The organism is Dehalococcoidia bacterium, from assembly GCA_030018455.1.
In the GTDB taxonomy this organism is placed as follows: domain Bacteria; phylum Chloroflexota; class Dehalococcoidia; order DSTF01; family JALHUB01; genus JASEFU01.
In genome coordinates, this window is sequence record JASEFU010000001.1 from 115,344 (window position 1) to 229,173 (window position 113,830).

Annotated in this window: 117 protein-coding genes and 3 tRNA genes (2 of these 120 only partly in view); 71 read left to right on the top strand and 49 right to left on the bottom strand. The window is 65.6% G+C overall.

Annotation, left to right across the window (positions count from 1 at the left end; all coding sequences use genetic code 11):
- The 4 genes from QME71_00540 to QME71_00555 form a co-directional block, all read right to left on the bottom strand.
- On the bottom strand, positions 1–588 hold the 5' portion of the coding sequence (locus tag QME71_00540; GenBank protein MDI6856795.1) for a dipeptide ABC transporter ATP-binding protein. 432 nt of this gene lie to the left of the window's left edge; only the first 588 of its 1,020 coding nucleotides appear in the window; its start codon is at positions 586–588; its stop codon lies off the left edge, out of view.
- Positions 585–1,577: an ABC transporter ATP-binding protein gene (locus QME71_00545; protein ID MDI6856796.1), complete on the bottom strand. Its 993-nt coding sequence runs from the start codon at positions 1,575–1,577 to the stop codon at positions 585–587. The genes QME71_00540 and QME71_00545 overlap by 4 nt, the downstream gene beginning before the upstream one ends.
- Positions 1,578–1,664: 87 nt before the next feature.
- Positions 1,665–1,749: transfer RNA gene (locus tag QME71_00550), tRNA-Leu, on the bottom strand.
- Between the two features lie 8 nt (positions 1,750–1,757).
- A tRNA-Lys gene (locus QME71_00555) sits at positions 1,758–1,833 on the bottom strand.
- Between the two features lie 250 nt (positions 1,834–2,083).
- Here QME71_00555 and pheS point away from each other — a divergent pair.
- Positions 2,084–3,118 (top strand): phenylalanine--tRNA ligase subunit alpha, encoded by a 1,035-nt coding sequence (gene pheS, locus QME71_00560; GenBank protein ID MDI6856797.1) that lies wholly within the window; start codon positions 2,084–2,086, stop codon positions 3,116–3,118.
- Between the two features lie 2 nt (positions 3,119–3,120).
- Positions 3,121–5,526: a phenylalanine--tRNA ligase subunit beta gene (gene pheT, locus QME71_00565; GenBank protein MDI6856798.1), complete on the top strand. Its 2,406-nt coding sequence runs from the start codon at positions 3,121–3,123 to the stop codon at positions 5,524–5,526.
- On the opposite strand, the gene QME71_00570 is transcribed toward pheT, so the two are convergent.
- From QME71_00570 to infC, 4 genes are read right to left on the bottom strand one after another with little or no spacing between them, the layout of a single operon-like run.
- Complete coding sequence (locus tag QME71_00570; protein MDI6856799.1) at positions 5,515–6,075, bottom strand: GNAT family protein; 561 nt, start codon at positions 6,073–6,075, stop codon at positions 5,515–5,517. The genes pheT and QME71_00570 overlap by 12 nt on opposite strands.
- A gap of 25 nt (positions 6,076–6,100) precedes the next feature.
- Positions 6,101–6,460 carry a 50S ribosomal protein L20 gene (rplT, locus tag QME71_00575; protein MDI6856800.1) on the bottom strand — a complete coding sequence of 120 codons (360 nt, stop codon included), beginning with the start codon at positions 6,458–6,460 and terminating at the stop codon, positions 6,101–6,103.
- A 19-nt stretch (positions 6,461–6,479) separates the two neighbouring features.
- Positions 6,480–6,683, bottom strand: a complete 204-nt coding sequence (gene rpmI, locus QME71_00580; protein ID MDI6856801.1) for a 50S ribosomal protein L35 — start codon at positions 6,681–6,683, stop codon at positions 6,480–6,482.
- Positions 6,684–7,340 (bottom strand): translation initiation factor IF-3, encoded by a 657-nt coding sequence (gene infC, locus QME71_00585; GenBank protein MDI6856802.1) that lies wholly within the window; start codon positions 7,338–7,340, stop codon positions 6,684–6,686.
- 107 nt (positions 7,341–7,447) lie between these two features.
- Between infC and QME71_00590 the strand changes: the two genes are divergently transcribed.
- The 7 genes from QME71_00590 (at position 7,448) to QME71_00620 (ending at position 14,414) form a co-directional block, all read left to right on the top strand.
- Positions 7,448–8,455: a methyltransferase gene (locus tag QME71_00590; GenBank protein MDI6856803.1), complete on the top strand. Its 1,008-nt coding sequence runs from the start codon at positions 7,448–7,450 to the stop codon at positions 8,453–8,455.
- A gap of 343 nt (positions 8,456–8,798) precedes the next feature.
- The gene (locus tag QME71_00595; protein ID MDI6856804.1) at positions 8,799–9,173 is read left to right on the top strand and encodes a hydrogenase maturation nickel metallochaperone HypA; all 375 of its coding nucleotides are present in this window, start codon (positions 8,799–8,801) and stop codon (positions 9,171–9,173) included.
- A complete protein-coding gene (gene hypF, locus QME71_00600; protein ID MDI6856805.1) occupies positions 9,173–11,455 on the top strand; it encodes a carbamoyltransferase HypF in 2,283 nt (760 codons plus the stop codon). The genes QME71_00595 and hypF overlap by 1 nt, the downstream gene beginning before the upstream one ends.
- Positions 11,446–11,691 carry a HypC/HybG/HupF family hydrogenase formation chaperone gene (locus QME71_00605; protein ID MDI6856806.1) on the top strand — a complete coding sequence of 82 codons (246 nt, stop codon included), beginning with the start codon at positions 11,446–11,448 and terminating at the stop codon, positions 11,689–11,691. The genes hypF and QME71_00605 overlap by 10 nt, the downstream gene beginning before the upstream one ends.
- The gene (gene hypD, locus QME71_00610; GenBank protein MDI6856807.1) at positions 11,675–12,775 is read left to right on the top strand and encodes a hydrogenase formation protein HypD; all 1,101 of its coding nucleotides are present in this window, start codon (positions 11,675–11,677) and stop codon (positions 12,773–12,775) included. The genes QME71_00605 and hypD overlap by 17 nt, the downstream gene beginning before the upstream one ends.
- A complete protein-coding gene (gene hypE / locus QME71_00615) occupies positions 12,772–13,815 on the top strand; it encodes a hydrogenase expression/formation protein HypE (protein MDI6856808.1) in 1,044 nt (347 codons plus the stop codon). The genes hypD and hypE overlap by 4 nt, the downstream gene beginning before the upstream one ends.
- Positions 13,809–14,414 carry a hypothetical protein gene (locus tag QME71_00620; GenBank protein ID MDI6856809.1) on the top strand — a complete coding sequence of 202 codons (606 nt, stop codon included), beginning with the start codon at positions 13,809–13,811 and terminating at the stop codon, positions 14,412–14,414. The genes hypE and QME71_00620 overlap by 7 nt, the downstream gene beginning before the upstream one ends.
- A gap of 7 nt (positions 14,415–14,421) precedes the next feature.
- On the opposite strand, the gene QME71_00625 is transcribed toward QME71_00620, so the two are convergent.
- Positions 14,422–15,651 carry a thiolase family protein gene (locus tag QME71_00625; protein ID MDI6856810.1) on the bottom strand — a complete coding sequence of 410 codons (1,230 nt, stop codon included), beginning with the start codon at positions 15,649–15,651 and terminating at the stop codon, positions 14,422–14,424.
- Between the two features lie 43 nt (positions 15,652–15,694).
- Positions 15,695–16,900 carry a CoA transferase gene (locus QME71_00630; GenBank protein MDI6856811.1) on the bottom strand — a complete coding sequence of 402 codons (1,206 nt, stop codon included), beginning with the start codon at positions 16,898–16,900 and terminating at the stop codon, positions 15,695–15,697.
- A gap of 116 nt (positions 16,901–17,016) precedes the next feature.
- Between QME71_00630 and QME71_00635 the strand changes: the two genes are divergently transcribed.
- The 5 genes from QME71_00635 (at position 17,017) to pth (ending at position 22,040) form a co-directional block, all read left to right on the top strand.
- Positions 17,017–17,820 carry an enoyl-CoA hydratase/isomerase family protein gene (locus QME71_00635; GenBank protein MDI6856812.1) on the top strand — a complete coding sequence of 268 codons (804 nt, stop codon included), beginning with the start codon at positions 17,017–17,019 and terminating at the stop codon, positions 17,818–17,820.
- Positions 17,821–17,907: 87 nt separating this feature from the next.
- On the top strand, positions 17,908–18,600 hold the full coding sequence (locus QME71_00640; GenBank protein ID MDI6856813.1) for an acetate--CoA ligase family protein: 693 nt from the start codon (positions 17,908–17,910) through the stop codon (positions 18,598–18,600).
- Positions 18,601–18,666: 66 nt separating this feature from the next.
- On the top strand, positions 18,667–20,103 hold the full coding sequence (locus QME71_00645) for a CoA-binding protein (protein ID MDI6856814.1): 1,437 nt from the start codon (positions 18,667–18,669) through the stop codon (positions 20,101–20,103).
- Positions 20,104–20,146: 43 nt separating this feature from the next.
- Entirely contained in the window at positions 20,147–21,223 is a 1,077-nt protein-coding gene (locus tag QME71_00650) for a Zn-dependent alcohol dehydrogenase (protein ID MDI6856815.1), read from the top strand.
- A gap of 118 nt (positions 21,224–21,341) precedes the next feature.
- Positions 21,342–22,040, top strand: coding sequence for an aminoacyl-tRNA hydrolase (gene pth / locus QME71_00655; protein MDI6856816.1), 699 nt, complete (start codon positions 21,342–21,344; stop codon positions 22,038–22,040).
- Between the two features lie 11 nt (positions 22,041–22,051).
- Here the strand turns inward: pth and QME71_00660 are convergent, their stop codons facing one another.
- Positions 22,052–22,705 (bottom strand): MBL fold metallo-hydrolase, encoded by a 654-nt coding sequence (locus QME71_00660; GenBank protein ID MDI6856817.1) that lies wholly within the window; start codon positions 22,703–22,705, stop codon positions 22,052–22,054.
- A gap of 111 nt (positions 22,706–22,816) precedes the next feature.
- Here QME71_00660 and QME71_00665 point away from each other — a divergent pair, with 111 nt between their 5' ends.
- Positions 22,817–24,154 (top strand): hypothetical protein, encoded by a 1,338-nt coding sequence (locus tag QME71_00665; protein MDI6856818.1) that lies wholly within the window; start codon positions 22,817–22,819, stop codon positions 24,152–24,154.
- A gap of 54 nt (positions 24,155–24,208) precedes the next feature.
- Here the strand turns inward: QME71_00665 and QME71_00670 are convergent, their stop codons facing one another.
- Genes QME71_00670 through QME71_00680 form a run of 3 tightly spaced genes read right to left on the bottom strand, consistent with a single transcriptional unit; the run spans position 24,209 to position 25,511 of the window.
- Positions 24,209–25,027 carry an alpha/beta hydrolase gene (locus QME71_00670; protein MDI6856819.1) on the bottom strand — a complete coding sequence of 273 codons (819 nt, stop codon included), beginning with the start codon at positions 25,025–25,027 and terminating at the stop codon, positions 24,209–24,211.
- A 4-nt stretch (positions 25,028–25,031) separates the two neighbouring features.
- Positions 25,032–25,292, bottom strand: a complete 261-nt coding sequence (locus QME71_00675) for an OsmC family protein (GenBank protein MDI6856820.1) — start codon at positions 25,290–25,292, stop codon at positions 25,032–25,034.
- Between the two features lie 21 nt (positions 25,293–25,313).
- On the bottom strand, positions 25,314–25,511 hold the full coding sequence (locus QME71_00680; protein MDI6856821.1) for a hypothetical protein: 198 nt from the start codon (positions 25,509–25,511) through the stop codon (positions 25,314–25,316).
- A 129-nt stretch (positions 25,512–25,640) separates the two neighbouring features.
- Between QME71_00680 and QME71_00685 the strand changes: the two genes are divergently transcribed.
- A complete protein-coding gene (locus QME71_00685; GenBank protein ID MDI6856822.1) occupies positions 25,641–26,324 on the top strand; it encodes a VTT domain-containing protein in 684 nt (227 codons plus the stop codon).
- 6 nt (positions 26,325–26,330) lie between these two features.
- Here the strand turns inward: QME71_00685 and QME71_00690 are convergent, their stop codons facing one another.
- On the bottom strand, positions 26,331–27,116 hold the full coding sequence (locus tag QME71_00690) for a diguanylate cyclase (protein ID MDI6856823.1): 786 nt from the start codon (positions 27,114–27,116) through the stop codon (positions 26,331–26,333).
- A 233-nt stretch (positions 27,117–27,349) separates the two neighbouring features.
- On the opposite strand from QME71_00690, the gene QME71_00695 reads away from it, so the two are divergent.
- Together QME71_00695 and QME71_00700 are read left to right on the top strand one after the other, a co-directional pair.
- Complete coding sequence (locus QME71_00695; GenBank protein MDI6856824.1) at positions 27,350–27,727, top strand: carboxypeptidase regulatory-like domain-containing protein; 378 nt, start codon at positions 27,350–27,352, stop codon at positions 27,725–27,727.
- Positions 27,728–27,899: 172 nt separating this feature from the next.
- Positions 27,900–29,513, top strand: coding sequence for a phosphoenolpyruvate carboxykinase (locus tag QME71_00700; GenBank protein ID MDI6856825.1), 1,614 nt, complete (start codon positions 27,900–27,902; stop codon positions 29,511–29,513).
- Here the strand turns inward: QME71_00700 and QME71_00705 are convergent.
- Positions 29,510–30,892, bottom strand: a complete 1,383-nt coding sequence (locus QME71_00705; protein ID MDI6856826.1) for a glycosyltransferase family 39 protein — start codon at positions 30,890–30,892, stop codon at positions 29,510–29,512. The genes QME71_00700 and QME71_00705 overlap by 4 nt on opposite strands.
- Before the next feature lie 144 nt (positions 30,893–31,036).
- On the opposite strand from QME71_00705, the gene QME71_00710 reads away from it, so the two are divergent.
- The 5 genes from QME71_00710 to QME71_00730 are packed head-to-tail and all read left to right on the top strand — an operon-like array spanning position 31,037 to position 34,052.
- Positions 31,037–31,480, top strand: coding sequence for a Fur family transcriptional regulator (locus QME71_00710; GenBank protein MDI6856827.1), 444 nt, complete (start codon positions 31,037–31,039; stop codon positions 31,478–31,480).
- A 16-nt stretch (positions 31,481–31,496) separates the two neighbouring features.
- Positions 31,497–32,198 (top strand): energy-coupling factor ABC transporter permease, encoded by a 702-nt coding sequence (locus tag QME71_00715; protein MDI6856828.1) that lies wholly within the window; start codon positions 31,497–31,499, stop codon positions 32,196–32,198.
- Positions 32,185–32,529, top strand: coding sequence for a PDGLE domain-containing protein (locus QME71_00720; GenBank protein MDI6856829.1), 345 nt, complete (start codon positions 32,185–32,187; stop codon positions 32,527–32,529). Before QME71_00715 ends, QME71_00720 begins: the two co-directional genes overlap by 14 nt.
- A 9-nt stretch (positions 32,530–32,538) precedes the next feature.
- Entirely contained in the window at positions 32,539–33,339 is an 801-nt protein-coding gene (gene cbiQ / locus QME71_00725) for a cobalt ECF transporter T component CbiQ (protein MDI6856830.1), read from the top strand.
- A complete protein-coding gene (locus QME71_00730) occupies positions 33,336–34,052 on the top strand; it encodes an ABC transporter ATP-binding protein (GenBank protein MDI6856831.1) in 717 nt (238 codons plus the stop codon). Before cbiQ ends, QME71_00730 begins: the two co-directional genes overlap by 4 nt.
- A 93-nt stretch (positions 34,053–34,145) precedes the next feature.
- On the opposite strand, the gene QME71_00735 is transcribed toward QME71_00730, so the two are convergent.
- Positions 34,146–36,611: a hydrophobe/amphiphile efflux-3 (HAE3) family transporter gene (locus QME71_00735; protein MDI6856832.1), complete on the bottom strand. Its 2,466-nt coding sequence runs from the start codon at positions 36,609–36,611 to the stop codon at positions 34,146–34,148.
- 348 nt (positions 36,612–36,959) lie between these two features.
- Between QME71_00735 and pyrR the strand changes: the two genes are divergently transcribed.
- The 11 genes from pyrR to QME71_00790 all read left to right on the top strand — a co-directional run bounded on the left by pyrR (position 36,960) and on the right by QME71_00790 (position 48,598).
- Positions 36,960–37,499 carry a bifunctional pyr operon transcriptional regulator/uracil phosphoribosyltransferase PyrR gene (gene pyrR / locus QME71_00740; GenBank protein MDI6856833.1) on the top strand — a complete coding sequence of 180 codons (540 nt, stop codon included), beginning with the start codon at positions 36,960–36,962 and terminating at the stop codon, positions 37,497–37,499.
- A 2-nt stretch (positions 37,500–37,501) separates the two neighbouring features.
- A complete protein-coding gene (locus QME71_00745) occupies positions 37,502–38,563 on the top strand; it encodes an aspartate carbamoyltransferase catalytic subunit (GenBank protein ID MDI6856834.1) in 1,062 nt (353 codons plus the stop codon).
- Positions 38,560–39,912, top strand: a complete 1,353-nt coding sequence (locus QME71_00750; GenBank protein MDI6856835.1) for a dihydroorotase — start codon at positions 38,560–38,562, stop codon at positions 39,910–39,912. Before QME71_00745 ends, QME71_00750 begins: the two co-directional genes overlap by 4 nt.
- Positions 39,905–40,999 carry a glutamine-hydrolyzing carbamoyl-phosphate synthase small subunit gene (carA, locus tag QME71_00755; protein MDI6856836.1) on the top strand — a complete coding sequence of 365 codons (1,095 nt, stop codon included), beginning with the start codon at positions 39,905–39,907 and terminating at the stop codon, positions 40,997–40,999. Before QME71_00750 ends, carA begins: the two co-directional genes overlap by 8 nt.
- Positions 41,000–41,458 (top strand): GNAT family N-acetyltransferase, encoded by a 459-nt coding sequence (locus QME71_00760; protein MDI6856837.1) that lies wholly within the window; start codon positions 41,000–41,002, stop codon positions 41,456–41,458.
- 24 nt (positions 41,459–41,482) lie between these two features.
- Entirely contained in the window at positions 41,483–42,616 is a 1,134-nt protein-coding gene (locus QME71_00765) for a hypothetical protein (GenBank protein ID MDI6856838.1), read from the top strand.
- A 34-nt stretch (positions 42,617–42,650) separates the two neighbouring features.
- Positions 42,651–43,202 (top strand): hypothetical protein, encoded by a 552-nt coding sequence (locus tag QME71_00770; GenBank protein ID MDI6856839.1) that lies wholly within the window; start codon positions 42,651–42,653, stop codon positions 43,200–43,202.
- Positions 43,203–43,238: 36 nt separating this feature from the next.
- A complete protein-coding gene (gene carB / locus QME71_00775; protein ID MDI6856840.1) occupies positions 43,239–46,580 on the top strand; it encodes a carbamoyl-phosphate synthase large subunit in 3,342 nt (1,113 codons plus the stop codon).
- Entirely contained in the window at positions 46,577–47,347 is a 771-nt protein-coding gene (locus tag QME71_00780; protein ID MDI6856841.1) for a dihydroorotate dehydrogenase electron transfer subunit, read from the top strand. The genes carB and QME71_00780 overlap by 4 nt, the downstream gene beginning before the upstream one ends.
- 13 nt (positions 47,348–47,360) lie before the next feature.
- The gene (locus QME71_00785; protein ID MDI6856842.1) at positions 47,361–47,516 is read left to right on the top strand and encodes a hypothetical protein; all 156 of its coding nucleotides are present in this window, start codon (positions 47,361–47,363) and stop codon (positions 47,514–47,516) included.
- Positions 47,517–47,818: 302 nt separating this feature from the next.
- A complete protein-coding gene (locus QME71_00790) occupies positions 47,819–48,598 on the top strand; it encodes a site-specific DNA-methyltransferase (protein ID MDI6856843.1) in 780 nt (259 codons plus the stop codon).
- A gap of 30 nt (positions 48,599–48,628) precedes the next feature.
- Here QME71_00790 and QME71_00795 read toward each other — a convergent pair whose 3' ends face one another.
- Both QME71_00795 and QME71_00800 read right to left on the bottom strand, forming a co-directional pair.
- The gene (locus tag QME71_00795; protein MDI6856844.1) at positions 48,629–48,949 is read right to left on the bottom strand and encodes a zinc-ribbon domain containing protein; all 321 of its coding nucleotides are present in this window, start codon (positions 48,947–48,949) and stop codon (positions 48,629–48,631) included.
- 184 nt (positions 48,950–49,133) lie between these two features.
- A complete protein-coding gene (locus tag QME71_00800) occupies positions 49,134–50,195 on the bottom strand; it encodes an Mrp/NBP35 family ATP-binding protein (GenBank protein ID MDI6856845.1) in 1,062 nt (353 codons plus the stop codon).
- A 178-nt stretch (positions 50,196–50,373) separates the two neighbouring features.
- On the opposite strand from QME71_00800, the gene QME71_00805 reads away from it, so the two are divergent.
- From QME71_00805 to QME71_00820, 4 genes are all read left to right on the top strand, one after another.
- A complete protein-coding gene (locus tag QME71_00805) occupies positions 50,374–50,694 on the top strand; it encodes a hypothetical protein (protein ID MDI6856846.1) in 321 nt (106 codons plus the stop codon).
- A gap of 177 nt (positions 50,695–50,871) precedes the next feature.
- Entirely contained in the window at positions 50,872–51,798 is a 927-nt protein-coding gene (locus QME71_00810) for a dihydroorotate dehydrogenase (protein MDI6856847.1), read from the top strand.
- Positions 51,799–51,907: 109 nt separating this feature from the next.
- Positions 51,908–51,986: transfer RNA gene (locus QME71_00815), tRNA-Pro, on the top strand.
- Between the two features lie 31 nt (positions 51,987–52,017).
- Positions 52,018–52,683 (top strand): hypothetical protein, encoded by a 666-nt coding sequence (locus tag QME71_00820; GenBank protein MDI6856848.1) that lies wholly within the window; start codon positions 52,018–52,020, stop codon positions 52,681–52,683.
- A 3-nt stretch (positions 52,684–52,686) separates the two neighbouring features.
- Here the strand turns inward: QME71_00820 and QME71_00825 are convergent, their stop codons facing one another.
- The 4 genes from QME71_00825 to QME71_00840 form a co-directional block, all read right to left on the bottom strand.
- Entirely contained in the window at positions 52,687–53,412 is a 726-nt protein-coding gene (locus QME71_00825; GenBank protein MDI6856849.1) for a CPBP family intramembrane metalloprotease, read from the bottom strand.
- A gap of 7 nt (positions 53,413–53,419) precedes the next feature.
- A complete protein-coding gene (gene arsM / locus QME71_00830) occupies positions 53,420–54,241 on the bottom strand; it encodes an arsenite methyltransferase (GenBank protein MDI6856850.1) in 822 nt (273 codons plus the stop codon).
- A 2-nt stretch (positions 54,242–54,243) separates the two neighbouring features.
- Positions 54,244–54,648 (bottom strand): PadR family transcriptional regulator, encoded by a 405-nt coding sequence (locus QME71_00835; protein ID MDI6856851.1) that lies wholly within the window; start codon positions 54,646–54,648, stop codon positions 54,244–54,246.
- Between the two features lie 81 nt (positions 54,649–54,729).
- Positions 54,730–55,923 carry a CaiB/BaiF CoA-transferase family protein gene (locus QME71_00840; GenBank protein ID MDI6856852.1) on the bottom strand — a complete coding sequence of 398 codons (1,194 nt, stop codon included), beginning with the start codon at positions 55,921–55,923 and terminating at the stop codon, positions 54,730–54,732.
- Positions 55,924–56,158: 235 nt separating this feature from the next.
- Between QME71_00840 and QME71_00845 the strand changes: the two genes are divergently transcribed.
- From QME71_00845 to QME71_00880, 8 genes are all read left to right on the top strand, one after another.
- The gene (locus tag QME71_00845; GenBank protein ID MDI6856853.1) at positions 56,159–57,469 is read left to right on the top strand and encodes a M20/M25/M40 family metallo-hydrolase; all 1,311 of its coding nucleotides are present in this window, start codon (positions 56,159–56,161) and stop codon (positions 57,467–57,469) included.
- 52 nt (positions 57,470–57,521) lie between these two features.
- Positions 57,522–58,271, top strand: a complete 750-nt coding sequence (locus QME71_00850; protein ID MDI6856854.1) for a 3-hydroxyacyl-CoA dehydrogenase family protein — start codon at positions 57,522–57,524, stop codon at positions 58,269–58,271.
- 142 nt (positions 58,272–58,413) lie between these two features.
- Complete coding sequence (locus QME71_00855; protein MDI6856855.1) at positions 58,414–59,238, top strand: Sir2 family NAD-dependent protein deacetylase; 825 nt, start codon at positions 58,414–58,416, stop codon at positions 59,236–59,238.
- Positions 59,235–60,182: a carbon-nitrogen hydrolase family protein gene (locus QME71_00860; protein MDI6856856.1), complete on the top strand. Its 948-nt coding sequence runs from the start codon at positions 59,235–59,237 to the stop codon at positions 60,180–60,182. Before QME71_00855 ends, QME71_00860 begins: the two co-directional genes overlap by 4 nt.
- Before the next feature lie 95 nt (positions 60,183–60,277).
- Entirely contained in the window at positions 60,278–61,411 is a 1,134-nt protein-coding gene (locus QME71_00865) for a thiolase family protein (GenBank protein ID MDI6856857.1), read from the top strand.
- Between the two features lie 8 nt (positions 61,412–61,419).
- A complete protein-coding gene (locus tag QME71_00870) occupies positions 61,420–61,833 on the top strand; it encodes a Zn-ribbon domain-containing OB-fold protein (protein MDI6856858.1) in 414 nt (137 codons plus the stop codon).
- Between the two features lie 93 nt (positions 61,834–61,926).
- On the top strand, positions 61,927–62,595 hold the full coding sequence (locus QME71_00875) for an A24 family peptidase (GenBank protein MDI6856859.1): 669 nt from the start codon (positions 61,927–61,929) through the stop codon (positions 62,593–62,595).
- Between the two features lie 214 nt (positions 62,596–62,809).
- Positions 62,810–63,928, top strand: a complete 1,119-nt coding sequence (locus tag QME71_00880) for a glycosyltransferase family 4 protein (GenBank protein MDI6856860.1) — start codon at positions 62,810–62,812, stop codon at positions 63,926–63,928.
- Between the two features lie 40 nt (positions 63,929–63,968).
- Here the strand turns inward: QME71_00880 and QME71_00885 are convergent, their stop codons facing one another.
- On the bottom strand, positions 63,969–66,440 hold the full coding sequence (locus QME71_00885; protein MDI6856861.1) for a plasma-membrane proton-efflux P-type ATPase: 2,472 nt from the start codon (positions 66,438–66,440) through the stop codon (positions 63,969–63,971).
- 168 nt (positions 66,441–66,608) lie between these two features.
- Here QME71_00885 and thyX point away from each other — a divergent pair, with 168 nt between their 5' ends.
- Complete coding sequence (thyX, locus tag QME71_00890) at positions 66,609–67,445, top strand: FAD-dependent thymidylate synthase (protein MDI6856862.1); 837 nt, start codon at positions 66,609–66,611, stop codon at positions 67,443–67,445.
- 35 nt (positions 67,446–67,480) lie between these two features.
- Here thyX and QME71_00895 read toward each other — a convergent pair whose 3' ends face one another.
- Positions 67,481–68,830, bottom strand: coding sequence for an MFS transporter (locus QME71_00895; GenBank protein MDI6856863.1), 1,350 nt, complete (start codon positions 68,828–68,830; stop codon positions 67,481–67,483).
- A gap of 208 nt (positions 68,831–69,038) precedes the next feature.
- Between QME71_00895 and QME71_00900 the strand changes: the two genes are divergently transcribed.
- Genes QME71_00900 through QME71_00920 form a run of 5 tightly spaced genes read left to right on the top strand, consistent with a single transcriptional unit; the run spans position 69,039 to position 75,268 of the window.
- Complete coding sequence (locus tag QME71_00900; GenBank protein ID MDI6856864.1) at positions 69,039–70,322, top strand: CoA transferase; 1,284 nt, start codon at positions 69,039–69,041, stop codon at positions 70,320–70,322.
- On the top strand, positions 70,322–71,599 hold the full coding sequence (locus tag QME71_00905) for a CoA transferase (GenBank protein ID MDI6856865.1): 1,278 nt from the start codon (positions 70,322–70,324) through the stop codon (positions 71,597–71,599). Before QME71_00900 ends, QME71_00905 begins: the two co-directional genes overlap by 1 nt.
- 53 nt (positions 71,600–71,652) lie before the next feature.
- Positions 71,653–72,270: a LysE family transporter gene (locus tag QME71_00910; GenBank protein ID MDI6856866.1), complete on the top strand. Its 618-nt coding sequence runs from the start codon at positions 71,653–71,655 to the stop codon at positions 72,268–72,270.
- 50 nt (positions 72,271–72,320) lie between these two features.
- A complete protein-coding gene (locus tag QME71_00915; GenBank protein ID MDI6856867.1) occupies positions 72,321–73,961 on the top strand; it encodes a thiamine pyrophosphate-binding protein in 1,641 nt (546 codons plus the stop codon).
- A 5-nt stretch (positions 73,962–73,966) separates the two neighbouring features.
- Complete coding sequence (locus tag QME71_00920) at positions 73,967–75,268, top strand: MFS transporter (GenBank protein ID MDI6856868.1); 1,302 nt, start codon at positions 73,967–73,969, stop codon at positions 75,266–75,268.
- 2 nt (positions 75,269–75,270) lie between these two features.
- On the opposite strand, the gene QME71_00925 is transcribed toward QME71_00920, so the two are convergent.
- On the bottom strand, positions 75,271–76,392 hold the full coding sequence (locus tag QME71_00925) for a lysylphosphatidylglycerol synthase transmembrane domain-containing protein (GenBank protein MDI6856869.1): 1,122 nt from the start codon (positions 76,390–76,392) through the stop codon (positions 75,271–75,273).
- A gap of 166 nt (positions 76,393–76,558) precedes the next feature.
- Here QME71_00925 and QME71_00930 point away from each other — a divergent pair, with 166 nt between their 5' ends.
- Entirely contained in the window at positions 76,559–78,079 is a 1,521-nt protein-coding gene (locus QME71_00930; GenBank protein ID MDI6856870.1) for an NAD(P)/FAD-dependent oxidoreductase, read from the top strand.
- Positions 78,080–78,141: 62 nt separating this feature from the next.
- On the opposite strand, the gene QME71_00935 is transcribed toward QME71_00930, so the two are convergent.
- Entirely contained in the window at positions 78,142–79,002 is an 861-nt protein-coding gene (locus tag QME71_00935) for a deoxyribonuclease IV (GenBank protein ID MDI6856871.1), read from the bottom strand.
- A 272-nt stretch (positions 79,003–79,274) separates the two neighbouring features.
- Here QME71_00935 and QME71_00940 point away from each other — a divergent pair, with 272 nt between their 5' ends.
- The 3 genes from QME71_00940 to QME71_00950 are packed head-to-tail and all read left to right on the top strand — an operon-like array spanning position 79,275 to position 81,327.
- A complete protein-coding gene (locus QME71_00940; protein MDI6856872.1) occupies positions 79,275–79,604 on the top strand; it encodes a cupin domain-containing protein in 330 nt (109 codons plus the stop codon).
- A gap of 16 nt (positions 79,605–79,620) precedes the next feature.
- Positions 79,621–80,247 carry a prolyl oligopeptidase family serine peptidase gene (locus tag QME71_00945; GenBank protein MDI6856873.1) on the top strand — a complete coding sequence of 209 codons (627 nt, stop codon included), beginning with the start codon at positions 79,621–79,623 and terminating at the stop codon, positions 80,245–80,247.
- A 24-nt stretch (positions 80,248–80,271) separates the two neighbouring features.
- Positions 80,272–81,327, top strand: coding sequence for a hydroxyacid dehydrogenase (locus QME71_00950; GenBank protein ID MDI6856874.1), 1,056 nt, complete (start codon positions 80,272–80,274; stop codon positions 81,325–81,327).
- Here the strand turns inward: QME71_00950 and QME71_00955 are convergent.
- The gene (locus QME71_00955) at positions 81,314–82,489 is read right to left on the bottom strand and encodes an acyl-CoA dehydrogenase family protein (protein ID MDI6856875.1); all 1,176 of its coding nucleotides are present in this window, start codon (positions 82,487–82,489) and stop codon (positions 81,314–81,316) included. The genes QME71_00950 and QME71_00955 overlap by 14 nt on opposite strands.
- Before the next feature lie 158 nt (positions 82,490–82,647).
- Between QME71_00955 and dut the strand changes: the two genes are divergently transcribed.
- Positions 82,648–83,091 carry a dUTP diphosphatase gene (gene dut, locus QME71_00960; GenBank protein ID MDI6856876.1) on the top strand — a complete coding sequence of 148 codons (444 nt, stop codon included), beginning with the start codon at positions 82,648–82,650 and terminating at the stop codon, positions 83,089–83,091.
- A 41-nt stretch (positions 83,092–83,132) separates the two neighbouring features.
- Here dut and QME71_00965 read toward each other — a convergent pair whose 3' ends face one another.
- Genes QME71_00965 through ndhC form a run of 10 tightly spaced genes read right to left on the bottom strand, consistent with a single transcriptional unit; the run spans position 83,133 to position 92,360 of the window.
- Entirely contained in the window at positions 83,133–84,599 is a 1,467-nt protein-coding gene (locus QME71_00965; protein ID MDI6856877.1) for an NADH-quinone oxidoreductase subunit N, read from the bottom strand.
- Positions 84,600–84,603: 4 nt separating this feature from the next.
- Positions 84,604–86,073, bottom strand: a complete 1,470-nt coding sequence (locus QME71_00970) for an NADH-quinone oxidoreductase subunit M (GenBank protein ID MDI6856878.1) — start codon at positions 86,071–86,073, stop codon at positions 84,604–84,606.
- 19 nt (positions 86,074–86,092) lie between these two features.
- The gene (nuoL, locus tag QME71_00975) at positions 86,093–88,012 is read right to left on the bottom strand and encodes an NADH-quinone oxidoreductase subunit L (GenBank protein ID MDI6856879.1); all 1,920 of its coding nucleotides are present in this window, start codon (positions 88,010–88,012) and stop codon (positions 86,093–86,095) included.
- Positions 88,013–88,204: a hypothetical protein gene (locus QME71_00980; GenBank protein MDI6856880.1), complete on the bottom strand. Its 192-nt coding sequence runs from the start codon at positions 88,202–88,204 to the stop codon at positions 88,013–88,015.
- A gap of 3 nt (positions 88,205–88,207) precedes the next feature.
- Complete coding sequence (gene nuoK / locus QME71_00985) at positions 88,208–88,522, bottom strand: NADH-quinone oxidoreductase subunit NuoK (protein ID MDI6856881.1); 315 nt, start codon at positions 88,520–88,522, stop codon at positions 88,208–88,210.
- Entirely contained in the window at positions 88,522–89,013 is a 492-nt protein-coding gene (locus QME71_00990) for an NADH-quinone oxidoreductase subunit J (protein ID MDI6856882.1), read from the bottom strand. Before QME71_00990 ends, nuoK begins: the two co-directional genes overlap by 1 nt.
- A 30-nt stretch (positions 89,014–89,043) precedes the next feature.
- Complete coding sequence (gene nuoH / locus QME71_00995; protein ID MDI6856883.1) at positions 89,044–90,363, bottom strand: NADH-quinone oxidoreductase subunit NuoH; 1,320 nt, start codon at positions 90,361–90,363, stop codon at positions 89,044–89,046.
- Positions 90,363–91,469 (bottom strand): NADH-quinone oxidoreductase subunit D, encoded by a 1,107-nt coding sequence (locus tag QME71_01000; GenBank protein ID MDI6856884.1) that lies wholly within the window; start codon positions 91,467–91,469, stop codon positions 90,363–90,365. The genes nuoH and QME71_01000 overlap by 1 nt, the downstream gene beginning before the upstream one ends.
- Positions 91,470–91,970 carry an NADH-quinone oxidoreductase subunit C gene (locus QME71_01005; GenBank protein ID MDI6856885.1) on the bottom strand — a complete coding sequence of 167 codons (501 nt, stop codon included), beginning with the start codon at positions 91,968–91,970 and terminating at the stop codon, positions 91,470–91,472.
- Between the two features lie 18 nt (positions 91,971–91,988).
- Positions 91,989–92,360: an NADH-quinone oxidoreductase subunit A gene (gene ndhC / locus QME71_01010; GenBank protein MDI6856886.1), complete on the bottom strand. Its 372-nt coding sequence runs from the start codon at positions 92,358–92,360 to the stop codon at positions 91,989–91,991.
- A 286-nt stretch (positions 92,361–92,646) separates the two neighbouring features.
- Here ndhC and QME71_01015 point away from each other — a divergent pair, with 286 nt between their 5' ends.
- From QME71_01015 to QME71_01050, 8 genes are all read left to right on the top strand, one after another.
- Complete coding sequence (locus QME71_01015; GenBank protein MDI6856887.1) at positions 92,647–93,246, top strand: hypothetical protein; 600 nt, start codon at positions 92,647–92,649, stop codon at positions 93,244–93,246.
- Positions 93,247–93,305: 59 nt separating this feature from the next.
- Positions 93,306–94,130 carry a hypothetical protein gene (locus tag QME71_01020; protein MDI6856888.1) on the top strand — a complete coding sequence of 275 codons (825 nt, stop codon included), beginning with the start codon at positions 93,306–93,308 and terminating at the stop codon, positions 94,128–94,130.
- A 33-nt stretch (positions 94,131–94,163) separates the two neighbouring features.
- Positions 94,164–95,072: a hypothetical protein gene (locus QME71_01025; GenBank protein MDI6856889.1), complete on the top strand. Its 909-nt coding sequence runs from the start codon at positions 94,164–94,166 to the stop codon at positions 95,070–95,072.
- Positions 95,073–95,283: 211 nt separating this feature from the next.
- Positions 95,284–95,964, top strand: a complete 681-nt coding sequence (locus QME71_01030; protein ID MDI6856890.1) for a PHP domain-containing protein — start codon at positions 95,284–95,286, stop codon at positions 95,962–95,964.
- Between the two features lie 87 nt (positions 95,965–96,051).
- Positions 96,052–96,546: a MaoC family dehydratase N-terminal domain-containing protein gene (locus tag QME71_01035; protein MDI6856891.1), complete on the top strand. Its 495-nt coding sequence runs from the start codon at positions 96,052–96,054 to the stop codon at positions 96,544–96,546.
- A gap of 11 nt (positions 96,547–96,557) precedes the next feature.
- A complete protein-coding gene (locus QME71_01040) occupies positions 96,558–96,977 on the top strand; it encodes a MaoC/PaaZ C-terminal domain-containing protein (protein ID MDI6856892.1) in 420 nt (139 codons plus the stop codon).
- A 34-nt stretch (positions 96,978–97,011) separates the two neighbouring features.
- Positions 97,012–97,929 (top strand): SDR family NAD(P)-dependent oxidoreductase, encoded by a 918-nt coding sequence (locus QME71_01045; protein MDI6856893.1) that lies wholly within the window; start codon positions 97,012–97,014, stop codon positions 97,927–97,929.
- Between the two features lie 90 nt (positions 97,930–98,019).
- The gene (locus tag QME71_01050; GenBank protein ID MDI6856894.1) at positions 98,020–98,940 is read left to right on the top strand and encodes an SDR family oxidoreductase; all 921 of its coding nucleotides are present in this window, start codon (positions 98,020–98,022) and stop codon (positions 98,938–98,940) included.
- Between the two features lie 65 nt (positions 98,941–99,005).
- Here the strand turns inward: QME71_01050 and QME71_01055 are convergent, their stop codons facing one another.
- The 3 genes from QME71_01055 to QME71_01065 are packed head-to-tail and all read right to left on the bottom strand — an operon-like array spanning position 99,006 to position 100,964.
- Positions 99,006–99,545 (bottom strand): GNAT family N-acetyltransferase, encoded by a 540-nt coding sequence (locus QME71_01055; protein ID MDI6856895.1) that lies wholly within the window; start codon positions 99,543–99,545, stop codon positions 99,006–99,008.
- A complete protein-coding gene (locus QME71_01060) occupies positions 99,542–100,021 on the bottom strand; it encodes an NUDIX hydrolase (protein MDI6856896.1) in 480 nt (159 codons plus the stop codon). Before QME71_01060 ends, QME71_01055 begins: the two co-directional genes overlap by 4 nt.
- A gap of 10 nt (positions 100,022–100,031) precedes the next feature.
- Positions 100,032–100,964 (bottom strand): HEAT repeat domain-containing protein, encoded by a 933-nt coding sequence (locus QME71_01065; GenBank protein ID MDI6856897.1) that lies wholly within the window; start codon positions 100,962–100,964, stop codon positions 100,032–100,034.
- A gap of 156 nt (positions 100,965–101,120) precedes the next feature.
- Here QME71_01065 and QME71_01070 point away from each other — a divergent pair, with 156 nt between their 5' ends.
- Positions 101,121–101,384, top strand: a complete 264-nt coding sequence (locus QME71_01070) for a UxaA family hydrolase (GenBank protein ID MDI6856898.1) — start codon at positions 101,121–101,123, stop codon at positions 101,382–101,384.
- Positions 101,381–102,547: a UxaA family hydrolase gene (locus QME71_01075; GenBank protein MDI6856899.1), complete on the top strand. Its 1,167-nt coding sequence runs from the start codon at positions 101,381–101,383 to the stop codon at positions 102,545–102,547. Before QME71_01070 ends, QME71_01075 begins: the two co-directional genes overlap by 4 nt.
- 16 nt (positions 102,548–102,563) lie before the next feature.
- Here QME71_01075 and QME71_01080 read toward each other — a convergent pair whose 3' ends face one another.
- The 7 genes from QME71_01080 to QME71_01110 all read right to left on the bottom strand — a co-directional run bounded on the left by QME71_01080 (position 102,564) and on the right by QME71_01110 (position 108,943).
- Complete coding sequence (locus tag QME71_01080; GenBank protein MDI6856900.1) at positions 102,564–103,577, bottom strand: NAD(P)H-dependent glycerol-3-phosphate dehydrogenase; 1,014 nt, start codon at positions 103,575–103,577, stop codon at positions 102,564–102,566.
- Position 103,578: 1 nt separating this feature from the next.
- Positions 103,579–104,217: a glycerol-3-phosphate 1-O-acyltransferase PlsY gene (plsY, locus tag QME71_01085; GenBank protein MDI6856901.1), complete on the bottom strand. Its 639-nt coding sequence runs from the start codon at positions 104,215–104,217 to the stop codon at positions 103,579–103,581.
- Entirely contained in the window at positions 104,218–105,543 is a 1,326-nt protein-coding gene (gene der, locus QME71_01090; GenBank protein ID MDI6856902.1) for a ribosome biogenesis GTPase Der, read from the bottom strand. It lies immediately after the preceding gene.
- Positions 105,544–105,568: 25 nt separating this feature from the next.
- Positions 105,569–106,813: a CdaR family protein gene (locus tag QME71_01095; protein MDI6856903.1), complete on the bottom strand. Its 1,245-nt coding sequence runs from the start codon at positions 106,811–106,813 to the stop codon at positions 105,569–105,571.
- Between the two features lie 74 nt (positions 106,814–106,887).
- Complete coding sequence (gene cdaA / locus QME71_01100) at positions 106,888–107,676, bottom strand: diadenylate cyclase CdaA (GenBank protein MDI6856904.1); 789 nt, start codon at positions 107,674–107,676, stop codon at positions 106,888–106,890.
- Between the two features lie 8 nt (positions 107,677–107,684).
- On the bottom strand, positions 107,685–108,638 hold the full coding sequence (gene argF / locus QME71_01105) for an ornithine carbamoyltransferase (GenBank protein ID MDI6856905.1): 954 nt from the start codon (positions 108,636–108,638) through the stop codon (positions 107,685–107,687).
- A 68-nt stretch (positions 108,639–108,706) separates the two neighbouring features.
- Entirely contained in the window at positions 108,707–108,943 is a 237-nt protein-coding gene (locus QME71_01110; GenBank protein MDI6856906.1) for a hypothetical protein, read from the bottom strand.
- Positions 108,944–109,062: 119 nt separating this feature from the next.
- On the opposite strand from QME71_01110, the gene QME71_01115 reads away from it, so the two are divergent.
- From QME71_01115 to rph, 3 genes are all read left to right on the top strand, one after another.
- Entirely contained in the window at positions 109,063–109,623 is a 561-nt protein-coding gene (locus QME71_01115; protein MDI6856907.1) for a ComEA family DNA-binding protein, read from the top strand.
- Complete coding sequence (locus QME71_01120) at positions 109,620–112,052, top strand: DNA internalization-related competence protein ComEC/Rec2 (protein ID MDI6856908.1); 2,433 nt, start codon at positions 109,620–109,622, stop codon at positions 112,050–112,052. Before QME71_01115 ends, QME71_01120 begins: the two co-directional genes overlap by 4 nt.
- Before the next feature lie 70 nt (positions 112,053–112,122).
- Positions 112,123–112,851: a ribonuclease PH gene (gene rph, locus QME71_01125; protein ID MDI6856909.1), complete on the top strand. Its 729-nt coding sequence runs from the start codon at positions 112,123–112,125 to the stop codon at positions 112,849–112,851.
- Between the two features lie 109 nt (positions 112,852–112,960).
- On the opposite strand, the gene QME71_01130 is transcribed toward rph, so the two are convergent.
- Positions 112,961–113,281, bottom strand: coding sequence for an HIT domain-containing protein (locus QME71_01130; protein ID MDI6856910.1), 321 nt, complete (start codon positions 113,279–113,281; stop codon positions 112,961–112,963).
- 105 nt (positions 113,282–113,386) lie between these two features.
- Here QME71_01130 and QME71_01135 point away from each other — a divergent pair, with 105 nt between their 5' ends.
- Positions 113,387–113,830 carry the start of a DUF1015 domain-containing protein gene (locus QME71_01135; GenBank protein ID MDI6856911.1) on the top strand. The gene runs 837 nt beyond the window's last position, so the window shows 444 of its 1,281 coding nt (coding positions 1–444); it begins with the start codon at positions 113,387–113,389; the stop codon falls past the right edge of the window.

Consider the following 113,830-nt stretch of genomic DNA (forward strand, 5'->3'; position numbering starts at 1 on the left):
ATCGCAGACGATGAAGTCGGGCTCCACCGCCAGCGCGCGCGCCACGCCGATGCGCTGTCGCTGCCCGCCGCTGAACTCGTGAGGGTAGCGGCTGGCGTAATACGGGTTCAGACCGACGATCTGCATCAGCTCCTGCACACGCTCGCGCCGCTGCTTCCCCTTGAACAGGTTGTGGATCACAAGCGGCTCGCCGATGATGCTCCCCACGCTCATGCGCGGGTTGAGCGAGGCGTAGGGGTCCTGAAAGATCATCTGCATGCGGCGGCGGAAGCCGCGCAGCTCGCCGCCCTTGACCTTCGTGAGGTCTCTGCCGCCGAAGAGTACTTCGCCGCTTGTCGGCCGGTACAGTTGCAGGATGGCGCGGCCGGTCGTCGACTTGCCGCAGCCGCTCTCACCCACCAGGCCGAGGGTCTCCCCCTTGCGAATGAAGAAGGAAATGCCGTCGACGGCCTTGACGTCCGCTATCTTGCGCTGAAAGATGATCCCCGAAGTCACGGGAAAATACATCTTCAGGTCGGTCACGCTGATAAGGACGTTGTCTCCGCCGAGCTGTCTCTCGGCGTCGGCGATGCGTTGTTCGGTAGTCATGCGCTCACGGCCTTTCCAACGGTTGGCATCACCCAGCAGGCGGCGTAATGCTTCTCGCCGCCGAGCATCAGCGGCGGCTCCTCGACCTTGCACCGCTCTATCCGGTACTCGCACCGCGGATAGAAGCTGCAGCCTTCGGGCATGTGTATGAGATCGGGCGGGAAGCCCTCGATAGGTTCAAGCTTGTCCTTCCGCACCTGGTCGAGCCGGGGCACCGACTTCAGCAGACCGATCGTGTACGGGTGCCGGGGGTTGCCGTACACTTCGCGCGAAGTCGACGACTCGACGATCTTGCCCGCGTACATGACGTTCACCCGCTGAGCGTACCTCGCTATGACGCCCAGGTTGTGCGTGATGATGATGACGGCTGTCCCGAACTCACGGCTCAGGCGCGCCATGATCTCCAGGATTTGCGCTTGAATCGTGACGTCGAGAGCGGTTGTCGGCTCATCGGCCAGCAGGAGCTTGGGGTTGCAGGAGAGGGCCATCGCGATCATGACGCGCTGTCGCATCCCTCCTGAGAACTGGTGCGGGTAGTCTTTGATGCGGGCGGCGGCGGAGGGGATACCGACCATCTCCAGCAGCTCGACCGCCCGCCTGACGGCGCTCGAGCGGTCCATCCGCATGTGCAGCTCGAGCGACTCCGTGAGCTGGCGCCCGATGGTAAGGACGGGATTGAGGGAGGTCATCGGCTCCTGGAAGATCATGGCGATTCGGTTGCCCCGGATGTGCCTGATCTCGTCCTCGTCGACCTTGAGGAGGTTCTCGCCTTCGAACCAGATTTCGCCGTCGACGATCTTGCCGGGAGGATTGGGGATGAGGCGCAGGAGCGAGAGGGCGCTGACGCTCTTGCCGCAGCCGCTCTCGCCCACGAGACCTATCGTCTCGCCCTCCTCCACATCGTAGTCGATCCCGTCAACCGCCTTCACCACGCCGTCGTCAGTATAAAAGTAAGTGCGAAGGTTCTTCACCTCTAACAGGGTTCCCATATATCGTCCCCGTTCAGCTACTTGTATATGTACCGCCGCAACCCGTGTTGCGGTAAGCGCCATGATCAGGACGGCAGGCGAGCGGACTGGTGGGGAAGAGGGGACTCGAACCCCTACGCCTTGCGGCACATGATCCTAAATCATGCTCGTCTACCAGTTCCGACACTTCCCCTCTAGGTTTGGTAGGCCGCACAGGACTCGAACCTGTAACCCGCTGATTAAGAGTCAGCTGCTCTGCCAGTTGAGCTAGCGGCCCAGAGCGTCACTCATATGATACTTTACTGATTATGCTTCGCGCCAGACGGCGCCGACGACGCACGAAGCGATCAACCGGAATCGCGCATCGTCCCGGTTCGGCAAGTTATCATGCTTCAGTTGGACAGTCAAGCCGGAGGCTCGTGTTGACCAAGTATCGGCCGCAATCCATAATAGTCGATGGAACGTACTACTTCCAGCCCCGATGGCACGGCGCGGGTCCGCGGACTGCCATCGGTATTTCTGTGCTTATGACCGCCGATCTCAGCGATATCGAAGCCCAGGCGAGACGCGATCTCGCCGCCGCCCAGGACGCGGAGGCGCTCGACGCCTGGCGCGTCGCCTACCTCGGGCGCAAGGGGCGCCTCACGCAGGTACTGCGCAGCCTCGGCACGCTCCCCCTCGAAGAACGGCGTGCCCTGGGAGCGGCCGCCAACCGTCTGAAGGAGGCGCTGGAGCGGGCGCTCGCGGCGAAAGAAGAAGAGATTGAGGCCCGGAAGCTCGCCGTGATCGAGAAGGGCAGGATCGACGTCACGCTGCCCGGACGCCCCAAACCCGTGGGCCGCCTTCATCCCGTAACCCGCACCCTGCGCGACGTCCTCGAAGCCTTCGTCTCGATGGGGTTCTCCATCGTCGAAGGACCTGAGATCGAGCTCGATTACTACAACTTCGAGGCGCTCCGCATCCCCAAGGACCATCCGGCGCGGGACACCATGGACACCCTCTATGTCGATATCCGCCGTGATGGCGAATACGAGATCGTCATGAGGACTCACACCTCGCCTAACCAGGTGCGGGTGATGGAGAAAACGCAACCTCCCATCCGCATCGTCTCACCCGGGCGCTGTTACCGGCACGAGGCGACAGACCCCACGCACGAGTGGATGCAGACGCAGATCGAGGTCCTTGCCGTCGACGAGGGGATAAGCATGGGCGACCTCAAGGGCACCCTGTTCGAGTTCGCCAAGCGCATCTTCGGGCAGGAGCGCCGCGTCCGCTTCCGCTGCGACTACTTTCCGTTCGTCGAGCCGGGCGCGGACATGGCGATAGATTGCGTCATCTGCGGCGGCGAGGGATGCCGCACCTGCGGCTACGAAGGCTGGATCGAGATTATGGGGGCGGGCATGGTCCACCCCGAGATCCTCGCCAACATGGGCTACGACACGGAACGCTATACCGGTTTCGCCGCCGGCATGGGCATCGAGCGCATCGCTATGCTGCGCTACGGCATCGAAGACATACGTCTCTTCTACGCCAACGACCTGCGCTTTCTGAAGCAGTTCTGACCATGCGAGTCTCGCTACGCTGGCTATCCGACTACGTCGACATCGATCTGCCGGCCGAGGAGATCGCCCGCCGCCTTACGATGGCCGGCCTCGAGGTAGAGAGCATCGAGCGCCTGGGCGGCGCCTGGGAGGGCATCTCTGTAGGGCTCGTGACCCGCGTCGCGCCGCACCCCAACGCCGACCGGCTATCACTGACAACCGTCTTCCTCGGCGACAACGAGGAGATGACGGTGATCTGCGGCGCTCCTAACGTGGCTGAGGGGCAAAAGATCGCTTTCGCCCGCGTGGGCGCGAAGCTGATCGACGGCCATACTGGCGAGCCGACGGTCCTCAAGCCGGCACGCATCCGCGGCGTCGAGTCGGCGGGCATGGTCTGCTCGGAGAAGGAGCTCGGCATCTCCGACGAGCACACGGGGATTCTTGTCCTGCCGCCGGAGGCGCCCGTCGGCGCGCCCCTCCAGCAGTACATGGGCGATACCATCCTCGACGTCGCCGTCACTCCCAACCGCGGCGACTGCCTATCGATGATCGGCATCGCCCGGGAGGTGGCCGCCCTCACCGGCAAGCAGGTGCGCGAGCCCGACACCGGCTATTCGGAGGAGGCCGCACCCATCGGCGGGCGGGTTGCCGTCGAGATCGCCGACCCCGACCTCTGCTCCCGCTATGTTGCCACCCTCATCGAAGGCATCGAGATACGGCCGTCACCGCCATGGATGCAGCAACGGCTTGTCGCCGCGGGCATGCGGCCCATCAACAACATCGTCGACGTCACGAACTACGTCATGCTGGAGCTGGGGCAGCCGCTCCACGCGTTTGACTTTGAGCAGATCGCTCAGTCACAGATCATCGTCCGCCGCGCCCGCGACCGCGAGCCTCTCGTGACGCTGGACGGTGTCGACCACCGGCTCGACCCCGACATGCTGGTCATCGCTGACCCGGAGCGCGCGGTAGCGCTCGCGGGTGTAATGGGCGGCACCAACAGCGAAGTCAGCGAGGGGACGACGAAGGTCCTCCTCGAATCGGCGAACTTCAACCCCGCGAGCATCAGGCGCACGTCCATTCGCCTGCGGGCCCGCAGCGAGGCGTCGAGCCGGTTCGAGAAGGGCCTGAGCCCCGAGCTATCGATTATTGCCGCCCGACGGGCAACCAAGCTGATGCTGGAGGTTGCCGGCGGCAAAGCGGCGGCGGGCGTCGCGGACACGTACCCGCGCAGGGCCGGGAAGGTCGTCATTCAACTGCCGCGCCGGCGGCTCGCCACTGTGCTGGGGCTCGACCTGCCGCCCGAGACCGTTTGCTCAGCGCTGCGCGGCCTCGGCTTCGGCTGCGACGCGTCGGAGGCAGAGCGATACGTCGTAGACGTGCCCTACTGGCGGACAGACGTCCGCATCGCCGACGATGTGGCGGAAGAGGTGGCGCGCATGATCGGCTACGAGGAGTTGCCCACCACGAACCTGAGCGGAGGGATACCACCCGCGATCCCGCAGCCTCTGCGCGACCTTCGCGAGCAGGCGCGCGACCTGCTGGTGGCCGCGGGCATGCAGGAGGTCATCACCTACCCGCTCACAACGCTCGAGGCGCTGCAAAAGGTGGTGGCGCCCGACGTCATCGCCGGGCAGCCGCCGCTGCGTATCGCCAACCCAATGAGCAGCGAGCAGGAGTACCTCCGCACCACCCTCCGCGCCGACCTTCTCCAGACGCTGGCTTCAAACCTTAGATATGAGGAGGGGGAGATCGCGCTCTTCGAGGCGGCGCGCGTCTATCTGCCGCGGGGCGCCGATCTGCCGGACGAGCAGGAGCACGTCACCGGCGTCGTCGCCGGCCGGCGCGAGGACCGATGGGGCCACTCCAGCGACGATCCGGTCGATTTCTACGATGCCAAGGGATACGTGGAACAGCTACTGCGCGGACTGGGCATCGACGCCGCTTACGAGGAAGCCCCCGTGTTCGCGATGGCGCCCGGCCGCTCGGCAGAGGTTCGCGTCGAGGGTGAAGTCATCGGCGTGCTGGGCCAGGTGCACCCGCAGACCGCGGCAGCCTTCGATATCGGGGGCGACGTCTTCCTGTTCGAGATCGTGCTTAACAGACTGTCACCGTTCGCGGGCAAGCACCGACGTTATGAGCCCGTCTCGCGCTTCCCGCCCGTCGTGCAGGACATCTCCCTGATCGTCGATGAAGGGTTGCCGGCCGCCCGCCTTCGCGAGGCTATCGCCCGGGCAGCCCTGGTGCGGCAGGTGCGCCTGTTCGACGTATACACCGGCGAGCAGGTCGGGCCGGGGAAGAAATCGCTCGCCTTCTCGATCACGTACCAGTCTTCAGAGCACACGCTCACCGACGAAGAGGTTGCGCGGGCGCAGCGTGGCATCGTGGAGCGGCTGAAGCGGGAGTTCGGCGCCGAGCTACGTGGCTAGGGCGGCTAGGACTTTCCACTCCTGCTCCAGGATGGCGTAGAGATAGCTGTCGCGCCATCTCCCCTTTTGAAGCCTGTCCTCGCGAAGATGACCCTCGCGCCGCATCCCCAGCTTCTCCAGCACCTGCCAGGACGCAACGTTTTCGACATCACAGGTGGCGAAGATGCGGTGCAAGTCGAGTCCCCTGAAGCCGAAAGCCAGAAGCCGGTAGGCGGCCTCGGTAGCATACCCGCGGCCCCAGAAGTCGCGCGCCACCGCGTACCCTATCTCCCCCTGGCTATCGGGCAGGACTTGGATCCCGCAGCCGCCGATGAGCACGCCGTCGGGCTTGAGAACAATCGCGAGGTCGTAGCGTTTGCGCGGCTCCCGGCCCCTTGCCGCTATGGCCTGGCGCAAGAACCTCCGCGTGTCCCTCCGGTGGTTCGGACCCCAGGGCACGAGACGGGCTACCTCCGGGTCAGACCCGTAGCGATGGACGGCGGCGAAATCGGACTCTTCGAAGTCGCGCAGGACGAGGCGGGGTGTCGGCAGCGACAGTAAGGCGCCCATGACCTTATAGCGAGAATCCGGTCGATTACGCGCTGAGAGCGCCCCTGGCGGTCTTGACGAGGGCGGCGAAGGCGGCGGAATCGCGGACGGCGAGGTCGGCGAGCATCTTACGGTCGACCTCGACGCCGGCCTTGCTGAGCCCCTCGATGAAGCGGCCGTATGTCATGCCTTCGGCGCGGGCGGCGGCGTTTATTCGCTGGATCCATAGCCGGCGGAACTGACCCTTGCGGTCGCGCCGGTCGCGGTAAGCGTAGTCGAGCGCGTGGAGGACCGATTCATTGGCGCGGCGGAAGAGGCGATGCCGCTGGCCGCGGTGGCCCTTCGCCATGCCGATTATTTTCTTGTGGCGTCTTCGGGCGGTCACGCCGCGCTTCACACGAGTCAACGCACTCCTCCCACAGACTCTAGCGTGTTCCGTACGGAAGCAGCCGTCGCAGACGTTTGACTGCTGAGCGATGCACCGGCAGCATCTCGCTCATCTCCCCGCTGGCGCGCGTCGCCTTGCGGCGTCGGAGGTGGCTTATGTTGCCCTTGCGGCGCATTATTTTGCCGCTGCCCGTCATGTGGAAGCGGCGCTTGGCCCCCTTGTGCGTCTTGAGCTTCGGCAACTACTGCTCCCCGGCCGTCTCCCCCGGCGTTGTTTCTCTCGGCGCCTTGGCCTTGATCGCCGGCGTGAGCACCATCGACATGAACCGCCCCTCGAGCGACGGCGCCTTCTCGATGGTGGCTATCTCTTTGACCTTGTCGTATATCTGCTCCAGCAGGTTCCTCCCGAGCTCGGAGTACGTCACCTCACGACCCCGGAACATCACCGATACCTTGACCTTGTCGCCTTCGCGCAGGAGCTTCTCAGTCGTCCGCGCCTTCAGCTCCATGTCATGCGAGGAGATCTTGGGGCGAAAACGCACCTGGCGTGTCTCGACCTGCCTCTGGTGCTTGCGCGCCTCTCGCTCCCTTCGCGCCTGCTCATACTTAAACTTGCCGTAGTCAAGTATGCGGCACACAGGAGGCTGGGCGTTAGGGGCGACCTCCACAAGGTCCGCGTCCTGTTCACGCGCTATTTGGAGGGCGCGCGACGCAGGCATAACACCTAGACGCTCGCCGTTCGCTCCGATCAGCAGGACTTCCGGGGCCCTGATTGCCTGGTTGACGCGGAGTTCGCGAACTATGCCCTTACCCTCAAGGAAGTCGTTTTCAGAGCAATACCCCTCGCTGCGAGTGTCACTGTAGCATAGGAAAGACGCGTAGTCAATGGGCTGCCTCACCGCCCGTCCGATTCCGGGCGGAGCGTCCCTCGCCGCGCTACCGACCACCGCCGGCGTCGGCTATAATTGGCTTTTCGATGCGACCAGCCACACGGAGGCAACCCATCATGACCGCACCCGAACGTCCGACACCCCGCAACCCGATAACGCGCGCTCTCATGGGCTGGCAGCCCGCCCGTGTCCTCATGACCGCAAACCGACTCGACGTCTTCAACGTACTCGGCGAAGACGCGTGCACGGCGCCGGAGATCGCGCGCCGCTGCGCCTGCCATCCCCGCTCGATGACGTTGCTCCTCAACGCCTGCGTCGCGCTCGGCCTTCTTCACAAGGAAGGCGGCCGCTACCGCAACACCCCCGAGGGGCTCGAGTTGCTGATTAGGGGAAAGCCGGCGTATATCGGGGATGGCATCAATCACGCCGACGGGCTTTGGTTCCGTTGGGCCCATCTGACGGAATCGGTGCGGACGAACCGCGCCGCATCGACACCCTCCGCTCCCGTCGACCCGGCGACCGGCTACCGCGACTTCATTCTCGCCATGCACAACCGTGCGATGCGCAATGCAGGCATCCTCGCCGACAGCTTCGACCTGCGCGGCCGGCGCCGGCTCTTCGATGCCGGAGGCGGCCCCGGCACCTACTCCATCTTCCTCCTGCGCGCAAACCCTGACCTACACGCCATCCTCTTCGACCTTCCGCCCGCTGTCGAAATCGCCCGCGAGATAGTCGCCGCGTCCGGCGTCGCCGACCGTGTTGAATTCCGCGCCGGCAACTACTTCAAAGACGACTTCGGCACGGGGAACGACGTGGTGCTGCTTTCAGCGATCGTTCACTCGATGTCGCCGAGGCGGGCGAAAGTGCTGCTGCGCAAAGCGCACGATTCCCTCGTTTCCGAGGGAATCGTCGCCGTACACGAATCGCTCATTGACGACAGCAAGGTAGCGCCGGTGGGCGCGGTGCTCTTCTCGCTCAACATGCTCGTCAACACCGGCGAAGGGCGCTCGTACAGCGGCAGCGAGGTCGCCTCCTGGATGCGCGAGACCGGCTTCGTTGCGCCGCGGGTTCAGCACCTTCCTCCCGCCGCCGGCACCTCCCTGGTCATCGGCAGGAAGCCTTGAAACGCGGCCACTCCGCTCGTCTGCATCCCTGTCCTCCGTCCAGCGTGGCGCCGCCGAGTCGCTCACCCGTCGAGGAAGCGCAACCGGCACGGTATTCCTGCAAGTAGGTTTCGCAGCAGCCCAGCCTGAAGGCCGCGGCATATGTAGATGGGTCCGCGCCCTTGCGCTCAGGCGGGTCGGTACTGTTGCAGGGAGGCTTGTCACCCCCGCCGAGGTGTTCCGTCCCTCCTACAGCCTTCAATCGGGATAAGAAACCCCTCTTCCTCTGAAGATCGCTCCCGGTTCGAGCAATGCCCTCTTTTTTTGCTAAGATATGTGTAGAAAACCTGTGAGGAGCTGACAGGTGCACGAACTGACGCTCGCGAAGCAGATCGCCGACACGGTGCTCGCGCATGCGGCCGAGCGCAGCGCGAAAAGAGTGCTTGCGGTGGAAGTTGAGCTCGGAGACCTCGCTTTCCTCGACAAGGAGAACATGGAGATGTGGATCGGCGCGTCCCTGCGCGACAGCAGCGGCAGCGAGCCCGCGGTCAGAGTAACCACCCTCCAGTCGCTGCTGCGCTGCCACGCGTGCGGATTCGAGGGCCCGCCCGTCCTGCCCGAGTCCCACGATCACCACCTGCCGCTGCCGTCTCTCCAGTGCCCCCGGTGCGGCTCCAGCGATTTCGAGCTGGACGAGCAGAAGGGCTGCCTCCTCAAAAGAATCGAGATCGAAGTCTGATGCAGCGCCTCAAGATCACAATCCGCGGCGCCGTGCAGGGCGTCGGCTTCCGCCCGTTCGTCTACCGCCTGGCGACTGAGATGTCGCTGACCGGCTGGGTAAAGAACAGCCCCCAGGGCGTCTTCATCGAGGTCGAGGGGCCGAAGGAATCGCTGGACACATTCCTGCTGCGCCTCGAACGCGAGAAACCGCGCCTGTCGTTCATCCAGAGCCTCGAATACTCCCTCCTCGAGCCCGCGGGCTACGCCGGCTTCGAGATCCGGCACAGCGAGGCCGCCGGCGAGCGCCTGACCGTCGTCTTGCCCGACATCGCCACGTGCCCAGATTGCCGGCGCGAGCTCTTCGACCCCGCGGACCGGCGCTATCGTTACCCGTTCATTAACTGCACCCTTTGCGGCCCCCGTTTCAGCATCATCCGCTCGCTTCCATACGACCGCGCCAACACGACGATGAGCTCGTTCGTGATGTGCCCCGATTGCCGCCGCGAGTACGGCGACCCACCCGACCGCCGCTTTCACGCCCAGCCCGATGCCTGCGGCGTATGCGGCCCCCACATATCGTTATGGGACGGACGCGGCGAGACGATCGCCGAGCGCGACGACGCGCTGCTGGAGGCTGCGAACGCGCTGCGAAGGGGCGATACGCTCGCCCTCAAGGGGATCGGCGGCTTCCAGCTCCTCGTCGACGCCCGGAACGAGGCGGCCGTCTTCCGCCTGCGCGAGAACAAGCGTCGCGAGGAGAAGCCCCTCGCCCTCATGTTCCCCGACATCGAGACGTTGCGGCGTTATGTCTACCTCGACCCTCTCGAGGAACGCCTCGTGCAGTCGACCGAGAGCCCCATCGTCCTGCTCCGGCGCCGGTCTCATACCGACATCGCCCCTGCCGTCGCCCCCGACAACCCTTATATCGGCGCCATGCTGCCCTACACACCCCTCCACCACCTGCTGATGCGCGAACTCGGCTTCCCGGTCGTCGCTACCAGCGGGAACCTGCACGACGAGCCGATCATCACCGAAGAGGCGGAGGCCCTGGAGGCGCTCGCCGGCATAGCCGACCGCTTCCTGGCCCACAACCGCCCTATTCAGCGGCACGTCGACGACTCAGTGGCGCGCGTGCAACTGGGCCGCGAGACCCTCCTGCGGCGGGCGCGCGGCTACGCGCCTCTCCCCGTCGCGCTGAAGCAGCAGATGCCGCCCCTGCTCGCGGTCGGCGCCCACCTCAAGAACACCGTCGCGGTCTCGCGACGAAACGAGGTCATCGTCAGTCAGCACGTCGGCGACCTCGAGACGGCGAAGGCCTACTTCGCTTTCCGGCGAGTGATCGATGACCTGCTCGCGCTCTACGAAGTCAGGCCGCTTGCCGTCGTCCACGACATGCACCCCGACTACCTGTCGACCCAGTACGCCCGCGAGAGCGGCTACCCGACGGTCGCCGTTCAGCACCACCACGCCCACCTAGCGTCCTGTATCGCGGAGAACGAGATCGAGGGCGAGGTGCTGGGCGTCACCTGGGACGGCGCCGGATACGGCGAAGACCGCACCCTCTGGGGCGGCGAGTTCTTGCTCGGCGACGCGAAGGCCTACCGGCGGGTGGCGCACTTCCGGTCCTTCCGCCTCCCCGGCGGCGAGATGGCGATCAAGGAGCCGCGCCGCGCGGCGCTCGGCCTCCTGTACGAGCTGCGAGGGTCGGAGGCGCTGGAAAACGGCCTCTACCTGCCCCCCGAGAAGCTCGCCGGCGAAGGCTTTCCGTCGTCGACCGCGCGCCTGCTGCGCCAGATGCTGGAGAAGGGGACCAGCGCCCCCATCACCACAAGCGCCGGCCGCCTCTTCGACGCCGTGGCCGCGGTCCTCGGCGTGCGCTCCGTCTGCTCCTTCGAAGGCCAGGCGGCGATGATGGTCGAGTTCGCCGCCGAAGAAGCGGTCGACGACGCATATCCCATCGAAGTGAGCGGGAGCGGACCGCTTGTCGTTGACTGGGGCCCGATGTTCGAAGAGATACTGCGGGAGCGAGACCGCGGGACGCCGCGCGGCGTCGTCTGCGCTCGCTTCCACAATACGCTCGCAGAGGCGATACTGGTAGTAGCCCGACGCGTGGGCGCGAAGGCCGTCGCGCTGACGGGAGGCGTGTTCCAGAACCGCTACCTGACGGAGCGCGCCTTCCGCCGGCTGGAGCAGGCCGGCTTCAAGCCCTACGTTCACCAGCGCGTGCCCCCCAACGACGGCGGCATCGCTCTGGGGCAGATTGCGGTCGCGGCAGCGAGGATGAATGGAACATGTGCTTAGGAATACCCGGCGAAGTCATATCGATTGAAGAGAACGGCGAGCAGATGCGGCGGGCGAAGGTGCGCTTCGGCGGCATCACCCGCGACGTCTACCTCGACCTTGTGCCGGAGGCGCAGGTCGGCGACTACGTCATCGTTCACGTCGGCTTCGCCATAAGCAAGGTCAACGCCGAAGAGGCGGAGCGCGTCTTCGAGCTCCTGAGCCAGTTGGAGGGCGACGATGCGCTACCTGGATGAGTACCGCGACGGCGCCGCCGCCCAGAAGATGCTCCGCCAGATCGAACGCGTCGCCACCCGGCCGTGGACGATAATGGAGGTCTGCGGCAGCCAGACCCACGCCATCCTCAAGTACGGCATAGACGAGCTGCTGCCGCCGCAGATCACGCTCATCCATGGCCCGGGCTGTCCCGTCTGCGTCACGCCCGTGGAAACGGTCGACCAGGCGCTGGTCATCGCCTCCCGCGACGACGTTATCTTCACGTCCTACGGCGACATGCTGCGCGTTCCCGGATCGAGCAAAGACCTGCTCTCCGTGAAGGCGGAGGGTGGCGACGTGCGCATGGTCTACTCGCCGATGGACGCCCTGAAGGTCGCGCGCGATAATCCCGGAAAACGCGTCGTCTTCTTCGCCATCGGCTTCGAGACGACCGCTCCCGCCAACGCGATGGCGGTGGTCGCCGCGGAGAGAGAAGGACTCGCGAACTTCCTCATGCTGACCTCGCACGTCCTCATCCCGCCCGCCATCCAAGCGATCGCCTCGTCGCCCGAGAACCGCGTGCAGGGCTTCCTGGCGCCCGGTCACGTATGCACTGTCACCGGGTACGCTCAGTACGAGCCCCTGGCAAAGAAGTACCGCCTGCCCATAGTCGTCACCGGCTTTGAGCCCCTAGACATCCTGCACGCGATTCACATGCTCGTCTCGCAGCTCGAGGCGGGCCGCCATGAGGTCGAGAACCAGTACTCGCGCTCCGTGACGCGCGAGGGGAACCGGCAGGCGCAGGCCCTCATCGACGAGGTGTTCGAGGTCGCCGACCAGAGGTGGCGCGGCATCGGCGTTATCCCCTGCAGCGGGCTGCGCCTCAAGGGGCGCTACACGAAGTATGACGCCGCGCGCGTCTTCGCACTCGAGGAGACCGCCTCGCGGGAGGCGTCGGTGTGCATTGCCGGGCTCGTTTTGCAGGGGGTGCGCAAGCCGCCCGAGTGTCCGGCCTTCGGCAAAGAGTGCACGCCGGAGCATGCCCTGGGCGCTCCTATGGTATCATCGGAGGGCGCCTGCGCCGCCTACTATCTCTACGCGCGCCGCGCCGGGACCGCGAGATGACGATCTTCCCTGAGTGCCCGATACCGCTCACCGAGTACCCGCGGGTCCTGCTCGCCCACGGCGGCGGCGGACGCCTCACGCAGAGCCTCATCGAGAAGATGCTCGAGCCTTCATTCGACAACCCGTACCTCGCGCCCCTGCACGACGGCGCCCTGATTTCGCTCGACGGGACGCGCCTCGCACTCAGCACCGATTCCTACGTCGTGCACCCGCCCTTCTTCCCCGGCGGCGACATCGGCCGTCTGGCCGTCTTCGGCACCGCCAACGACCTGGCGATGTGCGGCGCCAGGCCCCTCTTCCTGAGCTGCGGCCTGATACTGGAAGAAGGACTCCCCATGGACGACCTCTGGCGCATCGTGCTCTCGATGAAGGAGGCGGCGGACGAGGCGGGCGTCCAGATAGTCACCGGCGACAGCAAGGTCGTCGAGCGGGGCAAGGGCGACGGCGTCTTCATCAACACATCGGGGGTGGGCGCCGTCCTGCCGGGCGCGGACATTGCGCCCGAACGCGTGCGCCCCGGCGACGAGATCGTGCTCAGCGGTCCGCTCGGGCTGCACGGCATCGCCATCATGGCAATGCGCGAGGGGCTTTCGCTGGAGGCCGAGGTGAGGAGCGATTCCGCACCCGTCTTCCCCCTGGTCGAAGCCCTCGCGCAGGCAGGAATCGAAATCCACATGCTGCGCGACCCGACCCGGGGCGGCCTCTCCTCGGCGCTGAACGAGATAGCGAAGAAGAGCGGCGCCGGCATCGTCATCGACGAGGAGCGGCTCCCCGTCAGCCCAGAGGTGCAGGGCGTCTGCGAGATGCTGGGCCTCGACCCCCTCTACGTCGCCAACGAGGGGAACTTCGTGGCGCTGGTCGCGGAGGGACAGGGCAAGAAGGCGGCGGAACTGCTACGGCGCTTCCCTCTGGGCAGCGAAGCCGTCCTCATCGGGCGCGTGGTCGATACCCACCCCGGGACAGTTGTCATGCGAACGCGCATCCGCGGCGAGCGCATAGTGGACGTGATGAGCGGCGAACAGCTCCCACGAATATGCTAGACAGGCTGAAGGCCCTCGGCACAAACGGGCGGTGGCTCTGGATGTGGACGCCGGTGCTCGCCGTCTCCGCCATCGCTGTCGCGCTCCTGGCGATGGACCTTACGTTCGGCGGCGCCGACGAGACGGAGCCGATGAACCTCGCCCCGCCCACGTCTGAGGCCGGCGTCACGCCCAGGCCACGGACAATCGTGCCCCGCCCGCCGACGGCGACGCCCGTGCCGACGGCGACGGTCGAGGCCGGGCCGGCGGCCCACATCCGCGATTCCACCCGCCTCGGTCATTTGGAAACGTTGAAGGACGGCCTCGAGGAGTACCGCGAGGAGGAGGGACGGTATCCGACCACCGACGGCAACGTTCAGACCGCCTGCGTTTACGATATCGACGCGCTCTGCGAGTTGAAGAAGTTCGTCGACCCCTTCCCCAACGATCCCCTCGGCGACCCCGGCAAGAACGGCTACTGGTACGTCTCGGACGGCAAGACCTACCTGCTAATAGCGGCGATGGAGGCGCCGGAGAACGCCTCGCCGCCTGAGAATTGCCCTGAAAAGGTGAGGGAGTTCACCGGCAAGAGCCAGCTTCTCTGCCTCGCGGGCCCGTAGCTCCAGCCTAAAGCGAGAGGATGTGGACGCAGGTGGCAGCGGCCTCGTTTCGCACCATGCCGCCGCCGTTCTCCGTCAGCCCCACCTTCGCCCCCTCGACCTGGCGCTCGCCCGCTTCGCCGCGCAGTTGCACGAAGATCTCGTAGATCTGCGCCACGCCCGTCGCTCCTATGGGGTGCCCCTTGGAGATGAGGCCGCCACTAACGTTCACGGGAAGCTTTCCGCCGAGCCGCGTGCAGTCGCTATCGATCAGACGGCCGCCCTCGCCGGGGGCGCAGAAGCCCAGCTCCTCGTACAGCACAAGCTCCGCGGGGGCCGTCGCGTCGTGGACCTCCGCCACGTGGATGTCTTCCGGCCCCAGCCCGCTCGCCTCGTACGCCGCCCGCGCAACGCGCTCCGAGATGCCCGGATCGTCCGGCCCGTGGTCCATGCCTGAGCCCAGCGCGCTCGCCCGCACGAACACCGGCTTCGTTGTGTACTTCCTGGCGACGTCGGCTGAGCAAAGTATCGCTGCCGCCGCCCCGTCCCCGATGGGCGAGCACATCAGCCGCGTCAGGGGCTCAGCCACCGGCGGCGACTCCAGTATCTCCTCCAGCGTGTACACCTCGCGGTACTGGGCGTGAGGATTGAGGCTGCCGTGGTAGTGGTTCTTCACCGCCACCTTCGCGAATTGCTCTTTTGTCGTGCCGTAGCGCTGCATGTGGGCCCGCGCCACCGCGGCGTACAGGTCCATGAACACGCTGCGCGACTGTCCCGCGCCGCCTGAGCCGCCTTCCGACGGCTTCTTCTCCCCCTGCGACGCCTGCAACTGCGCCATCACCCTCTGCAGCAACTCCACATCCACAGCGGCGCCGAGGGCGGCGAACGAACGGCGCTTGTCCTCGTGGTACAGCTTCTCCATGCCCAGAGCCAGAGCGATGTCGTAGACACCGGAGGCGACATAGAGCCACGCAAGATGGAACGCCGTCGACGAGCTGGCGCACGCATTCTCCGTGTTCACCATCGGTATGCCCCCTATCCCCATCTCCCGCAGCACGACCTGCGCCCGCACCATCTCCTGCCCGGTGATGAGACCGGCGGCAGCGTTCCCGACCGCTGCTACCTGCAACGCCGACTTCTCCATTCCCGCCGATTGGAGGGCGTCCTCGACCGCTTCCCGCGCCAGCTCCTTCAGCCCGCGGTCAAGGAACTTGCCGAACTTCGTCATCCCGGCGCCGACGACCGCCACCTGCCTCATATCGCGCTCCTTTGTCTTTGTTATGCACTCTCGGACACGTTCTCTACTTCTGCCGCCCGTTCCCCAGCACGATCACGTCTTCGTCCGCGAGCCCGCGAATCTCCTCGTCGCTGAAGCCATTCTCAAGCAGCACCTCATACGTGTGTTCGCCGAAACGCGGCGCAAGCCCCCGGATGCGCGCCGGCGTCCTGCTCATGCGCACCGGCGCCGACACCATCCGCATCGACCCGCGCTCATCGTCGACCACCTCTTCCAGGTACTCGTTGGCCGCTACCTGCGGGTCGTTCACGACGTCCTCATAGCCCTGGACAGGGGCCGCGATCAGGCCGCGCTCCCCGAACCGTCGCAGCCACTCGGCTGCCGGCGCCTGCGCGAAGACCTCGTCGAGCAGCGCAGTCAGCCGCTCGTTGTGGCTGCCGCGCGCGTGCGGCGTCGCGAAATCGGGGTCGTCCTCCAGCTCTGGGCACCCAACCGCGCGGCAGAACTCGCCCCACCAGCGCTGCTCCAGCATCGCCAGCGAGATGTACCTCCCGTCGCCGCAGCGGTACGTGTTCCACAGCGGTCCGAAGCCGCCGCGCGGCTGTCTCTGGGGCGCCCGTCCGCTCTGCAGGAAAGCGGCGATATTGAACGATTGCAGCGCGAGCTGGCTCCCCAGCAGCGACGTCTCGACCTCCTGTCCCTCGCCGGTGCGCTCCCGATTGAACAGCGCGAGCACAATCCCATAGGCCGCGACGAACGCGCCCGCTTGGTCCGCTATGGGAATGGGCACGGGCATCGGCGGGCCGGAGGGGTCGCCGATGGTCGACATCAGGCCCCCGCGCGCCTGCGCCAGCAGATCGAACGAGCCGAGGTGGGCGTCCGGGCCACGCCGTCCGTACGCGCAGGCGTGGGCGTAGATGATGCGCGGGTTGACGGCCCGGACCGCCTCGTAGTCCAGTCCCAGCCGCTCGACAGCGCCCACGCGCAGGTTGTTGAGGAAGACGTCGGCGTTGGCGGCCAGGCGCAGAAAGGCCGCCTTGCCTTTTGGGTGCCGCAGGTCGAGGGCGATCGCGCGCTTCCCCCGGTTGTGCGTCTCGAAGTAGGGGTTCATCACGCGGCTGCCCAGAAAGCCGCGCCCGGGGTCGGGCTGCTTCGGGCTCTCGATCTTGACGACGTCGGCGCCCATATCAGCCAGCATCGTCGAAGCGTAAGTGCCCTGCTGCCAGACCGTCAGATCGAGCACCCGGATGCCGTCCAGCGCCGACGCCATGCGCCTCTCCTCCTCTCTTTCGCGGCCCCTGAATCGAACGGAGCGCTTTCGCGCTCTGCTGTGGTCTCCATTATCTGGAGATGCACTATACTGGGTCAAACCGAAAGGAGGCCGTGATGGAATACGAGTTTCTGCGCGTCGCGAAGGCGAACCGGGTGGCGATGTGCCGGATATACAATCCGCCGCTCAACATGCTCAACTCTAAGATGATGACCGAGCTGAGCAGCTTCATCGAGGAAGCGGAGAAGGACAACGACGTGCGGGTCGTGGTCTTCACCGGCGGCGTCCCCAACATCTTCATCACCCACTACGACGTCTCCGAGCTGGTGGCGCTCAGCGGCGCGATCCCGGAGCCGCCGCCCGAAATGCCGCGGGCAGCCGATATGCCCCACTATCAGCTCCACCTCCGGATGCGCAACACGCCGAAGCCTATCATCGCCGCAATCAACGGCGCCTGCCAGGGCGGCGGCTGCGAGTTCACCCTTGCCTGCGATATCCGCATCATGGCCAAGGGCGACTTCGGCATCGGCCTGCCGGAGGTGGGCGTCGGCATACTGCCGGGAGGCAGCGGCACCCAACTGATGACGCGGCTCCTCGGCCCGGGCAAGGCGCTAGAGATGATGCTGTTCGGCAAGGTCATCGACGCCGAGGAAGCGGAGCGCATCGGGCTCGTCCACAAAGCGGTGCCCGCGATTGAGCTGTTGCCGACGACGCTGACGCTGGCCTACCGTCTGGCGGCGGGCGCGCCGATAGCGCAGGGGCTGATCAAGCGGTGCGTCTACCAGGGCGGGCCGCTGCCGCTGGAAGAAGGACTGCAGGTGGAGATGGAGGCGTTCGCGGAGACGCTGCGTACGGAGGACGCGCGGGAGGCGATGAAGGCCTACCTCAATTGGCAGCTCTACGAGTTCAAGGGCCGCTAGCAGCCGGCGCCGCTTTCGTTGACTGCAAATCCGACTCCTCTTAATATTTGACCGCGTCATCCTTTCTAGAACGGAAGCAGGCTTTCCATGACCACTGCCACCATTATCGATAAGGCCAAGTCCGAAGGACGCACGCTCCTTACTGAAGTAGAGTCGAAGGCGATCCTGGAAGAGGCGGGAATCCCCACCGCAAAGGCTCGGCTCGCCACCAGCGCCCAAGAGGCCGCGAAGGCCGCTAAAGAGATCGGCTTTCCTGTCGTGCTGAAGATCGTGTCGCCCGACATCACCCACAAGAGCGACGTCGGCGGCGTGAAGCTCGACTTGAAGACGCCCGATGAGGTCGCCGCCGCCTACGACGAGATCGTCGCCGCCGCGAAGAAGGCGCAACCCAACGCCCGCATCGACGGCGTCGCCGTACAGAAAATGGCGCCTCCCGGCATCGAAGTCATCATGGGCATGAGCCAGGACCCTCAGTTCGGCCCCGTGCTCATGTTCGGACTCGGCGGCGTACTCGTCGAGGTGCTGAAGGACGTGTCGTTCCGCCTCGTCCCTCTCGAGCCGCGCGACGCCCGCCAGATGATCCGCGAGATAAAGGGGTACCCCCTGCTCGAAGGGTACCGCGGCCAGGAACCTGCAGACGTGGAGGCGCTCGAAAAGCTGCTGCTACGCCTTTCCGAATTTGTCGAAAAGCATCCCGAGATCAGCGAACTCGACCTCAACCCGATATTCGCTTACAAGGACGGGGCGCTGGCCGTGGACGCCCGCATCATCCTTTCCTGAGCTTTCCCGCGGGCCCTCTGCTCGCCGAACGGGGGCTCCATTCGAGCGCCGCACTGAGGGAGCCGTTTGGACGATATCGTCAGCCGCCTCGACCGTGTTCTCAACCCCCGGACCGTAGCCGTCATCGGCGATAAGCGCGCCATGGGCTACATGTGGCTCCGCAGCCTCAGCGCCTTCAAGGGAAAGCTGTACTCGGTGCAGATCGACCCCAATGAGCTGCCGGGAATACAGGAGCTAGGCGTCCCCAACTACGCCAGCCTCCTCGACGTGCCCGACGAGATCGACTACGCGGTCTGCGCCGTGCCGCGGACGGTCGCGCCCCGCATCGTGCGAGACTGCGCCGCCAAAGGTGTGGGAGGCGTCTCGCTGTTCACGTCGGGCTTCGCCGAGACCGGCGAGGAGGAGGGAATCCGTCTTCAAAACGAGATCGCGGGGGTGGCGCAAGAGTCCGGACTCGTCCTGATAGGCCCGAACTGCATGGGCGTCTACAACCGCCGGCTCGGCGTCCGCCAGGCGATGGACCAGCCCGCAGGCGACGAGGGTCGCGTCGGCTTCATCTCCCACAGCGGGACGCACGCCATCAACTTCAGCCTCCTCGCCTCCGTTCACGGCATCAAGATCAGCAAGTCCATAAGCGCCGGCAACTCCGTCGTCGTGAACCCCGCCGACTACCTGGAGTACCTGGCCCAGGACGCCGAAACGCAAATCATCGCCATGTACCTGGAGGGAATACAGGAGCCGCGGCGCTTCTTCAGACTGCTCAAAGAGACCACAAGGAAGAAACCGGTCGTCGTCTGGAAGGGCGGGACGTCGGAGTCGGGCGAGAGGGCGATGTTCTCCCACACCGCCGCCCTCGCGACGCCGCTCTCGGTCTGGCAGGCGCTGGTCAAGCAGTGCGGCGTCATCCCCACCGACAGCCTGGACGAGACCGTCGACGTCGTGAAGGCGCTGCTGTTCACAAAGCCGTGCGCGGGCAGGCGCATGGGCCTCATCGCCCTCACCGGCGGCCAGTCGGTAGTGATAAGCGACACCTTTGCCCGCGAGGGGCTCGACGTCCCCCTGTTAACGCAGCGCTCCTACGATGAGTTGAGCAGCTTTTTCAACATCATCGGCGGAAGTTACCGCAACCCGCTCGACGCCGGAGGCACGCTCGGCTTCGGCGCCCGGCCCGACAATCTGGAGCGCATGCTGCGCATCCTCGACGAGGACGAAAACATCGATGCCGTCGTCCTCGAAATAGCGTCGCGGCTGTTGGTCCGCCGTGCGTTCGGCCCTCTGATGCCGCCCGCCGATTGGCTGCCCGACATGCTCGTCGCCCAGAAGGAGAGGTCGCCAAAGGCGTTCATAGCCATCCTGCATCCCGGGCACCTCGAAGCGCAGGTGATCGAGGAACGCGCGAAGCTCCTGGAGCGCGGCGTTCCTGTATTCGGCAGCTTTCAGCAGGGGGCGCGCGCGCTCTGCAAGATGATCGATTACTATCGTTTTTGTCGCGGGCTCGATTGAGACGGTAGCGAATACAGAGATTGGACTGGAGGGGGTTCAACCGATGAAAGCAGCAGTCCTCTACGGACCCAACAACCTGGTGGTGGAAGAGATCGAGGTGGAGGAGCCGAAAGCCGGCGAAGTGCTCGTGAAGATGGCGGCCGCGGGCGTCTGCCATAGCGACCTCCACTTCATCGAGGGGCTCTGGCCCTATCCTGCGCCCTTCGTGATGGGGCATGAGGGAGCGGGCGTCATCGAAAAGGTAGGACCCGGCGTGACCCTCGTGGCGCCGGGCGATCACGTCATCCTGTCATGGGTCGCGCCCTGCGGCCTCTGCCGCGATTGCGTCGCCGGCAGGCCGTACATCTGCAAGGCGGGGCCGGTCGCGACCATGAAGGACGGCACGACCAGGTTCCACAAGGGAGACCAGCGCATATTCCACCAGACGGGCGTGTCTTCCTTCGCCGAGTACGCTGTAGTCCACGAGACGGCTGCGATCAAGGTCAGCAGCGACGCTCCGCTCGACCGCGTGGCCCTTATCGGCTGCGGCGTCATGACCGGAGTGGGCGCGGTGATCAACACCGCCAACGTCGAGGTGGGCGCCAGCGTGGCTGTCTTCGGCTGCGGCGGCGTGGGGCTCAACGTCATTCAGGGCGCTGTCCTCGCCGGCGCCATCAAGATCATCGCCGTCGATACCCTCGACAACAAGCTGGAGATGGCGAAGAAACTCGGCGCGACCCATGTCGTGAACGCTTCCAGGGAAGACCCCGTGGCCCGCATCCGCGAGATGACCGACGGCGGCGCCGACTACGCCTTCGAGGTAATCGGCTTGCCGGACGTCGTCACTCAGGCGTTTGAAGCGATCGCCACAAGCGGCACGGCCGTGATGGTGGGCATGCCTCCGCTGGGGTCGAACATCGTCATCAACTCAGTCCCTCTCTTCATGGGCAAGACGCTTAAGGGCGCCCTCTACGGCTCGGCGCGCGTCCGCATCGACATGCCGATGCTCGTCGACCTCTACATGGCGGGCAAGCTGAAGCTGGACGAACTCGTCAGCCGCAGCTACCCTATTGAGAAGATCAGCGAGGCGTTCGAAGCCATGAAGAACGGAGAGGTCGCCCGCAGTATCATCAAGTTCTAAGGGGACGGTTTTTTCACGCCCAGATGAAGGACCTCCAGCGTTTCGTCCTGAGCGTTGACGACCGTGATGGGCACCCGCAGCGAGGCGAAGTCGTCCTGGCGCGTCGCTGGCACGGTGAATGGGCCAGGGAAACGGCGAGCCGCCAGCCATGAACCTCCTGCGCTCGTTCCTCCGCCGACAGCAGTCGCCCGACGCTAACGCCGAGGACGCCGCTCGCCCGGAAGAGGCGCCGTCTCCGCGCCTGATCATCGGCCTCGGCAATCCCGGCCGCGACAACGCCCACAACCGCCACAACGTCGGCTTCTGGCTCGTCAACCGTCTCGCCCGCCGCTACGGCATCCCGCTGAAGACCCACGCGCGCCTCGCCACAACCGGCGAAGGGCGAATCGAGGGGCGGCAGGCGGTGCTTGCGAAGCCGAGGACGTACGTGAACCGCAGCGGCGAAGCAGTCGCCGCGCTGGCCCGTCGGCACGGGACACGAAAAGAAGAGATACTGATCGTCTGCGACAGCCTCGATCTGCCCGTGGGGGCGCTGCGCATCCGTCTCAAAGGAGGGCACGGCGGCCACAACGGCCTGCGGTCGATAGTCAGCCGGCTGGGCACGAGCGACTTCCCCCGCATCCGCATCGGCATCGGACGGCCGGTCGTGCGGGGGGAGCCGTCCTACGACCCGGCGGTGATCGCCGAGTACGTGCTCAGCGATCCGCCACCTGAGGAGCGCGCGGCGCTCGACGGGGCGGTCGCACGGGGAGTCGAAGCCGTCGCCTTGATGATGACCGAGGGCGTTGAGGCGGCGATGAACCGCTTCAACGAGTGAAGAGACGCGCGTCAGCAGGAGGGCCTGAGGATGACGGTCTCCGTCTCCGCCGGCAACTGCCCTTTCGACACCTCGATCTCGCTCCCGTCCACCTTCCGCACGCGCTTCCGTTTCTTTTCGAACTCATCGACGGTCGCAACGGGAAAAGTCGGGCAGCGGTCGTTGTTGAAGTGCATGGGAATGACGATCTTGGGGGCGAGCCGGTCGGCAACGCTGCTGGCCGCCGACGCGTCGATGGTGAAGTTTCCGCCCGTCGGTATGAGGAGGACGTCGACCGGCCCGATCTCCGACGCCTGCTCGGCCGTCAGCTTGTGGCCGAGGTCGCCTAGGTGGCACACGCGCACGTCGTCGAGCGTGAAGCAGAAGACGGTGTTAGCGCCGCGCTGTGAGCCGGAGGCTTCATCATGACTCGTGGCGACCCCCTTGAACTCGACGCCCTTCACCTTGTGGACTCCGGCGCCCGTCACAACCTGCGGGTTCCCCTTCACGTCCTTGACGTTGTTGTGGTCCTGATGCTGATGGCTTACCGTAACGACATCCGCCGTCTCCGACGGAGGGCCGTAATTGCACCCGAAAGCGCCGGGCGTATACGGGTCGGTGACGACGCGCAGCCCGGAGTCAGACGTTATAAGGAAGCAGGCATGTCCCAGCCATTTTACTTTCATCTCACGCCTCCTTTCTCCGCGGGCAATGATAGCATATCTCGCTGTTTTTCTTGGACAGATCGGGGCATTGGAGTCTAAAATGACCGCAATGCCAAAGTCCGGGACGCGTTTGTGACCGAAGAAGAACCTCCGCCTGAGCCCGCCGGCGGCAGCGAGCCTCCCCAGGCGCGCTTCGAGCGCCTTTTCGACGACGCCTACGACTTCTGTCTGCGGCTTCTCCTCAACCCCGTCGCCGCTGCCGAAGCGGCCGAAGAAGGGATCGCGCGCTATTCCGCCCTGCCGTCTTCAGGCGCCGACTCCGGGCAGGCGAGAGCGTTGCTCTTCCGCGAGGTCCTGCGAGCGGCAGCCGAACGCTCCGCGCAAGCGGCGCGCCCCTTCGCCGACCCCCACGCGCTCGGCCTTCATGAACTCGATCCCGGCCGTCTTCCAGGCCTCGCGCCGCCCCCCGGCGAATGGGCCGCTATCGCCTGGGAGGCGCTATCGCGGCTCACCCTTGAGGAATACGCCTTTCTCGACCTGCACATGCGTCGCGGGCTGGGCCCCGAAGAGCTGGCCCTCGTGTATGAAACGAGCGCGCGCTCCGTCCAGGGGAAGCTGGAAAGACTGGAGCGCGAGGTTCAGGCAGACATCGCCGCGCTGATCACGGCAAGACAGTCGGCGGCAGGATGCGACGCACTGCGTCAGGCGCTGCTCGCCCTCCCGCTGACAGCCACAATAGGTCAGGTGAGGAGGGCGGTGGAAGCGCACTGCCCGACGTGTCCCGCCTGCGCCGCCTTTCAGCAGAGCCTGACTCCACCACTGCACCTCTTCTCAGCGATGGCGGGCGCCGCCATGCCTGCCGACGTCAAGAACAGGGTCTCGCAGCGGATTTCGGCCGCTGCGGCGGCAGCAGCCGCGGCGCCGGCGACGGCGGTACCCATGCCTGTGCCCCCGCCCACGCCCATTGCCGCAGGACCGACGGCGGTGCGCCCGGCTTTGGGAGAGCGATTCGCACACCTGCGGCAAACGCTGGGAGACGCCTGGTCACGGTTCGCGACCGGCCAGCGTCCACTACTGCCGTTCGCCGCCGCGCTGTTCGTCATTGGCACGGCCCTGGGCATCGCCTGGGGGACCGGCATGTTCGGTGGGTCGGACGGCGTCGCGCCCGTCGCTTCGCCCACGCCGACGAAGACCCCGGAAGCCACCCGTACCATGACGGCGACGCCGGCACCGTCCCCAACAGAGATCGCCACTGCAACTCCGACGGAGGAGCCGTCGCCCACGCCGGAGCCCACCGCCTCGCCCACCACAGAGCCGCCGACACCGACGGAAGCGCCTCCTCCTTCGCCTACTGCGCCGCCTACTGTCGCAGCCACCCACACGCCGCCGCCCTCACCCTCGCCGGTCACGACCCCGACGGTCGTTCCCTCTCCGGAGGAGACTCCTCCAGCGCCGTCACCCACGCCATAACAGTCGCCAGGCCCGACCGCCCTGCGAAGGCGCAGCCGGATATCGCAATGGGGCCTAAGAGTGACGCCTCACGAAGTCGACCACGGCCTCGTTGAAGCCGTCCGCAGCGTCCAGGTTTACCGCGTGGCCCGCGTCGAGCGCCTCGACCTCGAGAAAGGGCATATTCGCCTCTGCGAACCGCCGGTGAGGCGCGAACCTCTTCTCCCGCTCGCCCACGACCAGCAGCGCCGGCACCCTGTTCTCGACCACGCGCCCGCGCACCGAGGATGGCGGGACGGTGTACAGGCCGGTGCAGGCGATCCCGCGCGGCGAGTGGAGCGCGTAGTCCTCGCGCAGGGCGTCTCGCACTTGCGGGCCGAGCCGCTTGTTACGCGCGGGGTTAAGCGGATGTTCCGCCAGAACTCGCCGCCCCTCAGTTTCGAGGCGTCGCGCCTGCTCCTCCATGAACGGCCGCACCGCCGCTTCCCAGCCTTCCTCGGCGAGGGCCGAGTTCGAGTTGGTGAATATTTGTGCGGCCACGCGGTCCGGGCAGTCCAGCGCGTAGCGAATGGTCAGCGCCGCGCCGAGCGACTGCCCGCACACAAGCCACCTCTCGGCGCCAAGAAGCGTCCGTATCGCCTCGAACTCGCAGCCGTAGTATTCGGGGGTGTAGCAGGCCGGATCGTCCGGGGTTGGCGACCGCCCATGGCCGAAGAGCTCGACGACGACTGGGCGACAGACGCGGCGCAGCGCGGCGAGGTTGGGCAGCCACTGGGAGCGGCTCGAGAGCATGCCGTGCACGAGGAGAAGGAACGGCCCACTCCCCTCGTGCACCTCGTAGTAGAGCGAAGGCGTTGCCTGTCCCGGCGCGCCCACCGGCGTCTCACGCGTCACAACGCTACTCCGCCGGTGCTTCCTCTCGCACGTCCGCCGTCCATCTGACCTCTATGGCGCCCTTCACGCTCTGATAGCCGGGGCAGGCGTCGAAATGCGTTTCCAGCGCCCGCTGGACGTCGTCCTTCCTGCCGGCGGGCACCGTTAGCCGGTAGTGGATGCCGATCTCCGTGATGCCGATGGTCAGCCCCTTCTTCTCGACCCGTCCCTCCACCTGCGCGGTGTAGTCCTCGGTCTTCACCCTGATCCCGCGTGCTGCCAGCACGCCCAACAACGTCCCGTACAGTCAGCCTCCAACCGCGGCGACGATATGGTCGAGCGTCGAAGCCATCGAGGGCACCTTGTCCGGCACGCGGTAGTAGTCTCTGAGCGCGCCCTGGACGCCGTATATCACTGGCTCCTCTATCTCTCCCAAGTAGGCGTGCCGCATCCGGTCTTTCATCTCCAGCCTGGTGCGGGAGATGTACAGGAAATCCTTTTCCATAGTCGCCTCCTCCTTTCCTCTGTCTCATCCGAAAGAGGATGCTAAGCGCCGTCGCTCCTCACGTCAACAAGCGAGTATCGAATCGAATGCCGGCCGTGTTATTCTGGGCTTTCGTAGGGAGACGACCGCATGGAGAATCCCGAGCACAGCACGCCCCGGATTGTGGCGCGCGCCGCCGACCGGCTGCTGGCCTTCTACGAGAGCGCCGCCCAACGGGTAAGCAGGAGCCGCCGAGCGCAACTCCTCGTGGCGATGATCGCCCTGTTGTTCGTGTTCATCCCCTCGGTTGTCCTGCTCATCCTGCCGTTCGTGACCGATTTCAGCGAGCAGCGCCTGAAGAGTCTGGGGTACGCAGGGATATTCATCGCCAACCTGGCGGGCACCGCCACCGTCTTCATTCCGGTGCCGGGGATTACCGCCGCGGGGCAGGCCCTCGTCATTACCGGTGGCAGCGAGCTCAATCCGGTGGCTGCGGGCATCCTGGGAGGACTGGGGATGGCGCTCGGCGAGGTCACTGCTTACGCCGCCGGCGCTGTGGGCAGGGAATTCGCGCGTGGGCGGCAGGTCGGCGGCCCGATGTGGTTTCGGAGGGCGGTGCTGGCGGCCATTGGTGGCGTTGGCTGGCTCATGGCGCGCTACGGGATGCTCACGCTGTTCTTCCTCGCGGCCATACCCAATCCCCTGTTCGAGGTCGCGGGGCTCACGGCGGGCTCGGTGAGGATGAACTTCTGGCGCTTCATGACGGCGGTAACACTGGGGAAGGTAACCCGGGGCCTGGCGCTCGCTTTCTTTGGGGCATCGCTCGGCTTCTAACGGGCGTCAGGCTGCGCCTACGCGCCTTCCCTCGATCGATATCACCTTGAGGGACACCCGCGCGGCCTCCAGCAGCGAGTCGGGATCGGCCCCGTCGTCGCCTGAGACGATGCCCATTTCGATCATCAGCCTCGACCCATATCCGCGGGCCATCGTCTCCACTTCTTTGCCAAGACAGCGCCGTATCCGCTCGCTGACTATCTCCAGGCCGGTTGGCGAGGCAGCGGAGACGAGGATGCCGATCTCCTTCTCGTCTATGACGGCGACGAGGTCAGAGGGGCGCATCTGATTCGCTATCGACATCCCGAGCAGGCGGAACACCTTTTCATCGGCCGGGCCCATCCCGCTCCCGTCTCGCACCGGCTCTTCGACTTTCACCAGTATCAGGCCGACGCGGTACTCGGCAAGCTCACGCCCCAACTGGCACTGCACCTTGAGCCGCTCGAAGAAGTACTCCCTGTTCCGCAGCCCGGTCTGCGCGTCATAGATCGACGACCAGGCGGCAAGCGCTTCTCGCCGCTGCTTAACAATGCCCTTGGTCAACAGGACAGTGGCGGTCACCGCCGGGCACAGCCCCAGCAGCACGAAGGCAAGCAATACTTCCGGCGAGTAGTCCGTGGATGACAGACCAAGCGGCAGCCACGGGATCAGCCAGAGCACTATCACTAGGATGAGTATCCAGAATAAGGCCGTAGCGACGCGGCTCCACCTGGAAACGCGGTGATACGATCGGTACACCTTGTTGAAGCTTTGCCGGTCGCGTACGACTGTCGGGTCCGGCCCTTTCTCCATTCCTGGCCTCCCGGCTCAGCGCAAAAGAAGCCGCCTCGCCCGCACCTCCATTGCGGTGGGCGAAGGATCGTCTGTCGGAATTATCGGCCGTCACGGCCCCCTGCTACAGCCTAAACCACAGCCCGGGCGACGGAGGGCCGACGGCAAGAACGGGCGGTCTGCCCGGCTGCATATGATGCCGTCGCAGTGTATAATGTCGCGAAAGCGGCCCCTTATTGAGAGCTTTGATTGCGATGACAAAGGGCTTGTGCATCCTGTCGCTCCTAGTCTTCGCGGGACTCTTCTCGTCGGGCTGCCTCTGGGGTGTTGTCCGGGATGCGCGCACGGGCGCGCCCGTCGCCGGAGCGTCCGTCTCATTCCGCGACTCGCGCGGCGTGTCGGCGAAGACTGTCACCAACGCCGACGGCTGGTACGCCTTCGACGCCTCGAAGGTGGTGGCCCCCGCCCGCGGCACCGTCGACTTCACCGTAAAGGCGGTGGGCTATCAGACGTTGAACACTCAGAGGGAAGCTCTTTATGACGACAACGCGGACGGCGACTGGGAAGTGCAGAGCTTCTCGCTTTCCGTTTCCGACATCTCGGTGCCGAACGTGCCGCCTTCCGGCGGCTGAGCGCGCTAGGCGGCCGCCGTGCGCGGTCGAGCGGAGAAAGCCGGGGCGGCACCGCGGCCAGCCGTTGGACATGGCGCGGCGGGAACGGCGCAGCAGTGGTGCTTCCCCGACGACTTCGGTAAACTAACAAGGAGTCCTTCGGCACGACCAGCATTTCCCCTGTAAGGAGACCATGGCAAAGAACTCTTTTAAAGAAGCGGCCGTAAAGATATACAACGACGCCAAACGCAGCGGCAGGCTGATCGAAAACCTTGGCCTCGACCAGGCGAAGGCGATAGCGCTGACCCAGGACGGCGTCATCGAAACGCAGTTAGGCTCTGTCGCAGCCAACTCGGAGCCCATGTCGCGGGCAGCGCCGCATACAAAGAACAGCGTCGATAGCCCGTTCGGTGAGGAAGAAGAGCTACTGGCGCATCAGGCGGTGCAGGCCTTGAGCTCCGAGAAACTGATATCGCTCGACGTCATGGTCGGCGACGGGAAGGACGGCGTGTCGGCGCGCTTCCTTATCCCGCTGGAGCATGCCGTCCTCGCCTACGCGCTCAAGCTTCTCTTCGGCGGGCCCCCTCTCGTCGTTGAAGACCCCACGTACACGATAATCTACTTCACCGACGAAGCGTTCGAGGCAAACAAGAGCAAGCGCCTGATCGATAAGGACATCCAGGTCCGGCTGTACATGGGAGAGAAGAGAGGGGAGCAGGTCAAAATATGCCGCAACACCGCCTACATGGGCGAAGGGAAGAAAGGCGTCTTCCAGTTCGAGAGCTGGCGGGTGAAGGCCATCGATAAGATGGGCATCTTCCTGCACGCCGGCGCCCGCCGCGACAGGCTATGGGTGTACGACTTTCAGACTGAGCGCCCCGAGCTAATCGAGATTAATACAACGGTGGGAGGCGCCACGGCAACCGGTAAGACCACCAGCCTCTGCCGCCGTCTGGCGCGCATGCCCAAAGAATCTTCAGAGATGATCGGCGACGACGGCGGCACCTTCAACTTCGACGGCAGCTACGCCGCGTTCGAGATGGGCGGCCTCTACGTCAAGACGGAGAACCTCGACTCCAGCCAGCCGGAGATACTGAGGGCCGCCGAATCGAAGGACACCTTCCTCGAAAACGTTGCCATATCCAAGTACCCGTACATACCCAACTTCTCCGACCTCTCGCTAACGGCGAACGGCAGGGCGGTAGTGGCCCGCGCCAACCTCGAGATCGCCAGCGCCGGCCTTCGCGCCGACAAGATCGATAGCCTCATCATCCTCACCAGGAATCCGCTGGCGAACGTCGTCTCCAAGCTCACGCCCGAGCAGATGACGATGCAGCTCATCTACGGCGAGACCGTCGAAAGCTCAGGCGGCAATCCCGAGGAAGCGGGCAAGTTCCACCGCGAGTTCTTTCTCGACCCCTTCATCACCGGTGACCGCCTGGAGCACGCCATGATCTTCTATGACGTGGTGAAGCGCAATAACATCAAGTGCTACCTGGCGAACACCGGCACCATCGGCCAGGACGAGATCAAGGTCGACCTCCGCCAGTCGCTCTCCGCCTACAACGACGTGCTGCGGAACCTGATGATCTTCAGCTCCGAACCAGACCACCTGGGGTACCACTTCCCCGTGCGCTGCGATAGGGCGAACCTCGACTATATGCGGGCCGCCCCCCTCTTCCCCGACAAGGCGCTGCTGGAGAAGAAGATCGAGGACTTCCTGAAAGGCCGGAGAGAGTACCTGGAGCGCTTCGAGAGCGAGTACGGGCAGATTCCCGCCAAGATACGCGACTCGCTGCCCCACTAGCGCCGCCGCCTGCGTCGCCTTCCGCCGGCAACAGCCGTCTCACGCCTGCCACGACTGCGGGCGGGCGCCGCAGTCTCCGCCGACCACAGCCTGGCAACCGCAGGGATGCCGATCGCCGCCGTCAGCGCCGCCAGCGGCAGTAACGGAATGTGGAAGCGCGGCTCAGCGAAGAATACGACGTGGAACACCGCCCACGAAGCGAACACGAACGCCATCCATCGCACGGCCCGCATCCGCCGGCCGGCGACCAGCCCCACGGCCGCGAAGAGCAGCAGCGTCCAGTAGTACGCGTCGGCGAGCCAGATCAGGGCGCTACGCACCGCCGACGGCGCCACCGGCTCAGAAGCGTAGTTGGCCCACTCCAGCGCGTCGGAATCGGGGATGAAAAGATAGTATAGCTTCTTCAGCGACAGCTCGACCTCCTCCGCGGGATGGCTGGTCGCGTACTCCCACGCCAGCTCGCGCCCCTCGCGGCTGAACAGCGCCTCCCTTTCGGTCTGGTCGATCCCGGGCTCCAGCGCCCAGAGGTCCTTCGGGGTGACGAAGCGGCCGGTGGCGTAAGGGCTGTGTCCGATGCGCAGGTTAAAGCCATCATTCGCCGAAATGAGGATGGGCTCCTCGAAGGTCAGCACGTTGCGCACCGTCCACGGCAGTATCACGACCAGCATCGCGCCGACGACGACCACCGTGCGCTTGAACGCCTCCGTCCAGCCCCGAAACGAGCCCCACAGCACCAGCGCGTACACCGGCAGCAGCAGCCCCTGTCCCCGCACCAGCGACGCGGCCCCGATGACAACGCCCAGCAATGCCGCGGCCCACAGCGAGCGGCTCCCCTCCCAGTCCTTCGTCCTCAGCAAGACGAACAGCGCCAGGCAGAACCAGGCGGTGAAGTAGACGTCGGCGTAAAGGGTCGAACTCCAGAAGATGTGGTTGGGGTAGAAAGCGATGATTGCCGCGCCGATCAGCCCCACGCGCCGCCCGAACAGCAACTCACCGATGCGGTACACGAGGTACACCGTCAGCACGCCGGCAACCACGTTCAACAGCTTACCGGCCGTAAGGCCCGTGCCGAACACGAAGAAGACCGCCGCCAGCGACGCCGGCCAGCCCGGCGGCCATAGCGTGGTCGGGCTACCGCCGGGCCCGGCCGCGAAGACGGACTGGCGCTCTTCCTCCGACGCTCCCGTATCCCTAGGCTCGCTGTCGATCCGCATCGTGAAGCCGCGGCCCTCCGCGAGGTTGGAGGCGACCGCGTAGTACCACTGCGGGTCGACGACGGGAGGCGGCTCCGACTGCGCGTGTAGCACCCAGAAAAGGCGCAGGACAAGCGCCGCCGCCAGGACTAGGAGCAACAGGCGGTTGCTCCTGATCTTCTCCATATCCGCCGCCGTCGCGTTCATGCGCGAATCATAGCACGAACGCGAATCTTGCTCGCAGTGTTCGCAACGTTTTCCTTCCCCGGGGCTTGACGAGAAAGACTGTACGCGCTAATGTGCAACTGCAATTAGTTGCAGGAGGCCCGAATGAGCTGCGAAGCGGAGATCGCCGATCTTCTGCGGGAAGCGGGCCACAGGCTAACGCCGCAGCGCCTGACCATCCTTTCCATCCTCCGCCACGCCGGGGATCACCTCACTGCCGCTGAAATCCTCGACCGCGTCAAGGAAACCTACCCGTACGTCGACATATCGACCGTTTACCGGACGATGAGCGCGCTGAAAGACCTCGGGCTCGTTTCGGAGACAGACATGGGGAGCGGCGAGCACAGCTACGAGTGGACGGTCCCCGAGCCTCATCACCACCTGATATGCAGGGAGTGCGGCCTGGAGATATCGCTCAACCATCGTTACCTGGAGGCCATCGAGCGCCGCCTGCTCGATGACTACGGCTTCGAGGCCGAGCTGGCGCACTTCGCCATTTTCGGCACCTGTCGCGCCTGCCGCGAGAAGAAGGCGGCCGGCGCAAGCTGACGCGGAAGGAGGCGTGATGGCCTACGTCAATCCAATTCCCCAAACACTGCCCGAGCCGGCGGGAATGCACATCCCCGACGGCTTCGTAAACGCTCCTGTAGCTGCGGTCGGCTTCGTGCTTGCCGCCGCAGTCCTCGCGTTCGCGGTGCGAAAGACGAACCGCGACCTGCAAGACAGGATGGTGCCTCTCATGGGAGTGATGGCGGCGTTCATCTTCGCCGCCCAGATGATGAACTTTCCCGTCGCCGGCGGCACCTCCGGGCACCTGATCGGGGGCGCGCTCGCCGCTATACTGCTCGGCCCGTGGGCAGCCGTCATCGTCATGACCTGCGTGGTGGGAGTGCAGGCGCTCATCTTCCAGGACGGCGGTCTGGCGGCGCTGGGGGTTAACACCCTCAACATGGCGATCGTCGCCGTCGCTGTGGGCTACCCCGTCTACAGGCTGCTCACGCTCCTGGGAAACGGACGCCCCACGTCGGGCTACATTGCCGGCTTCGCCGCGGCCTGGCTCTCGGTGCAGTGCGCCGCCCTGTTCGCGAGCTTTGAGCTTGCCCTGTCGGACACCTCACCGCTGGAAGTGGCGCTGCCGGCCATGATCGGGGTCCACGCCCTCATCGGCATCGGCGAGGGACTCATCACCGTCGCTGCCCTCGCCTTCATCGCTGCAACCCGAAGAGACCTGCTATTCGCACAGGAGGCCTCCCTTGAGACAGACTAGGAATCTCCTGCTTCTTGTCGCGGTCGGGCTCGGAATCGCCCTCTTGATAACCCTGTTCAGCCCTCTTGCCTCGCCGGAGCCGGACGGTCTCGAGCGAGTGGCTGAGGACGAAGAGTTCATCGACAAGGCCAAAGACCCGCCCTACGAGGTAATCGCCGACTACGTGTTCCCCTGGGTAGATAACGAGGACGCGGCAACCATCCTCGCGGGCGCGACCGGCGTGGCAATCGTTGCCGCGATTGTCTTCGCCCTCGGATTCGTCCTCGTGCGGTTTTCGGGACGCGCCGCGCCCTCCCGAGAGACTCCCGCGGGGCGCGACAGCCCGTCGTAGGAGGGTGTTATGTCGATAACCCTTCCGCTGGGGGAGAGATACCTCCCCGGCGGGAGCTTCCTCCACCGCCTCGACGCCCGCACCAAGGTGGCCGGGGCGTTCGCGTTCGTCTTCACCGCGACGCTCATCCCTTTCGGGCGCTGGCCCGCCTTCGCGGCGATGGCGGCGCTCCTCGCGCTCATAACGTTCGCCGCCCGCCTCTCGCCTCTACTCGTCTTGCGACGCTCCGCCCTCGCGCTGCCCTTCCTGCTCGTCGCCCTGCCGCTTCTCTTCCTGAAAGACGGCGACGAATTGTTCTCGATCCCGCTCCTCGCCTGGCGGTTGGAAGTGACCGACGCCGGAGCCATCGCCGTCGGCTCCATTCTCGCGAAGGCGCTGCTCTCCGTGGCCGCCGCCGTCGTTCTCACCGCGACGACGGCGCCGCTCGATCTTCTGCGCGCGCTGCGGTCGCTCGGGGTGCCGCGCATTATCGTCGCCACCGTCCTCTTCATGTACCGCTACATCTTCGTCATCGTCGACGAGGCGATGCGCCTGCTGCGCGCGAGGGAGAGCCGCAGCGCCCGCGCCGGACGCGGCAGCGGCGGCCCCGTGACCTGGCGGGCGCAGGTGCTGGGCAACATGGTCGGTTCGCTGTTCCTGCGCAGCTACGAGCGCAGCGAGCGCGTGTTCGCGGCGATGACGGCGCGCGGGTTCCGCGGCGAGGTGCGCTCGCTTGCCGCGCCGGCCATGACTCACGCGGACTGGCTCGCTCTGGCGACGCTGGGCGCGTGCCTCATCGCGCTGCTGACGTACGAAATGGTGCCGAGATGAACGCCCCGCCCGCAATCGCAATCCGCGACCTCTCTTTCTCCTATCCGGACGGCCATCGCGCGCTCCACGGCGTGAGCGTGACGGTCGCCCGCGGCGAGAAGGTCGCGCTCGTCGGGCCGAACGGCGCCGGCAAGTCGACGCTGCTGCTCCACTTGAACGGCATCCTGAGGGGGAGGGGCCAGATCGAGGTCATGGGCCGCCCGCTCAGGGACGGACATTTCCCCGAGGTGCGGGCGCTGGTGGGACTCGTCTTCCAGAACCCGGACGACCAGCTATTCTCCCCCACCGTCTTCGAGGACGTTGCGTTCGGGCCCCTCTACATGGGCCTCCCGCAGGAAGAAGTCCGGCGGCGCGTCTCGGAGGCGCTGGCGCAGGTGGGCATGTCGGAGATGGAGCGAAGGATGCCCCACCACCTCAGCCTGGGGGAACGCAAGCGCATTGCCATCGCCACCGTCCTCTCCATGAACCCCGAGATCCTCGCTGTGGACGAGCCGTCGATGGGGCTCGACTTGCGGGCGCGGCGGGCGCTAATCGAATTGCTGCGACGCCTCCCACAGACCATCATCGCCTGCACCCACGACATGCACCTCGTGCGTGACCTCTTCCCCCGCACGATCGTCCTCGACCGCGGACGCATTGTCGCCGACCGGCCGACGGCGGAGCTTCTCGCCGACGCCGCTCTCCTCGAGGCGCACGGTCTCGAAGCGCCCTGATCCGTCGATAACGCGCCTGAGCCGGGTCCAGGGCAGACGACGCGACGGGCGTCGCGCCTCGCTGAGACTACTTGGGGCTTTCCGGGGGATCGCCTAGCCCGCCCGCTGGTCGATGCGGCCTGCGGGCACCCGCTCGACCGCCACCAGCCTCGTCTCCTCGTCCAGCCACACGAGCAGCGGCGGCAGGACGACGAGCGTCGCCATGAGACAGAGGGCCATGTCGAGGACGGTGACCTTGCCGAAGCTCTCCAGCAGCGGGAAGTTGGAGAAGGCGAGGGCCGCGAACCCGCCGATAACGGTCAGCCCGGAGGCGGCAATCGCCCGCCCGATCTGGAGCGAGGCAATCCTCATTGCCGGCCGCGGCTCGTGTCCGTTCTCCCGCTCCTCGAAGTAGCGCGACATCAGCAGGATGGTGAACTCCGTTCCCATGGCGATGATCAGCGGCCCCGAGACGGAGGTGAGCGGGTTCAGCTCAATCCCCAGCAGGTAGAGGATAACCGACGAGCCGCCCAGAGCGAGGACGATTGGCAGGACGGGCAGTACTGCTTTCACCGGGTTGCGGTACACGAGGAGAAGGCCGACCGTTATCGCGCCCAGGGCGGCGATCGTCATGAGCCCGCGGTTCTGCGACAGCGCGTTCGCCGTCTCGGCGCCGATGACCGATAGCCCGCCGGCCGTGATGGACACGCCGGGCGGCAGATCGGTGTCCGCCTCGATTTCGCGCACGATGGCCCGGCGCTCATTCAGCGACATGTCGCCCACGCTGAACACGATGCTTGCCTGCCTGTGATCGGCGCTCACAAGCGATTTCAGGACGCTCTCCGGCGTAACGCTCAGCAACGCCTCGACGTCCCCGCGGTCTGGGGTCCGACCGTTGCCCGCCTGGGAGACGACCGACGCCAGGCTGTTCGCGCGCTGCAGCTCGGGATGCTGCGCCATCTGCTCCTGCTGGAACTCCTGCATCCACGACAGCACGTCGGGCCTGAGCACGTCATCCGCCTCGACCAAAATCCCCAGCTCGCTTGTGGAGCCGGCCGTGTCGCGGATGTAGTACAGGTCCTTCAGCACGGGGCTGTTTTGCGGAATGAACTTCTCGGGGTCGGTCTGGAGAGGAATGCGCTGGTCGAGGAACAACCCCAGCAGCACCACAAACAGGCCGATGGCGATTACGGGCAGCAGCCGGCCGACGGTGTTCGCGGTAATGGTGTTGACGACGTTCTCGACCTGCAGGCCGCGTCTCCTGGAAGCGGTCGTCACGCTTCGAGAGGCGCGCCTTCCTCGCAGGAAGAGAACACTGTGCAGAAAGAGAAGTCCGGCAAAGAAGAGGATGATCGTGCCCACCGCCAGCATCGACCCGAAATCGCGAATCATAGGCACGCGCGAGATGTGCAGGACCAGGAAGCCCGCCGACGCCGCCAGGACCGCCACGGCAACCGCCGTCCCGATTCGCGGCAGCGAGGCCGCGAGCGCGTCGCGCATGCTGCCGGTGCGCCGCAACTCCTCGTCGAACCGGCTGTGGAACTGGATGGCAAAGTCCACCCCCAGGCCAATGAGGATGGGCAGGCCTGATATCGTGACCATCGTCAGGGGGAGGCCAAGGAACCCCATCAGGCCGAACGCCCACACGCAGCCGATCAGCACCACCGGCAGCGACAGCAGCGGCCAGTCGGCCCGGAACACAAGCAGCAGCACGACGACCATCAGCGCCGTCGCCAGGGCGCCCATGCGCACCAGGTTGTCGCGCATGCTGTCGTTGATCTCCTTGATGAGGATCGCCGGGCCGGAGGGGAGAGTATGGAGTCCATCGAAGGAGTAGCCTCTCACCAGCTCCGTTAAGTCGCCGGCGGCCGCCGCCTGTTCGTCGATCGACATGTTGCCGTTGAGGCGTATCACCATCAGGCCGTGCTCGCGGTCGGGAACAATGTCGGCCATCTCGGGGCGCACCTGGCCCGTCGCATCGAAGAGGAGGAACTCAACCAGCCGCGGGTTTTCCAGCGACAGTTCGCCTACCTGCGCAAAGCGTTCCGCGTCGGCGCCCCTCTCGGCGGCGAACTCCTGCGCCACCTGCGCCCTTGCCGCATCCGCGGCCGCTTCTTGCTCCGCTAGCGACGCTCCCGCGGCCGCCGCCTCGTTGCGCGCCTGCGCCGCTGCTTCCTCTTGCCTTTCGGCGAGCTGGCGGACCGCAATCTCCTGCTGCAGCGTCATCTGCTCGAGGCCCGTCTGTACTACGGTCAGCGGGCTGACAACCGAGAAGTAGCGGGAATCGGCGTTGATCGATCCCTCGAGCTCCTCCAGCTTCGAGAGGTTAGACGGTTCGAACAGCCGCAGCACGTCCCCTTCGAAGAGGACGAGCATGGGGTCGCCCCCGAACTGGTTCTGATACCGTAGGTTATCCTGATAGACCTTGGAATTGGCGGGCAGCAGCGTGTCCTGCCCGGTCTTGAAGTGAATGCGCGGTATTCCCAGCGCGAGGATGATAGTGGCGATAACGGCGGCGACGACAACGGGCAAATGGTAGCGGCTGATGACCGCCGTCAACGGAAGCCAGACTCGACGCATCTCCCAGCGCTCCCCCGGCTTTGTCCTCCCACTCGCTCCGTCTGTCCCGCACAGCCCCTCATCTTCTTCGTACATTAAGAGCTAACGTTTGTCAAGCGGCGCCGTTACCCCGGAGCACTAGCCCACTCCGAGCCGTCCGTTCCTTCAAAGATTTCGCGTGAAAATGGTCCGGACCTTATTGTCGGCGCAGGCGCCCGCTGCTATAATGTGCTCACTGAAGCGGCAAAACCTTTAAGTCCGGTCCCGTGAGGCCGGAAAGGGGACAAATGGCGGGCATACAGGCCCCGAACAAGAGCACCGAAGTAGAGGAGGATGCCTCTCGCCGAAGGGCGGCGGGAGGTTTTTTTCATGCCTGAGAAACTGATTATGTCGCCGGAGGACGTGCGCCGGGCCATCGTGCGCATCGGACACGAGATCGTGGAGAACAACCGCGGTTGCAAGGACCTCGTCTTCATGGGGATCGAGACGCGCGGCGTTCCCCTCGCCAAACGCATCGCCGCCAGCATCGCCGACTTCGAGGGCGAGGAGATCCCCCTGGGCACCCTCGACATCGGGCTCTACCGCGATGACCTCGACGACATGGGCCTCGTCCAGATTAAGCCCAGCGATATCCCCACGAACATCGCCGGCAAGCGCGTCGTCCTCGTCGACGACGTCCTCTACACAGGCCGCAGCATCCGCGCCGCCCTCGACGCGCTCATTAGCTACGGACGGCCGGGGCGCATTCAGCTCGCCGTCCTTGTCGACCGCGGCCACCGCGAGCTGCCGATACGGCCCGACTACGTCGGCAAGAACATCCCCACTTCACGGCAGGACGACGTGCAGGTGCGGCTGACGGAGACGGACGGCAGCGACGCCGTCGTACTCATCACAGCGGAGGGCGAATGACAATGAGCGCTCACCTCCCCGAGAACAGACAGGGACTGAGCGGCATGGCGATAGCCGCGCGCGAGGCGCCCGCCGCCGTGCTGCCGCCGCGGCCCGCGCCCGATATCTGGCGCCACCAGCACGTCCTTGACCTGGACGACTTCACCGTCGAAGAGATCGAACTCGTCATGGAGACTGCCGGCGCCATGAAAGAGGTGCTGGCACGCCCCGTGCCGCGCGTCCCAACGCTCCGCGGCACGACCGTCATCACCCTCTTCTACGAGGCGAGCACACGCACACGCTCCTCGTTCGAGCTCGCGGGCAAGATCTTGGGCGCCGACGTCATCAACATCGCCGCCTCTTCCAGCAGCGTTTCCAAGGGCGAGTCCCTGGTCGATACCGTCCTCACCCTGCAAGCCGTGGGCGCCGACATATTGGTGATGCGGCACTCCCGCTCCGGCGCGCCCTACCTCGCGGCAAGGCACACGCGCGCGAGCGTCATCAACGCCGGCGACGGCTGGCACGCCCACCCCAGCCAGGCGCTGCTCGACCTCTTCACCATCCGCTCCTACCTCGGCGACGCGCGCGGCCGCAAGGTGCTCATCGTCGGCGACATCACCCACAGCCGCGTCGCCCGCTCCAACCTCTGGGGGCTGACGCGCATGGGAGCCCACGTGACCGTCTGCGGCCCGCCCACGCTCTTGCCCGTCGGCCTCGAAGGGCCGCAGGGCGCCGAAGCCGCAAACGAACTCGACCGCCTGCCGCCCGTCGAGATAGAGACTGACCTCGACCGCGCAATCAAGGACGCCGATGTGGTGATGACGCTGCGCTTGCAGTTCGAACGCATGCAGAGCGGCCTCATCCCCAGCATCCGCGAGTACTGCAACCTCTACCAGGTGACAGCGAAACGCCTCGCGAAAGCGCGGCCGCACGCCCTCGTCCTGCACCCGGGGCCTGTCAACGAGGGCGTCGAGATATCGCTGGACGTGGCCCACGGGACGCAATCGGTCATCGAGGAGCAGGTGGCGAACGGCGTGGCAATCAGAATGGCGCTCCTCTATCTCCTGTCGAGGGCGAAAGCATGAGTGATAGCAAGACCAGCGTTTTGATTCGCGGCGGGCGCGTGCTCGACCCCGCGCGCGGCGTCGACATGACCGGCGACGTGCTGCTTCGCGACGGGCGCGTCGCCGCCGTCGCTCCGCAGATCGACGAGAAGGCGGGCAGCATAATCGACGCGGCGGGCCTTGTCGTCTGCCCCGGCTTCGTCGACATTCACTGTCACTTGCGCCACCCCGGCCTCGAATACAAGGAGACAATCGAGACGGGGACCCTGGCGGCGGCGCGCGGCGGCTTCACCACCGTTTGCTGCATGCCGAACACCGAGCCGCCCATCGATACGCGCTCCACCGTCGAGTACGTCCAGCGCGTGGCAGCAGCGACGGCAGCCGTGCGCGTGTTGCCCATCGGCTGCGTCAGCAAGGGACGCCGGGGCGAGGAGCTTGCCGAGCTCGGCGACCTCGCGGCCGCGGGGGCGGTCGCCTTCAGCGACGACGGGAGCCCCGTGTCGGACGCCGCCCTGATGCGCAAGGCGCTGGAGTACTGCCGCGCGCTCGGGCTGCCAATCTCCGACCACTGCGAGGACACTGCCCTCTCCCACGACGGCGTCATGCACGAGGGGTGGGTCGCCGCCCGGCTGGGACTTCGCGGCCAGCCCGCCGCCGCCGAGGAGTCGGCCGTCGCCCGCGACATCGCCCTCGCGGAACTGACGGGCTCGCGCGTGCACATCGCCCATGTCAGCACCGCCGGCAGCGTCGATCTCGTCCGGCGGGCCAAGGTGCGCGGCCTGCCCGTCACCGCGGAGGTGACTCCCCATCACCTCACGCTTACCCATGAAATCGTTATGTCTAGTCTTTCCACCGCCGGCCTCGCCTATGACACGAACGCGAAAGTCTATCCGCCCCTGCGCAGCGCCGACGACATCGCCGCCTGCGTCGAGGGGCTGCGCGACGGCACGATCGACGCCGTCGCCACCGACCACGCGCCGCACGCGCCCGTCGACAAGCTGTGCGAGTTCGACGACGCGCCGGGCGGCATCAGCGGCTTCGAGACGGCGCTGGCGCTGCTGCTGACGCTCGTACACGAAGGCAAGCTCGACCTGCCGACGCTCATCGCGAGGATGACGGCGGGGCCCGTGGCCGCCTTCGGCCTCGACCGGCACGCGGGGCTGGCGGGACTGGGCAGCCTAGCCCCCGGCGCCCCGGGTGACGTCGTGGTCTTCGACCCGAACGCGGAGTGGACGGTGGAGCCGGAGCGGTTCGCCAGCAAGGGGCGCAACACGCCGCTCGCCGGCCGCCCGCTGAAGGGTCTGGTCGTCAAGACGGTGTTCGGCGGCAGGACTGCATTTGCGCGCGACGAGGTGCTGGCTGATGTCTGAGAAGGCGTTCCTGGTGCTGGAGGACGGGACTGTATACGAGGGGGAGCCCTTCGGGGCGCCCGTCGCCGCCCACGGCGAGGTCGTCTTCGACACGTCGATGGCCGGCTACCAGGAGGCCCTCACCGACCCCTCGTTCGCCGGCCAGATACTCGTCATGACCTATCCCCTCGCCGGCAACTACGGCATCAACCGCTTCGACGTCGAATCTAAGCGAATACAGGTGCAGGGCATGGTGGTGCGCGAGCACTGCGACATCCCCAGCCACTGGCAGAGCGAGATGACCCTGCACGAGTACCTGGCGCAGGCCGGCGTCCCCGGCCTCAGCGGCGTCGATACCCGCGCCCTCACGCGAAAGCTGCGCCTCAGCGGCGTGATGATGGGCATTATGTCCAGCGAGGGCGCGCCGGAAGAGGCGCTGAGCCGCCTGCGCGACCTCCCGACCTACGGCGAGACCGACTTCGTGCGGCGCGTCTCCATCGACAAGCCGTACCAGTGGCACGAGCAGCCCGACACCGCGAAACATCACATCGTTGTGATGGACCTTGGGGTGAAGTACAACATCATGCGCCTGCTAGCCCGTCGCGGCTGTCGCGTCACCGCCGTGCCCTGCGCCACCACCGCCGAAGACGTGCTCGCGCTCAAGCCCGATGGTGTCGTTCTCTCGCCGGGCCCGGGCGACCCTGCGCACCTCGATTACGTCGTGCGCTCCGTCAACGGGTTGCTGGGCAAGATACCGGTCTTCGGCATCTGCCTCGGCCACCAGGTGCTGGCGACGGCGTTCGGCGCGCGCAACTTCAAGCTCAAGTTCGGGCACCGCGGCGCCAACCACCCAGTCCGTGACTTGGCGACGGGGCGCGTGTACATCACAGCTCAGAACCACGGCTACGCGGTCGACCCCGACACGCTTTGCGGTGGCACGGAAGTCAGCCATATCAACATCAACGACGACACGGTCGAGGGGCTGCGGCACCGCGAGTTTCCCGTGGTATCGGTACAGTACCATTCGGAGGCGTCGCCGGGGCCGCTGGACAACGTCTACTTCTTCGACCGCTTTCTCGAACTCGTCTCGCAGGAAAAGGCCCGATAGATGACGCAGATTCAGGCCACCTATCGTCGCGCCGGAGCCGAGGACGCGGAAGCGATCGCCGAGGTGATCGCCCGCCTTGTCGAAGAGGCGCACCCCGTCAGCTTCGAGCGCGCGCTTTCGCCCGACCAGGTGCGGGCCTGGCTTTCGCGCCTGGGCGAAGGGGGCGCCGTCTTCCTCTGCCTGGTCGACGGCTCCCTCGCCGGCTTCAGCGCGCTCGACTTCAACACGCAGGAGCCGGACACGGCGACGCTCGGCGTCTGGCTGCTGCCGGCGTACCGGCGTCGCGGGCTGGGAACGGCGTTGGCGGAGTGGGCGCTCGATTTCGCGCGCGACCGCGGTTACCGGCGCATCCGAGGCCGTTTGCCGGCGGGAAACGAGGTGGCGCTCAGCTTTCTTTCGAGCATCGGGGCGCTCGTGCCCATCTACAACCCTGAAATGCGCTTCGAGCTCCCGCTATGATTCGCGAGCGGAGAAGAACGCTTCATGGATAGAATAGTCATAAGAGAGGGTGACCGCGTACGGGTGCTCAAGAGCGCGGGCTACGCCTCGGAACAGGAGCTCCAGGACTTCTTGTTGCGATTCCCCGCCCTGATCCCTCTCGAAGAGGCGGAGGAAGACCCGCTGCCCCTTTTGCCGATCGGGCGGGAGGTGACTCTGGGCTCGGGCTCTGCCGACGTGCTCTTCCTCGACGCGGCGGGCCTGTTGACGCTGGTCGAGACGAAGCTCCGAAAAAACCCCGAGGCGAGGAGAACCGTGGTCGGTCAGACTCTGGAATATGGTGCGAGCCTTTCCGAATTGTCCGCGGAGGATGTAGTGAGCCGCGCCAACGCGTACCTCAGGTCCGGCCACGCCGCAGAGGAATACCGGGCGCTGACCCTGCCAGAGGCTATGACAAAGCTGCTGGAGACGAGCGCGACAGAAGCGGGGCGTGAGCTGCTCCCTCTGAGCGACCTCGAAGCCAGAGTCGGCGAACAGCTTCGCGATGGTCGCATCAGACTCATCGTCGCAGTCGACGACATCTACGACGAGCTGAGAAAGACGGTCACGTTTGTTAACACGCACAGCAGCTTTGGTATCTACTTGCTGCAGCTAGTGCGCTTTAAGGACGATGATGACGCTCGCGACATCTTCGTGCCCCACCTCTTCGGCTACGCCCGCAAGTCCCACTCCCTTCCCCCCGTTTTGGATGAGGAGAAGTTTCGGGAGAAACTGCGAGACTTGCGGGACGAGGAGGACGCACAGATCGTCGAAGAACTCCTCCGGTTCACCGCCGAACGCGACGCCATCGGCTGGGGCAGAGCTGGGGCCGCCGAAGCCTCGTTCTCCTTCTACTACGTTTTCGACGGGCGACGGATATCGATATTCACAGTCACCAGTGGCGGCCACCTTTGGGTGAACTTCGCATGGATGAAGAACAAGATTCCGGCCCAACACATCGATCAGTTTCGGCAAGACCTGAACCGTATTCCCGGCGTTGCGTTCGACGAGAGCGTCCTAAGCGATGACAAGCGCCCTCCCATCAGATTGTGTCTGCTCTCCGGTGACGGTCTCGCTCTCTTTAAGCAGGCAGTGGCCTCGCTTGGCGACGCGATAGGATGGGGCGAAGCGTTGGGCTGACTCAGCGCGGCGAGTCACGCGCGGAAATCAAAACATGCCAGAAGAGACTGACAGCACCGGCTCAGACGATACAGGCTCAGGCGGCCCGCGCCGCTGGGTGCAACGACGCCGCCGGCGGCCCCTCGTCCGCCGCGCCGTCGGCCACATAGAGACGCGCCTCGCCTTCAGCGTCCTCACCCTCAGCACTATGGGCTTCTCCGCTGCCGTCATACTCGCCGCCACGGCCGTCGCCGGCCTGTTCGTCAACCTGGCGCAGGGCGAGGTGATACGCGCGATCGCCTTCTTCATCGTCTCGCTCATGCTGGCTGTTCTTGCAGGGGGCTTCGGCTTCAGCATGGGGTTCATCGGCCTGCCTTTCGTCGGCGAGTGGTTCCTCGAGTGGCAGAATCACGCTATGGGCTGGGGCATCGGCGCCGGAGGATGCGCCTTCCTGGCGGTTCTCCTCTTCCTGACGCCGCTCCCCGCTTACGGAAGCGTCCTCCTCGTCCTGGCCGTCGTGCTGGGCGGTTCGTACCTGCTCGCATATGCGCTTCGGGTCACGCCCCCCGTCACACCGAGCGCCCCATACACACGGAGAAAGCGGTGAAGATGTCGTTTGCAGCAATCGAGAGGTCTGGGTCCATTGGCTGACAAACCGAAGAAGGTGCTCATCATCGGCTCCGGCCCGATAATCATCGGCCAGGCGGCCGAATTCGACTATGCAGGCACACAGGCCTGCAAGGCGATGCGCGAGGAAGGCGTTACCTCCGTCCTCGTCAACTCCAACCCGGCGACGATCATGACCGACGAGGGGATCGCCGACATCGTCTACATCGAGCCGCTTACCGTTCCCGTCCTCACGCGCATCATCGAGCGGGAGCGCCCGGACGGCCTGCTGCCCACGCTCGGCGGCCAGACCGGCCTTAACCTCGCCGTAGCGCTCGCCGAGGCAGGCGTCCTCGATGAATACAACGTCCGTCTACTCGGAACGCCGCTGGAGACAATACAGAAGGCGGAGGACCGCGAGCTCTTCCGGCAGCTCCTGCACGACATCGGCGAGCCTGCCCCCGAGAGCGCGACCGTCACCTCGATGGGCGAGGCCCGCCTCGTCGCCGACATCTTCGGGCTGCCGCTGGTCGTGCGCCCCGCCTACACTCTCGGCGGCACCGGCGGCGGCATCGCCCACACGCCGGAGCAGTTCGAGCAGATCGTCGCCGGCGGCCTGGCCGTCAGCCCCATTCACCAGGTGCTGCTCGAACGCTGCCTCCTCGGCTGGAAGGAGATCGAGTACGAGGTCATGCGCGACGCCGCCGACAACTGCATCACGGTATGCAATATGGAGAACATCGACCCCATGGGCGTTCATACCGGCGATAGCATCGTTGTAGCGCCCAGCCAGACGCTGAACGATAAGGAATACCAGATGTTGCGCTCCGCCAGCCTGCGCATCATCCGCGCGCTGGGAGTGGAGGGCGGCTGCAACATCCAGTTCGCGCTGGCGCCCCGGCCGGAGATCGTGGAGTGGCAGTACAAAGACGCCTCGGCGCCCCCCTACTACGTGATCGAGGTCAACCCCCGCGTTTCCCGAAGCTCCGCCCTGGCCAGCAAGGCCACCGGCTACCCCATAGCGCGGGTTGCCGCCAAGATAGCCGTCGGCAAGCGACTCGATGAGATCGGCAACGCGGTCACCGGCAAGACGAGCGCCGCCTTCGAGCCTGCGCTCGACTACCTCGTCGTCAAGATACCGCGCTGGCCTTTCGACAAGTTCGCCTTTGGCGACCGCCAGCTCGGCACACAGATGAAGGCGACCGGCGAGGTCATGGCCATCGACCGCACCTTCGAGGGGGCCCTCCAGAAGGCCGTGCGCTCACTCGAAGTCGGCAACCGCTCCCTGCTGTGGGAGGACGCGCGCTGGAAGGAGAGCGAGGACAAGGCGGTCGCCCGACGGAAGGGCGCAACAAAGCAGCAGCCCGGCGGCTGCTCCTTCCCGCTGAATGCCAACGACGAACGCCTCTGGGCGCTGATGGCCGCCCTGCGCCGTGACGCCGACCCCATGGCGCTCGCCCGGGAGACCGGCGTCGACCCGTGGTTCCTGTACAAGATGGCGAACATCGTGGCGATGGAGAAACGCCTTCTCTCTGAGCCGCTCACGCCCGATCTGCTGCGCCGCGCCAAGCGCATGGGCTTCTCCGACGAGCAGATCGGTGTCCTCGCCGACCGCCTGACGGAGCAGGTGCGCTTCCTCCGCCGGCAGTGGGACATCCGCCCCGTCTACAAGATGGTCGATACCTGCGCCGCTGAGTTCGATGCCGCCACGCCTTACTTCTACAGCACATACGACCAGGAGAACGAGGCCGAACCCGAGCCTGTGAAGAAGGCGCTCGTCATCGGCGCCGGGCCCATACGTATCGGCCAGGGCATCGAGTTCGACTACGCGAGCGTGCACTCGGTCTGGGCGCTCGAGCAGGCGGGCTACAAAGCGCTCATCGCCAACTCCAATCCCGAGACCGTCTCCACCGACTTCGACACGAGCGACCGCCTCTACTTCGAGCCGCTGGACGAGGAGGGTGTGCGCGACATCCTGGAAAACGAAGGAGGCGACGATTCGCCGCCCCCGTCCATCGTCCAGTTCGGCGGGCAGACGGCGATAAACCTCGCCGGCGCGCTAAGCAAAGCCTCTATGCCCATACTCGGCTCCAGCGCCGAAGCGATCGACCTCGCCGAGGACCGCCGCCGCTTCGAGGCTTTCCTCGGCGGCCTCGGCATCCCGCAGCCGCCGGGCGCCGGCGTCACCAGCCTCGAGGACGCCCTCAACACCGCCGAGGTAATCGGCTACCCCGTCCTTGTGCGCCCCTCCTACGTGCTCGGCGGCCGCGCCATGGAGATCGTCCAGAACGCCACCGAGCTCGTGCGCTTTATGACCGCCGCCGTCCAGCTCGGCAGCGGCAAACCCGTGCTCATCGATAAATACTTCGAGGGCAAGGAGGTCGAGGTCGACGCCATCGCCGACGGAGAGCAGGTGCTCATCCCCGGCATCATGGAGCACATTGAGCGCGCCGGCGTCCACTCCGGCGACTCGATGGCGGTCTACCCCGGTCTGAACCTCACACAAGAAGAGATCGATACGATCGTCGACTACACGGAGCGGATCGGCCTCGCCCTCGACGTTCGAGGGCTGATGAACATACAGTTCGTAATCAGAAGCGACCCCGCTACCGGCGTCTCCTCCGTCTACGTGCTCGAGGTCAACCCGCGCGCCAGCCGCACCGTGCCCTTCATCTCGAAGGTGACAGGCGTGCCAATGGTGAAGCTCGCCGTGAACGTTATGCTGGGCCGCTCGCTGGCCGAGCAGGGATACCGCGGCGGACTCTGGCCGGCGCAGGGGCTCGTCGCCATAAAAGCGCCCGTGTTCTCGATGGCGAAGCTGATTGGCGTCGACACCTATCTGGGACCGGAGATGAAATCGACAGGCGAGGTGATGGGCGTCGATACCAGTTTTCCGGCCGCCCTCGCCAAAGCCCTGCTCTCCGCCGAGCTCATGCTGCCCCCGAAGGGAGGCGTCCTCCTCAGCATCGCCGACCGCAACAAGCCGGAGGCCGTTTCCATCATCCGCCGCCTCATCGAAGCCGGCTTCCGCCTCTACGCGACGGAGGGCACCGCCGCCCTCATCCGCGCCCTGGAGATGCCGGTCGAACAGGTCACCAAGCTCCTCGATCAGAGCCATCCCAACGTTCTCGACGTCATACAGGATGGGCTGGTCGACTGCGTGATCAACACGCCGGAGGGCGGCCAGCCGACAGCGATGCGCGACGGCTTCCAGATCCGCCGCGCCGCCGCCGAGAAGCGCATCCCCTGCTTCACATCGCTCGATACCGCGAGAGCAGCCGTCGAGGCGCTCTTGCGCGGCGGCCAGACCTTCAGCGTCCAGCCGCTCTCCCTCTACCTGCGAAGTCGCGAGATAACAGAGGACATCAGCACCCGATGAATGTCGTCCGAGCGCGCATCGTCAGCAACGAGCGTCTCTTCGGCCGGACGCACCTCGTCTGGCTGCACGCGCCGCCCCTCGCGAAAGGCGCTTCGCCCGGGCAGTTCCTGATGTTCCGCATCCTAAACGGCAGCGACCCTCTCCTGGGCCGTCCCATGAGCTATCACGGCGTTCGCAAAGGGGCCGAGGGCGACGAAGTAGCGCTGCTCTACCAGGTGTGGGGACGCGCAACGGCGCTCCTGGCAAAGAAGGCGCCGGGCGACGAGGTGCTGGCCTGGGGGCCGCTGGGCCGCGGTTACGCCGTCGCGCCGCGGGCGAGGAACCTGCTCCTCGTCGCCGGCGGCATGGGCACGGCGCCCCTCGTCTGGCTCGCCGAGCAGGCGGTCGCGAAGGGCAAGAACGTGAGCTTCATTATCGGCGTGCGGACGGCGGAGCAGACCGCGCCCGTGCGCTCCTTGCCGCCGCAGGCCGAGCTGGTGATCGTCACGGAGGACGGGTCACTGGGGCGCAAGGGTCTGGTGACGGAGCCGTTCGCGGAGTCGCTGTCGTGGGCCGACCAGGTCTTCGCCTGCGGGCCGCGCCCGATGTACGAATCGATGGCGCAGGTGGTCCGGAAAGCGCGCAGCCGGACGCCGGTACAGGTGCTACTGGAGACGAATATGGCCTGTGGAATCGGTTTGTGCTACGGTTGTGCCATCGAGACGCGCCGCGGCGTGAAGCAGGTGTGCCGAGACGGGCCTCGCTTTGAATTGCGGGAGATTTTCTAGAGAGGCGGATGTGATGGAATCGAAGTGCGAGACGTGCGGCATGCGCCTGCGCGCGGAGAAGAACCCGAAGTCGATCATGGCGAGGATCTGGCGCTGGCACACGAAGTGGTGTCCGGGCTGGAAGGCCTACCAGCGTGAGCTGGCCGCGCAGCAGCAAGAGGAGGGCTAGCCACAGCACTGCACCCGAACGCAACCATTCGCTCGTCCATGAGACCAGGGCCGGAGGATTCGAGTCGCAACTCTTGCTTTAGAGCAGCGTCTGTGTGGTGAGTGTAACACGAACGCTTATCTTCCCACCCACCCACCCGCAGACGTGGGTCAAATCAGGGGGGCACCCCCTGAAACCCCCGTCTGAGGGGGCAAGCCCCCTCAGAGCTCCCCCGGTACGACTGCGCCTCAGCGCTCCGGGCGGACTTTTGGTTGAGACGTTGCCAGACGGAGGCTGAGGGTTTCAACCCTCAGAACTGTCCAGTGCTCGCAGAACCTAACGCCAACTCCATCATCGAGGGAGACTGCCTTGAGGTGATGGCCGGCTGGCCGGACGCCTGCATCGACCACTGCATCGCCGACCCGCCGTTCGGGATCGCGTCGGGTCGGGGGCGGCGCGGCAAGAAAGGACTCGGCTGGGCATTCTCCTCCCACGTAACGATGCAGGAGGCCTGGGACCGCTTCTCCCAGGACGACTTCTTCCGGTTCAACGTCCGCTGGCTCTCCGAGGTCTGCCGCGTCGTCAAGCCGAACGGCAACATTCTTGTCTTCGGCACGTTCCACAACGTCTATCTGCTCGGATTCATCCTTCAGCACGTCATGAAGCGGCGCATCCTGAACTCCATCGTCTGGTTCAAGCCCAACGCGCAGCCCAACATCACCGCCCGCACGCTTACGGAGAGCACGGAGCAGATCATCTGGGCCGTCAACGGGACTGCAGAGAAGGCGCGCAAGTGGACGTTCAACTACTGGGACGCGAAAGAGATGGCGGGCGGACGTCAGATGCGCAACCTCTGGGAGCTCCCTGTAACCCCCAAGAAAGAGCGCGAGAACGGCTATCACCCGTCGCAGAAGCCGCTCGCCCTGCTGGAGCGCCTGGTGCTAATTGCGACCCGGCCGGGCGATCTCATCCTCGACCCGTTCGCGGGTACGGGCACACTCGCGCTCGCCGCGCGGCAGCACGAGCGCCGCTGGCTACTCATCGAGAACGATGCGCACTATGTGGAAGTGGCCCGCAAACGGCTCGTTTCCGGCCCGTCCTAGACGCCTAGGGACGGCATCAAGCCGTCGGCGCTAGTAGCGATTGCGCGCCGGCGACCGCTTGGCGAAGCAGTCGCGACAGTAGACGGGACGGTCACCCCGCGGCTCGAACGGGACCTCAGTCTTCTGCCCGCACTCGGCGCACACCGCCGGATACATCTGTCGCGGCGACGAGCTGTAGCCGCCATAACTTCGGCCACCGCCGCGCTCAGACTTGCGGGCGTCACGACAGGACTGGCAGCGCTTGGGCTCGTTCGTGAATCCGCGGCTGGCGTGATACTCCTGGTCTTCAGCCGAGAAGGTGAACGAGGCGCCGCAATCGACGCAGGTAAGGGTTTTGTCTGTGTAGGACACTCGACGACCTCCTTCAGGTCCGCTATTCCTGGTCGTCGAGTGCAAACTGAGATGTGGACTCTGAGTTGCAGTTCGAAGACAGGACAACTACTACTTGCTAAGAACCTTAACACACTTTGCAGCGTTTGTCACGCGGCAAGTCGATTCGCCGTTTTTCCCGAATGCGAACGCGCGTAAGGTGGGACTAGTCGGCTCCGCTGGAGAGGTAGACGACGCTACAGCGGGCAGCCACCCTCTCCGCCAGCGCCCGGAAGACACGCCCCGCCGCCGACTCGGGCGCCATCTCCACTACCGGCACCCCTTCGTCGCCCGCGGCGCGCGTCTCCACGTCCAGCGGTATCTCGCCCAGGAACTCCAGCTCCATCTCCTCGGCGGCGACGCGGCCTCCGCCCTCGCCGAAGACCGCCGTGCGCTTGCCGCAATGCGGGCAGACGAAGTAGCTCATGTTCTCGACGATTCCCAGCACGGGCACGTCCATGCGCTGGAACATCGTCACCGCCTTCGTCGCGTCCTCCAGCGATACCTCCTGCGGCGTCGTGACAATCAACACGCCGCTCAAGGGCACCGACTGCGCCACGCTGAGCGACGCGTCGCTTGTGCCCGGCGGCAGGTCGACCAGCAGATAGTCGAGTTCGCCCCACGACAACTGATGCAGCAGATCGCGGATCGCCCTGTCGATAAGCGGTCCCCGCCAGATGACAGCCGATGCCTTCGGCAGCACGAATCCCAGCGAGCACACCTTCACGCCGTACCGCTCGACCGTCGTCAGCCCGCGCTCTTGTCCCATAAAGCCCGAACGCAGCCCTACCATCAGCGGCACGTTGGGGCCGGTGACGTCGGCGTCCAGCAGCCCGACCCGCGCGCCCGCTTTTGCCAGCGCCACCGCCAGGTTCACCGCCACCGTCGTCTTGCCCACGCCGCCCTTGTTGCTGGCGACAGCGATTACGTGCTTGACGTCCTCTATGGGCTGTGGGCCCTTCTGCGGCGCCGCCGCCCGCACCTCAGCGCCCATCTCCAGCGAAACCGACTTCACGCCCGGTAGCGCCTGCAGCGCCTGCTTCACGTCCGCCTCGATCTTCTCGCGCAGGGGACAGGCGGGCGTGGTGAGAACCATCTTAAGCGAAACGTGCCCGTCTCGCACCTGCACATCGCGAACCATGTTCAAGGACACGAGGTCGCGCCCGAGCTCCGGGTCCTGCACCCTGGCGAGGGCCGCGTAAACATCTTTCTCAGTAAGTCTTGCCATCATGAACGCCTTTTCGATATTGCAGTTTCCACGTCATTATACGCAGCCCGTCGCGCCCGGGCCAGCTTTGTTAATTAATGACCGTTTTATTATATTAAAGCTTGACAGCCTGCCCGCGGGCATGATATTCTTTTCAGTCTGGACACGGACGTGAGGCTAAACGCAAGGAGGTTGGGGGATGGCTAACAGAGGACCCACTACAGAAGAAAAAGCAGTCGAAGAGCAGGCCGGCGTAGGGACGGCAACCTGCGTCCACCACTGGATCATCGAAAGCCCTTCCGGACGCACCAGCGCCGGTGTCTGCAGGATATGCGGCGAACGACGCGATTTCCAGAACTACGTCTCCGACTTCATCTGGGAAGGCGACTCCACGGAGAGCTATCAGCCGGGAGGCTGGCGCAAGCCGGTCACCGAGGTCATCAGACCGACGGGCGACGACAAGGACGAGGACGGATCGTCGTTCGCGTCCCACGAGCGCGCGCCGGAGGTCTTCTTCTAGCGCAATCTGCGGATGGAACAAGGGGCGGCCTCACGGTCGCCCTTTTTTCTTGCTGTGTCGAGGCTCGTCGCATCCCTCGACACGCTCCGGCGCTGCCCCCTATAATTGGCCTGGCCCCGACGTCCTCAGCGCCCCACCGGCGCCGGCGCGGCCCGCAAAGCGCGAATCTGGAGCAGCATGAACCTCTCTGTCGAGATCGGCGGCCAGCGCAAGCAGGCGCTCCTCCTTCAGAACCCGGTGATGACGGCATCGGGTACGTTCGGCATGGGGCTAGAAGCGACGAAGCTGTTCGATATCCAGCGCCTCGGCGCCATCGTCTGCAAGGGGACGACGCTCAGCCCACGCACGGGAAACGCGCAGCCACGCACCGTCGAGACAGCTTCCGGCATGCTGAACACCATCGGCCTGCAGAACGTCGGCGTCGACGCGCTCGTCCGCGATATCGCGCCCGTGTGGGCTGAGTGGCGCGTCCCCGTCGTCGTCAACATCGCCGGCGAGACCGTGGACGAGTTCGCGGAACTCGCCGCCCGCCTGGACGGCGTCCCCGGCGTCAGCGCCCTGGAAGTGAACGTGAGCTGCCCCAACGTGGCGGTCGGAGGCATGCTCTTCGGCCAGGACCCGAAGCAGGCGGCGGCGGTCACGAAGGCTGTGCTGCGCAAGACCACCCTCCCCGTCATTGTCAAGCTCACCCCGAATGTGACCGACATCGTCGAGGTGGCGCGGGCGGTCGCCGACGCCGGCGCCGACGCTGTCTGCCTCATCAACACGCTGCAGGCGATGGCCATCGACGTCCGCTCGCGACGTCCCGTTCTCTCCACCGTCTTCGGCGGGCTCTCCGGCCCCGCGATCAAGCCGCTGGCACTGCGCGCGGTGTACCAGGTCGCGGCCGCGCTCGACATCCCGATCGTCGGCTGCGGCGGCATCGCGAGCGGCGAGGACGCGGTCGAGTTCCTGCTCGCGGGCGCGACGGCTGTCGGGGTGGGCACCGCGACGTTCATGAACCCGCTGGCGCCGCTGGAAGTGCTCGAGGGGCTGGAGCGCTACCTCGCGGAGTCCGGCGTGGAGGACGTGCGCGAGCTTGTGGGCGCCGCCCACACACGCTGACCCCCAGGACCGGGACACATTCACCGCATCCCCTTAACCCCCCGCCTGCGCCGGATGGCATCCGCGCTGCGTGCGGTCTATAATTTAGGGCGGTGCACCTGTCCCGCGTCGGGGTGTAGCTCAGTCAGGTTTAGAGCGCTTGGTTTGGGACCAAGAGGTCGACAGTTCGAATCTGTCCACCCCGACCACCGTCCTCATTTAGTCCTCTGGAGGCGCGAAATGAACCTCAGCCAGCAGGAGCGGCGAGCCCGCATCAGACTCAACCGTCCCTTCGCCAAAGCCGTCGAAAAGCTGCGCTCCGACGCCCTCTCCCGCCCCGACTACGACCCCGCCCAACTCTTCGCCTGGGGTCAGATGATGGCCATCGGCCTCCTCGAAATGCTGAAGGCCGTCGAGGCCCGCTTCGGACGCGAGGGCCAGGAGGTCTGCACTAAAGCCCTCGCAGACGTCGGCTACCGCCTGATGAAGGAGGGCATGGAGGGCGTCGAGGAAACGGGGGGACTGTCCGACATCGAAGCGATCTCCCTCGTCGCCACCTGGATCAACGAGCAGCTCTACGCCTCCGTCGAGAAGCCCAGCATCGACGGCCCCGACGCCGCGTCGTTCCACATACTCTGGTGCCCCCATCAGGACGTCTACGGCCCCTTCGACTGCCGCGTCCAGCGCTACCTTGTGGAAGGGATGATGCGCGCCGCCCAGGAGCGATGGGGCGCCGGGGGAGAGGGCGGATTCGGCGGCTTCAACGTCCGCTGCGACGCCACGATTCCCGCCGGGGCGCCCACGTGCCATTTCAGCATCTGGCGCGCGCAGCAGGGCGAGGAGAACGCCTGGACAAGCTACTCCAGGCAACTGGAGGAGCGAGCGCTCGAACGGCGCGAGAAGTAGGCGCTATGCCCGCGCCCACACCGCCAGCGACATCAGCGCCACCGTCAGCCAGTGCACCATGAACGGCCCCGCGATGTGGCCGGTGCGGAGGCGCAGGAACGCGAAGACCAGCCCGCCGAACGCCGTCCCCGCGAGGCAGAGCGCAATGACCGGCGGCAGCAGCCACCGGATATCGACGAAATCGCTCTCTATGACCGTGCGGCTGGTAATCACGCCGTGCCACAGCCCGAAGACCGCGCTTGACAGCCAAACCGCCCGCAGCTCGCTTGAGGCGGCGGCGACCTTCGCGTAGAGGACGCCGCGGAACGCCGCCTCCTCGAAGAACGCCGTGCCCAGCGGCTCCCACAGCGCCATCCGCAGCGCGAACGCGCCCGCCGACAGCTCCCCGATGTCGCCGTACTCGATGGGCTCCCCCGTGACGGACGGCGCGACGGACAGGAACGCGACGGGGGTCGCCGCCAGCAGCACGGCGAAACCCGTCCCCAGCGACGCGCTCCGCCACACGTTCGCGCCCCCGAACCCGAGCGACGACCAGGAAAAGCCGCTGATACGGACCGCCTCGAACAGGAGGAGCGTTAGCAGCGCCAGGTTAGCGATCAGCAGGTAACGCGAGCGCAGCTCCCAGGGGACCAACGAATTGAGGTTGCCGTAGGCGAGCAGCAGCACCGACAGCGCGAGCGGGCCCCACCACTGTCGCGTTGCGGGAGCGGGCGCCTCACGGGCACCCAAGAGCGCGTCAGCCGCGCGCCTTCTCCGCGGCGATGTAGCCGCTGAAGAGGTTCCCGACCGGTGTTTCCGCATCCCCCTTCCGCTCCACGCGCGCGTTCTGGAAGCCGGCGGCCCGCAGCTTCGATACGTACGCTTCTTCCGTCAGCGCGCCCGCCACGCAAGCCGTCCAGCTTTCGAGGTTGCTGCGTTCCTCCTCGCTGGGCTCGCGCGTCCACACGATGTCGGATACCCGCAGCCTCCCGCCCGGCCGCAGCACACGGAAACATTCGCGAAGAACTGCGTCCTTGTCCGGCGAGAGGTTAATGACGCAGTTGGATATGATCACATCGAAGGAGTTGGAAGGGAACGGCATCTGCTCCATCTCGCCGAGCCAGAAGCGCACGTTTTCGGCGCCCACGCGCTCGGCGTTGCGGCGCGCCAGTTGCACCATCTCGACGCTCATGTCCAGCCCGTAAACAAGGCCGCTGCGGCCCACCTGCCTGGCGGCGAGAAAGCAGTCCAGGCCGCCACCGCTGCCGAGGTCGAGCACGCGCTCGCCCTCCCGCAGCTCGGCGATCGCCATCGGGTTGCCGCAGCCGAGCGAAACCAGCGCCTCTTCCGGCAAGTCTTTCAGCTCCTCGCTCGAATAGAGGTGCCGCGCCATATTCAGGTCGGCCTCCGCGGGGGCATCCGAACCGCAGGCGCAGCTCGACGTTTCGCTCGTCGGGGGCTCAGCCGGCCCGCAGCACGACGCCTGCGACGCCTCCAGTTCGTCCAGCAGCTTGCGCGCGTGCGCCCCGTACCTGGCCGCGACCGCCCGCTTGATCTCTTCCGCCCCGTTCTCCTTCATCTCTACACCCTTTCCTTCGTCAATGCACCTGACTCGTCCGCCGTCGCGGGGCAGCATTTGAGCGCCTCGTTCACAGCCTCGGCCAGCGGACCAAGCATCCGCTGCCAGGCCAGCGCCGCCTCGCGATAGGCCTCCTCGCCCTTCTCCGTCAGCGAGCAGACCTTGCGCCGTCTGCCGCCCACCGTCACCTCGCGGCAGACGACCTGTCCCTCGGAGATGAGATCGTGGAGCGCGGGGTAGATCATGGCGTCGGTAGGCTGGCAGCAGCCGGCGCAGGCGTCCCTGATTGCCCGCGCCAGCTCGTAGCCGTGCATCGGCCGCTCGTGGAGGCCGGCGAGGAGGAAGAAGCGCTGGACGCTCCGGTTTATGAGCATTTCCCAGTAGCCGTTCTGCTCCCTCTTCTCCATCCGCCTCAATACTCCGCGAAGATATGTATATCCTAGCTAGGTATGCTCCTCTCGTCAACCCCCGCCGCGCACCCTCTTCGCCTAAATGATCTCCAGCCGCCGCAGCTCTTCGATCTCGGCGTCGCTCAGCCCGAGAAGCTCCGCCAGCACGTCCGCCGTGTGCTCCCCGAGTTCGGGTGAAGGCCCTTTGATCCCGCCCGGACTGCGTGAGAGTTTGATGGGGGTGTTCGGCAAGGGCATCTCGCCGATCTTGGGGTGGCGGACGGGTACCAGCATCTCGCGCGCTTTCACCTGTGGCTGCGCCGCCGACTGCGCGATATCGTTCAGCGGACCGCACGGCAGCCCTATGGCGTCGAACTCCCGCACCCATTCCGCCGTCGTCTTCCGGCGCAGCGCCTCGCTGAGCAGCGGCTCGAGCTCCGCGTGGTGCTCGTTGCGGGCCTGCGGCGAATCGAACCGCGGGTCGTCGATGAGGTCTTCGCGCCCTATCGTCACCAGCAACAGCTCCCACTGGCTCTCCACACCCCAGCTCAGCGCCAGGACGATGTAGCCGTCCTTCGTGGGGAAGGCCTGGAACGGCGTCGCCAGGGGATGGCGCGTGCCGAGCGGCTTCGGCACCTCGCCTGTCGCGAAGTAGCGCACGAACGCGTTCTCCAGCACCGCGATCTGGCAGTCGAGCATCGACACGTCGACCATCTGCCCCAGACCGCTGCGCTCGCGTTCGTGCAGCGCCGCCAGCACGCCGATGACGGTGAAAAGCCCGGCCGTGATGTCGCCCAGCGACGCGCCCGGTCGCACGGGCCTGCCGCCGGGCTCGCCGGTGATGCTCATGATGCCGCCCATGCCCTGCACAACGATGTCCAGCGCGGGGCGCAACCGCTCCGGCCCCGTCTGCCCGAAGCCGGACGTCGCGGCGTAGATGAGGCGCGGGTTGCGCTTCTTCAGGACGTCGTAGCCGAGGCCGAGCGCTTCCATCGTGCCGGGGGTGAAGTTCTCCATCACCACGTCCGCCTTTTCCACCAGCCGCAGGAACAGCTCCCGCCCGCGCTCGCTCTTGAGGTCGAGGGTGACGCTCCTCTTGCCGCGGTTTATGCTGAAGAAGTAACAGCTTTCGCCGTTGACGAACGGCCCGGTGGCGCGCGCCACGTCGCCGATGGGGCGCCGTTCTATCTTAACCACGTCGGCGCCGAGGTCGCACAGCACCATGCTGGCGAAGGGGCCTGCCAGCACCCACGTCAGGTCCAGTATGCGTACGCCATCGAGCGGCCCGCTCATCGCTGCCCTCCGAAGCGTCTCATCCGAAGCTGTTCAACACTCAGTTTGGCACCGTCCGGCCATGGCGTCAATTTGCCGCGTGCCCACGCCTCGTCCTTCAAGGCGCGGTACGGGGAACCACGACAGCTAGCGACCGCATCCGCTCAATCCGCTCCCCATCGCAGACAGGCTGTTGACCCCAGCCCGGCAGGCGCTATGATTCGCGTAGCCGCATCCGCCTGCGGACAGAGGCGCCATGACGACATCTCCGGCCATCGACTGGGAAGAGGTGACGAGGGAGGCCATCGACCTCCTTTCGCGCTACATCGCCATCGACACCAGCAACCCGCCCGGGCGCGAGCAGGCCGCCGCCGACTTCCTGAGCGCCGTCTTGCGCGAGAACGGCATCGAATGCGAGGTCTTCCCCCTGCCCGACGGCCGCGCCAACCTGGCGGCGCGCCTGCCCGGCAGCGGTCGCAAACCGCCGTTCGTCCTCCTCAGCCACATGGACGTCGTCCCCGTTCAGCGAGAGTTCTGGCAGGAGGACCCGTTCGGCGGCGTGGTGAGGGACGGCTTCGTGTGGGGCCGCGGCGCCGTCGATATGAAGGGCATGGGCGTCATGGAGCTGATGACGCTCCTCCTGCTGCGACGCCTCGGCCTGCCCCTGAGCCGCGACGTCCTCTTCGTCGCCGCCGCCGACGAGGAAGCGGGCGGCGAGGCCGGCATCGAGTGGCTGGACGCGAACCACCCCGAGCTGTTCGACGTCGAGTACGTGATCAACGAGGGCGGCTACGGCAGCAAGGAGATGTTCGGCGTCAAGCGGCCGGTGTTTAGTTGCTCGGTCGGCGAGAAGGGCCCGCTGTGGCTGCGATTGGTGAGCGAGGGCGCGCCGGGGCACGGCTCCGTGCCCCACCGCGACAACTGCGTCGAAAGGCTGGTGCGCGCGCTCCATCGAATCCAGGAATGGGAACGTGAGCCCGAACTGCTGCCGGCGCTGCGCCCTATGTTCGATCTGCTCCAGGAAGCGGGGATGATCAAGGGCGATCTGTCGAACGAGACGCTGCGCGAGCTTGCCGCCAATATCCCGCTCCTCAAGGCGCTCCTTACCGACACCATAAGCACGACGATGGTGAACGCGGGCGTGAAGGCGAACGTCATCCCTGCCCGGGCGGAGGCCGTGCTCGATTGCCGCCTCCTGCCAGGCCACGAGCCCGACGCCTTCATCGAACAGCTGACCGCCGTCATCGCCGACCCCAAAATACGCATCGAAAAAATACTCGAATCGCAGACGCCGATATCGCCCGTCGATACGGAGCTATTCGAGACGATACGCGAGGTCGCAAAGCAGCAGGCGCCGGAGGCGCTCCTGCTGCCCTCCATCGCCTCCGGCTTCACCGATTCGCGCGCCTACCGCCGCCGCGGCGTCGTCGCCTACGGCTTCATCCCCGCGTTGCTGACCATGAGCGAGCTGGCGTCGGCGCACGGCCACAACGAACGCATCTCCATAGAAAACCTGCGCCTGGGGACGCAAATACTCTTCGAAGTCGTCAGGCGCATGTGCGCTTAGGACATCAGAGACTGTAGACGGTAAGAGAACCAGCGGAAACGGGAGGACTGCAATGAAGCCTGAAGAGATCAAGACGATAGGCGTGCTGGGCGGCGGCGTAATGGGCGGCGGCATCGCGCAGGTGCTGGCCGTCGCCGGCTACGACATCGTCCTGCGCGACCTGAACGACGAGCTCCTCGAAAAGTCGCGCAACACCATCGCCGAAGGGCGCTTCGGACTGCGCGGCGGCGTCGAGCGCGGCAAAATCACGCAGCAGCAGATGGACGAAGCGCTCGCCCGCATCAAGTTCACGACGAAGGTCGAAGACCTGCGCGACGTCGATCTCCTCATCGAGGCGATCCCGGAAGACCTGGAGTTGAAGAAGAAGGTATTTGCGGAACTCGACGCCCTGCTCCGGCCCGACGCCATAATCGCCACCAACACTTCGGGCTTCGCCATCGCCGATCTGAACGTGGCCGTCTCCAACAAGTCGCGCTTCGTCGGCATGCACTGGTTCAGTCCGGTGGCGGCGATGAAGCTGATCGAGATCATCCATGCGCCGGAGACGTCGGAGGAAACGGTGACCGCCCTGGAAGCCGTCGGGCAGCGGGCGGGCAAGGTGACAGTGCGGGTGAAGGACGCGCCCGGCAACTACGGCTTTGTCGCCAACCGCATCTACTTCGCGGCGGTCGCCGAAGCGCGGAAGGTGCTGGAAGAGGGGATCGCGAGCGCGGACGACATCAACAAGGCGATGATGTACGGCTTCAACTGGCCGGTCGGGCCCCTAGCGATGAGCGCGGGCGCCCGCAGCGGCTGGCAGTAGCCCGGGCTCAATGGTCCGCTGAACGTCCCATCCGTTTATCCGCTTCCCTTCCGTTGACCGGCCGTCCGCCCCCTATTGAGACGGAATCGGCGAAACGTTATCATGAGGGCTCGGGAGCCGGTCCCGGAAGGAGGGCGTCGAGATGGCCACCAACGATCCGCTCGAACAAGCGCTCGACGACGCCGCGCGCATTATCGCCGGGTCCACCTACGTCGTCGCCCTCGTCGGCGCTGGCATCTCCGTCGAGAGCGGCGTGCCGCCCTTCCGCGGCCCTGGCGGACTGTGGACGAAGCTCGGCGAACCGGCCATGAACGGCTACCAGAAGTTCATCGCCGACCCAACGGCCTGGTGGGCGGAACGCCTCGGCCCCCGTGACGAGCTGTCCGAGTTCATAAAGGCGATGGACGCCGCCCGGCCCAACGCCGCCCACTTCGCGATGGCCCAGATGGAAAAACTCGGCTTCCTCCAGCACGTCATCACCCAGAATATCGATAACCTCCACCACGAGGCCGGCAGCGAATCGATAACGGAGATCCACGGCAACCGGCTGAAGCTCCGCTGCATCGCCTGCAACCACCGCGTCCCCCTCAAGGAGTTTCCCATCGAAGAGATCCCGCCCCGCTGTCCGCAGTGCGCGGGCATCATGAAGACGGACACGGTGATGTTCGGCGAGCCTATTCCCGTCGACGCACTCGAATCGTGCCGGTACCACACCAGCCTCTGCGATTGCATGCTCCTCGTAGGCACGTCGGCCGTCGTGTATCCCGCGGCCGAATTTCCGGTAATCGCTGCCCGCAAGGGGGCGCCGCTGGTCGAGGTTAATCCCATGGAAACCGCGCTTTCCGGCATCTGCTATGCCGTGCTGCGGGCCCCCGCGGGAGAGGTCATGCCCAGACTTGTAGAACGCCTCTGCCAACTTACCGGCAAGGAGCCACCGCCGCAGCAGGGGGCCGAAGGGACCCGATGACACAAGAGACCGTCACCCTCGCAGTCGCGGCCATGACCACCGTCCACGACACGGCGAAGAACCTCGATAAGTACGCTTCACTCGTGCACGAGGCCGCCGCCAGACACGCCCGCCTGCTCGTCCTGCCGGAGCAAACGCTTCAGGGCTACCTCTATCACCTCAACCACGAGGTGTCGATAGACGAGGCGAACTACCACTACGACGCCGCGGAGCCGGTCCCCGGCCCGTCGACGCGCAAGGTCGCGGCCATGGCGCGAGAGGCGGGCATGTACATCGTCTTCGGCATGACGGAGCGCGTAGACGTCTCCAGCTCGGGCGTGCTCTACAACTCCGCAGTTCTCGTGGGGCCCCGCGGCGTCGTCGGCGTCTATCGCAAGGTGCACGCGCCCGGCGACGAGTACCACATCTTCCGCCAGGGCAGAGACTGGCCCGTCTTCGACACGGAGATCGGGAAGCTCGGCATTCAGATCTGTTACGACCTGCGCTTCCCCGAGGCCTCGCGCGAGCTCGCGCTGCGCGGCGCCCAGATACTCGCCCTGCCGACCGCATGGCCCAAGATCAGAGGCGACCTCTACGACCTCTTCGACCGCGCGAGGGCGGCCGAGAACGAGTGCTGGTTCCTCTCCGCCGACCAGGTCGGGGCGTGCGACCAGGGCAAGCTTGTGTTCTACGGCCACAGCCGCATCATCGATCCCCTGGGAAACGTGCTCGCCGATACGGGCGAAGATGAGGGCGTCGCCTTCGCCGAAGTGCCCGCCACCAACCTCAAGCGAAGGCAGCTCGGCCCGATGAATTTCGTCCGCGACCGCCGCCCCGAGACCTACAGCACACTCGCCAGCGAGGAGATCTACCACCCGGCCGTTTCCGAGCCCGGCGGCCATGGGTCGGCCTCCAGACGACCGGCGCGCCGGGCCCGCCGCGAAGCGAGGGGCGAGCGCCGTTGAGACTGGACACCCTTGAGCTACTGCGCGAGGAGACGCCCCGGCAAACGGAGAGCATTAGGGGGAAGGCCGCCATCGCCGGGCTGGGAATCACCCCCATGGGCCGCATCTACGGCCGCGACGTCGTCTACTTCGCGAAAGAGGCGGTGCGCCTGGCAATCGAAGACGCCGGGCTGCAAAGGGAAGACATCGACGGCCTGCTGATAAACCCCGGAACGACGCCTCTGGGCGGGTTTGCTGGCCTCGCCTTACAGGGCGCCCTCGGTCTGGGCGACCTGCGCTTCGTGAACTCGATGAACATGGGCGGCGCCACCGCCATAAGCATGGTGCAGTTCGCGGCGATGGCAGTCGTTCACGGCCTGGCCAACTACGTCGTATGTGTCTTCGCCGACGCTCCTCTGCGCGAAGGGCGCGGTGGCAGCGCAGCCTACGGCGGGTGGGCGCCGGCCCTGCAGCCGCGCGGCCTCTCCGAGCTGTACCTCGCCTACGGCCTCTTCGGCGTGAACGCGCCCTACGCCCTCGCCGCCCGCCGTCACATGGACCTCTACGGCACGACAAACGACCACTTCGGCGCCATCGCCGTCGCTGAGCGACAGTGGGCGGCGATGAACCCGCTGGCGCAGGAGCGGGAACCGATCACGATGGAGGACTATCACAACTCCCGCTGGATCGTCGAGCCGCTCCACCTGTACGATTGCTGCCTCGTCTCTAATGGGGGCGTAGCCGTCATCGTCACCACGGCGGAGCGGGCGCGCGCGCTGCGCCAGCCGCCCGTCTACATCCTCGGAATGGGCCAGGGCCATCGCGGCGTCCTTAGCCGCCCGGACTGGGACGCCGACACCGTGACCGGCGCCGCCATCTCCAAAGAGATCGCCTTCCGGATGGCCGGCATCACGCTCAACGATATTGACATCTGCGAGCTGTACGATTGCTACACTTACACGGTGCTTGTGTCGATCGAGGACTACGGCTTCTGCGAGAAAGGCGAGGGCGGGCCCTACGTCGCCGACGGAAAGCTGGGCCCGGGCGGCACACTCCCCACCAATACCGGCGGCGGCATGCTCTCCGGGTACTACATGTGGGGGATGACCCCCCTGTCGGAGGCCGTGATCCAGGCGCGCGGCCAGGGCGGCGAGCGCCAGGTCCCCAAGCGCGACGTCGTGCTCGTCGGCGGCAACGGCGGCATCCTCGAGCATCACTGCACGCTTGTCCTGAGCCCGCACCCATCCTGAGGCCGCAGATGACCGAATACAAGAAGCCGGTACCGCTGCCCGGTCCCATCTCAGAGCCCTTCTTCGAGGGGGCGAAGCGTCACGAGCTCATGCTCATGCGCTGCTTATCCTGCGGCGCCTACCGCCTCGCCGAGCGTCCCTCCTGCCCCGAGTGCTGGTCGGACGACTACGAATGGGTGAAGGGGAGCGGGCGCGGCAGCATCTACAGCTACGTCATCATGCACCAGCAGCTACATCCTGCGTTCGCCGATGACATACCCTATAACGTAGCGGTTGTCGAACTGGAAGAAGGGCCACGCATGGTGAGCAACATCGTCGGCTGCGGGAACGAGGAGCTTCGCGTGGGCCAGCCGGTCGAAGTGGTCTTCGACGCGATCACCGAAGACTGCACCATCCCGCGCTTCCGTCCCCGCTCTGACTGACGGTCGAACGTCGAATGCGCCCTTGCCCACTGCCGCCGGCTGCCGCACCTGCCGATTCTACTAGAGACACCACCTCACCTTACGGAGCGACGAATGCAGCATAATTGGCGCAACGAGCTGGTAATCGGGAGACAGCGACGTCTTGCCACCGCTTCCCGTGTTTCGTCCGGAGCCGGCGGCCCGGATGACGCTGAGATGGCGCCGCTCTCCCCCTCCGCCTCCGCCTTTGCCCGCAGTCCCTGGCCGCGGTTGCTGTTTGCCGCCGTAGCGCTCGCCGTTATCGTCGGGGCGGCGTTCCGTTACCAGGACGTATCGCAGGTTGCGGTGATAGCCGTCTACGCCGCCGTCCTCGTCTCCTGCGCCGCCACCGACCTGGCCACCTTCCGTGTCCCGAACGTCATCACCTACCCTGCTATCCTTTTCGCCGTGCTCGTAGCCGCCATCATGCCGGGGGCCGACTTCCTTTCGGCGATTGCGGGCGGAGGCGTAGCGTTCGGGCTGATGCTGTTCGCGCTCATCGTCTCGCGCGGCGCCATGGGCCTGGGCGATGTCAAGCTCGCCACCTTCGCCGGCTTTGCCGTCGGCTGGCCGCTCATCGCCCCCACGCTTATCCTCATGGCGCTGGCGGGCGGTGTCTCCGCGTTCATTCTCCTTGTACTGCGGGTGAAGGGCCGCCGCGACCCGATACCGTACGCGCCGTTCATATCTGTTGGCGCCCTGACGGTCATCCTCTGGCAGGGAACGGCCTTCGCCGCGCTCTGACGCATACGCCCTCGACGGGCTGTGCGCGTCGGAGCAGCGCACGGGCAGTTACGTCGTTTGCCTCGGGGGTTGCCAGGCGGGCAAACGCGTAGTATAATCGGTGATGGTTCCCTCGTTGACCTAGCTTCAGGATAGATCACCCGCGGTCCCCTCGTAATAACTACCGGGTTGCAGGAAGGGGTTACCTTCATCACGCAGGAAAGGAGGCGTGCGAATGAAGATTCTCCACATTGCGCCTCTCTGGGAGCGGGTGCCTCCCCTTGCCTATGGTGGGACAGAGGCGGTCGTCAGCGTGCTCTGCGAAGAGTTGGTGCGGCGCGGCCACTCCGTGCGCCTCGCTGCCAGCGGCGACTCCCGGACCAGCGCGGATCTCTTCTCCATCTATCCGCGCAGTCTGCGCACCGCTGACGACCTCGAAGACAAGCTGCCCTACCAGTTGCTTCACGCGGCGCTCGCCCTCAAAGAAGCGTCCTTATTCGACATTATTCACAACCACAACGCCGAGATCGTCATGGCGATGAGCCACCTGGCAGACGTTCCAATGCTCACCACCATGCACAATCTCATCACTCCCGACACGAAGATCATCTGGGACCACTACGACGGCTGGTATAACACGATTAGCGACGCCGAGAAGGCGAACATGCCAGCAATCGCGAACGAGAACTACGTCGGCACGATCTACAACGCCATCGACGTGGAGACCTTCCCCTACCAGGAGGAGAAAGACGACTACCTTCTGTTCCTCAGCCGTATCTCCCCCGACAAGGCGCCCCACCTCGCTATCGAAGTCGCGAAACGCCTGGGCATGCGCTTGATAATCGCCGGCAAGATCGACCCCAACCCGACGGATGAGCTGTACTTCCGCATGCAGGTGGCCCCGCTCATCGATGGGCAGCAGATCACGTTCTTCGGCGAAGCGACAGGCGTTCAGAAGCGCGCCCTCTATGCCAGAGCCCGCGCCCTCGTCATTCCGCTGTGCTGGGAGGAGCCTTTCGGCCTGGTGCTTGCGGAAGCGATGGCCTGCGGCACGCCCGTGGTCGCGTTCCAGCGCGGCGCCGCGCCGGAGGTCGTCGTTGACGGCGAGACCGGCTTCCTGGTCGACGATCTCGATTCGATGGTCGAGGCAGTGCGACACGTGCACGACATTGATCCACGTCGTTGCCGTGAGGTCGTGGAGGATCGGTTCTCGCCCGGGAAGATGGCCGAGGCTTACGAGAGGGCCTACCAGCAGATACTGTCGGGTATCACAGTGAGGCCGCTGCGCGCTCTGACTCCCGTTCCCGCGCCCCTCGCCGGCCAGCCTGCCGCGAAGGGCGCCATCGTCGCCTGAGCGCCGTCCCCCTACGAAATTCTGGCCGCGCCTGCAGCAACTAGCCCGCCGGCGCGGCCGCTGTCTTGCGCTCTCGGCCTCTCCGGAGCAGGCCATGCACTGCTGTCTTCACGAAGTCCTGCGGCAGGAACAGGGCGAGATCGTAGCCCCACACGAGAGCGGCCCAACGCCAGTCCAGGGGCTTCATCAGGAACCCCGATACGGCGATTATCGTGGCCAGCACCTGAGTCCCCATAACCGCCGCCACCAGAACGGAGGCCGGCCGCGTCGACCAGAAAGGGCCCCTCGTGCGGGCGGCGAACAGCGTCAGATGCCCGCCGACCGACAGGTTGAGGTAGACAAAGGTCTGGGCGACCTCGCTGTCAAGGCCGACCACCCTTTCCGCCAGCAGGAAAGCGCCGAACGACCGGCCGGCGGCGAACAGGCCAAGAGCAGTAGCCATTCCCAACACCACCCGCATGTCCCATGCTTCGGGGCGGTTTGAGTAGCGGGCCCTGTCGTAGGCAATCGAGAGTATGGCGCCATCGTTCAGCATCGCCAGCAGCACGATCATGGTCGCCGTCACGGGGCGGGAGTTGAAGATGAGGATGGAGAGGCCGAGGAAGACAAGCAGCGCGAACGTCTCCGCGATGCGATAGATTGCGTAGTTCGTCATCCGCTGGAATATGCGCCTGCTCTCCTTGATAGCGTCCACTATCGTCGCCAGGCCCGGCCGCAGCAGCACGATGTCGGCAGCGGCGCGGGCGGCGTCGGTCGCCCCGGAGACGGCGATGCCCGCGTCGGCCTTCTTGAGGGCGGGCGCATCATTGACGCCGTCACCGGTCATCCCCACGATGTGCCGCTTCGCCTGCAACGCTTCGACGATGCGGTACTTGTGATCGGGGAAGACCTGTGCGAAGCCGTCCGACGCCGCCACCAGCGCCGCGAGCCGCTCCGGCGAGTCCCGGATGTCGGTGTCGAACACCTTGGCATCGAGCACGTTTTCGCCCAGACCGAGCTCTCTCGCCACCTCCTTCGCGATGGCGACCTGATCACCGGTCACCATCTTGATCTCAATGCCCATCGCCTCGGCCGCTTCCACCGTCTCCTTTGAGTCCTCGCGAATCGGGTCGTACAACGGTATGACGCCGAGAAAGCGCCACTCGCTTTCGTCGTCGGCCCGTGCGACCCCCAGCGAGCGAAACCCACGCCCGGCGAACTCGCCGACCACCGCCGTCACCTTCTCTTCCAACCGGGGCGCTTGCGGGTCCAGTGCCAGAATGACCTGCGGCGCCCCCTTGGTGACTCTGAACCGTGTTCCGTCTGCCGCCTCCACCGTTGCCTGGGTGCGCTTCCTCACGGGATCAAACGGTTGAAACTCGGTCACGTGAAATCCGGGCGCCACGACGCCGTCGGCCCCCCTGAGCACGGCCATGTCTATCGGGTCCTGGTCTTCTTCGCGAGAAGCGAGCGCCGCCGCCAGGAGTATGTCCTCACGCGCCGGGCCGTCCACAGCCGCCGGGTCGCCCGCCGTCAGCCGGTTCTGGGTGAGCGTGCCCGTCTTGTCGGAACAGAGCACGTCGATGCCGGCGAGTTCCTCTATCGCCGGCAGGTGCGTAACAACCGCCTCCTGCCTCGCCAGCCTTCGCGCGCCCAGCGCCATGGTCACCGACATGACAGCCGGCATGGCGACAGGCACGGACGCGATGGTGAGTACGAGCGCCAACTGGATCATCTCCAGCAGCGGGTTCCCTCTGACCGCGGAGACCCCCAGTATCAGAACGGCAAGGGTGAGCGCGACCGCTATCAGGTAGTTCGCTATCCTTACGACTGCCTGCTGGAAGTGGCTTCGCGTCTCCGCCTCTTCGACAAGTTGCGCCGTCTTGCCGAAGTAGGTAGCTCGCCCCGTCGCATAGACCAGGGAATCTACCTCGCCCTGCTTCAAGATGGAGCCTGAATAGAGGACGTCCCCGCTCTTCTTGTCCACGGGCAGCGACTCGCCGGTCAGCGCCGACTGGTCCACCTGCGCCGTCCCTTCGAATAGCCTCGCGTCCGCCGGCACAACGTCGCCGATGCGCAGACGCACCACGTCGCCGGGCACGAGCTCGCGCGCGGGGATACTTCGCCACTTGCCGTTCCGTTTCGCCCTCGCGTTGGGCGCCAGTTGGGCCTTCAGGGCCGCGATTGAGCTCGCCGCCTGAAACTCCTCCCGAAAACCGACGACGGCGTTCAGCAGCAGCAGCGCCAGTATGACCGCCAGGTCGGGCCAGTGACGGAGGGTGGCCGAGAGGATAGCCGCAACCTCGATCATTACGGGGATGGGGCCCCAGAAATAGGAGAGGAACTTGGTGACGAGGTTCTCTTCCTTCTCCGGCAGCTCGTTGGGGCCGTACTCAGTGAGACGCTTCGTCGCATCCTCGTCGGTTAGCCCTTCCTCGGAAGCGTCGAGACGCGCCCACAGGTCGGACAGCGGCGTCTCAGGAGAGGGGACGGGGGTGGAATCCGGAGACTCGCCTGCGGGACTCTTCTCCATGTCACGCCTCGATGGAGGAAGAAGGCCGTTGCCGTCCACGCGCCGTCGACTCTGGCGCTGCTAAGAGCTATTCTATCACTCGTGCCCACACTAGCCCGTTGACTCGGCCTCACTTACAATACATGTGCGAGTCAGCCATCAGGCTCTCATCACCCGCGGAGGTCTCCCTTGCCGGTCCAGGTCAAGCTCCTCGACCACACCCACGACCCCATACGCTCCCTTTACATCGCCTTCCGTACCGCGTACTCCTCGCTGACGCCGCAGGAGATAGGCGAGCGCATCGAGGCCGAGCGCATCACGCGACAGCAGATGCTCGACTTCGTCGAAAAGCGGCTACAGACGGGCCACGCCTCGCCGCTCGAGCAGGTCTGGTTCGAGTTCGCCATCTCGGGCGTAAGCCGGGCCTTCAGCCACCAGTTCGTGCGACACCGGGTCGGCATCAGCTTCGAGCAGCAGAGCCAGCGCTACGTCGTCTTCAAGGGCGGCGAGTTCCCCCACACGGTGCCGGAGACGGTGCGGCAGGCGGGCTACGAAGACAAGCTGCGGGACGCCTTCGCGGATATCGGGCGCCTCTATCAGGAGATGGTCGACGCCGGCATCCCCGCTGAAGACGCCCGCTTCCTCATACCGAACGCCGCCCACACCAACTTCAAGGTCACCGTAAATCTGCAGGCGCTCCTTCACATTTGCGATCTCCGTCTGTGCACGCGCGCGCAGTGGGAGTTCCGCAAGGTGGCGTCCCTCATGCGGGCGGAGGTGAACCGCGTCGCCCCCGAGCTGGCGCGACACCTCCAGCCGAAGTGCGGGGAGCGTCGCGTGGGCTATTGCGACGAGACGTACGAGGACTGGGAGGCGTGCCCCATCGGGCGGAAGCGGCCGCACAAGCGCGACCTGTTCGCCCTGTTCGACGCGCACCGTCGTGGCGAGCTCGCCCCGCTTGCAGAAGAGGAGTTCCGCCTCATCGCCGGTGAATCAGAGGCGAGCGAGCGCGAAGAAGCCTACTAAGCGCCATTCTAGACGGCCTTGAGGAAGCGGCCGGGCTAGGCTTCGCCGCTTTCTTCGACGGCGAGCGCCCGCGCTGGCGCGTTCAGCAGGTGATAGTTCGGGTAGAACAGCCGCATCGCCACCATCAGCACTACCAGCGTCACCCCCAGCCCCACCACCACCTCCTGCACGCCCACCACATCGGCCAGCGCGGCCACCGGCATCGCCACCACCGGCATCATCGACCACGTCAGCATGTAGACCGCCATCACCCGTCCGTGATAGCGGCGCTCCGCCGTGGTCAGGACAAGGGTGTTGTTGATGACCATGTAGCTGGTGAAGCTCATCCCCAGAAGAGCCAGCACCGGCAGCGACATCGCGAAGCTGCCCGCCAGCCCGAACAGGAACAGCCCGATCCCGAACACCACGCCCGTCAAGAACTGCGCCGTCCCCCGCCGGTTGAAGTCGCCCAGGGAACCGATGAGCAACGAACCCGCAGTCGCGCCGATCCCCGCCATCGTCGCCATGGCGCCGAGACCGCCCGGCCCGACACCGTACACGTCTTCGGCGAAGACGGGCAGCATGATCTGGAACGGCGCCCCCAGGAGCACCGGCAAGAGCGCCAGGATGAGCAGCGCCATCAGCACGTCGTGGCCGGCGATGTAGCGCACTCCCGCCATCATCCTCGTCGCCAGCGACAGCCTCGAATCCGCGTCCGATATGCCCGTCGATGGGACCTGCAACATACAGAAGAAGACGACGATGTAGAAGCAGGCGATCAGGTAGAACGTTCCCGTCATGCCGAAGAAGGGCACGCCGATGAGCGCACCCGCCAGGCCGGGCCCGACAATGCGGGTCGCCTGCATCGCCGCGTTGTTGAGGGCGATGGCGTTCATCAGCTCGCCCTCTTCAATCAGCTCCGGCACCCACGCCAGCCGGGCGGGAATCGCGAACGAGAAAACGGTGCCCTCGAGGAAGGCGAGCACCGCCAGGTGCCATATCTGGATCGCGCCGGTGTGGACGAGAACGGCCGCGCTTATGGCAAGCGCGAACAGCGCGGCCTGGCTTCCGAGTGTCAGCAGACGCTTATCGCTGCGGTCGGCAATCGCCCCGCCGAGCAGCGAGAACAGCGTCATCGGCGCTCCCCAGGCCAGGCTGACGACCCCGAGCGCCGCTGCCCGTCCCGTGAGATCGAACGCAAGCCAGCCGCGCGCGATCTGCCCCATGTTCATCGCCATGAAGTAGGCCAGCATCCCCATCCAGTACATGCGGAAATGGGGATTACGCAGGGTGGCGAAGGCCCTCACCCAGCCGCTATCGGTTCGGGGCTTCGCGTCGACGGCGAGGCCCGGTCTGACCCCTTCAGCTAAGAGGGGTTCGCTGGCTCCTTCCGGGGCATCAACCATTCGCTCGTCTCCATGGAGGCTGGTCGGTGGCGGGCTGGGAAAGCGACTCTGAGGACCAGATGGCCGCGCGGACGCGTCAACAACGTATAGGATACGTGTTCGCCCGCCGCCGCGTCAACGCGAACGAACGCCGCCGTTGACAACGGCCCCGTTTCCGGTAGAATCTCCTCAAGGCGGCCGCCGCCCTCGCATTGCGAAAGCAGGAACCTTGACCGACGACTCGGCCCTCAACGACATCCGCGTCCTCGACATTTCCGGTGAGATCGGCCTCTACTGCGCCAAACTGCTCGCCGACCTGGGCGCCGACGTGATCAAGGTCGAGCCGCCGGAAGGGCACCCGGGGCGTCGCTCCGGCCCTTTCTACCACGACGAAATCGACCCCGAGAAAAGTCTCTACTTCTTCAACCTCACCACCAGCCAGCGCAGCATCACCCTCAGCCTCCAAAACCCGGACGGCCGCGCCCTCTTCAAGCGGCTCGCCGCCACCGCCGATGTCGTCGTCGAGAGCTTCCCACCCGGCCACCTGGATTCACTCGGCCTCGGCTACGAGCATCTCTGTCGGATCAGACCCGACATCATCCTCGCCTCCATCACCGGCTTCGGCCAGTGGGGCCCGCACAGCCATTATCAATGGTGCGACCTGGTCGGCCTGGCGATGAGCGGCGTCATGTGGCTCGCCGGCGAGCCTGACGACCCGCCGAACCGCATCTACGGCAATCAAGGGTACATCTCCGCCTCCATCCAGGCGGCGTCCGGCATTCTCATGGCCCTCTATCACCGCGACGTGACCGGCGAGGGCCAGCAGGTCGACGTGTCGATGCAGGAGGCGCTCGCGCTCGCCCAGGAGACGGCCGCCCAGACGTGGGACATGCAGAAGGTGCTGCGGCGTCGCATCGGCGCCTGGCGCGTCCCCATGCTCCAGGTGCCCGGCATCGGCAACTACGCCTGCAAAGACGGCTACGTTTTCTGCTACCTCGGCACACCCGGCGGTGCCCCCTGGCCCGTCATGCTCGACTGGATGATCGAGGAAGGGGAAGCGCAGGACCTCACGGAAGAGCCGTACTTCTCCCTGATCCAGGAGCTGGGCCTGCCGCTGATCACGCAGTCGGTCGCGGACGCGGAGGCGATAGAACGTCTGGCGGCGCCGCTTGCCCGCATCCACGAGGTCCTGAGCGATTTCCTGGGCCGGCGCACAAAGGTGGAGATATACGACGAAGCGCAGCGACGCCGCCTGCTAATCGGCATGGTCAGCACCCCGAAGGACCTGGTCGAGGACGTGCAGCTCAACTATCGCCGCTACTTCCAGGACGTCGCGCACCTCGAGCTGGGGGAGACGCTGCGCTATCCGGGGGCGCCGGTCCACCTCTCCGAGACGCCCTGGCGCATCCGCCGCCGTCCGCCCTTCCTCGGCGAGCACAACGCCGAAGTATACGGCGAGGTGGGCATCGGCCCGGACGAACTTTTGACATTGACGGGCGCGGGCGTGATCTGATGAGCGAGAAGCTGCCACTCGAGGGAGTGAAGGTCGCCGACTTCAGCTGGTTCGGCGTCGGCCCGATCACCGCCAGGCTGCTGGGCGCGTTCGGGGCGCAGGTCGTGCGCGTCGAGTCGGAGTCGCGCCCGGACGGCCTCCGTTCACTGGCGCCCTTCCCTCCCGATAAGACGGGCTACAACGTCAGCGGCTGGTTCAACAACTACAACCCCGGCAAGCTCTCGCTCAGTTTGAACCTTAACCTGCCGAAGGGACGCGAGATCGCCTACCGGCTTGTCCGCTGGGCGGACATCTTCGTCAACAACTTCACCCCGAGCGTGGTGGAGCGCTGGGGGCTGACGTACGACGACCTTGTGAAGGTGAACCCCGACATCATCGCCGCCTATACGCCCATGCAGGGTCTCGACGGCCCCCGCCGCGACTACCTGGGCTTCGGCGCCGTGCTGGGACCGGTCGCGGGCTACAACCACCTCAGCGGCTTCCCCGACCGCGAGCCCGTCGGCCTCGGCACCAACTACCCCGACTACGTCGTCAACCCCGGCCACACGCTCGTCGCCATACTCGCCGCCCTGCGCTACCGCCGGAAGACGGGGCGCGGCCAGCGCATCGAGCTTGCCCAGATCGAGTCGTCCGTCTCCGCGCTCGGGCCGGCGCTGATGGACTACACAGTGAACGGCCGCGTCCAGACTCGCGCGGGGAACCGCGTGCCGAACGCCGCGCCTCACAACGCTTTCCCCTGCCAACGGGTCGCCCTCCCGCTGTGGCTCGAATTGGGGCTGGACGCCCTCGAGCGGCCGGGCGCCGACCGCTGGTGCGCCATCGCGGTATTCACCGACGAGCAGTGGCAAGGGCTCTGCGAAGCGATGGGCAACCCCGACTGGTGCCGCGACGAGAAGTTCGCCACCCTCCTCGGCCGCAAGCAGAACGAAGACGAGCTGGAGCGGCGCATCGGAGAGTGGACGCGGGACAAGCCCGCACACGATGTGATGGATTTGCTGCAGGCCCACGGCGTGCCCGCGGGCGCCGTCCAGACCGCGCAGGACGTGCTGGACAACGACGAGCACCTGAAGGAGCGCGGATATTATGTCTACCTGGAGCACCCCGAGGCCGGGCTCACCGCCTACGACGGCCCCGGCTTCCGCCTCTCGAAGACGCCGGGCCGCCTGCGCTCCGCTGCGCCTTGTCTCGGCGAGCACACGTTCGAGGTGTGCAAAGACATCCTCCAGATGGACGACGGGGAGATCGCCGACCTCGTCGCCGAACAGGTCCTCTTCTAGTCCGGTCACCGGTGCTTCTGCTACACTGGCATTGAATCTCGATAGGTGAGCTGTTGGACTTCGCGTTCCTTTTCAAGGGCATCGCCATTGGCTTTGCCATCGCCGTCCCCGTCGGCCCGATAGGCGCCATCTGCATCGGGCGCACGCTGAGCGAGGGCCGCGCCGCCGGCCTCGCCAGCGGACTGGGCGCCGCCACCGCCGACGCTGCCTTCGCCTCCGTCGCCGCCTTCGGCATCACCGCCGTATCCGACGCCCTCGTCGACCACAGCGACCCTTTCCGGCTCGCGGGCGGGCTGTTTCTTTGCTTCCTCGCGCTGCGAATGGCCCTCGTCACTCCGCCGCAGGCAGCAGTCGTTCCGTCGAGAGGCGGACTTGTCTCCGCCTACGCATCGACTTTCCTTCTGACGCTGACCAACCCATTGACCATACTCTCGTTCGCCGCCGTCTTCGCCGGACTCGACATCGTGAGCGAGGGCGGACGGACCGCGCCTGCCGTAGCCCTAGTCGCCGGCGTATTCGCGGGGTCGAGCGCGTGGTGGCTGGTGCTCAGCGGCGGCGTCGGCGCCCTGCGCTCGCGCCTCGGCCTGCGGGCGCTGCGGTCGGCGCGTCTGCTGTCGGCGGTTGTCATCGGCGGGTTTGGCGTCGCGGCGCTGGCTTCGCTCGCCCTTTAGTTCGGGTATACTTGGAGACCGAAGCAACGCGACTTCTAAGGAGAGAAGCGATGGCAGAGATTGACGGCGGCGAGCTTGTGGCCCGCGCGCTCGAAGCGGAAGGGATCGATTGCATCTTCACCCTCACGGGCGGCCACATCATGAACATCTACACCGCCTGCGTCGCTCACGGCATCAAAGTCATTGACACGCGCCACGAGCAGGCAGCCGGCCACGCCGCCGAAGGCTGGGCGCGAATTAAGCGCCGGCCGGGCGTCGCCGTCGTCACCGCCGGCCCCGGCGTGACCGATATCGTGACCGCCGTCGCCAACGCCTACCACAACCGCAGTCCGATGCTCGTCATCGGCGGCGCGAGCGCTCTATCGCAGCTCGGGATGGGCGCCCTCCAGGAGATGGAGCAGGTCGACCTCATGAACCCGATCACGAAGTGGGCGGGCGCCTGCTACCGCACAGAGCGCATCCCTGAGTACCTGGCGACCTGCTTCCGCACCGCCATGACCGGCCGCTACGGCCCCTGTTTCCTGGAGCTGCCGATCGACGTCCTGTTCGGAAAGGTGGAAGAGGCGTTCGCCCGGATCCGTGAGAACTACCGCCCGGCCGGACGCGTCGCCGGCGACCCCACGCTCATCGCTGAAGCGGCGCGGCTGCTGGCGAAGGCGGAACGTCCCGTCGTCATCGCGGGCAGCGAGGTCTACTGGTCGGAGGCCCACGACCAGTTGCGACTGCTCGTCGAGCGGCTGCAGGCGCCTGTTTACCTCAACTCGATGGCCCGCGGCTGCGTCCGCCGCGACCACCCCCTCTTCTTCTCCCGCACGCGGCGCGCCGCGCTGACCGAAGCCGACGCCGTCCTCATTCTCGGCGTGCCGCTCGACTTCCGCCTCGGCTACGGCCGCGACGTCCCCGAGGGACGTAGCGTCATCCACGTCGACATCGACCCCGCCGAGATCGGACGCAACCGCAGCTACACCGTCGGCATCGAGGGCGATGCGCGGCTCGTGCTCGACGCCCTGCTCGCGGACCTCGGCGAGAAGACGGCGCCGCCGCGCGAGTGGGTCGCCGACCTCCGGCATCGCGAGCAGCGGATCGAGGAGGAGCGCCGCCGCTGGCTGGAATCGGACGCCGTTCCTATTCACCCGCTGCGCCTCTGCAACGAGATGGCCGCGTTCGTCGACGACAACACGTTGGTCGTCGGTGACGGCGGCGATATCGTCAACCTTGCTTCGCAGGTGCTGCCGGTCAATAACCCCGGCCAGTGGTTCGACCCCGGCCCGATGGGCACGCTGGGCGTGGGCACTGGCTTCGCCATTGCCGCGCAGATTACGCATCCCGAGAAGCGCGTGCTCATGGTGAACGGCGACGGGTCCTTCGGCTTGAACGGCTTCGAGTTCGACACCATGGTCCGCTGCGGGCTGCCCGTCGTGTCCGTGGTAGGGAACGACCGCCAATGGGGCCAGATAGCAATGGCCCAGCTCAAAGCCTACGGCGACCAGGGCGTGATAGGCTCGCTCCTTGCCGACAACGCCCGCTACGATAAGGTAGTCGAGGGGCTCGGGGGACACGGCGAGTTCGTGGTGGAGCCGTCGCAGATCCGTCCCGCCCTTGAGCGGGCCTTTGCTTCCGGCAAGCCCGCCTGCGTCAACGTCTTGACGGACCCCCGGCCACCGGGCGTGACATCTGCCGAACCGGTCTGACCGCCTTGGAAACAGAAGCCGAACTGCCCATCGATTCGGAGGTTGCCGCTCGGCCCGCGGCGGCGGCGAAGCGAGCGCGCGCGGGTGTGCTGCCCAGCGCGGCCACTTTCTCGTCCCTCGCCTACTCCAACTACCGCTACATGTGGCTGGGTCAGCTCGGACACTCCGCTTCGCTGTGGATGGAGCAGGTCGCGAGGCCCGTCCTCATCCTCGACCTCACGGGATCGGCGTTCCTCGTCGGCCTGGTGATGGCGACGCGCATGGCCCCCATGCTCATCTTCGGCCTGGTGGCGGGCGTAGCCGCCGACCGCATGGACAAGCGGGGCCTCCTGCTGACGACACAGGCGGTCACAATGGCCACCCACTTCGCGCTCGCCTTTCTCGTCCTTTCCGGCGCCGTCGAAGTGTGGCACGTGTTCGTCACCGCCTTCATTAGTGGCACCTCGATGTCGTTCAACCAGCCGGCGCGGCAGTCGCTCATCCCCCGGCTGGTGCCGCAGGAGGCGCTGCTCAATGCCGTCGCCCTCAACACGGCCGCCATGAACGTGATGCGAATCGGCGGCGGGGCGCTTGCCGGCGTCCTTCTCATACCGCTCGGCATCGGCGGCGTCTATCTGATGAACGGGATACTCTTCATCGGCGTGATGGCGGTCACGTGGGCGATCCGTGTCGAACGGGAGGTCAGGACGGCTGTCGAGGGTGGCGCTTCGTGGCTGCGGGAGCTCGGCGAGGGGCTGGCCTTCGTCACCCGCGGCCACCTTGTCTACGTCGTTGCGCTCGCCTTCATCCTCTTCGTTTTCGGCTTTCCGTACCAGGGCGTGTTTGTACCGCTGCTGGCGATAGACGTGCTCGGCCTCGGCGATTCGGGTGTGGGCTGGCTCGTGGCGACGACGGGCGTGGGCGCCCTCATCGGCTCCCTCGCGATGGCGACGCGTCAGCGCTTCGAGCGGCGCGGCATCCTGCTGCTGGCGTTTCTCGGCGTGTTCAGCGGCGCCCTCATCCTCACGTCGCAGAGCACGTGGATCGCCCTCACGATAGTCACGCTGATCATCGTCGGGGCGGCCGGCGTCTCCTACATGGCGCTGACGACGACGATTCTGCTCGAGAACAGCCCGCCGGAGCTTCAGGGAAGGGTGATGAGCGTGGTGAGCCTCGACAGGGGGCTGGTACCGCTGGGCGCGGTAATCGCCGGCGCGCTCGCGTCCGCTCTCGGCGCGCAGACGGGCCTACTCGTTATGGGCGCCGTCTGTCTGGTCCTGACGGCCGGGGCGGCTATTGTCTCCCCGCGACTGCGAGCGCTCGACTAGCGCTACCCCATCCCCGGCCACCTTTGCGGCCCTTCCTCATCCTCTCCCTCCTCTGCGGGACCTTCCACCGCCGACCCCTTCATTTCTTCTCCGCCGCGCATCTCTTTCCTGCCCAAGGACATGATGTCGCGGAGGCTCAGGTTGAGGAACCAGACCGCGAGCAGCCCTGTGATCGTGATCCAGATGATGGTGAAGATGTGCGTCCCAAAAGCGTACGCCGCCGCCACCGATCGGTTCGCGCCCAGGCCTGCCGCCACCTCCTGGACAACGAACTCGTATGTCCCCAGGTTCCAGGGCGTTATCGGCAGCGAGACGATGAGGTTGGCGCCGATCATCACGACGATGTACTCGTGCGGCTGAAGGCCCAGCCCGAAGGCGAGTCCGAGCAGCCAGAACATCAGTGCCTCCACCAGCCAGGCGGGAAAGGAAATTGCGAGCACCCTTCCCAGCCGCGGCATCTCCCGCATCGCCTGAAGCCCTTCGAGCAACTGGGGCACGATCTCTGCGATGCGGCGGCGGGCATTGTCCGAGAAGATGCGCGTCCACCGCGACTCGGCAAGGTGACGCGGCGGCCGTATGCGCGCGATAAGCAGCAGGCCGATGAAGGCGGTGAGCGCGCCCAACGAAAGGCCGAGGACCAGTTGCGCCGGTACCGCCGGCAGCCCCAGAAAAGTCAGCACCGCGAGCAGCAACACGAAGAAGGTGAACGCGTCGAACACCGTCTCCACAACGATGACGGAGGAGGTCAGCTCGGCGCGCGGTATCCCGAAGCGTTCCGCCGGCACCTGGATGCGAAGCACATCGCCGGCGCGAAAGGGGATGGCGTTGTTCGTCATGTTCGACACCAGGTAGATGCCGAAGAGCTCGGCCACCGGGGCGCGCTCCGTCGCCTTGAGCAGCATCTGCCAGCGAATGGAATGAAGCAGCTTGGAGAGGGAAAAGACAATAAGAGCGGGCAGCACCCAGCCGTAATTAACGGCGCCGAAGGTCTCAATCGTCTGGCGGATGTCGACCCGCCAGATCAGTATGCCGATGAAGACCGCGGAGATGAGAAACTGAAGCGGGAGCCGGTGCTGAACGATCAGGTGAATCGGGTTCAGGCTCTCCTTGTGATCCTTAGACATTCACCCGAGCGCGATGCGCCCCCTCCTGAGCTCATCTCCTCGAACGCATAGTAACACAGCGACGGCCTCTTTCGCATCGCTGCGGGCGTCCTCCCCACCGGACGGACGAGGTTCTGTCGCGCGATCGGGGGTGGTACAATCGCCAAAAGGACGCGGGAGGAAACGCATGACTGAACAGCGCGACGTGATAGTGATCGGGTCCGGAATAGGAGGGCTTTCGGCGGCGGCATCGCTGGCGAAAGCGGGCCTGAAGCCGCTCGTCCTGGAGCACCACTTTCTGCCCGGCGGCAACGCCTCGACCTTCCGCCGCAAGCGCATGTTCGACTTCGATGTCGGGCTGCACTACATCGGCGGCTGCCAGCCCGGCGGGCTCTTTCTCACGCTTCTCAAGAACATCGGCATCGAGGAAGAGATCGAGTTCCTGCCCATGGACCCCGATGGCTTCGATACCCTCATCTTCCCCGACCTGACGTTCCGCGTGCCCGCGGGCTGGGAACGCTACCGCCAGAGGCTGCACGAAGCTTTCCCCCAGGAGAAGGCGGCCGCCGACCGCTTCCTGGAGTTCGTCCACGCCGTGACGGGCAGCGCACCCGCGCCGGCCGTGCCCGACGTGCAGCGGAGACTGGGCAAGCCGCCCGCCGACTGCACGCTGGAAGAGGTCTTCGACGCCCTGGAATGCAGCCTGCGCCTGAGACACGTCCTCGCGTCCTTCAGCGGCACATACGCGGCCCCTCCTTCGCGCGCCTCCGCCGTCACCCACGCCGGGCTGATGGCGCACTACATCCCTTCCGGCGGCTACTTCGTCAGAGGCGGGGGACGCGCCCTTATCGACGCCCTCGTGGGCGCCATCGAGAAGAACGGCGGCGAGATCAGGCTGCGCTCCCGCGTCCGGCGCATCATCGTCGAGAACGGCGCCGCCCGTGGCGTCGAGCTCGCTTCCGGCGAGGCGCTCCGCGCCAATACCGTCATCTCCAACGCCGACGCCAAGCGCACCTTGCTGGAAATGGTGGGGCGCGAGCACCTGGGCCGCGAGACGGTCGAGAAGGCGGAGCAGGGGCGCATGGCGCTGCCCCTGTTCGTCACCTACCTCGCGATGAAGCGCGACGTGCGCGAACTCGGCATACCCAACACGAACTACGGCGTCGCGACGCGCTACAACATGGAGGAGCAGTACGCCGCCTGCTACGCCGGCGAGGTCCCCGAGGAGCCCCGGGTCTTCATTTCCATCGCGTCCCGCAAGGACCCTGAGAGCCGCAACATCGCGCCCGAAGGCTACACCAACCTCCAGCTCATGACCATCGCGCCCGCTGCCGTGACCACATGGGGCGCCGAGACCGGCCCGGCGAGTGGCGGCCGCTACCGGCACACGCCGCCCTACGTCGAAGCGAAGAAGCTGTTGGAGGAGCGGATGCTCGCCCAGGTCGAGCGCATGATGCCGGGCTTCATCCGCGACGTCGTCTGGCTGGAGTCGGCGACGCCGCTCACGCAGGAGCGCTTCACGCTGTCGACGGGCGGGACGAGCTACGGGCTGGAGCACACCGTCGAGCAGGCGCGGCGCGGTCGCTTCCCGCTGGCGACCGAGATAAGCGGTCTGTACCTTGTGGGAGCGAGCACGCTGGGGCACGGCATCGCGGGGACGATGGTGAGCGGCGTCGCCGCCGCCGGCGCCATTCTCTCGAGTCGCTAGCTCCATCGCCCGTGCCGCGCTGGGCGCCGCGTGCCGCGTCCCTCGACGCAGCGCAAGTCTTTCTACCCGCCGTTCCCCAGCGCCTCAGCGCGTATCGACTTCAGGATGTCGAGGTTCTCCTTGTCCGGCCCCTGGTTCGCGAACCCCGGTATCTCCAGGATGAACGGCAGATCACGGAACGCGGGGTGCGACATTATGTTCAGGAAGCCCTCGCGCCCGATGCGTCCCTCCCCGATGTTCTCGTGCCGGTCGCGGACCCCCCCCAACGGCGTTTTCGAATCGTTGGCGTGCACCGCCACCAGCCGCGCCAGCCCGATCTCGCGTTCGAACTCGTCCAGCGTTGCCTCCAGCCCGTCGCGGGTCGCCACGTCGTAGCCCATCGCGAAGGCGTGCTGCGTGTCGAGGCAGACCTTGATGCGCCCGTCTCCGGCCTCGCGGATAACCCGCCCCAGCTCTGAGAATTTCGCGCCCACGCTTCCACCCATGCCGGCGCTGTTCTCCAGAATTAGCCAGCAGCCGGCCGGGCAGCTCGCCATGACCTCGGCGGTGACCGCGATGACCTGCGGGAACACGGCGTCGAGCCCCGCGCCGTGATGGCTCCCCAGATGCAGGATGCTGCCCGCCGCGCCGATGCGCCCGCACAGCTCAAGATCGGCGATGATCGACGCCTTCCCCTTGACCAGATGATCGGGGTTATCGGCGGCGAAGTTGATGAGATAGACGGCGTGCAGGAAGACGGGGTCGATGCCGGCGGCCGCCCGCTTCTCGCGGAAGAGCGCGACCTCCTCGTCGGGTATCGCGCGGCGACGCCACATCTGGGGCGCCGACCCGAAGATCTGGATGGTTTCGGCGCCCATCGCCTGCCCGCGGTCGATGGCCTTGTCCAGCCCGCCCGCAGTCGATACGTGCAGTCCCAGTCTCATACGCGGCTCGCTTCCTGCGTCTCCTGCGCCCATTATAGCAGCCTGACGGTTGCCACTCCCCAGATGGAGCCGGCATCCTGCCCGCGTAGAGTCGCTTGCGGCCCTGATTCAAACGCTCCTCCTCCTGAGTACGCCTTCCTTCGACGTCCGCTTGTCCGCCTCATGTCCGTCACAGGCCGCTCGCCCCCCGTTTATGCGCGCTACCCTCTTGTTGTACCATTGCCCTCAAGAGGCTCGAGAGTCACGCGCCCTTTCTGAAAGGAAACGCAAATATGAAGGTCCAGGACTACCGCGACGTCACGGCCCGCGAGGAGCTGCCCGGCGTCACCCTTCGCGTCGTCATCTCGGAAGAAGACGGCGCGCCCAACTTCATTATGCGCGTCTTCGAGGTGCAGCCCGGGGCATCGACCCCCTGGCATACACATGATTGGGAGCACGAAGTGTTCGTGCTGGCCGGCGAGGGCCAGGCCGTCTCAGCCGGGGGCAGGACGCCTATCGAGCCCGGCTCCGTCGTCTTCGTCGCCCCCAACGAGCAACACCAGTTCGTCAATGCCGGCTCCGACGTTCTTCGCTTCATCTGCTGCATCCCGCGGAAAGCGTGATCCTGCGCGTCGTCTCATGAGCGGCGAGCTTATCCGCATCGAAACCGAGCGCGGCCCCATCTCCTGTCTCTACCACCGCGGCAAGCAGGGCGGCGGAGCCGTCATCTGGGTCGGCGGCACCGACGGCGGCTTCGACGGCCCGGCAGACTCCATATACGCCGACCTCGCCGAAGACCTTGTGGAAGACGGGATCGGCTCGCTGCGCCTCGATTTCCGGCGCCGCGACGCGCCCGGCATCGTCTCCGAGGGCGTGTACGACGTGCTGGCGGGCGTTGCCCTCCTCAAGAACAAAGGCGTGGGCAGGATCGGGCTCGTCGGCCATTCTTTCGGCGGCGCCGTCGTCATAACAGCCGCCGCCCTCTCCCCCGACGTGAGCGCCGTCGTCACCCTCAGCACCCAGACGGCGGGCACCGCGCCCGCGCCGCGGGTGGCGCCGCGTCCCCTCCTCCTCGTTCACGGCGAACTCGACAGGCGCCTGCCGCCCGCCTGCTCCGAATACGTATACGAGCGCGCCGGCGAACCCAAAGAACTGGTCATCCTGCCCGGCGCCAAGCACAGCCTCCGCCAGCGTCGCCGCGAGCTGCGCGAGCTACTTCGAGCGTGGCTGCGGGAGAAAGTGGGCGCGACGGGGGGTACGGTATAATCGAAATAGAGAGGAAATTCGAGGATGCGCGAGTGGCCGCGGACCAAGGTCGTTCTCTTTGAGGTGCAGCCCTGGGAGAGGCAGTTTTTGCCGCCGGAGACTCCGCGCCTCGATCTTACGGCTGTCCCCGAACTCCTTACGTCGGCAACACTGGCGCAAGCGCGCGACGCGGAGGTAGTCTCCGTCTTCATTCGCTCCCAGATCACCCGAACCGTACTTTCTGAGCTGCCCCGGCTCAGGCTCATCGCCACCCGCAGCACCGGCTACGACCACATCGATTTGCAGGCCTGCGACGAGCGGGGAGTTACCGTCTCCAACGTCCCCTCCTACGGCGAGAACACCGTCGCCGAGCACACCTTCGCCCTCATCCTCGCCCTCTCACGCAACACACACCGCGCGTACCAGCGCACTGTGCAGGGCAACTTCGCGCTCGAAGGGCTGGAGGGCTTCGATCTGAAGGGGAAGACTCTGGGCGTCGTCGGCGCGGGCAACATTGGGCTGCACGTGATCCGAATCGCCAAGGGCTTCGCGATGGAGGTGCTTTCCTACGACGTGCGCCAGGACCACCTGCTGTCGGAAGTCCTGGGCTTCCAGTACGTCCCGCTCGAAGAGCTACTGCGGCGCTCCGACATCGTGACTCTGCACGCCCCCTTGATGCGGGAGACGTACCACCTCATGAATGAGCGCACGCTGCGGATGATGAAGCGCGGCGCCCTGCTCATCAACACCGCCCGCGGCGCTCTCGTCGACACGAATGCCCTGATCCAGGCGCTGGACCAGGGCATTGTGGGCGGAGCAGGGCTCGACGTCCTCGAGGGCGAGGAGCTCATCCAGGAGGAGAGCCAGCTACTCACCGATGGGGTCGCTGAGGACAAGCTGAGGGTGCTGCTTCAGAACCACATCCTCATGCGGCGCCCCAACGTTGTGATAACGCCGCACATCGGCTTCTTCAGCCGCGAGGCGCTGCAGCGAATCATCGAGGCGACGATCGAGAACGTCGAAGCGTGGCTCGACGGCAGCCCGCGCAACGTTGTTAACCGTCCGCAGCCGGCCGGCGAGGCCGCCGCTAGCGGATCCTGACGCCGCCGCTGATGGCGCGGGCAATCACGATCCGCTGGATCTCATTCGCTCCCTCGAATATCTGGAATATCTTGGCGTCGCGCATCCACTTCTCGACAGGGAACTCGCTCACGTAGCCGTACCCGCCAAGGATCTGCACCGCGTCCACCGTCGTCCGCATGGCGACATCCGACGGGTACGCCTTTGCCATGCTGCCCTCTGCCCGCCAGAAAGGAACGCCTGCGTGCGACATCCAGGCGGCGCGCCATATCAGAAGACGCGCGGCGTCGAGCTCGATCGCCATGTCCGCCAGCTTGAAGGCGATCGCCTGGTTCATGATCAGCGGCCGCCCGAACTGCACCCGCTCTTTCGAGTAGTCAAGCGCGTACTCGAACGCGGCCCGGCCGATGCCGAGTGCGAAGCAGCCGATCATGGGGCGCGTGCGCTCGAGGGCATTGAGCGCCCCCAAAGCGCCGCTTCCACCGCCCGTGCCGGGGGCAGCGCCCGGCGGAGGGCCGAGGCGATTACGTGCCGGAACGCGGCAGTCGTCGAGCACCACGTCGGCGGTATGGGAAGCGCGGATACCCATCTTCTTCCACACCGTCCCCATGGACAGTCCGGGCGTCCCCTTTTCGATGGCGAAAGCGCACAAGCCGCCCCACTTCTTGCTCTTGTCTTCCGTCGCGAAAACGACATGCACGTCAGCTATGCCGCCGTTGGTAATGAACCGCTTTGTGCCGTTGAGGACGTAGTCGTCGCCGTCACGCACCGCCGTCGTCGAGATGTTCGCCACGTCTGAGCCCGCCTCCGGTTCAGTCAGGCAGTAGGCTCCCAAACGCAGCTCGGTCTCCGTGCTCAGGCACTTCGGCACCCATTCCTTTTTCTGCTCGTCAGTGCCCATCGCCATGATGGCGGCGAGAGCCAGACCGCTGGAGGAGATGGAGAGAGCGACGCCGCCGTCGCCCCACGAAAGCTCCTCCGTTATCAGCACCGACGTCAGCGCCGAGCCGCCGGCCATCATCCCTGCTGAGAGGCCAAGCTGGTTCGCCTTGAGCATGATGTCGCGCGGCAGTTCCTCGTGCTCGTCGTAGTACTGCGCCCGCGGCCGTATCTCCTTCACCGCGAACTCGTGCGCCAGCTGCTGGACCATCCGCTCTTCTTCGTTCAGTCCGAAGTCGGCCATTCTAACCTCCAAACTAACTTGTTCATCCGTCGACCGGCGCAATTCTAGCACAAGGCGATTCTGAACAATAGCGACGGCAAATACAGGAATCGGAGATAGCTCTTGCCCGCTTCGACGCCCCCTCATATACTCCTCAGCGAGGACGCAAGGACCGCGCGATGCAAGTAGAGAAGCTTCTCAAGGTCAAACGGCTGCGACCGCACGCCCGGCTGCCGGAACGCGCTACCGCCGGCTCCTCAGGCTTCGACCTCTACGCCTGCATCGATGACCCCGGTTACGTTATCGTTGGACGCCACCCGGTGCGCGTCGGAACCGGCATCGCCATCGAGTTCCCGCCCGGCTTCGACGTGCAGGTACGCCCTCGCTCCGGGCTGTCGGCAAAAGGTGTCGGCGTCACCTTCGGCACCATCGATAGCGACTACCGCGGGGAAGTGCTGGTGACGATGTACGTCTTCGGCGAAACTGAAGAGCACCGCATAAACCACGGCGACCGCATCGCACAGCTTGTGGTCACGCGCCTCGCCGACCTGCCGCTGGCGGAGGTGCCGGAGCTGAGCGTCACCGCCCGCGGCGACGGCGGCCACGGCTCCACCGGCCACTGACGCAGACTGGAACCGCTATCGCGCCGCTGCGCATCTTGGGTCTAGGAGAAAATGCGCACCGCCGTCTCGCTCGCCGAGATGAGCGGCGTCGGGACTACGCCCACTATCGCGACACCCAGAGTGACGGCAGCCAGTGAAATGCTTGCCGGCCAAGGCGTCGGGATGCCTTCCTCGCTGGGCGCCGGCGCGAGGAATATCTGGCTCACGACCCGCAGGTAGTAGAACGCCGCTATCACCGTGTTGAGCACGGCGACCACCACCAGCCAGACGAGGTCGCTCTGGACGGCGGTGTTGAAGATGTACACCTTGGCGACGAAGCCCGCGGTCGGCGGCAGGCCCGTCAGCGACACCAGGCAGAACGCCAGCGCAAAGCCCAGAAGCGGCGCCCGCCGGAAGAGGCCGCCGTAGTCGTCGATCTGGTCGCTGCCGATCTTGTTCGAGATGATGATGACGGCAACGAAGGCGCCCAGGTTGGTCAGGGCGTACGCCGCAAGGAAGAAGACGACGCCGCTCGCGCCCAGCGCCATGTTGCCTGCTGCCGATATCGCCGCCATGCCCACCATGAAGTTCCCCGCCTGGGCGATGGAGCTGTAACCGAGCAGACGTTTGATGTTCGTCTGCACGAGGGCAATGATATTGCCCACCGTCATCGATATCGCCGCCAGCACCGCAAATAGCATCGACCAGTCGCCGCTGATGAAGTCGCCACCCAGCCCCTCGTAGAACACGCGCAGCACCACCGCGAACGCCGCCGCCTTGCTGCCTACGGAGAGGTAAGCGGCCACCGGCGTCGGCGCCCCTTCGTACACGTCGGGCACCCACATCTGGAACGGCACAATCGCCATCTTGAAGGCGAAGCCGACGGCGAGAAACACCATCGACATGATGAGCGCCGCCCGGATGTCCGAGTCCGCCGCCGCCACCGTCGCCGCGATGCTGGGCTCGCCCTCGGCGCCCGTCAGCTTCGTCGTCCCCGATAGGCCGAACAGGAACGCCATGCCGTAGAGGATGACGGCGGAGCTTATCGCGCCCAGCAGGATGTACTTCAGGCCCGCTTCCGTCGACCGCCGGTCGCGCAGGAACGCGGCGAGCACGTACTGCGAGATGCTCGTCAGCTCGAGGGCCACGAAAATGGCGATGAGGTCGCGCGTTCCCGCCAGGAGCATCAGGCCCGCCGCCGAAGCCAATATCAGCGCGTAGTATTCGCCCTGGTAGCGCTCGAACTTCTGCACGTAGTCGATAGATGACAGGATGACGACGGCGGCAATCCCGGCGAACAGGAAAAGGAAGAAGATGCTGAAGTCGTCCACCGACAGCGCCCCGGCGAACGCTTCCGCCTGCCGGTCGCGCAGGACGAAGGTGAGCGTCCACACAACCGATGCGAGGACTCCCGTCAGACCGAGCCACGGCAGCCAGCGCTTGTCGCGCAGGACGAGGTCGGCCAGCACCACCAGACCGGCAGCGGCGATGAGCGCCAGCTCAGGGCCCAGGAGGTCTATGTTGTCCACCTTCTTACCCCAGTCTCGCGATTATGGGCTCGATGCCCATGTCCAGAACGTCGACGATGGCGGACGGGTAGACGCCCACACCGATGATCACCGCGACCAGCGCCGCCATCGGTATATGCTCCCACCAGCTCGAGGCGTCTCCCAGCTCCGCCCACTCCTCGGTCTTCGGACCAAAGAACACGCGCTCCACCATCCACAAGATGTAGCCGGCGGTGAGCACGATGCCCACGACGGCAAAGATAGTGGCGGGCGCGAACGCTTTCACGCTCCCTAGGAACACCATCGCTTCCGCGACGAAGCCGGACATGCTCGGCAACCCCAGAGAGGCGAGGCCCGCGATCACCATCACCGTCGCGATCACGGGCATGTGATGAGCTAGCCCCCTTAGCACCGCGATATCGCGGGTATGAGTCCGGTTGTACACCAGCCCCACCATCACGAAGAGGAGGCCGGTAATCGTGCCGTGCGTGAACATCTGCAACGCGGCGCCAGTCAGCGCCACCTGCCCGAAAGCGGCGATGCCGAGCAACACGTAGCCCATATGGCTCACGCTGCTATAAGCGATGAGCCGCTTGAGGTCGGTCTGGCGGAGGGTGACCAGCGCGCCGTAGATCACGCTTATCGCGGCGAACGCCGCCAGCCAGACGCCGTAGTCCTTCGCGACTTCCGGCAGGATGCTCACACAGATGCGTATCATCCCGTAGCCGCCCATCTTCAGCAGCACACCTGCCAGTATCACGCTGACCGCGGTCGGCGCGTCCGTATGGGCGTCGGGCAGCCAGGTGTGGAACGGGAACACGGGCAGCTTGATGGCGAAGGCGGCGAAAATCAGGAAGAAGATCGCGGGCAGCGGCAGGAGCGTGTCGCGGATGTCCGCCTCCATCAGCACCGTCATATCGAAGCTCTGCGGGTCGGCGGAGAAGGCGAGCACCAGTATGCCGACGAGCATCAGCGCGCTGCCGGCGATCGTGTAGAGCACGAACTTGATTGCGGAGTATTCCTTGCGGCCGGTGCCCCATATCGATATCAGCATGTACATGGGCACCAGCTCGACTTCCCAGAAGAGGAAGAACAGTATGAGGTCGAGCGAGGTGAACACCCCCAGCACGCCCGTCTCGAGGACGAGCATCCACGCGAAGTACTCTTTCGGCCGGAGGTCTATGTTCCACGAGATGAGCACCGCCAGCACGAAGAGGAAGGTGGTGAGGATGACCATCACCAGCCCCAGGCCGTCGACGCCGAGGAAGTATTGGATGTCGAAGCCGGCGCTGCCCGCCCTTATCCAGCGGATCTGCTCGGTGAACTGGAAGCCGGAGGCGTCGCGGTCAAACAGGGCGAAGGCGGCCAGCGAGACCACAAAAACGATGGTCGCGACCACTGCCGCCATCTGCTTCGCCCGCTGCTCCTGCTGTCGCGGCAGGAAGGCAATCGCCAGCGCCCCCAGGACCGGAAAGAAGACGATGAATGTAAGCAAGTCTTACCCTCTCGCTCCGCTAGCCGTTCACGACGATGATCGTCCCGATGATGAAGAGCAGGCCGGCGATCGCGACCACCGCGTAGCCCTGCAACTGACCCGCTTGCGCCAGCCTGAGCGTCGCGCCGCCGCGTCGCGCGAGCTGCGCCACCCCGTTCACGGCCCCGTCGACGACGTACTTGTCAAACGTGGCAAGTACGAAGCCGATGCCTCCGTACAGCACCTTCCCTACGATGATGTTCTCGTAAAGGTGGTCCAGGTAGTACTTGTTGACGACGAGCGTGTGCACCGGCCCGAACGCCTTGCGCAGCGCTTCTGCCGACACGACTCGCGCCCCATAGATCATCCAGGCGCTCCAGATGCCGAGCAGCGCCAGCGCCGTCGACCCGAGCGCGATGGGCATGCTGAACGCCGCCTCGTGGAGCTCGTGCAGCTCTTCGGGCAGCGCCCCTCGCAACAAATGGCTTATGCCGTCGCTGATGTTCGCGAAGCCGGAGAGCACTGAGGGCACCGCCAGTACCAGCAGGGGAACCGCCATCACCCACGGAGACTCGTGCGGCCCGTGCGATTCGCCGTGCGCCGCGTGGCCCCCCTCCGGCTCCTCGCCCCCTCGGTACTCGCCGGAGAACGTCATGAATATCGCCCGGAATATGTAGAATGAGGTCAGGAAGACCACAAACATCGCCAGGAAGAAAAGGGCCTTATTCTCGCCCCAGGAGTCGCCGAGTATCTCGTCCTTGCTCCAGAACCCGGCGAAAGGGAACACGCCCGCCAGGCTCAGCCCGGCGATGGTGAAGGTCGCGAACGTGATGGGCATGAAACGGGCCAGGCCGCCCATCTTCCGCATGTCGAAGGTGTTCGTCGCGTGGTTGACGCTGCCCGACCCGAGGAAGAGGAGCGCCTTGAAGAAGGCGTGGTTCATCAGGTGGAAGATAGCCGCCACGTAGGCGCCGACGCCGAGCGCCATCATCATGTACCCGAGCTGGCTGATTGTTGAGTAGGCGAGGACGCGCTTGATGTCCGTCATCACCACGCCCATCGTCGCTGCGATGAGGGCGGTGATGCCGCCGACTGTCGCGACCGCCAGCCGCGCGTCGTCCGACGCCTCGAACACCGGGAACATGCGACCGACGAGATAGACGCCGGCCGCCACCATCGTCGCGGCATGGATGAGGGCGGACACGGGCGTCGGACCTTCCATCGCATCCGGCAACCACACGTGCAGCGGGAACTGCGCCGACTTGCCGGCCGCGCCCGCCAGCAGCCCCAGTGCGAACACGGTTATCACCCCTGAGCTGAGGGCACCCGTTATCGCCAGGTGCTGGATCTCACCGATGTCAAACGTGCCCGACTTGGCGAAGATGAGCAGTATCGCCCCCATGAAACCGAGGTCGCCGAAGCGGGTGACGATAAACGCTTTCTTCGCGGCGGCGGCCGCCGACGGCTTGTGGAACCAGAACCCGATCAGCAGGTACGAGCACAGCCCGACCATCTCCCAGAACACAAACACGAACAGCAGGTTGTCGGCGAGGACGAGCCCGAGCATCGCCGCCGTGAACAGCGACATGTAGGTGAAGTAACGCGAGTAGCCGCCATCGCCGGCCATGTACCCCTGCGAGTACACCTGCACCATCAGCGAGACGCCGGTAACGACGATGAGCATGACGCCGGTGAGGCCGTCAACGGTGATGCCCACATTGACGGTTAGCGCCCCCACTTCCAGCCACTTGTGCGGCCCGAACCCGAGGTCGCCGCCGTCTGACTGGATCACGCTGTCCAGCGCCCACAGCGAAAGCACAAAGCCGGCGCCTATGGCGGCGATGGTCACGTAGCCCGCCGCCTTCGAGCGCGCCGGCAGGAACAAAGGTATGATTACAAACGATGCCAGGGGCAGGAAGAAGATCGCCCAGACCGCCCCTTCAGGAATCGTCGGCAGCATCTATATCTTCCTCAGTATCTCGTCCGCCACGTGCGTCTTGCTGTCGGGCACCCAGAGCTCCCGCGGGCTGAGCGCGGGCTCGGCCGACTCCAGCGGCGGCACGACCCTCACGGCCAGCCCTTCCGCTGCGAACAGCTCCTTCCACGCCTCAGCGATGTAGGCGTTCTTGACTTCCATCAGCTTAGCCCACATCCGTCACCACCTCAGCAGGTTTATGCGGTCGACGCTTATCGTCTCGCGGCTGCGGTAGATAGCGACCGCGAGCGCCAGCGCGACCGCCGCCTCTGCCGCCGCCATCGTGATCACGAACACGGCGAACACCTGGCCGTCGATGGGCCGCGGCGAGTCCGCGAAACGCGAGAAAGACACGAGGGTAACGTTCACCGCATTCAGCATGAGCTCGATGCCCATGAGGATGCCGATAGCGTTCCGCTTGCCGAGCGCCAGGAAGAGACCGATCCCAAAGAGGATCGCCCCGACAACCAGGTAATGCTCGAGCCCTACCGACATCAGTCCTCCCGCACCAGCACGATGGCGCCGATCATCGCCACGACCAGCACCAGCGACGCGATCTCGAACGGCAGCACGAAGGGATCGAGAAGCGCCTCGCCCAAAAGCGTCGCGGTCGCCGGGAAGGGCCCATCGAGCGCCTCGCTCCACTCTGTGCTCACCGCAATGAGCCCGATCGTCGCCGCCACCAGACCGCCCAGCACGATGGCGGGCAGCCTGAAGAGCGTCTCGCTATTGTCGCGCGCCGTCCGCGGCGTCAGCATGATGGCGAATATCATCAGCACGGCGATGGCCCCGGCGTAGATCAGTATCTGCACCATCGCCACGAAGTCAGCCGAGAGGGTTATGTAGAGCCCGGCGACGCCAACGAGCGTCAACACCAGGAAGAGCACCGCGTGCACCAGGTTGCGCACGATGGCGACCATCAGCGCGGAGCCGACGGTGATCGCCGCCAGTCCCCAGAACGCGATTACGACTCCCGGTTCGTCCACTTCGTCACCCGTAATGAATAATCCGCGCCATCAGCCCGACCCCGATCCGCCGGCGACCTCTTCGACGGCCGGCGCAGGAGCCGGCGCCCACGACCGCCGGGCGGCAGGCACAGGCGGAGCGTGCTGCGCGAACACAAGGCCGCTATCGGGAACGAGTACGGCCGCCTTCGGCAGCTCGTCGAAGTGGAACGACATCAGCTTCGTCCAGGCGACGACGAGCGCCCCCGAGAGCGCTACATTGGCCACTGCGAAGACCGGCAACACCACCGCGGCGCTCAGCTCGTACTCCTCCCAAACCAGCACCTCGACGGCGACCAGGAAGACGTTGGCCAGCGCCAGAGGCAGCATGATCTTCCAGGCGAACCCAAGAAGCTGGTCGATGCGGAGCCGCGGCAGCGTTCCCCGCATCCATATGAGCACCATGTAGAACGCGTAGAGCTTACCCAGGAATATCATCCAGCCGGGAATCCAGCGGTCGAGGCCAAACAGCCACCAGCCGCCGAAGAAGAGGGTGGCGACGATCCCCGAGATGGCGACGGCGTTCACGAGTTCGACAGCGTAGAACAGGCCGAAGCGCATCCCTGAGTACTCAATATTGTACCCGGCGACGATTTCCGATTCCGCCTCCGCGATATCGGTGGGCGTGCGGTTCAACTCCGCGGTGGCCGAGAACAGGTATACGAACAGCGCCAGCGGCTGCAGGACGATCAGCGGCACCCGGTAATCGTGCTGCCACTCGACGATGCCGTTGAGGCTCATCGTCCCCGCGAACAACACGACCGCCAGCAGCGTCAGCACCATCGGTATCTCGTAGCTGACGAGCATGGCGATGACCCGCATCGAGCTGATAAGCGAGAACTTGTTGTTCGATGACCAGCCGGCCATGAAGACGCCTATAGCGGTGATAGAGGAGACGGCAAGCATGTAGAGGACGCCGACATTCAGGTCGACGAAGGTCATCCCCCGCCCGACGGGAAAGACCGCGAAGACCAGTATCGCCGGTATGTAGACGACGATGGGGGCGAGGATGAACAGCGCCTTGTCCCAGCGGCGCGGAAACAGCGCCTCCTTTAGCATCAATTTCAGCATGTCGGCTATCGGCTGTATGAGACCAAACGGACCCAGGCGGTTGGGGCCCAGACGCGCCTGTATGCGGCCGATGGCGCGTCGCTCCAGCCAGACGTTGAAGATGGCCGTGCCTGCTGCAAGCCCGAATATCGCCGCTCCGCCGATGATTGCACTGACGACGTAGACCAGCCAGTGCGGCCCCCAGTCACCGATCCACTCCAGCAACTGCTCGACGGCGTACGAGAGATCGCGGATGTCGTACCACTGGTAGAGGACCGGCATCAGCGGTCGACCTCCCCCAGCACGATATCGATGTTGCCCAGCGTGATGATGGCGTCGGCTATTGTCCCGCCGACAAGCAGCTCCTTCAGTACCGAGAGGTTGATCAGGGAGGGCGCGCGTATCTTGAACCGATAAGGCGTGGGGCCGCCATCGCTCACCAGATAGAACCCGAGCTCGCCCTTCGGCGCCTCGATGCGGGCGTACGCCTCACCGGCGGGCGGGCGCATCGCCAGCGGCACGTTGACCTTCACCGGGCCGCCGGGGAGCTGTTCCACCGCCTGCTCTATGATACGCACGCTCTGCTTGAGCTCCTCCAGCCGCACGACAAGGCGGTCGTAGTTGTCACCGTTCACGCCTACGGGGATGTCGAACTGCATGCGGTCGTAGACACAGTAGGGGTCGGCTTTGCGGAGGTCCCAGGCGACGCCGCTCGCCCGCAGCATGGGGCCGCTCATCGAGGCGTTGATTGCCAGGTCGGCGGGGAGGACGCCGGTGCCGCGAGATCGCGCGAGGATGATCTCGTTTTCCAGCAGCAGATCGGAGTATTCCTGGATGCGCTCGGGCATCTCGTCGAGGAGCCTGCGAAGCGCCGGCAGAAACTCGGGCGGCAGGTCGAAGGCTACGCCACCGATACGGATGTAGTTGGTCGTGAGGCGTGCGCCGCACGTCATCTCAAACAGGTCCAGCACCTTCTCCCGCTCGCGGAACATGTACATGAGGGGCGTGAAGTAAGTGCCGATGTCGTTGGTGTAGGCGCCGATTGCCATGGCGTGGTTGGCGATGCGTTGCAGCTCCGCCATGATCACCCGAATGTAGTCCGCCCGCTCCGGCACCTCGATCCCCGCCAGCTTCTCGACGGCGAGACAGTACGCCAGGTTGTTCGACATGGCGGACAGATAGTCCATGCGGTCGGTGAAGGGGATGTTCTGGATGTACGTGCGCTCCTCCGCCAGCTTCTCCATGCTGCGGTGCAGGTAGCCGACCACCATGTCGACGTCCGTGATCCGTTCGCCGTCCAGTGTGACGCGCATGCGGAAGACGCCGTGCGTGCTCGGGTGCTGCGGCCCGAAGTTGACTACCAGCGGCTCGGTGGTGACGTCCGGCATCTAGGCCTCCGCCCCGACGCCGGGGAAGCGGGGGAGCCCAGGCTTGAAGCCTCCCGGCAAGTTCAAGAAGTCCTTTCGCAGCGGGTGCCCGGCATACCCCTCCCACAGCAGGATGCGCCGCAGGTCGGGGTGGCCGCTGAAGCGGATACCCATCAGGTCATAGACCTCGCGCTCCTGGAGGTTCGCGCCACGCCATATTAACGCTACCGACGGTACCTCCGGGTTCTCGCGGTCCGCCGGACGCGTCTTCAAGACCAGCATGTGGTTCCTGGTCAGCGAGGCGAGGTGATAGACGACTTCGAAATGGTCGATGTAATCGACCCCGGTGATCGATATCAGGTACTTGCAGTCGAGCTCGGGGTCATCGCGAAGGAATGCGGCGACCGGCGCCAGGCTCTGCGGCTCAATCATCACCCATCCGGACGCCTCTTCGAGGACCGCGTCGGGGAAGCGCTGGCGAATCGCCTCAGCGACCTCGGGTCCGGCCAGCTCTCTGGTCATTAACACTCCTTCGGCGGCCTAGCGCCACTCCAGCGCCCGCTTGCGCCAGGCATAGACGTAGCCCACGAGCAGGATGAGGACGAACAGCAACGCCTCGATAAGCCCGAAGAACTTCACCTGCCGGAAGGCCACCGCCCAGGGATAGAGAAAGATGACCTCTACGTCGAACACGACGAAGAGGAGCGCGAACATGTAGTAGCGCGGGTTGAATCGCACCCAGGTCTCGCCCTCAGTCTCGACCCCGCACTCGTACGTCTCTTCCTTCACGGGGTTGGGGTTTTGCGGCCGCAGGCGAAGGATACCCAGGGCATAGGACAGAAGGAGAGCGCCAACAGGAAAAGCGAGAGCGAAGAACAGGAGGATGCCGATTCGTCCGTACTGCTCGAGCAAAGTCCAGTCTCGTTTGTGAAATCTATCTTTTTCTAGGGCGACGGAAGTATAGCATAAGGGTTAGATAGGGGCAACACAGAGGCAACACACACGCACTTGTCTTCCATCTGCCTCGAGACCCAAACGAGATTCCCTTGCGGCCTTGACACACTGCGCGCACACGGCTATTCTAACGCCGATATTACCTTAGAAAGGAGGGGACCCGTATAAGACAGTAGAGCGCGTGTCACGGTTGCCGTTGGCCCGGCGAAGGCAGCGCCGATTCGTGGCACAAGGATGTGCGAGCGTGCGACGCGCGATTGACCCCACAAAGAAGAGTCTGAGACGCTTCGTTTTGGTGGTACTGTCCCTGCTACCTCTCGTTCTTTTCGGCGAGCTTAAGCCTCTCGATCCCCCTTCAGCATTGGCGAACCACGCAAATGGCCATCTCAGCGATGGAATAGGGTTCCAATACCTGGCTCCCAACGAGTATGGCTTTCTTCCCGTCTACGTGCACTCCGGCGTTGGCAGCATAGGCACGGACGCGGTCAACGACTGGAACAGCAGAGGGCTTCAGTATTTGGTTCGGCACGTAACGGTGATTGCCAGTGACCCAAGCTATGCCCTCGCTGAAGTCAGATGGAAGTGGCAGCCCAGTGCGTTCGGGCAGGAGTATACCGACAAGTGCAACGAGTTCTTCAGCGACCCCAACAACGCGTGGGCCTACGCCGCGACCATGATCAAGGACAGTGGGGGGTGGTGGCGTGGGTTCGACACTTCTGGGTTCATGAACCAGCACCCGGGTTATCCATTCTATAGGGCTAGCATCTGTCTTAACTCAGACTACGCCATCATAGGGGACACGTGGCCCACGAGCTGGGACACGCGTTGGGGCTGGACGACGTGAACTGGAACCGAGGGCCTGGGGACATGGGGCCATGCGCTGAAACAAAGAAGGACTCCATTATGGCCTACAACTATGCGGCATGGAGCACTCAATGGCCCTCCGACTTGAAACCGACAAGGGAGGACCTGGTGGGCGCATGGGTTTGTAACTTGTCCTACCCCGCCGGGCTCGACTACGTGTACCAGTACACCACGACGCCTGGTTGGGGGAATCCCGTCAACATTGACGTCCGCGTTGGTTACATGAACGGCACTCTCAACCCCGTCCGCAACAATGGGACCGATTCGGTCAGGTATGGCATGACCATCGCGAACTTTAGCAACGTCACTGTTTACAACGTGAAGGCAGTGATACATGCTCGGAACGGGGCGAGATACGAGGTGCGCACGGCATCGTCTCTCTCCCCTGGAGCAAGTACTTCGATGGGGTACGCCCCTTATCTTACGTACGGGGGCTGGGCCGATGGTTCAATAGACCCGGTGAACTTTGGGGGAGAATACTACATTACACCAGCAAGCAAGAGTGGCACCATCAATTACGTTACTGGAGAAGGCCTGGCGGAACGGGTGGTAACCAACCTGAGCCATACCCGGGTGCAGTTCATGGAGACGAACGTGAATCCCGTCAACCAGAACGCCCCCGTTACGTTCAGGATACAGGTGTGCAACGTGCTCTACGCGGGGCCTGCGAACGTCAGGCCGGTCATTTACTCTGACGGCAGGCACAACCTAAGCTGGAGCTGTCTGTCCTTCCTGCAGTGCACGCCAGTTAGAAACTACGTTGAGTACTACGGTTGGACGGGAATCGACTGGGTTGGGTTCGCAGGAGAGCGGGACGGAATGGGCCTCGTCCCGTATCAGTATCTGTGGCAGCAGATTAGATAGTCCGGCGCGGTCGGGTCAGGAAGGAGACGTACAATGAAGCACCAGCTAAACATTCTGGCGGGTTTCGCCGCAGCCGTAGTGTTGACAGCAGTCGGCACCTATGCTGCGCGCGCGGAAACCCCCCAGCCGGCTTCCACGCCATCGGTAGTAGCCACCGAGATTCCGACACCGGTCTTGCCGACAGTGGCTCCAGAGCCCGAAGGGCCGCCCGTGGCGAAGTTCTCCGGCTCCGCCTGGGTGAACGCGCAGCCTTCCTTCGAGCCGGTGACGGCCCAGATCGGAGACACCGTGTGCGGCGAGGCGGGTCCGGTGGTTGCGGGAGGGGGCACGCCGTTCTTTGTGCTGTATGTCGCCTCGGATGAGACAATTCCGGGCTGCGGCAAGCCGGGTGCGGAGGTCACCTTCTTCATCGGTGGCAAGCGGGCAAACCAGACGGCGCAGTGGCAGGCAACGGAAGGGCTCATGTCCCTCGGCTACCTGGTTGTGGGACCGCCCTTCGCGGTCTTCGGCGGCAAGGTAACGTTGACGGAACCTCCATCACAGCAGGAAGTGGTGCCCTTCATCGGCGCCGTGCCCTGTGGCTATCAAACGAATCCCTGGGTGGGCGAAGGCCCAGTATATGGGTACGCTGTCGTCGTGTACCCGAGGGAGCTCGTGGACGGTTGCGGTGTCGACGGGGCTGAGGTCACCTTCAAGCTGGTGGATCAAACGACGCGAGAGGTCGTGGCCGAGGCGATTGGCAGCGCGATCTGGCGGCCGATGGCTTCTGAAAGCGACGTTAACCTCGTGTTCACTGCCGTGCCTCTTGCCGAAATGCCGGTCGCAGGCGGTGGCGGCGGCCGTCACTTCAACTGGTGGGCGCCGGCCCTTGCGGCTGGCGGCCTGCTGGCCCTGGGAGTCGCCACTATCTCGCTCGGCAGGAGATCGGCTAAGACCGTCTGACGCGTGTTACTTCAGTTGTGCGCGAGGGGCCGCTTCCCGAGGGAGCGGCCCCTCTTTGGTTGGGCATGCCCGGTGTTCTGAATACGGCATCGGTGCTTTGGACTTCATGCCGGGGGCGGCAAGTCCCAGCAGCTAGCTGTTAGCGACACAGGACAGTGGCCTCGTTTGACACAGCCTCAACATCGCGATGATACTTGGTCGATCGCGTCTCATGCTTATCGACCTGCACGCCCACACGCAGCCCATCTCCTGGGACTCCGACCTCACCCCTGACGAACTGGTCGAACTGGCGAAAGCCGCCGGCCTCGACGGCGTATGCCTCACCGAGCATGACGCCTTCTGGGATCCCGCCGACGTCGCCGCCCTCGCGCGAAAGCACAGCTTCCTTGTCCTCCCCGGCGCTGAACTGAACACGGAGATCGGACACGTCCTCGTCTACGGGCTCGACCGCTTCGAGTGGGGCATGCACCGCATCGACAAGCTGGCGGAAATGGTGGACGCCGCCAACGGCGCCATGATCGCCGCCCATCCCTACCGTCGTTACATGCCCTGGTACTACCTCGAGGAAGACGACCTGAACGCCACCCTTCAGCGGGCGCTCAGGAACACCGCGTTCAAGCGTTGCGTCGCGCTGGAAACGGCGCACGGCCGCGCGTCACGGGAGCAGAACGACTTCTCCCGCCGCCTCTGCGACCTGCTCGGCATGCGGGGCGCCGGCGGCAGCGACGCCCATCAGCCGTCACACGTTGGGCGCTGCGCTACCCGCTTCGAGCGCCGCATCAGCGACCTGGCGGGCCTCGTCGAAGAACTGAAGGCGGGGCGCTTCGAGGCGGTGCAACTCCGCGACGACCCCTCGCAAAGCGGGCGCGCAGGCCACCCCAGGCCGCGTTAGTAGCGTTTGACACTGGTCCGGCCTTCGAAGTATCCTCATGCCGCTAGTGGCCGTGACGCAGGCAACGCCAGGAAGGAGGCAAGGAACGTGACGCAAGAATCGCTGATCACGGACGAGATGCGGGCCGTTATCGGCAAAGAGAGCGAGCCGATAACCATCGAGGTCGAAAAGCACCCCATCCGCATGTTCGCCCGTGCCGTCGGACACACCGACCTCATCTTCTACGATGAAGAGTACGCCAAAAGCAAGGGGCACCGCAGCCTCGTCGCGCCGCCGGGGTTCGTGGGCCACGCCGTGCACCGCCCCGACAGGCCATCGGGCATCATCGGCTCTTCCGTAACCCGCGCTCCCGAGATCAGGGTGCAGTTCAAAGGCGTACTGAACGGGGGCACCGAATTCGAGTACTACGGCGAAGACATCTGCGCCGGCGACGTCCTGACCGGCAAGAGCAAGGTCATCGACATCCGCGAGCGCACAGGCGCGATGGGCAAGATGCTCATCGTCGTCTCCGAGACAAACTACACCAACCAGCAGGGCAAGCTGGTCGCCACCCAGCGCGGCACCGCCATCATGTACGTGTAGAGGAGGCAGAGATGGCTCAGGTCTACTACGAAGACGTCAACGTCGGCGACGAGATACCGAAGCTGGTGAAGAACTGCAGCACGCAACAGCTCGTCATGTGGGCGGCCGGCTCCGGCGACTTCTACCAGATCCACTACGACAAGGATTTCGCGCTTGGCAACGGGCTCCCCGGCCTCATCGTCCACGGAGCGCTCAAGCACGCCTTCCTCGGACAGATGCTGCACGACTGGCTCGGCGACGGCGGCCGGATCAAGAAATACGGCTGCCAGTACCGCGGCATGGACTTCCCCAACCAGGACATCACCTGCCGCGGCGTCATAACTGCGAAGTCCGAAGGCGGCATCGTCGAATTGGACATCTGGACGGAGAACCCGAACGGCGACAAGACCTCGCCGGGCAAGGCGACGGTCATCCTGCCGTCGCGCGGCTAGCCGGCTGGATGGCATTCCCATCGGGAGATAGCTCTTGACCAAGGCTTTGGAAGGCAAGGCAGCGGTAATAACCGGTGCCGGACGGGGGATTGGCCGCGCCATCGCTCTCCTCTTCGCGAAGGAGGGGGCGCGCGTCGTCGTCAATGATGCCGGCGTCGGCCCCGACGGCGTCGGCCACGATAACGGCCCCGCCGAGACCGTCGCGGAAGAGATAAGGAGGGACGGCGGCGAAGCGGTCGCCAACTATGACTCGGTGGCGAGCATGGAGGGCGGCGAGCGCATCGTCCAGGCCGCCCTCGACGCCTTCGGCCGCATCGATATTCTCGTGAACAACGCGGGCATACTGCGTGACCGCCTCTTCGTCAACATGAGCGAGGAGGACTGGGACGCCGTCATCGCCGTCCATCTCAAGGGCACCTTCGCCTGCACGAAGGCGGCGGCCACCGCAATGCGCGGCCAGCGTTATGGCCGCATCATCAACACGTCGTCCTCGTCGGGGCTCATCGGCAACGCCGGCCAGGCAAACTACGGCGCCGCCAAGGCGGGGATCGCCGGCTTCACGCGTGTCGCCGCCCGCGAGCTGGGACGCTTCGGCATCACCTGCAACGCCATCGCCCCCATGGCGGCGACGAGGCTCACCGAGGGGATGATCGAGCAGGCGGCGAAAATCGGCCTTATCATCCCCGAGCCGGAGTACGTCGCCCCGCTCGTCGCCTACCTCGCCAGCGACAGCGCCTGGAACGTGAACGGGCAGGTCTTCTACGTGTTCGGCGGCAGCATCTGCCTCTGCCAGCAAGCAGTGCCCTACCGCACCATCTTCAAGCAGGAGCGCTGGACGCTCGACGAGCTGGTGCAACTCGTGCCCCAGCAGTTGATGGGTGGAATCGCGAACCCTGCGCCACCGGCCGAACACCTGCGCCCCGGCGCGACAGCGACGGCGGAGGGCGGTTAGAAGAGCGGCCGACAGGGGCAGGGCTCCCCGCCTGCGACGGGTAGGCGTCCCCGCCCGGAGTTATAGCGCCATCCAAGGAGACAGAAACGAGTGGGAGAGCGACTTAAGGGCAGAGCGGCAGTAGTTACCGGTGCCGGCCGTGGCATCGGCAGAGCGGTCGCGCTGGCGCTGGCGGCGGAGGGCGCATCGGTCGTCGTCAACGACCTCGGCGCCGCCGTCGACGGCAGCGGCGAGAGCACGGGGCCCGCGGACAATGTCGTCGACGAGATACGGACCGCCGGCGGCAGCGCCGTCGCCAGCTTCGATAGCGTGGCCACTCCCGAAGGCGGACAAGCCATCATCCGGACGGCTCTCGACAACTATGGACGTGTCGACATCCTCGTCAACGTTGCCGGCATCCTCCGCGACCGCGCGCTGCTCAACATGACGGAAGAGGAGTGGGACGCAGTGATCGCCGTCCACCTCAAGGGCCACTACTGCACCTGCAAGCCCGCCGCCTCTCAGATGCGGCGCCAGCGCTTCGGCCGCATTATCAACTTCTCCTCCGCTTCGGGGTTCATCGGCGCGCACGGGCAGGCGAACTTTGCGGCCGCGAAGTCGGGCATCGTCGGCCTGACGCGCGTGCTCGCCCGCGAACTGGGGCGTCACGGCATCACCTGCAACGCCATAGCTCCCGTGGCGGAGACGCGCCTGACGGCGCCCATCAGCGAAGCGGCGCGCCAGATGGGGGAAACGCCGCCCAAACTGGGCGACCCCATGCAGGTGGCGATGATGGTCTGCTACCTGGCCACGGAAGACGCCTGGAACGTAAACGGCAAGCTTTTCTACGTGTCCGGCGGCGCCATCTCCCTCGCCTACGACGAGGACATGGGCCGAACCCTCACAAAGGACGGGATGTGGACGGTGGAGGAGCTGGCGGGCCTGCTTCCCGGACGGCTGCTTCAGGGGGTGCCGAATCCCGCGCCGCCGCCCGAGCTGGAGATACCCGGCCGTCCCACCGGCACCGCCTGAGGCTCCGACCCGACAGGGGTCGGGGTGAACCGAGAGCCGCCGGAGTGAGGCGGGGAGGCCCGCGCCTACTCGAGGGAAAGCCACTCCTTGCGAAGCTCCATCAGGAAGAACGTCCCATTGCTGCGACGCGACGTCCCGATAAGCGCGAACCCCGCCTTCTCGAACGAACGCTGCGCCCGGCGGTTCCAGTCCAACGTCTTCAGGTACAGCCTGGTGAGCCGCGTCTGCGTGAAGAGGTATCGCGCGAGCGTCTTAAGGGCGTCGGAGCCGAAGCCGCGGCTCCAGTAACCGCGGTCGCCGATCGTGATCCCGACCTCCGCCTCGCCTTTCACGTTGTCGATGTTGTAGAACATCACGTTGCCGATGTGCCTGCCGTCCTGATCATCGATGGCGAGGGTGCGCCTGAAAACGCTGGGGTTAGCGAGGTCGTCATCGTACAGGGCGAGAAAGTCTTCGAAAGAGGCGCTCAGGGGCTTGGCCGCGTCGTAGGCCGCCAGTTCGGGGTCTTTGCGCCAAGCGTAGTCATCAGCGGCGTCTTCCCTGCGCTTTTCGCGAAGGACGACAAGCTCCCCGCGCGCAATCTCGCCCTCAACCACCGCCCTCATCTCGCCGCGCCTCCACAATCAGAAGGACCGCCCACAGCCATTTCCTCCGCCCTGCGCACGATCTCAGCCTCGTTGGCGTACGTCAGTCTGCGGCACGCTTCTTCCACGGGCAGCCACTCCACCCTATCGTACTCCTGGTCGTGGTCCGCCAGGCTCCCACCGGTGGGGACAAAAAGGAAGTGGTGCACCGTCTTGTGATAGCGGACCCCCTCATCCTTTCGTACGAACCAGTAGCGGATGCTCCCGATCTTCCGCTGCGGCGCGACTTCGAGCCCCGTCTCCTCCCGGACTTCTCGCGCTGCAGCGGTGGCCAAATCTTCGCCGGGCTCAGGCGCCCCCTTGGGCAGCCCCCAAATCCCCTCCTGGGTGCGCCCGCAGACCACAACTTCCATGCCCTCCCGCCCGACGCGATAAACGACGCCGCCGGCGGAGGTCGCCGAATCCGTCCGCAGAGCGGGGGTTCGCCTGTTCGACAATTTCCGCCCCCTAGCTGAAGTTGAACCCGAGCGGGTCCTCGTCGAAGTCAATCTGCTCGAGGGCAGATGCGGCCGCGTCGCGCACGCGCCCCTCTGGATGGCGCGTCAGGCGTTTCAGCGCCGCCTTCGCCTGGTCGCCGCCGATCTCGCCCAGAGCGGTGACGGCCGCCTCCTGCACCTCGGCGTCTTCATCCTCCGTGAGCGATATCAGCTCCGGCACTGCCGTCTCGCCGCAGACGAAGGCGCAGGCGTTAGCCGCTTCGTAACGCATCTCCGGGTCGTCGCTGCTTAACTCCTGAATGAGTATCGGCGCCCAGCGCGGGTCACAGTGGCGCCCCATGGCGTGGACCGCGCTCACGCGCATCCGGTGATTGGAGTCACGGTACGCCTCTTCAATGCTTCGCCGCACCCAGGGAACGCTTCTCGCGCCCGCGGATTCGAGCGCGCGCGCCCGCACTTCGACCTTCTCCTCGGGATTCTCGATCACCGCCTGAAGGGCCCGTTCCACACGCCTGCTGTCGCTATCGCTCAGGCGCTCGAATTCCGCTTTCATCACAAAGCTGCCCAGAGCGAGCGCCGCCTGCGCGCGCACCGCAGTGTCGGGGTCCTGTTGCAGCATATCGATGAGGGACGAGATGAGGTCTCGTCCCTCGTACTCCCAGAGCCCTTGTATCGCTGTGAACCTGACTTCGGCGTCCTCGTCTTTCAAGACAGCCATGAACACGGCATCGAAATCAAGCTCAATGTTGTCTTCCGCCAACTCGACGAGCCATCTCGCGATCTGACGGCGGCGCCGCACCTCCGTGTGGTCCCACGCGCCGCGAAAGCGCGCGATCTCATCAGCGCCGAGCGACGAAAGGACCGTCAACCGCGAGGCGAGAAGGGGCATGGACGAGTCCTCCATCTCGCTGAGGAAATCGCTGAAAAACGAATCAGGCGTCATCCGTCCGGCCTTCGACCCACGTCCTGATCCAGTCTAGACAGGGGCAAAACGCCTTGTCAATGACGGACTGAACAAAGAGACGCCACGGCCGCCAGCGCGGCCGGTGACGATGGGAAGGGAATTGACCGAGCCGGCCACACGACCTACAGTGGTGCCGTGCCTGTTCGCGCGACCCGGATCAATCCAGTAGACAACGTCGCCATCGTCACCGCCGACGTCAGCGAGGGCGAGCTTGTCCGCGTCGACGGCGGCATCGAGCTCCGCTCAACGGAGGCGGTGCCCCGCGGCGGCAAGATAGCGCTGTCGCCGATCCCCGCCGGCAAGGCTGTCCTGCGTTATGGCGAGGAGATCGGCGTTGCCCTGACGGATATCGCCGCCGGGCAGCACGTGCACACCCATAACCTGGGCGGCGGCAAATGAGCGACGTGTTCACTTTCGAGGGCTGGCGCCGGCCCGACGGGCAGATCGGCGTGCGCAATCACTGCCTCGTGCTGGCCACCGTCGTGTGCGCCGCCGGTGTCGCGCGCGAGGTCGGGCGGCGTCTGCCCGATGTCGCCGTCGTAGAGCACCCCCACGGCTGCGGGCGCGGTCTGCCCGATATCGGCCTCCAGATCAAGACGCTCGCCGGTATCGTCAACAACCCCAACGTCGGCGGCGCGATACTTGTCGGCCTCGGCTGCGAACCGCTTTCCGTCGATGTCCTGACGGCGGCCCTCGGCGACAACAAGAAGCCGCTCCAGGGGATCGTCATCCAGCAAGCGGGCGGCTCTCAGAAGGCGGCGGACCGGGTGGAGGCGATGGCCCGCGAGATGATGGCCGAGCTGGCGTCGATGCCGCGTGAGAAGGCTTCCCTTGCCGATCTAACGGTCGCGCTGGAGTGCGGCGGCTCCGACACCTTCTCCGGCATGACCGCAAACCCCGCCGTCGGCAGCGCCGTCGACCGCATCGTCGAGATGGGGGGCGCCGCCATCCTCTCCGAGACGACGGAGATGATAGGCGCCCTAAACCCTCTGCTGCGCCGCGCCGAAAACGACGAGATCGCGGCCCAGGTCAAGCAGATGGTCGACCGGCAGGAAGCGGTGACCCGTCAGATGCTGGGCCCTCTCGCCGACCGCGTGCTCGCGCCCGGCAACGTGGAGTCGGGCCTCTCCACCATCGCCGAGAAGAGTCTCGGCTGCATCGCCAAGGGCGGAAGCAGTCCCATCCGCGAAGTCGTCGGTTACGCGGAGCGGCCGACAAAGCGCGGGCTAGTCCTCATGGACACGCCCGGCTTCGACGCCGAGAGCATTACCGGCATGGCGGCGGCAGGGGCGCAGGTTGTCATCTTCACAACCGGCAGGGGGACGCCCGTCGGCTTCCCCATCGCGCCGGTGATAAAGGTCTCGTCGAATAGCGAGCTGTTCCAGGCGATGCCCGACGATATCGACGTCGACGCGGGGACGGTGCTGAGCGGAAAAACGATAGGCGAGGTCGGCGACGAGATATTGCGGCTGCTGGTGCGCGTCGCGGACGGCGAGAAGACGAAGGCGGAGACCAACCGCCAGGAGATATTCGCCATCGCCCAGACCCACCAGGCCTTCTAAGCCGCCGGACGGAGCCCTACTGCACCCCGTGTAGCTCGTGCTTCGGCGCCCGTCCCATCAGCTCGGCGACGCCCTGCCGCGGGTCCAGCCCCTCGAACAGCACGCGGTACATTTGCTCCGTAATCGGCATCTCCACGTTCAGGCGGCGCGCCAGGTTGCGCGCGGCCACCGTCGTCGTCACCCCCTCCGCCGTCTCCTGCAGCGACGCCAGCACCTCCGACAGCGGGCGTCCTTTTGCCAGCTCCACACCGACGGTGTGGTTGCGGCTGAGCGCGCTGTAACACGTCGCCATGAGGTCGCCGACGCCGGCGAGGCCGATGAACGTCAGCGGCTTCGCGCCCGCCGCGACTCCCAGGCGCGCGATCTCCGCCAGCCCGCGCGTCAGAAAGCCGGCCTTCGCGTTGTCGCCGTAGCCCAACTCATCGCACATCCCGGCGCCGATGGCGATGATGTTCTTGAGGGCGCCTGCAAGCTCGACGCCGGCGACGTCGTCGTTCGTGTACACCCGGAGTGTGGGGCCCATGAACATATTACGCACCGTCTCCGCAACGGCGAGGTCACGGGAGGCGATGATCGTCGCCGCCGGCAGCCCGCGCGCGATCTCGCGCGAAAGGTTGGGGCCCGAGAGCACGCAAAGAGGCGTCGGCGAGGGCAACTCCTCTTCGATGAGCTCCGACATCCGCTTGCCGCTATCCGCCTCCAGCCCTTTCACCGCGCTCAGGACTATCGTTTGTGGCTCGAGATGGGGGCGCATCCACCGCAGGTTGTCGCGCATCGATGCCGACGGCACGGCGATCACCGCCAGGCTGGCGCCGGAGAGCGCCTCCGCCATGCCGTGCGTCACGGCGAGCTCCGGCGGAAACGCCAGGCCCGGCTGGCGGGCCGCGTTCTCGCGGTCGCGCCGCAGCCGCTCTGCTTCCTCCTCTTCCCACGACCAGAGGCACGTAGGCAAGCCGCGCTTCGCCAGGAGCACAGCCAGAGTCGTCCCCCAGGCCGTAGTGCCGATGACCGCCGCCTTCTCGATACCCACGTCAGCCGTCCCCCGAAGTCGGGCCGCCCACCTGCTCCCGCTGCCCGATCTTCCTTTCGGTGCCCGCAAGCAGCCTTTCGATGTTGTCGCGATGAAGGACGATAATCAGCGCGGCCACGATCAGCGCGAAGACGGCGTAGGCGTAGGGATGAACGCCGGCGATCGCCAGCGCCACGAACACGCCCGCGGCGATGGCCGCCATCCCAACCGACATCAGCGACATGTAGCGCGTCGTGGCAACGATCAAGATGGCGACGGGGATCAGCGCCACGCTGGCGAGCGGGTCCATCGCCAGCACGGAACCGAAAGCGGCCGAGACCCCACGTCCACCCCGAAAACCGACGTATAGCGGCCATACGTGTCCCGCCACTGCCGCCAGGCCCGCGACCACCTGCACGTACGGCTCATCGGATATCGCGCGGGCCAGCAACACCGATGCAGAACCCTTTGCGACATCGAAGACGATCACCGCAACCGCCGCTGCCAGTCCGAGCGTCCGCAGCACGTTGGTGCCGCCGGTCTTCTTGCTCCCGTACTCGCGTATGTCGATGCCGCGCGTCACCTTCCCGATGACGTATCCGGCGGGGACAGAACCGAGCAAGTATCCAAATACAACGGCGACCAGGTATTGCCAGACCATCTAGCCCTCGCTCCGACTCTTGAACACCAGCTTGATCGGCGTGCCGGGAAAGCCGAACGCGCGCCTGAGCTGGTTCTCGATGTAACGCTGGTAGGAGAAGTGCAGCAGGGATGCATCGTTGACGAAAAAGACGAAGGTTGGAGGCGCTCTTTCGGCCTGGGTCGCGTACAGCACCTTCAGCCTCCGGCCGCGCACCGAAGGCGGCGCCCTCTCTCCGACAGCCCGCCGCACCACGGCGTTCAGCTCGCCGGTGCTCACGCGCTTCTGCCGCTCCTCACCTGCCTTCACCGCCTCTCGCAGCAGGCCCTCGATCCCTGTCCGCTCCTTCGCGGAGACGAAGCAAACGGGCGCCCAGGGCGCAAAACGCATCCGCTGCCGCACCAGACGCTCGAACGCCTTGCGGGTCGCGGGCGACTGGTCCATCAGGTCCCACTTATTCGCGACGAGCACCAGCCCCACAAGCGCATCGACGATGTCGCCCGCGATGTGCGTGTCCTGCGCAGTGATCCCCTGGGGCGCGTCCATCAGCAACAGGCCCACCTCGGCTCTCTCGATTGCCCTGCGAGCGCGCAGCACCGAATGCTTTTCGACGCCCCGCTCGATGCGGCCGCGCCGCCGTATGCCCGCCGTGTCCACGAGCAGCAGCCGCTTCCCTTCGAACTCGAACACCGTATCGACCGCGTCGCGCGTGGTCCCCGGCTCTTCGCTGACGATGACACGCTCCTCCCCCAGGATAGCGTTCAGCAGCATCGACTTCCCCACGTTCGGCCGCCCGACGATAGAGACCGCCAGGGCCGCTCCGGCTTCGGCGGCGACTTCTGAGGGCAGCATCTCAACCAGCATGTCCATCACGTCGGCGACGCCGTGCCCGTGGTGAGCGCTGACGGGAATCGGCTCGCCGAGGCCCAGCTCGTAGAACTGGACCGCCGCCTCGCGCCGGGCCTCGCTCTCGGCCTTGTTGGCGAGAAGGAGCACCGGCTTAGCGGTACGTCGCAGCACCTCCGCGACATCAAAGTCACCGGCTGTCGGTCCGTCTCTCGCATCCACGACGAACAGCACTGCCTGCGCTTCGTCAAGCGCTGAGGCGACCTGCTCGCGTATCAGCGTTATGTAAGGTAGTGAGCCGTCGAGAAGGAGGCCACCCGTGTCGACCAGGCGAAAGCGGCGCCCCCGCCACTCGACGTCGCCGTAGAGGCGGTCGCGAGTGGTGCCCGGAAGTTCTTCGACCAGCGCCTTGCGGCCGCGCAGCATCCTGTTGAAAAGGGCGGACTTGCCGACGTTGGGCCGGCCCACAAGGGCGACTACGGGAGGGCCGGGAGAAGCCAAGATAGTCCCTCTTCTTCGCGGTCTGCTAGGGCCGCTGAACGGCCACCAGGACCTCGGCAGGGTCCACTTTCACCAGTTGCGTTCCTGCCGGAACCTGAATAGTGGGGGCGAATCTGTAGGCGGCGGAAGGAAGGTTGGAGACATCGACGGAGGCCGTGACGCTGCCCGGTGAAAGCGATTGCAGCAGAGGCATATCACCCCTTAGAGTGACAAGCACTGTCGGCGGATTCAATTCCACCCTTGAGCCCGATTGAGCGCCGTTGACCGTGACAGCGACGCTCAACGCCGTTTCCCCTGGCGCGGGCGCGACCGTCACCCGCACGACCACCTCGTCGCCGCCGACGGCGCGCGCTCCTTCCGGGAGCCGAAGCTTCACACTGCGCACTACGTCGGACTCGGCGCCATCGACACTTATGTCTTCCGTCGTCAGGACATCTATCGATTGCAGCACTTCAACTGAGGCAGTCACCTGCACAAAGGGACGATCGATTTCCACCTTTACGGCGCGATAGCCCGCGGCAACGTTCCCGGATATCTGCGGATTCACTATGAAGGTGACGGTGAACTCATTCTGAACGATTTCCAGGCTGACGCGCGCCATGCCGGGATCGAGAGTTACGCCCTCAATCTCTCCCCCTTCCGAGTCGCGAGCGGTCAGGGCAAAGTCCTGGTCTAGACTGACGCGTATTCCCGTCAAGTTGACATCCGCTTCGGCCGCCGCCACCCTCTCAACGAGACTGGCGGGCCCCGAAACCTCGACTTCTTCCGGCGAGAAGCGGGTAGAGGCGAGAGCGTAGCCCAGGGGTGTGGCGCCGACCGGCTTGACCTTTACGGGGACAGTGCTCGTCATGATAGGCTCGAGGTTAACGGTCACGCGGGCGGGCTCGATGGTCTCTATCTTGACGTTGCCGCGTTTCACGTTGACGCGGACGGGCACACTCGCCTCCCTTTGCTTTATGCCGGAGAGATCGGCCACTGCTTCGAAATCATCGACCGAAAGCTTGTCCCAGACGTCCTTGTCGGCTGTGATCCTGACGCTGACGTTCGATGGGTCAGATATCTTGGACACCGCCAGTCCCTCGGGGACGTTGACAGTTTGGACGGAGATCGGGCTGGGGAAGTAGTCGGTGCGCGACTCGCTTTCGACATCGATGACGAAGAACCAGATGGTCACGGCGAGGGCCAAAGACAGGAGCCCCAGCGTCACGTTGCCGGCGATTACCGATGCCCCTTCGCGGAGAACGCTCAGGAGATTGCCGAGGATGCGCACTGTATCCGCCTCTAACTTCTGTTCTGGCGCCGCGTCGTCGCGTCGAAACCGCCGGCGGCGGCGCCTGACTTCACTTACCGATTCTTCGGTGTCAATCCCAGTATACTGATCAGGCTCGCCCTGAGCCTTCCTTCGTCCAGACGGTGGAGCATACGGCCGTCGGACGCGAGGCAGATCTGTCCCGTCTCTTCCGAGACGACCACGGAAATGGCGTCCGTCCGCTCGGTGATCCCGAGCGCCGCGCGATGCCGGGTGCCCATTTGCCCGTGGCGCGCGTCCTCCGCCAGGGGGAGTGTGCAGGCGGCGGCGATGACGCGGTTTTCGCGCAGGATCACGGCGCCGTCATGAAGGGGAGAGTTGGGATAGAAAATGCCCTCGAGGAGCTCCGCTGAAGGAGCCGCATCAACGCGGACGCCGGTATCAATGTAGTCCTGAAGACCCGTCTCGCGCTCGAGGACCAACAGAGCGCCGTGTCGCCGTTCGGCGAGATTGCCGGCGGCCTGGGTAAGGGCGTCGATAACCGCCTCGTAGCTGGGCCGGCCTATCCAGGCGCGCCTGCCTGCACGGCCGAGCCGCTCCAGGGCGCGTCGCAGCTCGGGCTGAAAGACGATGGGGACAGCGATTGCCAGCCCGACGAGCGAGTTGCGGAGCAGGAAGTTGAGAACACGCAGATCGAGGGCGCGCCCGATGACAAAGGCGCCAATGAGAACGATCGCACTGCCGCGGAGGACAGCCATCGCGGTGGTGCCGCGCAGCAGCAGGAGCACCCAGAAGATGAACGCGGCTATCAGGAGGATGTCGATGACGCTCCTCGCGTCGAGCCGTCCCAGGTTTTCCCCGATTGAGTCAAGCAGTTCTTCCAAACGGAGCCTCACTCAGAAGCTTTGTCTGTTCCAGCAACCGGCCCGTATTCGTCGGCGAGCAGAAGCGCGAGAAGCGCCCGCTGCGCATGGAGGCGGTTTTCCGCCTGATGAAACACAACGGACTGCTCTCCCTCGATGACCTCGTCCACTATTTCTTCGCCGCGATGGGCGGGCAGGTCGTGCATCACTATCGCCTCGGCGGGCGCGTGCGCCAGGAGTTCCCGGTTGACCTGATAGTCCGCGAACGCCTGCATTCGCGCCTGATAGCTGTCCTCTTGCCCCATGCTGATCCATACGTCCGTGTAGACGACGTCAGCCTTGCGCACGGCCTCCGATGGGCGCCGCACTATCTCGACGCTCGCTCCGTTGCGGCCGGCCCAGCGCTGGGCCTGTCGCAAAACATGCTCCGGCAGCTCGTAGCCCTCGGGCGAGGCCATGATGAAATTCATTCCCATCATCGCCGATGCCTGGGCAAGGGACGATGCCACGTTGTTGCCGTCGCCGATGAAGGCGAGGGTGAGGCCTCTGAAGTCGCCCTTGCTTTCGTAGATCGTCAGCAGGTCGGCGAGGGCCTGACAGGGATGCTCCTCATCCGAGAGGGCGTTGATCACCGGCACGCTAGCATACGTGGCGAGGTCGACGATGGTCTGTTGCGTGTAGGTACGGGCGGCGATGGCGTCAACGTAGCGGCTGAGCACTCGCGCCACGTCTGCCACCGGCTCCCGTGTGCCAAGCCCGACCTCGCTTTGCCCGAGGTAGACGGTCTGCCCGCCCAGTTGCTGCATGGCGACGTTGAAGCTGACGTGGGTGCGCAGCGAGGCCTTTTCGAAGAGGAGGGCCAGCGTCTGCCCGGCAAGCAGCTGGCGATAGCCGCGCTGCTTCATGTAAATCGCCGTATCGATGACGCGTTTCACTTCCTCCGGCGTGAGGTCGGCTATCGAGATGAGGTCTCTTCCTCGCACGGGCAAACCCTTTCGACAAGTCGAAAAAAGTATAGCATAGCGATCTTTGACGATGTATCCTTCCACGTTCAGATGCTATCGAGGGCAGGGTCCGGGCGCAACGTGAGGCGCGAGGCGCAGAGCAGCCGTGGTGCGCGGTGGCGCCGCGCCCGCGAAGCGGGCAGGCTGTCGCCCAGGGCGACAGCCTTGAGCGCCTTCGGCGCTCGCGGCGCCACCACGCACGACGCCTGCATTCCCCTCACCACACCACCCCCGCTACCGGCCGGAAGCCCGCGCGTCCCTTCCGCCGAAACCACCGCAGTCACCGACCCGCAGCGACCGCCCTTGACAACAAGGCCGGCAGATACTAGCCTCGCCCTTGATCCCGCTCTCGTCGTCTTTGCCTCCTGCTGGCGCTCGAGAGCGCCCTGGGAACGGAAATCCCGTGAACGTCTGGCTCGACCGTAACCGCGGGCTTCTAATCATCGCGTTTGCCGCCCTCCTCGCGCTCGCCCTCGTCCTGCTTCTGTCGCGCTACCGACACGACCCGCCGCCCCTCGAACTGCGCCTCGACCAGATCGTCGACGGCGAGATCGTCGTGCACGTCGCGGGCGCCGTCCGGCACCCCGGCATCTACTCGCTCGCGGCCGACGCCCGCGTCGCCGACGCCCTTGAGGCCGCCGGCGGCCCTGCCGAGGACGCCGACCTTCTCACCCTGAACCTCGCGAAACGCCTCCACGACGAGGAACAACTCATCGTTCCTGCCATCGGAGCGACGGACGGACTTCCCGCTACCAACGCCGATGCCGGAAAGATTGACATCAACTCCGCCGATGCCCGGCTTCTCGACACCCTCCCCGGCATCGGCGAGGTCTACTCCCAGCGCATCGTCGATTCGCGCGAGGCCAACGGCCCCTTCCAGACGGTCGACGACCTCATAACGCGCGAACTCATCCCGCGCTCCACCTACGACAAGATCAAAGACCTGGTGACCGTCGGGCCGTGACCCTTGCCTACCTCGCTGCCGCCTGGGCCCTGGGAATCGTCGTCGCCGCACTGGGACGGGAGCCGCCGTGGCCCGCCGTCGCCGCTGGCGTCCTCCTCGCCGTCCTGCCCCTCTTGCGACGAAAGGCGTCGCTTGCCCTCCTTGCGCTTGCCTGCGTCGCTTCCTTCTCCGGCGGCGTCCTTCGCTATCAGACAGACGAGCCACCTGAGCAGCCCGGCGGCATCGCCCTCTTCAACGACACCCGCGCAAACGTCACCTTCCGCGCCGTCGTCACCGACGAACCGGACGAGCGTGAGCGGTCGCTGCGTGTCCGCCTCGAAACGAAAGAGGTGCTCGAAAACGGCGAATGGCGCCCCACCGAAGGCGGCGTCCTCATGCGACAGGGCCTCTTCCCGCGTTACCGCTACGGCGACCTCATCGAGGTCAGGGGCGCGCTGGAAACGCCCCCCGAGCTCGATTTCGGCTACCGCGATTACCTCGCCCGGCAAGGCATCGTCTCCGTCATCGACTTCCCCCAGACCGATCTCCTGCGGTCGGGAGAGGGCAACGTTTTCATGTCGAGCGTACACTCTTTGCGCCGCAGTCTCTCTTCGGCGCTCGCGAAGGCGCTCCCCGAGCCTCAGGCTGCCCTGGCGCAGGGCATCCTCCTCGGCGAACGCTCCGTCCTCCCCCAGAACCTCACTGATGCCCTCAACGCCACCAGTACCTCACACATCATCGCCCTCTCCGGCTACAACGTCACCGTCATCTCCGCCCTCGTCATCGGCGCCTTCGCCTGGCTCATCGGACGCTACAGGGCTGCGCTGCTCGCGCTCGCGGTCATCGCCGGCTACGTTGTGCTCACGGGAGCCTCGCCCAGCCTTGTGCGCGCGGCGATAATGGGCGGACTCTACCTTCTGGCGAACATCACCGGACGTCAGAGCAGCGGCGTCATCTCTCTTCTCTTCGCCGCCGCACTCATGACGGGCCTCGATCCCTCCGTCGTCCACGACGTCTCGTTCCAGCTCAGCTTCGCTGCCGCTGCCGGCCTGATCACCCTTGGGCCGCTCCTCTACCGGCAAACGGCCGATTTTCTGGTGCGGCTCGGGGCGATGCCGACGCACCCGTCGGGCCTTTCGGGCATGCTCGTCGAGACCGCCGCCGTCACCGCCGCCGCCATCGCCGCCACCCTGCCGCTGATCGCCCTGCACTTCCACCGCGTATCCTTGATAGCGCTTCCCGCCAACCTGCTTGTTGTCCCTGTATTTCCCCTCATCCTGCTCTCGTCGACTGCTGTCGCGCTTGTCGCCCTTCTTTCCGGCGCCGTAGCCGACATCCTGGCCTGGCCCGCGTGGGCAGTCCTTAAGTACATGACGGAGGTGGTGCGCCTGCTCGCCGGCCTCCCGTTTGCCTCTATCGAATGGAAGGGCTTCACCGCCGTCCACGCCGCGGCAGCTTATTCGTTGCTCTTCGCCGCCGCGCTCTCCTTCAGCCGCTACAGGCCGTCACCGCAACTGCTCGAACCGCTCGCGGCGTTCTTCGCGCGCCTCTCCGATGCCGTAAACCGGCCCCTCCGGCGCCTGCCCGCCGTCTGGGTTATCGCCGGCCTCGCTGTCGCCAACGTCCTCGTCTGGGCCGCGCTCATCTTGCAACCCGCGCCGCGCCTCGAGATCACAATCTTCGACGTCGGCCAGGGCGACGCCATCCTCATACGCACACCGGCCGGTCACAATCTACTCATCGACGGCGGCCCCAGCGGACGTCTGCTTACGGAGGCGCTGGGCGACGAGCTTCCCTTCTGGGACCGCGAGCTCGACATGGTCGTCCTCACGCATCCCGACAGCGACCACCTCACCGGCCTCGTGAGCGCCCTTGAGCGCTACGATGTCGAGCAGGTGCTGACCGGCGCTCAGCAGTCGGACAGCGACGCCTTCGAGGCCTGGCGAGAGGCGCTCGACGAAGAGGGCGCGCCTGTCCATGTCGCGGCCGCCGGGCACTGGATCGACCTGGGCGATGGCGCCCGTCTCGAGGTGCTTGGCCCTCCGCCCGGCTTCTCCGGAAGCGGGCCGGAGTCCAACGACGCCTCGCTTGTCCTCAAGCTCACGTGGCGGAAGGCAAGCTTCCTCTTCACGGGCGACGCCGCAAACGCCGCCGAAAACGCTCTCATCGAAAGCGGGGCAGACCTGCGGGCCGCCGTCCTCAAGGTCTCTCACCACGGCTCCGCGTATTCCACCAGCCGCTCCTTCCTCGACGCTGTGCGCCCCGCCATCGCCGCCATTTCCGTCGGCGACGACAACATCTTCGGCCACCCCTCAGCAGCCACGCTCGGCCGGCTGCAGGACACGCTCGTCCTTCGCACGGACGAGCAGGGGCAGATCGATTTCTCCACCGACGGCGAACGCCTCTGGATAGCTACCGAACGCCCGCTTCCGGAGGAGGTCTTGCGTTAGCCAGCGTTCGCTTTCCAAGCTCACTCGCCGATGCTATACTTCCTGCATATTGCGTCAGCAAGGAGCTGCCTTGACCCGCCTCGACGGCCGCCGCCCCGACGAACTTCGCGTAGTCCGCATTACTCCCGGCTTCCTCGAATATGCGGAGGGCTCCGCCCTCATCGAAATGGGCGGCACGACCGTCCTCTGTACCGCCACTTCCGGCGAGCGCGTTCCCCCGTTCCTTCGGGGTGCCGGCAGCGGATGGGTCACCGCTGAATACGGCATGCTCCCGCGCTCTACCCCCACGCGCACTCCGCGTGAGGCGATGGCGGGGCGCCCCAGCGGCCGCACCCAGGAGATACAGCGCCTCATCGGCCGCGCCCTGCGCGCCGTCACCGACCTCGACCTCTTGGGCGAGCAATCGTTCATCGTTGATTGCGACGTCATTCGCGCCGACGGCGGCACACGCACGGCGGCCATAACCGGGGCATACGTTGCTCTCAAGCAGGCTTTCCAGAGGCAGGTCGATTCCGGCGCGCTGCCAGCGATGCCGCTCAAGGATGCCATCGCCGCCGTCAGTCTCGGCATCGTCGACGGCGTGCCCCTGCTCGACCTCACCTACGAAGAAGACTCCCGCGCAGAGGTCGACTTCAACGTGGCCATGACGGGTTCCGGGGAGTTTGTTGAGGTGCAGGCCTCAGGGGAATCGGCCTCGTTCTCGAAGGCGGCGATGGAGGAGTTGCTCGCCCTCGCCGCGAAGGGCATCCGCGAGCTCCTCAACGCGCAGAGAGCAGCGCTCCAACAGCCCCTGACCTAGCAGCGCCTTGTCGCGCCCCCGCATCCACCACAACCGGGGGCCCGTATTCTACTCTCGCCCTGCCTCTATGCGTAACCTTCCATATGTTGCGCGCCCATTGTCCCGCCGCCTATGCATACTCGCCCAGCCACGTCCCGCCGAGCACGTGCACGTGCCCATGGAACTGGCTCTGCATCGCGTCCCGCCCAAAGTTCGACAGCAAACGGAAGCCGCCGGGGCAGTGCTGCTTGCCCATCATCACCGCTACCTCGCCTACCCTTCCGAGGTCTTGCCACAACTCTTCCTGGCTCATGTGCCGCCTCGGAACAACCAGCAACATCACCGGCACCCACCGGAGCACGTTCCGGAACACTACGACATCATCGTCCTCGTAGATGATCTCCCCCGCAGCCCTCTTCTCGATGATGTCGCAAAACGCGCAGTAGACCATCAACCGCTCCAACGCTATGCTAGGTGAAAACCGGCGCTATTCTAAGGACGAGCCTCCTTGCCGGTCAAACCCAGGCGCTGCCCAGACGCGTCGAGGAGTCCCAGCTTGACCGACGTCCGGCCCTTTCGTGGCCTTCGCTTTAACCACCACCTCGTGTCCCAGCTCGCCGACGTGCTGTGCCCGCCGTTCGACGTGATCTCGCCGCAGGAGCAGCGCCTGCTCTACGAGCGCAGCCCGTTCAACGCCGTCCGCCTCGAACTCGGCGAAACGTCCCCTTCCGACTCCCCTTCCGACAACCGCTACACCCGCGCCGCCGCCACCCTCAGCGACTGGCTCTCCCGAGGCGTGCTGCTGCAGGAGCCTTCTCCTGCCTTCTACCTCTACGAGCAGGACTTCGAGCACGAGGGCCACCCCCTAACTCGGCGCGCCCTCTTCGCCCGCGTCCGCCTCCATCAGTGGAGCGAGGGGAAGGTCCTCCCCCACGAACGCACGCTCGGCGGCCCCAAGGAAGACCGGCTGCGGCTGTTGCGCGCCGCCCGCGTGAACGTA

Coding starts and splice junctions, on each gene's coding strand:
- QME71_00545 (MDI6856796.1), bottom strand. CDS start 1,577: ATGGGAACCCTGTTAGAGGTGAAGAACCTTCGCACTTACTTTTATACT.
- pheS (MDI6856797.1), top strand. CDS start 2,084: ATGACCGCCGATCTCAGCGATATCGAAGCCCAGGCGAGACGCGATCTC.
- pheT (MDI6856798.1), top strand. CDS start 3,121: ATGCGAGTCTCGCTACGCTGGCTATCCGACTACGTCGACATCGATCTG.
- QME71_00570 (MDI6856799.1), bottom strand. CDS start 6,075: ATGGGCGCCTTACTGTCGCTGCCGACACCCCGCCTCGTCCTGCGCGAC.
- QME71_00590 (MDI6856803.1), top strand. CDS start 7,448: ATGACCGCACCCGAACGTCCGACACCCCGCAACCCGATAACGCGCGCT.
- hypF (MDI6856805.1), top strand. CDS start 9,173: ATGCAGCGCCTCAAGATCACAATCCGCGGCGCCGTGCAGGGCGTCGGC.
- QME71_00605 (MDI6856806.1), top strand. CDS start 11,446: ATGTGCTTAGGAATACCCGGCGAAGTCATATCGATTGAAGAGAACGGC.
- hypD (MDI6856807.1), top strand. CDS start 11,675: ATGCGCTACCTGGATGAGTACCGCGACGGCGCCGCCGCCCAGAAGATG.
- hypE (MDI6856808.1), top strand. CDS start 12,772: ATGACGATCTTCCCTGAGTGCCCGATACCGCTCACCGAGTACCCGCGG.
- QME71_00620 (MDI6856809.1), top strand. CDS start 13,809: ATGCTAGACAGGCTGAAGGCCCTCGGCACAAACGGGCGGTGGCTCTGG.
- QME71_00625 (MDI6856810.1), bottom strand. CDS start 15,651: ATGAGGCAGGTGGCGGTCGTCGGCGCCGGGATGACGAAGTTCGGCAAG.
- QME71_00630 (MDI6856811.1), bottom strand. CDS start 16,900: ATGGCGTCGGCGCTGGACGGCATCCGGGTGCTCGATCTGACGGTCTGG.
- QME71_00635 (MDI6856812.1), top strand. CDS start 17,017: ATGGAATACGAGTTTCTGCGCGTCGCGAAGGCGAACCGGGTGGCGATG.
- QME71_00640 (MDI6856813.1), top strand. CDS start 17,908: ATGACCACTGCCACCATTATCGATAAGGCCAAGTCCGAAGGACGCACG.
- QME71_00650 (MDI6856815.1), top strand. CDS start 20,147: ATGAAAGCAGCAGTCCTCTACGGACCCAACAACCTGGTGGTGGAAGAG.
- pth (MDI6856816.1), top strand. CDS start 21,342: ATGGGCCAGGGAAACGGCGAGCCGCCAGCCATGAACCTCCTGCGCTCG.
- QME71_00660 (MDI6856817.1), bottom strand. CDS start 22,705: ATGAAAGTAAAATGGCTGGGACATGCCTGCTTCCTTATAACGTCTGAC.
- QME71_00680 (MDI6856821.1), bottom strand. CDS start 25,511: ATGGAAAAGGATTTCCTGTACATCTCCCGCACCAGGCTGGAGATGAAA.
- QME71_00685 (MDI6856822.1), top strand. CDS start 25,641: ATGGAGAATCCCGAGCACAGCACGCCCCGGATTGTGGCGCGCGCCGCC.
- QME71_00690 (MDI6856823.1), bottom strand. CDS start 27,116: ATGGAGAAAGGGCCGGACCCGACAGTCGTACGCGACCGGCAAAGCTTC.
- QME71_00695 (MDI6856824.1), top strand. CDS start 27,350: ATGACAAAGGGCTTGTGCATCCTGTCGCTCCTAGTCTTCGCGGGACTC.
- QME71_00700 (MDI6856825.1), top strand. CDS start 27,900: ATGGCAAAGAACTCTTTTAAAGAAGCGGCCGTAAAGATATACAACGAC.
- QME71_00705 (MDI6856826.1), bottom strand. CDS start 30,892: ATGGAGAAGATCAGGAGCAACCGCCTGTTGCTCCTAGTCCTGGCGGCG.
- QME71_00710 (MDI6856827.1), top strand. CDS start 31,037: ATGAGCTGCGAAGCGGAGATCGCCGATCTTCTGCGGGAAGCGGGCCAC.
- QME71_00715 (MDI6856828.1), top strand. CDS start 31,497: ATGGCCTACGTCAATCCAATTCCCCAAACACTGCCCGAGCCGGCGGGA.
- cbiQ (MDI6856830.1), top strand. CDS start 32,539: ATGTCGATAACCCTTCCGCTGGGGGAGAGATACCTCCCCGGCGGGAGC.
- QME71_00730 (MDI6856831.1), top strand. CDS start 33,336: ATGAACGCCCCGCCCGCAATCGCAATCCGCGACCTCTCTTTCTCCTAT.
- QME71_00735 (MDI6856832.1), bottom strand. CDS start 36,611: ATGCGTCGAGTCTGGCTTCCGTTGACGGCGGTCATCAGCCGCTACCAT.
- pyrR (MDI6856833.1), top strand. CDS start 36,960: ATGCCTGAGAAACTGATTATGTCGCCGGAGGACGTGCGCCGGGCCATC.
- QME71_00745 (MDI6856834.1), top strand. CDS start 37,502: ATGAGCGCTCACCTCCCCGAGAACAGACAGGGACTGAGCGGCATGGCG.
- QME71_00750 (MDI6856835.1), top strand. CDS start 38,560: ATGAGTGATAGCAAGACCAGCGTTTTGATTCGCGGCGGGCGCGTGCTC.
- carA (MDI6856836.1), top strand. CDS start 39,905: ATGTCTGAGAAGGCGTTCCTGGTGCTGGAGGACGGGACTGTATACGAG.
- QME71_00760 (MDI6856837.1), top strand. CDS start 41,000: ATGACGCAGATTCAGGCCACCTATCGTCGCGCCGGAGCCGAGGACGCG.
- QME71_00765 (MDI6856838.1), top strand. CDS start 41,483: ATGGATAGAATAGTCATAAGAGAGGGTGACCGCGTACGGGTGCTCAAG.
- QME71_00770 (MDI6856839.1), top strand. CDS start 42,651: ATGCCAGAAGAGACTGACAGCACCGGCTCAGACGATACAGGCTCAGGC.
- QME71_00780 (MDI6856841.1), top strand. CDS start 46,577: ATGAATGTCGTCCGAGCGCGCATCGTCAGCAACGAGCGTCTCTTCGGC.
- QME71_00785 (MDI6856842.1), top strand. CDS start 47,361: ATGGAATCGAAGTGCGAGACGTGCGGCATGCGCCTGCGCGCGGAGAAG.
- QME71_00800 (MDI6856845.1), bottom strand. CDS start 50,195: ATGGCAAGACTTACTGAGAAAGATGTTTACGCGGCCCTCGCCAGGGTG.
- QME71_00805 (MDI6856846.1), top strand. CDS start 50,374: ATGGCTAACAGAGGACCCACTACAGAAGAAAAAGCAGTCGAAGAGCAG.
- QME71_00810 (MDI6856847.1), top strand. CDS start 50,872: ATGAACCTCTCTGTCGAGATCGGCGGCCAGCGCAAGCAGGCGCTCCTC.
- QME71_00820 (MDI6856848.1), top strand. CDS start 52,018: ATGAACCTCAGCCAGCAGGAGCGGCGAGCCCGCATCAGACTCAACCGT.
- arsM (MDI6856850.1), bottom strand. CDS start 54,241: ATGAAGGAGAACGGGGCGGAAGAGATCAAGCGGGCGGTCGCGGCCAGG.
- QME71_00835 (MDI6856851.1), bottom strand. CDS start 54,648: ATGGAGAAGAGGGAGCAGAACGGCTACTGGGAAATGCTCATAAACCGG.
- QME71_00840 (MDI6856852.1), bottom strand. CDS start 55,923: ATGAGCGGGCCGCTCGATGGCGTACGCATACTGGACCTGACGTGGGTG.
- QME71_00845 (MDI6856853.1), top strand. CDS start 56,159: ATGACGACATCTCCGGCCATCGACTGGGAAGAGGTGACGAGGGAGGCC.
- QME71_00850 (MDI6856854.1), top strand. CDS start 57,522: ATGAAGCCTGAAGAGATCAAGACGATAGGCGTGCTGGGCGGCGGCGTA.
- QME71_00855 (MDI6856855.1), top strand. CDS start 58,414: ATGGCCACCAACGATCCGCTCGAACAAGCGCTCGACGACGCCGCGCGC.
- QME71_00860 (MDI6856856.1), top strand. CDS start 59,235: ATGACACAAGAGACCGTCACCCTCGCAGTCGCGGCCATGACCACCGTC.
- QME71_00865 (MDI6856857.1), top strand. CDS start 60,278: ATGGGCCGCATCTACGGCCGCGACGTCGTCTACTTCGCGAAAGAGGCG.
- QME71_00870 (MDI6856858.1), top strand. CDS start 61,420: ATGACCGAATACAAGAAGCCGGTACCGCTGCCCGGTCCCATCTCAGAG.
- QME71_00875 (MDI6856859.1), top strand. CDS start 61,927: ATGCAGCATAATTGGCGCAACGAGCTGGTAATCGGGAGACAGCGACGT.
- QME71_00880 (MDI6856860.1), top strand. CDS start 62,810: ATGAAGATTCTCCACATTGCGCCTCTCTGGGAGCGGGTGCCTCCCCTT.
- QME71_00885 (MDI6856861.1), bottom strand. CDS start 66,440: ATGGAGAAGAGTCCCGCAGGCGAGTCTCCGGATTCCACCCCCGTCCCC.
- QME71_00895 (MDI6856863.1), bottom strand. CDS start 68,830: ATGGTTGATGCCCCGGAAGGAGCCAGCGAACCCCTCTTAGCTGAAGGG.
- QME71_00905 (MDI6856865.1), top strand. CDS start 70,322: ATGAGCGAGAAGCTGCCACTCGAGGGAGTGAAGGTCGCCGACTTCAGC.
- QME71_00915 (MDI6856867.1), top strand. CDS start 72,321: ATGGCAGAGATTGACGGCGGCGAGCTTGTGGCCCGCGCGCTCGAAGCG.
- QME71_00925 (MDI6856869.1), bottom strand. CDS start 76,392: ATGTCTAAGGATCACAAGGAGAGCCTGAACCCGATTCACCTGATCGTT.
- QME71_00930 (MDI6856870.1), top strand. CDS start 76,559: ATGACTGAACAGCGCGACGTGATAGTGATCGGGTCCGGAATAGGAGGG.
- QME71_00935 (MDI6856871.1), bottom strand. CDS start 79,002: ATGAGACTGGGACTGCACGTATCGACTGCGGGCGGGCTGGACAAGGCC.
- QME71_00940 (MDI6856872.1), top strand. CDS start 79,275: ATGAAGGTCCAGGACTACCGCGACGTCACGGCCCGCGAGGAGCTGCCC.
- QME71_00945 (MDI6856873.1), top strand. CDS start 79,621: ATGAGCGGCGAGCTTATCCGCATCGAAACCGAGCGCGGCCCCATCTCC.
- QME71_00950 (MDI6856874.1), top strand. CDS start 80,272: ATGCGCGAGTGGCCGCGGACCAAGGTCGTTCTCTTTGAGGTGCAGCCC.
- QME71_00955 (MDI6856875.1), bottom strand. CDS start 82,489: ATGGCCGACTTCGGACTGAACGAAGAAGAGCGGATGGTCCAGCAGCTG.
- dut (MDI6856876.1), top strand. CDS start 82,648: ATGCAAGTAGAGAAGCTTCTCAAGGTCAAACGGCTGCGACCGCACGCC.
- nuoL (MDI6856879.1), bottom strand. CDS start 88,012: ATGCTGCCGACGATTCCTGAAGGGGCGGTCTGGGCGATCTTCTTCCTG.
- QME71_00980 (MDI6856880.1), bottom strand. CDS start 88,204: ATGTGGGCTAAGCTGATGGAAGTCAAGAACGCCTACATCGCTGAGGCG.
- nuoK (MDI6856881.1), bottom strand. CDS start 88,522: ATGTCGGTAGGGCTCGAGCATTACCTGGTTGTCGGGGCGATCCTCTTT.
- nuoH (MDI6856883.1), bottom strand. CDS start 90,363: ATGCCGGTCCTCTACCAGTGGTACGACATCCGCGATCTCTCGTACGCC.
- QME71_01000 (MDI6856884.1), bottom strand. CDS start 91,469: ATGCCGGACGTCACCACCGAGCCGCTGGTAGTCAACTTCGGGCCGCAG.
- QME71_01005 (MDI6856885.1), bottom strand. CDS start 91,970: ATGACCAGAGAGCTGGCCGGACCCGAGGTCGCTGAGGCGATTCGCCAG.
- QME71_01020 (MDI6856888.1), top strand. CDS start 93,306: ATGGCCTACAACTATGCGGCATGGAGCACTCAATGGCCCTCCGACTTG.
- QME71_01025 (MDI6856889.1), top strand. CDS start 94,164: ATGAAGCACCAGCTAAACATTCTGGCGGGTTTCGCCGCAGCCGTAGTG.
- QME71_01030 (MDI6856890.1), top strand. CDS start 95,284: ATGCTTATCGACCTGCACGCCCACACGCAGCCCATCTCCTGGGACTCC.
- QME71_01040 (MDI6856892.1), top strand. CDS start 96,558: ATGGCTCAGGTCTACTACGAAGACGTCAACGTCGGCGACGAGATACCG.
- QME71_01055 (MDI6856895.1), bottom strand. CDS start 99,545: ATGAGGGCGGTGGTTGAGGGCGAGATTGCGCGCGGGGAGCTTGTCGTC.
- QME71_01065 (MDI6856897.1), bottom strand. CDS start 100,964: ATGACGCCTGATTCGTTTTTCAGCGATTTCCTCAGCGAGATGGAGGAC.
- QME71_01075 (MDI6856899.1), top strand. CDS start 101,381: ATGAGCGACGTGTTCACTTTCGAGGGCTGGCGCCGGCCCGACGGGCAG.
- plsY (MDI6856901.1), bottom strand. CDS start 104,217: ATGGTCTGGCAATACCTGGTCGCCGTTGTATTTGGATACTTGCTCGGT.
- QME71_01130 (MDI6856910.1), bottom strand. CDS start 113,281: ATGGTCTACTGCGCGTTTTGCGACATCATCGAGAAGAGGGCTGCGGGG.